The organism is Paenibacillus sp. sgz302115, from assembly GCF_056120445.1.
Window position 1 is genome coordinate 230,687 of sequence record NZ_JBVYOK010000004.1, and the last position, 115,343, is coordinate 346,029.

At 49.5% G+C, this 115,343-nt stretch carries 97 protein-coding genes (2 of these 97 running past the window's edge); 69 read left to right on the forward strand and 28 right to left on the reverse strand.

Annotated elements, in window-relative coordinates:
• Positions 1-42, forward strand: partial view of a hypothetical protein gene (locus tag AC0LWN_RS11470; RefSeq protein ID WP_474665298.1) — the 3' portion only. Its footprint begins 288 nt before the window's first position; only the last 42 of its 330 coding nucleotides appear in the window; its start codon lies beyond the left edge, outside the window; it ends in the stop codon at positions 40-42.
• Positions 43-768: 726 nt separating this feature from the next.
• Here AC0LWN_RS11470 and AC0LWN_RS11475 read toward each other — a convergent pair.
• Positions 769-4,869, reverse strand: a complete 4,101-nt coding sequence (locus AC0LWN_RS11475; RefSeq protein ID WP_474665300.1) for a S8 family serine peptidase — start codon at positions 4,867-4,869, stop codon at positions 769-771.
• 601 nt (positions 4,870-5,470) lie between these two features.
• Positions 5,471-9,976 carry a S8 family serine peptidase gene (locus AC0LWN_RS11480; protein ID WP_474665302.1) on the reverse strand — a complete coding sequence of 1,502 codons (4,506 nt, stop codon included), beginning with the start codon at positions 9,974-9,976 and terminating at the stop codon, positions 5,471-5,473.
• A gap of 270 nt (positions 9,977-10,246) precedes the next feature.
• On the opposite strand from AC0LWN_RS11480, the gene AC0LWN_RS11485 reads away from it, so the two are divergent.
• From AC0LWN_RS11485 to AC0LWN_RS11520, 8 genes are all read left to right on the forward strand, one after another.
• On the forward strand, positions 10,247-10,618 hold the full coding sequence (locus AC0LWN_RS11485) for a hypothetical protein (RefSeq protein ID WP_474665304.1): 372 nt from the start codon (positions 10,247-10,249) through the stop codon (positions 10,616-10,618).
• 30 nt (positions 10,619-10,648) lie between these two features.
• Positions 10,649-10,828, forward strand: a complete 180-nt coding sequence (locus AC0LWN_RS11490; RefSeq protein ID WP_019909200.1) for a YfhD family protein — start codon at positions 10,649-10,651, stop codon at positions 10,826-10,828.
• Positions 10,829-10,957: 129 nt separating this feature from the next.
• On the forward strand, positions 10,958-11,332 hold the full coding sequence (locus tag AC0LWN_RS11495; RefSeq protein WP_474665306.1) for a hypothetical protein: 375 nt from the start codon (positions 10,958-10,960) through the stop codon (positions 11,330-11,332).
• A gap of 129 nt (positions 11,333-11,461) precedes the next feature.
• Positions 11,462-12,277, forward strand: coding sequence for a DUF2935 domain-containing protein (locus AC0LWN_RS11500; RefSeq protein ID WP_474665308.1), 816 nt, complete (start codon positions 11,462-11,464; stop codon positions 12,275-12,277).
• 190 nt (positions 12,278-12,467) lie between these two features.
• Positions 12,468-13,379 (forward strand): methyl-accepting chemotaxis protein, encoded by a 912-nt coding sequence (locus tag AC0LWN_RS11505; protein WP_474665310.1) that lies wholly within the window; start codon positions 12,468-12,470, stop codon positions 13,377-13,379.
• Between the two features lie 175 nt (positions 13,380-13,554).
• On the forward strand, positions 13,555-14,118 hold the full coding sequence (locus AC0LWN_RS11510; RefSeq protein ID WP_474665312.1) for an RNA polymerase sigma factor: 564 nt from the start codon (positions 13,555-13,557) through the stop codon (positions 14,116-14,118).
• The gene (locus AC0LWN_RS11515; RefSeq protein ID WP_474665314.1) at positions 14,078-15,745 is read left to right on the forward strand and encodes a DUF4179 domain-containing protein; all 1,668 of its coding nucleotides are present in this window, start codon (positions 14,078-14,080) and stop codon (positions 15,743-15,745) included. Before AC0LWN_RS11510 ends, AC0LWN_RS11515 begins: the two co-directional genes overlap by 41 nt.
• Before the next feature lie 213 nt (positions 15,746-15,958).
• A complete protein-coding gene (locus AC0LWN_RS11520; RefSeq protein ID WP_474665316.1) occupies positions 15,959-16,558 on the forward strand; it encodes a DNA-3-methyladenine glycosylase I in 600 nt (199 codons plus the stop codon).
• A gap of 126 nt (positions 16,559-16,684) precedes the next feature.
• Here the strand turns inward: AC0LWN_RS11520 and AC0LWN_RS11525 are convergent, their stop codons facing one another.
• From AC0LWN_RS11525 to AC0LWN_RS11535, 3 genes are read right to left on the reverse strand one after another with little or no spacing between them, the layout of a single operon-like run.
• Positions 16,685-17,776: a hypothetical protein gene (locus tag AC0LWN_RS11525; RefSeq protein ID WP_474665318.1), complete on the reverse strand. Its 1,092-nt coding sequence runs from the start codon at positions 17,774-17,776 to the stop codon at positions 16,685-16,687.
• A gap of 58 nt (positions 17,777-17,834) precedes the next feature.
• Entirely contained in the window at positions 17,835-19,235 is a 1,401-nt protein-coding gene (locus AC0LWN_RS11530) for a sensor histidine kinase (RefSeq protein ID WP_474665320.1), read from the reverse strand.
• Complete coding sequence (locus tag AC0LWN_RS11535) at positions 19,232-19,897, reverse strand: response regulator transcription factor (protein WP_474665322.1); 666 nt, start codon at positions 19,895-19,897, stop codon at positions 19,232-19,234. Before AC0LWN_RS11535 ends, AC0LWN_RS11530 begins: the two co-directional genes overlap by 4 nt.
• 238 nt (positions 19,898-20,135) lie before the next feature.
• On the opposite strand from AC0LWN_RS11535, the gene prmA reads away from it, so the two are divergent.
• The 8 genes from prmA to AC0LWN_RS11575 all read left to right on the forward strand — a co-directional run bounded on the left by prmA (position 20,136) and on the right by AC0LWN_RS11575 (position 30,118).
• The gene (prmA, locus tag AC0LWN_RS11540; RefSeq protein ID WP_474665324.1) at positions 20,136-21,188 is read left to right on the forward strand and encodes a 50S ribosomal protein L11 methyltransferase; all 1,053 of its coding nucleotides are present in this window, start codon (positions 20,136-20,138) and stop codon (positions 21,186-21,188) included.
• 2 nt (positions 21,189-21,190) lie between these two features.
• Positions 21,191-21,874: a site-2 protease family protein gene (locus AC0LWN_RS11545; RefSeq protein ID WP_474665326.1), complete on the forward strand. Its 684-nt coding sequence runs from the start codon at positions 21,191-21,193 to the stop codon at positions 21,872-21,874.
• Between the two features lie 146 nt (positions 21,875-22,020).
• Complete coding sequence (locus tag AC0LWN_RS11550) at positions 22,021-22,785, forward strand: RsmE family RNA methyltransferase (protein ID WP_474665328.1); 765 nt, start codon at positions 22,021-22,023, stop codon at positions 22,783-22,785.
• Between the two features lie 3 nt (positions 22,786-22,788).
• Positions 22,789-24,132: a tRNA (N(6)-L-threonylcarbamoyladenosine(37)-C(2))-methylthiotransferase MtaB gene (gene mtaB, locus AC0LWN_RS11555; RefSeq protein WP_474665330.1), complete on the forward strand. Its 1,344-nt coding sequence runs from the start codon at positions 22,789-22,791 to the stop codon at positions 24,130-24,132.
• A gap of 381 nt (positions 24,133-24,513) precedes the next feature.
• Positions 24,514-26,760 carry an Ig-like domain-containing protein gene (locus tag AC0LWN_RS11560; protein ID WP_474665332.1) on the forward strand — a complete coding sequence of 749 codons (2,247 nt, stop codon included), beginning with the start codon at positions 24,514-24,516 and terminating at the stop codon, positions 26,758-26,760.
• Positions 26,761-26,928: 168 nt separating this feature from the next.
• On the forward strand, positions 26,929-27,498 hold the full coding sequence (locus tag AC0LWN_RS11565) for an ECF-type riboflavin transporter substrate-binding protein (RefSeq protein ID WP_474665334.1): 570 nt from the start codon (positions 26,929-26,931) through the stop codon (positions 27,496-27,498).
• Positions 27,499-27,584: 86 nt separating this feature from the next.
• Positions 27,585-29,291 (forward strand): ABC transporter ATP-binding protein, encoded by a 1,707-nt coding sequence (locus tag AC0LWN_RS11570; RefSeq protein WP_474665336.1) that lies wholly within the window; start codon positions 27,585-27,587, stop codon positions 29,289-29,291.
• Positions 29,288-30,118 (forward strand): energy-coupling factor transporter transmembrane component T family protein, encoded by an 831-nt coding sequence (locus AC0LWN_RS11575; RefSeq protein WP_474665338.1) that lies wholly within the window; start codon positions 29,288-29,290, stop codon positions 30,116-30,118. The genes AC0LWN_RS11570 and AC0LWN_RS11575 overlap by 4 nt, the downstream gene beginning before the upstream one ends.
• A gap of 102 nt (positions 30,119-30,220) precedes the next feature.
• On the opposite strand, the gene AC0LWN_RS11580 is transcribed toward AC0LWN_RS11575, so the two are convergent.
• Positions 30,221-31,210 (reverse strand): Na/Pi cotransporter family protein, encoded by a 990-nt coding sequence (locus AC0LWN_RS11580; protein ID WP_474665504.1) that lies wholly within the window; start codon positions 31,208-31,210, stop codon positions 30,221-30,223.
• Positions 31,211-31,337: 127 nt separating this feature from the next.
• Between AC0LWN_RS11580 and AC0LWN_RS11585 the strand changes: the two genes are divergently transcribed.
• Entirely contained in the window at positions 31,338-32,723 is a 1,386-nt protein-coding gene (locus tag AC0LWN_RS11585) for a class I SAM-dependent rRNA methyltransferase (RefSeq protein ID WP_474665340.1), read from the forward strand.
• A gap of 316 nt (positions 32,724-33,039) precedes the next feature.
• Here AC0LWN_RS11585 and AC0LWN_RS11590 read toward each other — a convergent pair whose 3' ends face one another.
• Together AC0LWN_RS11590 and AC0LWN_RS11595 are read right to left on the reverse strand one after the other, a co-directional pair.
• A complete protein-coding gene (locus AC0LWN_RS11590; RefSeq protein WP_474665342.1) occupies positions 33,040-34,386 on the reverse strand; it encodes a response regulator in 1,347 nt (448 codons plus the stop codon).
• Positions 34,383-36,077: a sensor histidine kinase gene (locus tag AC0LWN_RS11595; protein ID WP_474665344.1), complete on the reverse strand. Its 1,695-nt coding sequence runs from the start codon at positions 36,075-36,077 to the stop codon at positions 34,383-34,385. Before AC0LWN_RS11595 ends, AC0LWN_RS11590 begins: the two co-directional genes overlap by 4 nt.
• A gap of 241 nt (positions 36,078-36,318) precedes the next feature.
• On the opposite strand from AC0LWN_RS11595, the gene AC0LWN_RS11600 reads away from it, so the two are divergent.
• The 4 genes from AC0LWN_RS11600 (at position 36,319) to AC0LWN_RS11615 (ending at position 41,192) form a co-directional block, all read left to right on the forward strand.
• On the forward strand, positions 36,319-37,242 hold the full coding sequence (locus AC0LWN_RS11600) for an ABC transporter permease (protein ID WP_474665506.1): 924 nt from the start codon (positions 36,319-36,321) through the stop codon (positions 37,240-37,242).
• A 15-nt stretch (positions 37,243-37,257) separates the two neighbouring features.
• Entirely contained in the window at positions 37,258-38,127 is an 870-nt protein-coding gene (locus AC0LWN_RS11605) for a carbohydrate ABC transporter permease (RefSeq protein ID WP_474665346.1), read from the forward strand.
• A 32-nt stretch (positions 38,128-38,159) separates the two neighbouring features.
• Entirely contained in the window at positions 38,160-39,836 is a 1,677-nt protein-coding gene (locus AC0LWN_RS11610) for a type 2 periplasmic-binding domain-containing protein (RefSeq protein ID WP_474665348.1), read from the forward strand.
• 621 nt (positions 39,837-40,457) lie between these two features.
• The gene (locus AC0LWN_RS11615; RefSeq protein ID WP_474665350.1) at positions 40,458-41,192 is read left to right on the forward strand and encodes a Fic family protein; all 735 of its coding nucleotides are present in this window, start codon (positions 40,458-40,460) and stop codon (positions 41,190-41,192) included.
• Positions 41,193-41,233: 41 nt separating this feature from the next.
• Here the strand turns inward: AC0LWN_RS11615 and AC0LWN_RS11620 are convergent, their stop codons facing one another.
• Complete coding sequence (locus AC0LWN_RS11620; RefSeq protein WP_474665352.1) at positions 41,234-42,115, reverse strand: AraC family transcriptional regulator; 882 nt, start codon at positions 42,113-42,115, stop codon at positions 41,234-41,236.
• Positions 42,116-42,246: 131 nt separating this feature from the next.
• Between AC0LWN_RS11620 and AC0LWN_RS11625 the strand changes: the two genes are divergently transcribed.
• The 6 genes from AC0LWN_RS11625 (at position 42,247) to AC0LWN_RS11650 (ending at position 52,053) form a co-directional block, all read left to right on the forward strand.
• Positions 42,247-44,316 (forward strand): glycoside hydrolase family 31 protein, encoded by a 2,070-nt coding sequence (locus tag AC0LWN_RS11625; protein ID WP_474665354.1) that lies wholly within the window; start codon positions 42,247-42,249, stop codon positions 44,314-44,316.
• A 29-nt stretch (positions 44,317-44,345) separates the two neighbouring features.
• Positions 44,346-46,754, forward strand: a complete 2,409-nt coding sequence (locus AC0LWN_RS11630; protein ID WP_474665356.1) for a beta propeller repeat protein — start codon at positions 44,346-44,348, stop codon at positions 46,752-46,754.
• Positions 46,755-46,809: 55 nt separating this feature from the next.
• Positions 46,810-47,553, forward strand: a complete 744-nt coding sequence (locus AC0LWN_RS11635; protein ID WP_474665358.1) for a response regulator transcription factor — start codon at positions 46,810-46,812, stop codon at positions 47,551-47,553.
• A 9-nt stretch (positions 47,554-47,562) separates the two neighbouring features.
• Complete coding sequence (locus tag AC0LWN_RS11640) at positions 47,563-48,828, forward strand: HAMP domain-containing sensor histidine kinase (protein ID WP_474665360.1); 1,266 nt, start codon at positions 47,563-47,565, stop codon at positions 48,826-48,828.
• Between the two features lie 106 nt (positions 48,829-48,934).
• Positions 48,935-49,693, forward strand: a complete 759-nt coding sequence (locus AC0LWN_RS11645; RefSeq protein ID WP_474665362.1) for an ABC transporter ATP-binding protein — start codon at positions 48,935-48,937, stop codon at positions 49,691-49,693.
• 2 nt (positions 49,694-49,695) lie between these two features.
• Complete coding sequence (locus AC0LWN_RS11650) at positions 49,696-52,053, forward strand: ABC transporter permease (RefSeq protein ID WP_474665364.1); 2,358 nt, start codon at positions 49,696-49,698, stop codon at positions 52,051-52,053.
• 84 nt (positions 52,054-52,137) lie between these two features.
• Here AC0LWN_RS11650 and AC0LWN_RS11655 read toward each other — a convergent pair whose 3' ends face one another.
• On the reverse strand, positions 52,138-52,560 hold the full coding sequence (locus AC0LWN_RS11655) for a VOC family protein (RefSeq protein WP_474665366.1): 423 nt from the start codon (positions 52,558-52,560) through the stop codon (positions 52,138-52,140).
• Positions 52,557-53,024, reverse strand: coding sequence for an AraC family transcriptional regulator (locus tag AC0LWN_RS11660; protein ID WP_474665368.1), 468 nt, complete (start codon positions 53,022-53,024; stop codon positions 52,557-52,559). Before AC0LWN_RS11660 ends, AC0LWN_RS11655 begins: the two co-directional genes overlap by 4 nt.
• 136 nt (positions 53,025-53,160) lie before the next feature.
• Between AC0LWN_RS11660 and AC0LWN_RS11665 the strand changes: the two genes are divergently transcribed.
• The 4 genes from AC0LWN_RS11665 (at position 53,161) to AC0LWN_RS11680 (ending at position 57,150) form a co-directional block, all read left to right on the forward strand.
• Entirely contained in the window at positions 53,161-54,429 is a 1,269-nt protein-coding gene (locus AC0LWN_RS11665; protein WP_474665370.1) for a helix-turn-helix domain-containing protein, read from the forward strand.
• 51 nt (positions 54,430-54,480) lie between these two features.
• Positions 54,481-55,155, forward strand: a complete 675-nt coding sequence (locus tag AC0LWN_RS11670; RefSeq protein WP_474665372.1) for a GNAT family N-acetyltransferase — start codon at positions 54,481-54,483, stop codon at positions 55,153-55,155.
• The gene (locus AC0LWN_RS11675; protein ID WP_474665374.1) at positions 55,152-56,312 is read left to right on the forward strand and encodes a GyrI-like domain-containing protein; all 1,161 of its coding nucleotides are present in this window, start codon (positions 55,152-55,154) and stop codon (positions 56,310-56,312) included. Before AC0LWN_RS11670 ends, AC0LWN_RS11675 begins: the two co-directional genes overlap by 4 nt.
• Before the next feature lie 130 nt (positions 56,313-56,442).
• A complete protein-coding gene (locus AC0LWN_RS11680; protein WP_474665376.1) occupies positions 56,443-57,150 on the forward strand; it encodes a DNA alkylation repair protein in 708 nt (235 codons plus the stop codon).
• Here AC0LWN_RS11680 and AC0LWN_RS11685 read toward each other — a convergent pair.
• From AC0LWN_RS11685 to AC0LWN_RS11700, 4 genes are all read right to left on the reverse strand, one after another.
• The gene (locus AC0LWN_RS11685; RefSeq protein ID WP_474665378.1) at positions 57,147-57,983 is read right to left on the reverse strand and encodes an aminoglycoside 6-adenylyltransferase; all 837 of its coding nucleotides are present in this window, start codon (positions 57,981-57,983) and stop codon (positions 57,147-57,149) included. The two genes, AC0LWN_RS11680 and AC0LWN_RS11685, sit on opposite strands and share 4 nt — an antisense overlap.
• A gap of 306 nt (positions 57,984-58,289) precedes the next feature.
• Positions 58,290-60,065 (reverse strand): ABC transporter ATP-binding protein, encoded by a 1,776-nt coding sequence (locus AC0LWN_RS11690; protein ID WP_474665380.1) that lies wholly within the window; start codon positions 60,063-60,065, stop codon positions 58,290-58,292.
• The gene (locus AC0LWN_RS11695) at positions 60,052-61,827 is read right to left on the reverse strand and encodes an ABC transporter ATP-binding protein (protein ID WP_474665382.1); all 1,776 of its coding nucleotides are present in this window, start codon (positions 61,825-61,827) and stop codon (positions 60,052-60,054) included. The genes AC0LWN_RS11690 and AC0LWN_RS11695 overlap by 14 nt, the downstream gene beginning before the upstream one ends.
• A 24-nt stretch (positions 61,828-61,851) precedes the next feature.
• Positions 61,852-62,847 (reverse strand): DUF4003 family protein, encoded by a 996-nt coding sequence (locus AC0LWN_RS11700; protein ID WP_474665384.1) that lies wholly within the window; start codon positions 62,845-62,847, stop codon positions 61,852-61,854.
• A 212-nt stretch (positions 62,848-63,059) separates the two neighbouring features.
• Here AC0LWN_RS11700 and AC0LWN_RS11705 point away from each other — a divergent pair, with 212 nt between their 5' ends.
• Positions 63,060-64,613: a glycosyltransferase family 39 protein gene (locus AC0LWN_RS11705; RefSeq protein ID WP_474665386.1), complete on the forward strand. Its 1,554-nt coding sequence runs from the start codon at positions 63,060-63,062 to the stop codon at positions 64,611-64,613.
• A 1-nt stretch (position 64,614) separates the two neighbouring features.
• Positions 64,615-64,884 carry a hypothetical protein gene (locus AC0LWN_RS11710; protein ID WP_474665388.1) on the forward strand — a complete coding sequence of 90 codons (270 nt, stop codon included), beginning with the start codon at positions 64,615-64,617 and terminating at the stop codon, positions 64,882-64,884.
• Between the two features lie 64 nt (positions 64,885-64,948).
• Here AC0LWN_RS11710 and AC0LWN_RS11715 read toward each other — a convergent pair whose 3' ends face one another.
• Positions 64,949-65,470 (reverse strand): ClbS/DfsB family four-helix bundle protein, encoded by a 522-nt coding sequence (locus AC0LWN_RS11715; protein ID WP_474665390.1) that lies wholly within the window; start codon positions 65,468-65,470, stop codon positions 64,949-64,951.
• Between the two features lie 199 nt (positions 65,471-65,669).
• On the opposite strand from AC0LWN_RS11715, the gene AC0LWN_RS11720 reads away from it, so the two are divergent.
• From AC0LWN_RS11720 to AC0LWN_RS11735, 4 genes are all read left to right on the forward strand, one after another.
• Positions 65,670-66,692: a LacI family DNA-binding transcriptional regulator gene (locus AC0LWN_RS11720; protein ID WP_474665392.1), complete on the forward strand. Its 1,023-nt coding sequence runs from the start codon at positions 65,670-65,672 to the stop codon at positions 66,690-66,692.
• Between the two features lie 106 nt (positions 66,693-66,798).
• Positions 66,799-67,143, forward strand: coding sequence for a cupin domain-containing protein (locus AC0LWN_RS11725; RefSeq protein ID WP_474665394.1), 345 nt, complete (start codon positions 66,799-66,801; stop codon positions 67,141-67,143).
• A gap of 153 nt (positions 67,144-67,296) precedes the next feature.
• Positions 67,297-67,704, forward strand: coding sequence for a hypothetical protein (locus tag AC0LWN_RS11730; protein ID WP_474665396.1), 408 nt, complete (start codon positions 67,297-67,299; stop codon positions 67,702-67,704).
• Between the two features lie 134 nt (positions 67,705-67,838).
• Positions 67,839-68,372 (forward strand): GNAT family N-acetyltransferase, encoded by a 534-nt coding sequence (locus tag AC0LWN_RS11735; protein WP_474665508.1) that lies wholly within the window; start codon positions 67,839-67,841, stop codon positions 68,370-68,372.
• 302 nt (positions 68,373-68,674) lie between these two features.
• Here AC0LWN_RS11735 and AC0LWN_RS11740 read toward each other — a convergent pair whose 3' ends face one another.
• Positions 68,675-69,223, reverse strand: coding sequence for a glutathione peroxidase (locus tag AC0LWN_RS11740; protein WP_474665398.1), 549 nt, complete (start codon positions 69,221-69,223; stop codon positions 68,675-68,677).
• Between the two features lie 99 nt (positions 69,224-69,322).
• On the reverse strand, positions 69,323-70,204 hold the full coding sequence (locus AC0LWN_RS11745) for a LysR family transcriptional regulator (RefSeq protein ID WP_474665400.1): 882 nt from the start codon (positions 70,202-70,204) through the stop codon (positions 69,323-69,325).
• 99 nt (positions 70,205-70,303) lie between these two features.
• Here AC0LWN_RS11745 and zwf point away from each other — a divergent pair, with 99 nt between their 5' ends.
• From zwf to AC0LWN_RS11815, 14 genes are all read left to right on the forward strand, one after another.
• Positions 70,304-71,815, forward strand: coding sequence for a glucose-6-phosphate dehydrogenase (gene zwf / locus AC0LWN_RS11750; protein ID WP_474665402.1), 1,512 nt, complete (start codon positions 70,304-70,306; stop codon positions 71,813-71,815).
• A gap of 39 nt (positions 71,816-71,854) precedes the next feature.
• Positions 71,855-72,523, forward strand: a complete 669-nt coding sequence (gene fsa / locus AC0LWN_RS11755; protein WP_458967203.1) for a fructose-6-phosphate aldolase — start codon at positions 71,855-71,857, stop codon at positions 72,521-72,523.
• Between the two features lie 234 nt (positions 72,524-72,757).
• Complete coding sequence (gene gndA, locus AC0LWN_RS11760) at positions 72,758-74,173, forward strand: NADP-dependent phosphogluconate dehydrogenase (RefSeq protein WP_474665404.1); 1,416 nt, start codon at positions 72,758-72,760, stop codon at positions 74,171-74,173.
• 207 nt (positions 74,174-74,380) lie between these two features.
• Complete coding sequence (locus AC0LWN_RS11765; RefSeq protein WP_474665406.1) at positions 74,381-74,863, forward strand: VOC family protein; 483 nt, start codon at positions 74,381-74,383, stop codon at positions 74,861-74,863.
• Positions 74,864-75,043: 180 nt separating this feature from the next.
• Positions 75,044-76,423, forward strand: coding sequence for an amino acid permease (locus AC0LWN_RS11770; RefSeq protein ID WP_474665408.1), 1,380 nt, complete (start codon positions 75,044-75,046; stop codon positions 76,421-76,423).
• 156 nt (positions 76,424-76,579) lie between these two features.
• On the forward strand, positions 76,580-78,967 hold the full coding sequence (locus AC0LWN_RS11775; RefSeq protein ID WP_474665510.1) for a GH36-type glycosyl hydrolase domain-containing protein: 2,388 nt from the start codon (positions 76,580-76,582) through the stop codon (positions 78,965-78,967).
• Between the two features lie 131 nt (positions 78,968-79,098).
• On the forward strand, positions 79,099-80,325 hold the full coding sequence (locus tag AC0LWN_RS11780) for a GGDEF domain-containing protein (RefSeq protein WP_474665410.1): 1,227 nt from the start codon (positions 79,099-79,101) through the stop codon (positions 80,323-80,325).
• 16 nt (positions 80,326-80,341) lie between these two features.
• Complete coding sequence (locus tag AC0LWN_RS11785) at positions 80,342-81,370, forward strand: phosphotransferase (protein ID WP_474665412.1); 1,029 nt, start codon at positions 80,342-80,344, stop codon at positions 81,368-81,370.
• A gap of 639 nt (positions 81,371-82,009) precedes the next feature.
• A complete protein-coding gene (locus AC0LWN_RS11790; RefSeq protein WP_474665414.1) occupies positions 82,010-83,749 on the forward strand; it encodes a peptide-binding protein in 1,740 nt (579 codons plus the stop codon).
• Between the two features lie 122 nt (positions 83,750-83,871).
• Complete coding sequence (locus tag AC0LWN_RS11795; RefSeq protein WP_474665416.1) at positions 83,872-84,843, forward strand: ABC transporter permease; 972 nt, start codon at positions 83,872-83,874, stop codon at positions 84,841-84,843.
• Positions 84,844-84,845: 2 nt separating this feature from the next.
• Positions 84,846-85,820 (forward strand): ABC transporter permease, encoded by a 975-nt coding sequence (locus tag AC0LWN_RS11800; RefSeq protein WP_474665512.1) that lies wholly within the window; start codon positions 84,846-84,848, stop codon positions 85,818-85,820.
• Positions 85,787-86,803 carry an ABC transporter ATP-binding protein gene (locus AC0LWN_RS11805; protein ID WP_474665418.1) on the forward strand — a complete coding sequence of 339 codons (1,017 nt, stop codon included), beginning with the start codon at positions 85,787-85,789 and terminating at the stop codon, positions 86,801-86,803. The genes AC0LWN_RS11800 and AC0LWN_RS11805 overlap by 34 nt, the downstream gene beginning before the upstream one ends.
• Complete coding sequence (locus AC0LWN_RS11810) at positions 86,800-87,822, forward strand: ABC transporter ATP-binding protein (RefSeq protein WP_474665420.1); 1,023 nt, start codon at positions 86,800-86,802, stop codon at positions 87,820-87,822. Before AC0LWN_RS11805 ends, AC0LWN_RS11810 begins: the two co-directional genes overlap by 4 nt.
• A gap of 120 nt (positions 87,823-87,942) precedes the next feature.
• Positions 87,943-88,596 (forward strand): M48 family metallopeptidase, encoded by a 654-nt coding sequence (locus tag AC0LWN_RS11815; protein ID WP_474665422.1) that lies wholly within the window; start codon positions 87,943-87,945, stop codon positions 88,594-88,596.
• On the opposite strand, the gene AC0LWN_RS11820 is transcribed toward AC0LWN_RS11815, so the two are convergent.
• Positions 88,593-88,736: a hypothetical protein gene (locus AC0LWN_RS11820; protein WP_474665424.1), complete on the reverse strand. Its 144-nt coding sequence runs from the start codon at positions 88,734-88,736 to the stop codon at positions 88,593-88,595. The two genes, AC0LWN_RS11815 and AC0LWN_RS11820, sit on opposite strands and share 4 nt — an antisense overlap.
• Before the next feature lie 286 nt (positions 88,737-89,022).
• On the opposite strand from AC0LWN_RS11820, the gene AC0LWN_RS11825 reads away from it, so the two are divergent.
• The 6 genes from AC0LWN_RS11825 to AC0LWN_RS11850 all read left to right on the forward strand — a co-directional run bounded on the left by AC0LWN_RS11825 (position 89,023) and on the right by AC0LWN_RS11850 (position 94,710).
• The gene (locus AC0LWN_RS11825) at positions 89,023-90,954 is read left to right on the forward strand and encodes an asparagine synthase-related protein (protein WP_474665514.1); all 1,932 of its coding nucleotides are present in this window, start codon (positions 89,023-89,025) and stop codon (positions 90,952-90,954) included.
• 29 nt (positions 90,955-90,983) lie between these two features.
• Positions 90,984-91,109 carry a paeninodin family lasso peptide gene (locus tag AC0LWN_RS11830; protein ID WP_458967190.1) on the forward strand — a complete coding sequence of 42 codons (126 nt, stop codon included), beginning with the start codon at positions 90,984-90,986 and terminating at the stop codon, positions 91,107-91,109.
• Between the two features lie 91 nt (positions 91,110-91,200).
• The gene (locus AC0LWN_RS11835) at positions 91,201-92,121 is read left to right on the forward strand and encodes a phosphoenolpyruvate carboxykinase (ATP) (RefSeq protein ID WP_474665427.1); all 921 of its coding nucleotides are present in this window, start codon (positions 91,201-91,203) and stop codon (positions 92,119-92,121) included.
• Between the two features lie 15 nt (positions 92,122-92,136).
• A complete protein-coding gene (locus AC0LWN_RS11840) occupies positions 92,137-92,442 on the forward strand; it encodes a lasso peptide biosynthesis PqqD family chaperone (RefSeq protein WP_474665429.1) in 306 nt (101 codons plus the stop codon).
• A complete protein-coding gene (locus AC0LWN_RS11845) occupies positions 92,439-92,897 on the forward strand; it encodes a lasso peptide biosynthesis B2 protein (RefSeq protein WP_474665431.1) in 459 nt (152 codons plus the stop codon). Before AC0LWN_RS11840 ends, AC0LWN_RS11845 begins: the two co-directional genes overlap by 4 nt.
• Before the next feature lie 13 nt (positions 92,898-92,910).
• Entirely contained in the window at positions 92,911-94,710 is a 1,800-nt protein-coding gene (locus tag AC0LWN_RS11850) for an ABC transporter ATP-binding protein (RefSeq protein WP_474665433.1), read from the forward strand.
• 94 nt (positions 94,711-94,804) lie between these two features.
• On the opposite strand, the gene AC0LWN_RS11855 is transcribed toward AC0LWN_RS11850, so the two are convergent.
• Positions 94,805-95,146 carry a nitrous oxide-stimulated promoter family protein gene (locus tag AC0LWN_RS11855; RefSeq protein WP_458967185.1) on the reverse strand — a complete coding sequence of 114 codons (342 nt, stop codon included), beginning with the start codon at positions 95,144-95,146 and terminating at the stop codon, positions 94,805-94,807.
• Positions 95,147-95,389: 243 nt separating this feature from the next.
• Between AC0LWN_RS11855 and AC0LWN_RS11860 the strand changes: the two genes are divergently transcribed.
• Complete coding sequence (locus AC0LWN_RS11860; protein WP_474665436.1) at positions 95,390-95,893, forward strand: hypothetical protein; 504 nt, start codon at positions 95,390-95,392, stop codon at positions 95,891-95,893.
• A 356-nt stretch (positions 95,894-96,249) separates the two neighbouring features.
• Here the strand turns inward: AC0LWN_RS11860 and AC0LWN_RS11865 are convergent, their stop codons facing one another.
• Complete coding sequence (locus AC0LWN_RS11865) at positions 96,250-97,434, reverse strand: nucleotidyltransferase domain-containing protein (protein WP_474665438.1); 1,185 nt, start codon at positions 97,432-97,434, stop codon at positions 96,250-96,252.
• Positions 97,435-97,681: 247 nt separating this feature from the next.
• Between AC0LWN_RS11865 and AC0LWN_RS11870 the strand changes: the two genes are divergently transcribed.
• A complete protein-coding gene (locus AC0LWN_RS11870) occupies positions 97,682-98,569 on the forward strand; it encodes a DUF1186 domain-containing protein (RefSeq protein WP_474665440.1) in 888 nt (295 codons plus the stop codon).
• A gap of 23 nt (positions 98,570-98,592) precedes the next feature.
• On the opposite strand, the gene AC0LWN_RS11875 is transcribed toward AC0LWN_RS11870, so the two are convergent.
• The gene (locus AC0LWN_RS11875) at positions 98,593-99,012 is read right to left on the reverse strand and encodes a GNAT family N-acetyltransferase (RefSeq protein WP_474665442.1); all 420 of its coding nucleotides are present in this window, start codon (positions 99,010-99,012) and stop codon (positions 98,593-98,595) included.
• A 174-nt stretch (positions 99,013-99,186) separates the two neighbouring features.
• Here AC0LWN_RS11875 and AC0LWN_RS11880 point away from each other — a divergent pair, with 174 nt between their 5' ends.
• Positions 99,187-99,630: a HEAT repeat domain-containing protein gene (locus tag AC0LWN_RS11880; protein ID WP_474665444.1), complete on the forward strand. Its 444-nt coding sequence runs from the start codon at positions 99,187-99,189 to the stop codon at positions 99,628-99,630.
• 4 nt (positions 99,631-99,634) lie between these two features.
• Positions 99,635-100,231: a hypothetical protein gene (locus AC0LWN_RS11885; RefSeq protein WP_474665446.1), complete on the forward strand. Its 597-nt coding sequence runs from the start codon at positions 99,635-99,637 to the stop codon at positions 100,229-100,231.
• A gap of 63 nt (positions 100,232-100,294) precedes the next feature.
• On the opposite strand, the gene AC0LWN_RS11890 is transcribed toward AC0LWN_RS11885, so the two are convergent.
• Positions 100,295-101,836 (reverse strand): acetate--CoA ligase, encoded by a 1,542-nt coding sequence (locus AC0LWN_RS11890; protein WP_474665516.1) that lies wholly within the window; start codon positions 101,834-101,836, stop codon positions 100,295-100,297.
• Between the two features lie 321 nt (positions 101,837-102,157).
• Here AC0LWN_RS11890 and AC0LWN_RS11895 point away from each other — a divergent pair, with 321 nt between their 5' ends.
• Positions 102,158-102,724: a GNAT family N-acetyltransferase gene (locus AC0LWN_RS11895; protein WP_474665448.1), complete on the forward strand. Its 567-nt coding sequence runs from the start codon at positions 102,158-102,160 to the stop codon at positions 102,722-102,724.
• A gap of 53 nt (positions 102,725-102,777) precedes the next feature.
• Positions 102,778-103,494, forward strand: coding sequence for a stalk domain-containing protein (locus tag AC0LWN_RS11900; protein ID WP_474665450.1), 717 nt, complete (start codon positions 102,778-102,780; stop codon positions 103,492-103,494).
• Positions 103,495-103,615: 121 nt separating this feature from the next.
• Here the strand turns inward: AC0LWN_RS11900 and AC0LWN_RS11905 are convergent, their stop codons facing one another.
• Positions 103,616-103,741 carry a DUF4023 family protein gene (locus AC0LWN_RS11905; RefSeq protein WP_458967178.1) on the reverse strand — a complete coding sequence of 42 codons (126 nt, stop codon included), beginning with the start codon at positions 103,739-103,741 and terminating at the stop codon, positions 103,616-103,618.
• Positions 103,742-103,905: 164 nt separating this feature from the next.
• On the opposite strand from AC0LWN_RS11905, the gene AC0LWN_RS11910 reads away from it, so the two are divergent.
• A complete protein-coding gene (locus tag AC0LWN_RS11910; protein ID WP_474665452.1) occupies positions 103,906-104,553 on the forward strand; it encodes a TetR/AcrR family transcriptional regulator in 648 nt (215 codons plus the stop codon).
• Between the two features lie 15 nt (positions 104,554-104,568).
• Positions 104,569-105,771 carry an Acg family FMN-binding oxidoreductase gene (locus AC0LWN_RS11915; RefSeq protein ID WP_474665454.1) on the forward strand — a complete coding sequence of 401 codons (1,203 nt, stop codon included), beginning with the start codon at positions 104,569-104,571 and terminating at the stop codon, positions 105,769-105,771.
• Here AC0LWN_RS11915 and AC0LWN_RS11920 read toward each other — a convergent pair.
• The 4 genes from AC0LWN_RS11920 to AC0LWN_RS11935 form a co-directional block, all read right to left on the reverse strand.
• On the reverse strand, positions 105,761-106,591 hold the full coding sequence (locus AC0LWN_RS11920) for an ABC transporter ATP-binding protein (protein WP_474665456.1): 831 nt from the start codon (positions 106,589-106,591) through the stop codon (positions 105,761-105,763). The two genes, AC0LWN_RS11915 and AC0LWN_RS11920, sit on opposite strands and share 11 nt — an antisense overlap.
• A gap of 2 nt (positions 106,592-106,593) precedes the next feature.
• Positions 106,594-107,643, reverse strand: a complete 1,050-nt coding sequence (locus AC0LWN_RS11925) for a FecCD family ABC transporter permease (RefSeq protein WP_474665458.1) — start codon at positions 107,641-107,643, stop codon at positions 106,594-106,596.
• A gap of 34 nt (positions 107,644-107,677) precedes the next feature.
• On the reverse strand, positions 107,678-108,643 hold the full coding sequence (locus AC0LWN_RS11930) for a FecCD family ABC transporter permease (protein ID WP_474665460.1): 966 nt from the start codon (positions 108,641-108,643) through the stop codon (positions 107,678-107,680).
• A gap of 108 nt (positions 108,644-108,751) precedes the next feature.
• Positions 108,752-110,776, reverse strand: coding sequence for an AraC family transcriptional regulator (locus tag AC0LWN_RS11935; protein WP_474665462.1), 2,025 nt, complete (start codon positions 110,774-110,776; stop codon positions 108,752-108,754).
• A 274-nt stretch (positions 110,777-111,050) separates the two neighbouring features.
• Here AC0LWN_RS11935 and AC0LWN_RS11940 point away from each other — a divergent pair, with 274 nt between their 5' ends.
• The 3 genes from AC0LWN_RS11940 to AC0LWN_RS11950 all read left to right on the forward strand — a co-directional run.
• The gene (locus AC0LWN_RS11940) at positions 111,051-112,874 is read left to right on the forward strand and encodes a sensor histidine kinase (protein ID WP_474665464.1); all 1,824 of its coding nucleotides are present in this window, start codon (positions 111,051-111,053) and stop codon (positions 112,872-112,874) included.
• Entirely contained in the window at positions 112,867-114,393 is a 1,527-nt protein-coding gene (locus AC0LWN_RS11945; RefSeq protein WP_474665466.1) for a response regulator, read from the forward strand. Before AC0LWN_RS11940 ends, AC0LWN_RS11945 begins: the two co-directional genes overlap by 8 nt.
• A 178-nt stretch (positions 114,394-114,571) precedes the next feature.
• Positions 114,572-115,343: the 5' portion of an ABC transporter substrate-binding protein gene (locus AC0LWN_RS11950; protein WP_474665468.1), read on the forward strand. The gene runs 743 nt beyond the window's last position; only the first 772 of its 1,515 coding nucleotides appear in the window; its start codon is at positions 114,572-114,574; its stop codon lies off the right edge, out of view.

Consider the following 115,343-nt stretch of genomic DNA (forward strand, 5'->3'; position numbering starts at 1 on the left):
CGAAATGCAATGGATAATTCTAATCGGCAACGAAGATTTTAATCTCAACTTAATTCGAAATCTACAACATAATGGCGAGAACATTTCTACTAGTCTTAGTGAGAATAGATTTGTCGTAGATTACGGTAACGATCATGTTTTTTATGACAGTGTGGAAGATATAATTAATGATTATGAGGAAGATGATAAAAGACGAATTCCGTTTCCAAATCCCCAATTCATTATGATGACGTATACGAGTGAAAAATTGATGAGACAGATATTGTCTCAGGTAAATTTTCCTCGGGGCATCTATATCGACGATGATAATGGAAATATCTTGCCACTAGATGAATTCATAATATCTTAAGGCATTAAACTCGACTTGACCTTGATTGGCTTCGTGCCTTTCAAGGCTCATATCGCTGTCGCAGAGCTGTTTGAAACAGCCCCAATTTTACCTTCATCAGCCCCGCATGAAATTTTTCTAAATAACCGTACGTACAACCTGCCTCCCGAATGCCCTTCTCACAGGTTATTCAGTTGAAATGTCCCGCTAGGTTCACGCCGAGTTTAGGATTGTGGCTTTAGCACTCAATCTACTGAAGGTGGCGGGTATCCGCCTCGCTACCTTCCAACAAAAGCAAACAAACAAAAAACGTTGGACGAGAAACATTACAGTTTTTCGTCCAACGTTTTTATTTTAGGGACTTTTTGGACAGCCCCTTGTTGCTGTCAACCGCTTAAGGCGGCTCAGGTCAGCACCGGAGTGCCTTAAGGGTAGAGGGACTATTCAATCAAGCCAATCTTGCTCAGCAATTCGTAAAGAGCGGCAGCAGCCGTTTCGCGAGTTGCTGGGGCAGTCGGATTGAAAGCAGTTCCTGCATCACTGCCGATGATGCCAGCTTTAGACAGGGATTGCAGACTGTCCTTTGCATAAGGTGCTACTTTGGCATTGTCGGTGTAAGTAGTGAACGAAGGATTAGCGGCCTTCAATTCTACTCCTGTCAATTTCAGTGCTCTGTCCAGAATAACAGCCAGCTCTTGACGGGTTACTTTCTGGGTTGGAGCAAATTTGCCGTTGCCAATGCCCAGAATCAGGCCGGCTTTAGAAGCAGCTGCAACATCTTTAGCGTACCAGTCTGATGATTTTACATCAGTGAAGGTAACGCTGGCATCAGTACGAAGACCAAGTGCGCGAGTTAAAAGTGCAGTGAACTCAGCGCGTGTCAGGTTGTTAAGTGGTGAGAAAGTCGTTGCCGAAGTGCCTTGGATAATCAGCTTGTCGGCCAGAGTCTTAATGGCAGCGGCCGATTTCGAAGCAGCGATATCTGTGAAGGCAGCCGATGGTTTGCTTACTGCGGCGTATACCGAGAAGCCTGGACGACTTACAGTAACGAGAGTCGTTCCATCCGCCTGAGGCGTGAATACGGAAGCAACTGGTGTTACCAGTCCGTTCTCTTCAAAGAGCACACCTGCGGTTTTCGGTTGGATCGCACCCGGTACCGTGAAGGATCTCTTGATGAAGGTATTGTTTGGAACATTCAAATATGTGCTGCCTGTTGCAGTTGTCCAAGAAGCCTCGAAGGAAACCGGAGTTCCGATTACCGTTGAACCAGCTACGCTTGAAGTTAGCTTGCTGGCGGTATCAGGGGATTGCTTGATATCGAGCTTCAAGCCTTGTCCTGCCGGGGAACCAGAGAACAGAGATACCGGTAAGGATACAGCGGAACCGCTAATGCTTACAATTACAGAGCTACCAGCAGGGAGACCCGTCAGCAGCTTCACTTGATCTGCAGTCAGGCTCAGTTGGGCAGCCTTATCAGTTGTAGAGGCTACAGAGATCACAACAGCAGTCTTGGAGGTCGCGGCATTTGCCAGCGCTGCCTTCAGATCATTGTCGGTTACTGTTACAGTAGTTACACCATCCTTAGATGCAACTGCTGGGGTTACAGTTACTTGCTTGGCACCTTCCTCTACCAGAGCTTTGGCTGTGTTTGGGATAACAGGTGTTGCTGGTGTTGCAACGCCACCGCCGCCGCCTGTTGACGGGCTTGAAGCTGTTACGAAGCGGAAAGAGGTATAGGTGCTGTAGTACTTGTCATTGTTATAATCAATCTTAATCGGTCCTTTGGTGTTGTCTTCTGCAGTGATGGCGAGAATCTCGAGCTTGTAAACGCCATCCGTAATATTTGCTACTGCAGGTTTACCGTTGGCGTCAACGATAGGATCACCGTTGCTGTCATAAGGCTGGTAGGTCGCTCCTATTACCGTGCTATAGTTGCCTGGGGCAAAGAATTTATCCGGTTTACCTGTAGTGGATACCTGGAATGAGCCTTTCTTGGCATCATCCAGACCAATCAGATTCACTTCATAGTAGTTAATATCGTCAGCTTTCAGTTTGTAAGAAAGGGTAGCAGTCGAATTGGAGTATAAGATCGGTGAGCTGATCACTGCTTCCTGTACGCCTGTGCCCCAATCAGGCTGTTCAGCCTTATCATTTACATGGACAGTAAATGGCAGATGCAGCGTCGGTTGTCCTTTGGCTGTCAGAACCACTTTCCCTTGGTAATCCAGTTTCGGATCGGCATCAGCTGAAACAGCAACATTCAACTTAAATCCAGTTGTGCCATATGCGGATGCTGTTACAGTGGTTTTGTCCAATGTAGCAGATACTTTATCCGCTTGACCATAATTCCATTCAACAGAAGCGGTGTACGCAACTTCACTGTTGCTGACGTTCTTCAACTGCAGGGTTTTACTATCCGTGGAGCCTGGCACCATCACTCCAAAACTTGTTGAAGGATTGTAGTTGGTGATACTTTGAGATGCATAGTTCTTGTCCAGAATGGAGATAGGTTCTACAGCTTCGAGCAGTGCCGGAGTCAAGATCGCATTTTCAACATTGGCCCGTCCAGGACCCTGAAGATACAGATCTTCTGGATTTCCTTTGTAGAAGATAGGATCTGCAGTGTTCGCTAGAGCGGCACGAATGTCAATTGGCGTATATTCCGGATGCGCCTGCTTAATCAGCAGCGACAAGCCTGCGACATGCGGAGTAGCCATACTTGTACCGCTGATTCGGTTGTAAGCTTTGGAATAATCTCCGCCATATGCTGGCCATGTGGATAGCACTCCGTCACCAGGAGCTACAATGTCTGGTTTGATGCCCAGCTTGCCATCGACATTTGGCCCCAAGGAGGAGAAGGTGCTCATAGTATCCCCTGTTGTCATTTCATGGTTATATTCTGAACCAAAAGTGAAATAAGTAGGGTTGTCTCCATTGGCAATAATAGCTCTGGCTAACTTACGGCCTTTTGAGCCTTCAATGTCGAACGTAGGAATACTCTCATATCCATTGCCAAGATTCACACCGATAAAGCCGGAACGATCTGTGTAGCTCTCGTCAAGAATAGCTTCACTCTTACCATCCACCTTCTTAGCATTGCCGTTGAAAATTACGATTGCTTTGGCATGATGCGCCTTTGCATTCGCAATTTTGTCTGTAAAGGCCAAATCGCCGCGGGATACCAGAACGATGGAACCGCTGATGTCCCCTTTCGGGTAATCTTCGTTAGCTCCAAGGTTTGCATAAACGACTCGAGTAGGTTCTGTGCCGATAATGGTGGCGAAATCCGTTTTTGCCAACTCGTATGCCATCATGTGGAATGGATAATAGGCATCATAAGTAACCGAAGTTACAGAGTTTGCTATTTCTGCCTTGAAACTTCCAGAGTAAGCGTCAATAGGGCTGGTTACGGAACCTACAGAGATCGCCAGCTGAGATGTAGCCGGGGAACCGAGTGAAAAATATCCAGCCTCTCCATTATTGCCGTTGGCGATAACTGCTACTACGCCAGACAAGACGGCATTATTGATAGCAATCGAATCCGGGGAGTTCACATCTTTTTCGGAATCTGAACCCAGGGAGAGGTTGATAACATCCATGCCATCTTTTACTGCACGTTCAATACCGTCAATAACTTGAGCGGATGAACCGGAGGATGTGCTTGGTTTCTCGAGATTGCGTCCCAGTACCTTGTACACATACAGGTCTGCGCCTGGGGCCACACCTTTTTGTGCAACTTCACCTTTAGCGGCATATTGTCCAATGATGGTGCCGGCTACATGAGTGCCGTGATAAGTTCCGCCATAGCCTACGCCATACGGATCTTCTGCAGGGGTCAGCGGAACTTCTTCATAAGGATCTTTATCATTATAAAATGAGTCATAGCCGCCTTTGTAAGCCGCAGCGATATCCGGGTGCTTATAGTCTACACCGGTATCAATTACGCCGACCTTCAGACCAGCCCCGGTAATTCCGTGATCCGCAGCCCAATTGGCGTGAATCTGTTCAAGTGGAGCATTGTCGTTTCTGTAAGTGGCTTCAGTTACTGTCTGATCAGGAAGAGCGTACCAGGTGCTGTTCGGATAAATGGAAGTAACGCCGGAAATCTTGGCCAGCTCCGGAATCTTATTCGCCGGAATAGTGACTTCAAAGCCATTCAAAATGGTGTCATACTTGTAGTTGACGGTCAGATCGATACCTTTGGCTTCAGCCTGGTCCAGCACATCGGCCTGCTGGCTCTTAACCGCAGCTTCAGTAGCTGTTTTGGCTAGAGCTGAGATCCCCTGCTTAGCGGCGTATTTGCCGATAGCTGCAGGCTGGCCGCTTAATTGAACAATGACCCGGACTTTACTTGAGGATTTGGTGTTGAGCTGTGGAGAAATAATGGTTTGATTTGATTGAATCAAAGATGCTAGATGATTGCTTGATGATGACGTCTGCAAGCTGCCGGCGGCGAATGCCGCACCCGGAATCATACCGGCTGTCACACCTAGTGACAAGGCGAGTACGGACAGCTTACGAGGTAGTTTTGTCCACTCCAAATGTAATCCCCTCCAAGTTATGTTGTTAGTTCTGGCTCACATCTCTCCTGCTGCAGACAGTAGCGCGGATTCTCCTTTTCAATTCATCCAGTTTATTTCCGTCTGAAATAGTAGGAAAAATATTAAGAAGATTTTACCACCGGTAAAATGTAAAATCTACATTAAATTTCTGAAGCTTCAAGATTAATTTTCTGTTTGATGATGCAAAATATGACATGATCACTCTCCTTCTAAGGTCTGATCTATCAGAAATCCTCGGAAAAACACATTTTCAAGTGAAAAAATGCGCTTAAAGGAAGATTTCCTCACATATATTCATGCACTGAATAAATTTTTGTTTTTATTCAGGCAGCTGCTCTAATGTGCTCTTCTCTGAGTAGAAATTACATTTATTTTACAATCTAGTGGAGAAACGTTATATACTACTTTTGTACCAAATTAAGGTAATATAACAGCTGTTTGAAATGCTGTAAAAACAATGGAAAACGATGGTATTCAGTTATGATGATAAGAGTCATTCGACACTAATTTGCAAAAACGGCTGCGTATCCTAGACAGGACACGCAGCCGTTTCTTTTAGCATATTAAGCTGAACTTCACATTATTTAGAGCGAAGATCCTCAAGCACCCGGTGCAGGATGGCTGCTGCCTGTGCACGGGTCAGAGTACCTTGTGGATTGAAGGTATTAGCTCCTTCTCCTTTGAGGTAGCCTTTGCTTACAGCAAATGAAATTGCATTTTTTGCATTTGCAGAGATTTTTCCGGCATCCTTGAATGTCAGTGCTGCGGAAGAAGAGCTATCCGCACCCAAAGCATTAGCGAGAATGACAGCGGCCTCTTCACGTGTCAAGACATCGCGGGAGCCTGCTTCTTTAATGCGGGTTGACCAGGTGTCGCCTTTGCCGAGCAAACGGTCGAACAGGGTCAGCAGTTCAGCCTGGTTCAAGCTGTCGGAAGGCTTGAAGCTGCCGTCTGTTCCTTTTCCGGCTACAATACCATGAGCTGCAAGGATCTCGATATCTTCCTTGGCCCAATGCACGCTGAGATCAATAAAGGTAACGTTGCGTACAGCTGCGCCATAAGTGCCGTCGCCGGTAATTGTAAACTGCAGGAGGCCTTCTTTAGGAAGTGTACCTGCCTGGACATAAGTCCATTTGCTATCCGTGGTTTGTTTATATACCCCTGCCTTACGAACGTCCTTCTTACCGGCATCATTCAGATGAATTTGCACGGTAACAGGTTTGCCTGTGGACCAGCCGTTCTTAACAGTTAGCAGGGAAGACCCGGGATCAACCGTTGCTGTGCTTCCCGATAGGGTAGCTTTATCTTTACTGTCTACAAGGCTGACAGTCACTGCCAATCCGCTGCTGGTGATGAAGTCAGGAAGCGTACCTGCTGGAATAAGCAGTGTAAAGCCTGCCCCATTGATACTAAGTGCATTGGCAGCGGTCTTCAGTTTCTCTGCTTGGGCAGAGGTAAGCGAAATTTTCACTTCTCCATACTTAGTGAAATCCAAGTCGCTGACATTAATGACGGCAGTGTTATTCTCTACTTTTTGTAACGCAGCGGTCAACGCTGTGTCAGAAACGGTCAATACTGCTGTTGGTTTACCGCCTGCAGGATTTGCAGTCTCAACCAATTGTCCGGCAGTCAAGGTAGTACCCACGGCTGGAGCCGATCCTCCTGTGGAAATCGCAGGCCCAGATGGTACAGGGTTTGTGACGACTACATTTACGGTCGACAGCCCTGCCGGAACTGTAGCTGAGTAGCTGTCGCTCCAGAGCAGAACATCCGATAGTTTGAAGGTATACGTTCCGGCGGAGGTTGGTGTAAAGGTAAACTTGCCAAGTGAGCCATTACCCGTGCCGGTATAAGCCCCATCCGTTACATGCACGCCGTATTGCAGTACACTCTGTCCATCTTTCAGAGGAATAAGGTTGGTGAATTGCGGCAGCGGCTTACCAGGGAAATTGGTTTCCTGATAGGTAGCCAGTTGTACGCTTGGCACAACGGTTGGTTCATTAAGATTCTTGCTGTAATACAGGTTGAATGTGGCGCCATAAATGCCGTAGACATTGTCAGTAACAGAGAAGCCTACATCAATTGTAACTGGCTGTCCAACTACAGCTTGAATTGGAGATGCCGCAGGAGCTACCTTGGCGCTGTTCGCATCTGTGCTGTAGCGAAGCAGTTGTGCATAATCTCCGTCTGCCGCACCGTTGCCTGCTGTATCATACACGTAGATATAGAACTGGTTCAGCCTTTCAGCGAGAGGGACTTCGATTTCAAAATATCCGGATGGATCAATAACTCCATCTGCCTGCAGCAGTTTACCATTAGCTCCTGTAAAGACTGCGGCAGCTCCGAATAATTTGTTAGGATCTTGGCCTGCGGCTACGAGTTCCAAAAGAAGGTCATCAGCAATAAAACCGCTAATTGTTGCACTTCTTGGCTCTTCTGCAGTTGTCCGGTCATGTTCTGTGATTGTCAAACCGGTAACTACCGGAGCTTTCCGGTCAACAACAATGGAGATCGCTTGATCATCAGGTACAGCAGTACCATTCAGAACAGGTGTAATGGAATAAATTCCATCCGGCAGCTGTACCGGTTTTTTAGTTTTTTGGTCAACGACCGTACCATCCCAATCGGTCGTTTCATAGAAACCACGGTAATATTTCTCACCAGTCGCGTATACATCACCAACAACTGTTCCAGTGAACACATCAGCTACTTCAATATGCAGACTGTTGATTGGCTCATTTACAGAGAAGGAGAAGTCGGTGTTGTCCAGATAACCATCATTATTTGGGGAGATGATCTTTTGTCCCGCATAAAGATTCGTAAGCGCATCCGGCTTGTACTTGTCACCTACTACTACACCTATAGGCAGTGTTAAGGTTTCTTGGCCTTCAACTTCCGTAAGTGTCAGTGTAGCTTCATAGAACCCTGGAGCGGCTGTAGCATCAATGGTTAGAGGAACATTGAAGTATCCTCCGGCAGTGATATCACTAAAGGCTGGGAGAGAAATTCCTTTGTGTTCCGCTGTGCGCCAGTCAACACTGACACTGTAGGTCTTAGGTGCTTTTGAAATGGGATCTACATAGACGGTCTTCGTTACGGTTCCAACAGACTGGAGACCATAGGACAGTGAACCCGTATCATAATCTACTGTTGGTACTGTTGGATTCCCCGTATCGAGAACCTCGGCAACTCTGGCGAAGGAGCTTGCCGTTACTACCTTGGAAAGATCAATGAGTCCTGCACCTTGCTCATAGACACTATAATATTTGCCTGTACGGTCCTTGATTGGAGTTGCACTGTTGGATAACAGAACTTTGACCTGATCCGGTGTCAAGTTCCTATCCCAATCCAGCAGCAGGGCTGCTGCTCCGGCTACATGCGGGCTGGCCATACTGGTGCCGTTGAGCTTGGTGTATCCATTGGAGCTTTCCCACACAGGCACTGAGGAGTTTATCCCTACGCCAGGAGCCAGGACATCCGGCTTGATATTCAGTTCCGGAAGTGCCGGTCCGCGTGAACTGAAACCGGCAAGCAAATTGCTGGTATCCCATTTAACCTCGAAATTTACTGTATTACGCCCTGCATTAATCTCTTGCTTAATCAAGGCGCCTTCAGCTTTGGTAATGCCGTAGGTAGGAACGCCGGTGGAGTCAATGGCCATGCTTAGCTCCCCATCAGCGTTATTGGCGATCAGCAGCCCGATTGCACCGGCTTTCTTGGCGTTAGCGGATTTGGATACAAAAGTATAAGTTCCGCGGTCAACGAGCGCTATCTTTCCTGCTACACCAGCCTTGGTATAATCCTCTACCGAGCCTCCCAGTCCGGCATAGACGATTTCTTTTCCACTTGCTGTTACAGGAAGTGCGGCGGATTCAGCAGCCTGAATGCCATAGACATTATTAACTACACCAACTTTAAATACATTAACCCAAGTTGGTGTAGTGCTGGCGCCGACGGAGATGGTACGATGCGCACCACCCGGAGTGCCTACAGTTTCTGTGCCGGGACCTGCATTGCCCGCTGCTAGTACAACAGTAACACCCGCTTTGGCGGCATTGTCCACGGCAATGGCATCGGGTGAATACTGCTGGTTCACATCGGAGCCAAGCGAGAGGTTGATGACATCAACGCCCTTAGCTACCGCCAGCTCGATGCCTTCGATTACATCGGCAGTAGATCCCGAGCCGTAAGGTCCAAGTACACGGTATACATAAATATCCGCTTTTGGAGCTACACTGTGGACGATACCGGAGACATGGGAACCGTGAGCAGTCTCATATGGCTTGCCGTCTCTTGGCAAGTAACGTGGGTCTGGCTTCGTTTCAAATGGATATTCGTCGTTATCAACGACGTCATATCCACCTTTGTAGACACCTTTGAGGTAAGGATGATCATAGTCGATACCGGTATCAATAACAGCTACTTCAATACCTTCTCCAGTAGCACCCTTGTCATACAGGGCTTTTGTATGAAAGATATCGCCGTTACCTACAGGCACTTGAGCTGATCCACCTGAAGAAGGTGGCGCTTCAAAATCTGTGGCTGTTTCCAGCGCATGAACAGTCGTGTTGGGGAATACGGCCTTTACGCCTGGCAGTGCAAGCAGCTTGTCCACCTGATTGCCTGGAAGTGTGACTTCATAGCCGTTAAAAACCTCGGTATATTCATGACCCATTACAGCGCCGATTAGATCGGCAGCCGCTTTAAAAGCGCTGTGCTCCGTACGGAGAACGTTGTGCTGCAGTGATGGTGCAGAGCCTTTGAGGGATGGGCTTTGGCTTTCTGCAACTTTGATCGGGTCTTTCTGTAATTGGACAATGAAGGTAACAGGTGCTGAAGAAGTGCTTGTTCCGACATAGTTTTGCGGCTTAATGGCTGAAGCTTTGTAGCTCTGGATGAATTGACTCAAGGAGTCCGAGGAGAAATCCAGCTTCGGATTCAGTTGTGGAGCCTGGTCTTGAAGATTTGGAGGCGCGGGCAGAAAGCTGCCTGCACTGGCATAAGAGGCGGAAGGAAAGAGAACTGAAACTGCTAAGCTTACACTTGCTGCGCCAATGCCAAATTTACGGATGGAGCGTTTGAACATTTACATATCCTCCCCAGTATCAATTAGTTCATATAGTAGGAACTCACTTAAACCTAACGTATCCCTCCTTGTTTCGAGTATTGTAGAACTGAACGAATTATTAGTGAAAATTAGATATATTTTACAGGCTAATTACCAAATGTTATATCCTACTTTTGTACTATATTCAGGGGAATAGGCGTAGAAAAACGAATAAATTCTGCACCCGGAATACAGAATATGAAGGTACACAATTGCGTATGGAAATTCAGGCAGAGAGCAGGGATACACATGTCCGAAAAAAACATACTTGCATATTTCAAAAGTCCAGAAGAGGCAGAAGGGGCTTCCCGCAAACTGCAGGCACTTAGAGTGATCGATATGTCGATTGACCGTTTCAGCAAATACCCGGGGGGAGCCCGATACACAGGGAATAATCCGGTAACAGGGGATATTCCCAGTCTGGCTACCATGACGCTCAATTCAACGCTCGGCAGCCATTCAGCCGGTATACTGGCTGCTGCAGACTCCAGTGCCAGTGGGATGAGCCATGGTGGAGACGGCGGGCCAACCGGCAGGGATGTTTTGCTGACGGTTGTTCTGAATTCGGAGTATTTTGATCAGGCCATGTCGATTATCGAAGAGGCGGGCGGAGTGATTTAAAGGCTATAACGACAGGAGGCCGGATAACAGATGGATAGAGAGAACTCGAAAATTTTTTCGAAGACCGACAAGATGAAAATGCTGTATGAAGCCAAAGCAGAGGACGTAGAATTTTCTGCGGCGGAAGCAGACCAGGATGATCTGGAGGCGCAGGAGCGTTCACTGGAGGCGGACAAGCGGCAGCTTCACGAAATTTTGAAGAAGGAATAGCAAAAAAATTGCAGAAAATGCCCCACTGCTGTGGGGTGTTTTTGTGTATATATATAATATAGCCGGCGTAGCCGTTCTGCTTGCGAGGTGTGTATAATTATGAAGATATGCCAAGCCGGAGGGATGAACATGAACAACTATATTTTATGGGGCGGGCTGGCGCTGCTGGTTGCGCTGCTTACTTTTTTGAATCAGAAGCAGGTCTACTCTTCCAGAGTAAAACGGGCTTACCGCGAACTGCGTGAGCTTGCCGGGAAAGTCCGCAGCGGGCAGTCGGAGGCTGCTGATCTGAATATCTGGGAAGCTGCGATGGCGGAGATGGACAAGCATCCCAATGAATTCAATAAGCTGGAGGCTGAAATCGGATTACGCCGGGCATTCGTTATGTATTTGGAGCGCCATTATCCGCAGGACACGCGTCTCCCGGATCTGCAGGAAGCTGCAGCATATCAGAAGGATTCGGTCTGGGGCATTAAAATAAGGGGCTACGGTTCAAAAAAGTAATATTTACTGGCCAGATCCGAATAGAGACAGGAATTGTCAGGCCCGTATAAGAGTAACGAACATAGTGGACAAAAAACCTCCATATGCTTAGAAGTAGTTGGATTTTATCTCTGCAAAGGAGGGGTAGGGTTGGATATGTTCGTTACCCGGTCATTAGATGAAATACGCTTTTGGTCGAGGATCATGAAGGAGCATTCCTTTTTTTTGTGTTTGGGATTCAGAGTGGAGGACACTCAGCTTAGGCAAGAGGCGAACCATTTTTACGCTATTTTTGAGGATATTGAGAGAAGGTCCCACGAATTTCAGAGCGACGCTGACCCTCACACGATCCGGGAGTTTAATACAGAGGTTGGTGTGGCGGCGACGCATATTTATGCCTTTAAACGAAAGGTGCTAGGGCTTATATTGCAATGCAAGCTTCCGGGACAAACCAACTTTCCTTTGCTGGTGGATCATGTAAGCCGGGAGGCCAATTATTTCAGGAACCGACTGGAGGAGCTTAATTCGGGGACACTCGAACCGCTGCCCGATGCCATTATTGATGAGAATGTCTTTTTCCTAAAGATCATGGCCGATCATGCCAAATTTATAGGTCATCTGCTTGACCCGTCTGAACGGAAGCTGGTTGATCAAGCGCGGGAATTCAGCAATGATTTTGATAAGCTTGTGTTCCAGGCGGCTGATTTAAGTCATATGCGTCCCCAGTCTCAGACCGTTCCGCTGCTCAGTCAATTCGTTGACGAAAACCGGGTTTCTGTAAAATCATTGCGTGATTTCAAGAAAACAGCACGTGATTTAATTTATGAGTGCCGGATCAAAAGCATCATTCATCCTTTGCTGGCGGATCATGTATTCCGCGAGGCCGAGCGTTTCCTCATTATTCTGGATATGTTCGATCAATCTTTATCTGGCGCTAAAGTGAATAAGCGGGAAATTGTATACTAAAGTTTATTTAAAAGTGATGAGACCGCAAGGCTATATGCCTGCGGTTTTTAGTTTTTTTAGAGATTTCTATAAATTGTCCTTTTCTGTAATCTAAAACCGAAATTTTACCGTTATTATAGAGTAAAGTCAAACAATGAAATTAGGACAACCTCAGATATTCTAAAATTGATTCATACGGGGAGAAATTGCTATGAAGAACCTGCCAACACAAGAAGTCACCGATGCACTGGTTGTCAAAGCTTTGGAAAAGAATCTTGCCCTCATCCGGTTTACTCTTGACCGCCGGGTGGCTTATGTCAATGAAGTATTTGCCAGTTCCATGAAATACAGCGCTGGGGAAATGTACGGAATGTACCATAAGGAGTTTTGTTTCCCTGAGTTCGCGAATAGTCCTGATTACGAAATATTCTGGGAGGATTTGCTGTCCGGCAAGAGTTTTCAGGATAAAATCGTCCGGATGGACTCCGAAAGGAATCCGGTGTGGCTGGAAGCTACATATATGCCTATTTATGATGAATTGGGCGAGCAGGTTATCGGTGTGACGAAGGTCGCAACGAATATTACCGTCAGACAGACGAATATGAGCAATGTTGTGGAGCACATGCAGGGAATGGCCGGAAGTCTGAACCAGCGTGCGGAAAAAGGCATCGAGCGGAGCCGGGAGCTGCTAATGAGCATCGACAGCATCGCCGAGGTGTCGAATGAAAATAATATGACACTTACCAATCTGCAGCAGAAGGCCGGAGATATTCAAGGCGTGGTGCAGACGATCCGTGATATTGCTTCGCAGACCCATCTGCTGGCGCTTAATGCGGCGATTGAAGCGGCACATGCCGGAGAGTTCGGCCGGGGTTTTGATGTCGTAGCCAAGGAAGTCCGAAAGCTGTCCGCTATGGTACAGCATTCCATTGGCGAAGTGCGGGAGAGCGTCAAGGCGATTACAGAGGAAATTGCCAGAATGTCCGAGGGAATCTCCCAGGTTCAGGGCAGTGTGGAAGAAAGCCAGCGGCAGATTGAGGTCGCCCTGCAGGATTTTACAGGGGTTGCCACGTCCGCCCAGGAGTTGGACAATCAGGCCCGCGAGGTGCTGAATATCATCTGATTTGTGCCGCAGCGTATGTATGTTGATATGAGCTAGGAATATTAGATAAGCAGTGTGGACCTCGCAATTGGAAGGAGGGCATGCTGCTTTTTTCTTGAGCGGGACTTTTGAAGTGAACCTTTTTCGAGGTTTGTTTGTTGAATACATACGTAGACAAGAAAGGAGGGCACACGGATTGGAAAGCAACCGGGAATTGTTCGAAACCTACAACAGGGATGTGTACCGAACCTGCTATTACATGGTGCATAATCCGGCGGATGCCGAGGATCTGTGCCAGGAGATCTTTATTACGGTTTTCCGCAGCAATTGGCAGGACATTGAATATCTCAAGCCCTGGATAATGAAAATCGCTGTAAATGCCTGCCTGAATCACTTGAAGCGGCGGCAGAGCCTGCAGCAGAAGCTGGCGGCGAATCTGCATCTTTTTCAGGGCAGAGGTACGGAACACACGGTGGAGCGGCTGGTCGAGCAGAAGGAAACCTCACAGGAGTGGATGATCCATCTGTCACGCCTCCCCGTGAAAATCCGGGTGGTGCTGACCCTGAGATACATGCATGATCTCAGTCTGGCCGAAGTGTCGGACGCACTGTCCATTCCGCTCGGAACGACCAAATCAAGATTGCACAAAGGACTAAAGCTGATGAAGAATGTGCTGCTGGAGACAGGAATGCCGGAAGCCGCATGGAAGGGAGAAAGCTATGAACAAGCTGGAGCGTGCACTCAAGTATCAATTAAATAATGATGAGAACGTGCCTTATCCGGATTTCGAAGGGATGTGGAAACGGATGGAGGATTCTGGCCACACCGCGACGGCTGAGAGTGATACAGTGAAGCCGGTCATCCTCCGGCGGTCCAAAAATTGGAGCAGAATTGCCGGAATTGCTGCGCTCAGCGCCCTGCTGGCTGCGGCTCCTGTATATGCGGCGATTCATTATAACTGGGACATTCTTCTGCGCGGCAGGGAGGGAATTCAGTCTGCCCTGGACCAGAACCTTGGGCAGCAGCTCGGGCAATCCATTACCAAGGATGGGGTGACGCTTACGCTTCATACGGCGATTGTGGATGAGAACCGCACGGTCATTCTCTATAATCTGGATGTTGACAAGCGTGCGGACAATGAATATTGGACTGTCAAGGGAATGTCGCTGAAGGGCGAGGCGGACAACAGCGATACGGAAGACAACAGCAATACCTTTGTACGGTGGGATGAGAAGGACAAACGGTACAATGGGTACTTTGAAAGCGACTGGGCACCGCAGCAGGAGAACTCCAAAGCTAAACTTTTGATAGACGGCCTCTACAGTTACCAGGCGAAGCAGTTGGAATTTCCGAAGATCAATCTGAATACGGCTGCCCCGCAGATCATTTCTCTCGGACAGGATGGCTTGCGTGATGTTAAGGTGCAGGTATTTGAACAGGGAGAGAAGCTGATGTTGACCTCCGCCATCTCATATGATTCACCGGAGGCAAAGCAATGGGACAATCCGCAAATCGTGCCTTACAAGGACGGAAAGCCTGTGCGGATCCTCCCCGGCAGTACTTACGGTAAGCCTGGAGAAGAAGGTGAATATACAGCGATCCAGTTTTTTAACCGGGCAGATCTGGTGGAAGGGCAGGTTGTCTTCAAGCTGGATTATGCCAAACGTGAGAAAAACATAACGGAACCTATCCACTTTGATCTGGAATTAAGCAAAAAGCAGATGGAAAGCGGAACAATAAAGAAGAAGCTGAATGTACCGCTGGAGCCGGGCGACAATACCAATACTGTTGAGAGTCTTGTAGTGACGCCTACTCAGATCCGTGTCTCGATTCGAACAAAGGATAGGGTTTTCCCGCGGATTCCTTATTTTAAATATGAGCTTGAGGCAGGCGGCAAGACGCTTGAGGGGATGCTGTACAGATCTCCAAAGGATGATCCTTTATTGATTACACTACGTTTTGAGCGTCCGGCGGATTTAGTAGTCGGTAAAGACACGCCAATTACCTTTGTGGGGAAATATAAGGTTACGATTCACGAGGAGGACAAGACGCCGCTTCAACTTACGAATATTTCTGCCGGCAAACAGACGCTGATCCGCAATACCGGCGGGTTCCCGGTCAAATGGACCTACTATATGCAGGGAAGCGACTTGATTGTAGAGACTGAAAGCGAAGACGCCCGTTTTGGCGGAGTCAACCAGACTCACATCGGTATAGGCAAGGAACGCATTCTGGGCAAGCCGGTAACGACCAATTTTGACGGGGACGGGAACAGCAAAGCGATTGATGTCTATAAGGATTTCAAAGGGACGAAAGCTTCAATATACATGTTCTATTACACCACTGACGAGCCGGATAAAGAGACACGGGTGAAGCTGCAGCCTTAATGCCAAAGTTATTATTTTAAAAATAAGAGAATAGTGTACAAGTAATAGAGGTGTCCAAAATCCCGGGAGGGTACGGGCGCCTCTATATTTTGCTGCGAATCCCCGCTGCCTCAAGTACTTAAGCAAATGCCTCCAGCCGGATTGCCGCCACCGCAACAAATTTGGTACGATTACCAAAGCGTATATCCGAATGATGAAAGTAACTGCCTACACATGGAAAAAGGAGAGAGCCACTTGACGATTACACGCTGTGCCTGGGTCAACCAAGACCCGCTGTATATAGCTTATCACGATGAAGAATGGGGTAAACCGCTGTACGACGATGGGAAGCTGTTCGAGCTTCTGATGCTGGAGGGCATGCAGGCGGGACTAAGCTGGTACACAATTTTGAAGAAACGGGAGCATTACCGGCAAGTGTTCGACGGATTCGATCCGCAGAAAATTGTCCATTATGATGAAGCGAAGATTGAAGCGCTGATGCAGGACACGGGGATTATCCGCAACCGCTTGAAGGTCAATGCCATCATTAATAATGCGGCTGTGTTCCTGAAGATTTGCGAGGAGGAGGGGAGCTTTGCGGATTATTTGTGGAGCTTCGCCGGAGGTACCCCGGTTATTAATGAGTGGAAAAGCATCTCCGAGGTTCCGGCTGTCACCCCTCAGTCCGACCAGATGAGCAAGGCGCTGAAGAAAAAGGGCATGAAGTTTGTCGGCTCTACAATTTGTTATGCTTTTATGCAGGCTTCCGGCATGGTGAACGACCATACCACGGACTGCTTTTGCCATAATAAAGTTCCCGGTTCCGGGAGATGAGCTGCAGTTTGGCGCTGCCCATAGAAATAGTGGTGTAAAAGGGCTGTCCAAGCGGCGATTTACCGCTTATAAGACAGCCCCTTAATAGAGCAGTCACAGCAGTGTAACAGCAGTCTACCCAGCGTGTTATTTTGCCGTCCCGGCGGCCTCATACATCAGGCAGCGCAGCGTTTTCTCGGGATAACGCAGCTCGGCGTTGTAGGTGCTCCCGTCTTCCAGCTTGATCAGAATGCTGACAAGCCCGCGTTTCAGATATGAAGAATCGTCGTTGATTTTTGTGCTGACGATTTTGCGCGTTTCGCCCTGCTTTTGTGTAACAATCTGTTTAGCTGCTGCAATCCAGCTTGCATCCTTTTTAACCTTCTCCATTGCTGCTGCACTGATCGCCGTCCGTTTGTAAGACAGGTCTACGACTGTTGTGTCCAGCACCACCCCGGTCTTGGCATCCAGGAGTACATTATAAGACAGGAATTTCTCCCCTTTGGACCGCAGGGTGTCCGATTTATACGGCCGGAAATCAACAAACCATTGGTCCTGTTTGGCTGGGCCTTGCAGCGAATAGTTGGCATGGGTGTCCAGCTTGGAGATATCAATGTTGAACAATTTCTTGATGCTTGCGCTGGCCAGCTTGACGGCTTCGGCCTTCTGGATGTCTTTAGCGCCCGGAACGGGAAGCTGTTCGTTGTTGCGCTGATTCAGCGCATACATCTCACGGTAAGACCAATCAACGAGCTGCAGCAGCTCTTCATCCGTCAATTCCCGGCTAGGCAAGGTGAAAGACCCCTTTTCAAGATCCAGATAGAAATCAGCAACGCCCGCCTTCAGGGGCAGGAGGGCTTTGGGGCGGACGCCTTCATATACATATTGATCGTTCAATGCCAGCCGCCGGTTGACCTCCGTTTCGCTCATCTCCCGGTTGAACTTGATGCCTTCCTCATTGTGGTTGTCGATGTACGTATAAATTTGCTGCATTTCCTGTTTCGTCATCTTTTGCTTCAAGTATTCTTCAACCGTCGAGACCGGGGCGGCGGCCTCCACCTTCAGTACAGGCACCTTGCCGTTCGTCAAAGACACAGTTCCCTGCAATTTCTCCATCTGAACATGCTCCGCAAGGGCTGTTGAATTCACCATTCCGGGCACAATCACTGCACTGAGCGCCAGCAAACCGCCGGATACGGCAACAACCGCTGTCGTTAAGAGGCTTTGCTTGAGTTTCATCCGTAATTACCTCCATATTGTATTAGGCTTGGCCTATGCCTACTTTATTAAAAAGTTGTTATGAACCAGCGACGCAGTTGTTATGAAGTTGTAAAAAGATGCGGAAGCGCGTACCCTCATGTTTTGCCGATTCCAGAGTCAGCCTTGCTCCGTGCGCCTCGGCGATCTGCTGGCACAGGGACAAGCCAAGACCGGCTCCGCCGTGGGCTCTGGATCGTGCGTTGTCAGCCCGGTAAAACGGTTCAAATGCCCGTTTGGCCTGCTGTTCCGTCATCCCGGAGCCGAAATCGCGTACCTCCAGCACCGCTTCCGCATTTTCTTTGTAGGCCAGCAACCGGATTTCGCCGCCTGCGGCAGAGGCGTGAATCGAATTGTCAATGCAGTTGACCAGGAAAGCCGCAAGCAGATCGGCATCCCCCCACACGCTGTCGATAGCCGGATCAAGCACCAGCCGCAGCCCGGCATCCTGCAGATGTTTCATCTCCGTCTGCTGGACGGATCGGAACAATTCCCTGATGTTCACCCGTTCCAGTTCCAGGCGTTTATGACGCATGGCTGAGAGGTCCAGCAGCTTGAACGCCAGCTTTTTCAGCCGCAACGTCTCGCTCCAGATATATCGGCTGGCCGTCATCCGTTCCTCTTCGCCGATATTGGCGGTATTCAAATATTCGGCAAAACCCTGCATACTGGTCAGCGGTGTCCGCAATTCATGGGCCAGATTGTCAACCAGCCGCTGTTTTTCTTCGGCCATTTCAGACAGTTCCGTCACATGCCGCTCCACGGCTTCGGCCATCCGGTTGAAATTCTGCGCCAATTCGCCAAATTCGTCCCTGTTGCTAAGCTGAATGCGTTCCGTATAATTGCCTTCAGCAATCCGTTTGGTAGTTTCCGACAACAGTCTGAGCGGACTTGTCAGCTTGCGGATCAGGATATAGAGCAGGATGGCCAGTATGGGACCGACGGTGAAGTTGATGATGACAAAAAAATGATTCAGCTCATTTTGCCTGGCATACAATTCCCCGATCTCGCGTTCATATACAAAAAGCAGGTGCTCGTAAGGCGCCGATAGTCCGCCAGCGATGCGGATTATATGTACGCCCTGTTCCTCCACCTGACCGGCCTGCACTGCCGGCTTTTGCCGCTGACCTTCACCGGCGGGATAGACCAGCTCGTCCTGGTCCCATAGCTGGAGCGTAATTCCCTGCTGGCGGTAATTCTGGGCATAGGAGCGCATAACCTCGTACAATACCGGGCGATCCACACGGGAGCCGCGGGCCAGGAGCGAATTCAGATTTTCATACACATTGTTGGCGATTAAAGCCTGTTCGCTGGATGCTCTTTGCGTTTCACGTTCCATATTGAGCCGCCAGCTTTTGTTCATCACCATAATAACACTGACATCCAGTGCTGCAATAAAAAGGGCCAGAACCATCAGCAATGTTTTATGCCAAAATTTCATGCCTGACCCTCCGTGTCCAGACGGTAGCCCAGTTTGAAAATGGTTTTGATGCGTTCTTCCCAGCCCAGTTTTTTGCGGAGCTGCCTGATATGGACATCTACGGTACGGGTTTCACCCTCGTAGTCGTATCCCCAGGCCAATTCCAGCAGCTTTTCCCTGGACAAGGCGATATTCCGGTTCTGGATCAGCACCTCCAGAAGTTCAAATTCCCTGGCAGTTATCTCGACCGGCCGGCCGTCTTTATAAACCGTCCGCTCCTGCAGCCGCACCTCCACCTCATTGAGCACAAAGCCGGCATGACCCTTGTCGTTGCGGCGGAGCGCCACATTGACACGGGCAAGCAGCTCCAGAATCTCGAACGGCTTGATGATGTAATCGTCGGCACCGAGCTCGAAGCCGGCAATGCGGTCGGCCAGTGAGTCCTTGGCGGTAATGACAATGACCGGAATATGCAGATTGCGGATGCGCCGCATCACTTCAAACCCGTCCATTTCGGGCAGCATGATGTCCAGCAGCAGCAGATCGACTTTTTCATTTTCCAATATCCGCAGCGCATCAGGGCCGTTAAAAGCTTTGAAAAAATGATGCCCGACCAGCTTCAAATTCATCGTGATCAGATCGCTGATTGATTGTTCGTCTTCAACTACCAATATATTTGCCATTAGTCTCTCCCTGTTTTACCTTTGTTTTGCTGCTTATCGCAGATAAAGCCCAACTTCCATATTATAGTACTCTATCTTTGCCTAACAATCATATAGGGAGCTGGGAAGGCTCTGAAAGCACCGGAATAACGGTCTGCTATCCGCAGTTTGGCGCTGTACAGGGAAGAAATGTTATACTATACAAAGTCACATTTTTGTGAGCTATTAATCGCACTTGAAACGGGAGGATTTATAAACAATGTTATGGCATGAAGTGACTGTACATACAACGGAAGAGGCCCAGGAGATGATCTCCAACTTTTTATATGAAGCGGGCGCCGGCGGGGTCTCGATTGAGGAATCGGGCACGCTGGCCAAACAGCGGGAGACGCGTTACGGCGAATTGTATGATGAGCCGTTGAACGACATTCCCGAAGGCGAGGCGGTGATCAAAGGCTACTATGCCGAAGCTGTGCGGATGGAGGACGTGATGAAGGAACTGGCCCCCCGCATAGAGGAACTGCGCCAATACGGCATTGATCCGGGCAAAGGGCAGCTTTCCTGGAAAACGGTGGACGAGAACGATTGGGCGCATGCGTGGAAGCAATACTTCAAGCCGCTGCGTGTATCGGAACGTCTGACCATTAGACCGACATGGGAGGAGTATACGCCCGCCAGCCCGGATGAAAAGATTATTGAACTCGATCCCGGCATGGCCTTCGGAACAGGTACTCATCCCACTACTGCGCTGTGTCTGCGGGCTCTGGAAAAGCATATCAGCGGCGGGGAAGAGGTTATCGACGTTGGAACAGGCTCCGGCATTCTCGCTGTAGGTGCGGTCCTGCTCGGAGCAAAGTCTGTGCTGGCGCTCGACCTGGACCCGGTGGCGGTGGACAGTGCCCGTGAGAATGTAGCGCTGAACCGGCTGCAGGAAGCCATTACAGTCAAAGAGAGCGATCTGCTGTCGCTGCTCGGCGGTGAAGGCGCCGCAGATACGGCTGCGGGAGAGATGTGGCCTTCGGCCAGACCGAGCCATACCGGGGCTGATGAAGCTGCTGAGCCGGGAAGCGAAGCGGGGCTGGGAGTAACGCTTCCAGTAAAAATTGTGGTAGCGAATATTTTGGCGGAGATTATTGTGCTGTTCACGGATGATGTTTACCGTGCGCTGCAGCCGGGCGGGATCTATATCACCTCCGGCATTTATAAGGATAAGGAAGAGCTGGTGTCGAAGGCGCTGGCGGCTTCCGGTTTTGAAATTATGGAAGTATCCCGCGAAGAAGATTGGGTGGCGTTTACAGCCGGAAAGAGGTAAAGATGGATATCTTGCAAAGTTTTATACGTGTGCCGCTGGAGCAGTTGCCGTTCTTCCTGATCACACTGGTCATCGCTTTTACGGTGCATGAATTCAGCCATGCTTATTTTGCCAACAAGTTCGGTGATCCGACAGCACGGCTGCTCGGCCGCATGACGCTGAATCCGGCGGTTCATTTCGATTTCTTCGGGATTATTCTGCTGCTGATCGCCGGCTTCGGCTGGGCGCGTCCGGTTCCCGTCAACCGTGACAACTTCAGCCGTCCCCGTCTGATGGGCGTGATTGTGTCCGCCGCCGGCCCGATCAGTAATTTGCTGCTGGGTATCCTGGGGGCGTTCATCTATGCCGTGCTGCTAGGAACGGGAACAATTGATATGATTAAGAACGAGCAGCTGCTGCGGGCGATTGTCTGGTTTTTTGGGATTTTTATTCAATTTAATTTCTTTCTCTTTCTGTTCAATCTGATTCCGCTGCCGCCGCTGGATGGTTATCGTATTTTGGAGGATGTCGCACCGCATCCGGTTCGCGGAAGACTGCAGCAGTATGAGCAGTGGCTGTCTTTTCTCTTTCTGCTGATTATCTTTATCCCCGGCCTGCGTACCTATACGATTAGCCCGATTGATCATTGGGCCACCCAGACCGGAAATGATTTCCTTCAATTATTCCTGAAGCTGTTCGGATACTGAGGCTGGGACTGTTCACAACCAGGCAAACGTTGTATGATGTAATGTGGTATTTTTAGAAGGATAGATGCAAGTAGAGCAGCGGCAGGGAACCTGGAGAGCAGGAACGCTGCCGCTTTCATGCTGAATAAGAACAGGATGATGAGAATATGCAGCGTTATTTCGTAACACCGGAGCAGTTCGGGCCGGATACAGTAAGGATTGACGGCGAGGACGCCCGCCATATTGCCAAGGTCATGCGCGGCAAGGCCGGGGACAAGCTGATTGTCAGCGATGGTGTATCCCGTGAGGCGCTGGTGGAGATCGCTTCAATTGAAATTGGAGAAGTAACAGTTAGCATACTGGAAATGCTGGAAATGACCCATGAGCCGCGGATCAAGATCACGGTGGCCCAGAGTCTGCCTAAGGGAGATAAGCTGGAGACGGTGATTCAAAAATGCACCGAAATCGGCGCGGTGGCCTTTGCCCCTTTCCTCTCGGAGCGCACGATTGTGCAGTACGACGAGCGGAAGGAGAGCAAGCGGGTAGAGCGCTGGCGCAAAATCTGCAAAGAGGCCGCTGAGCAGGCACACCGGAACATCGTTCCCGCTGTACATTCGCCGCTTAGCTGGAAGCTGCTGCTGCAGAGCTTCAGCGAATATGACGCTGTATATTTCTGTTATGAAAAGGAAGAAGGACTGCAGCTCCGCAGCGCAGCCGCGCCGTGGCTGTCTGCATTGCCGCCGCAGGCATCCGGCAAGGTAATGATTGTGGTCGGTCCTGAAGGCGGCTTCAGCCCTGAGGAATGCCGCGCAGCCGAAGAGGCCGGGGCGGTCTCCGTCGGGCTTGGACGGCGCATCCTGCGCTGCGAGACGGCAGGCATGGTAGCCGCAGCCTGTATTTTGTACGAATCTGGAGAAATGGGGGGAGCTTGAAGAATGCCATCCGTAGCATTTTATACTTTAGGTTGTAAAGTTAATTTCTATGACACTGAAGCCATCTGGCAGCTTTTCAAAAATGAAGGTTACGAGCAAGTGGATTTCGAGGGACCCGCTGATATCTATTTGATCAACACTTGTACTGTAACGAATACCGGCGACAAAAAAAGCCGCCAAATGATCCGCCGCGCCGTGCGCCGCAATCCCGAGGCTATTGTTGCCGTAACCGGCTGTTATGCGCAGACCTCGCCCGGCGAGATTCTCGATATTCCCGGTGTCGATCTTGTTATCGGCAACCAGGACCGTGAGCACATCATGACCCATGTGAAAAATATTCAGGAATCACGCCAGCCGGTGAATGCCGTGCGCAATATTATGAAGACACGCGAATTCGAGGAGCTGGATGTCCCGGGCTTTGCCGACCGGACGCGGGCTTTTATGAAAATCCAGGATGGCTGCAACAACTTCTGCACCTTCTGCATTATTCCGTGGTCGCGCGGTCTGTCGCGCAGCCGTGATCCGAAGTCGATTGTAGCCCAGGCGCATCAGCTGGTGGAAGCCGGATATAAGGAATTTGTTCTGACTGGCATTCATACCGGAGGCTACGGGGATGATCTGGAGAATTACCGGCTTGCTGATCTGCTGTGGGAGCTGGACAAGGTGGATGGACTGGAGCGGGTCCGCATCAGCTCGATTGAAGCCAGCCAGATTGACGAGAAGCTGCTTGAGGTGCTGAACCGCAGCTCCAAAATGTGCCGTCATCTGCACATTCCGCTGCAGGCCGGACACAACGAAGTTCTTAAGGCGATGCGCCGTAAGTATACGACAGAAGAGTATTACGCAAAAATGCAGCTCATCCGCCAGGCGATGCCGGATGTGGGCATTACCACCGACGTTATTGTCGGCTTCCCGGGTGAAACCGAGGAAATGTTCCGTGCCGGTTATGATTTCATGAAGGCCGTCAACTACTCCGAAATGCATGTGTTCCCGTATTCCAAACGGACAGGCACTCCGGCGGCGCGGATGCTGAATCAGGTTGATGAAGAGATCAAGAACGTCCGTGTTCAGGAGCTGATTGACCTCTCCGAGGACATGCAGCTTGCCTATGCGCGTAAGTTCGTCGGCAAGACGCTGCCCGTCATTGCCGAGCGTTCGGCCAAGGATGCGCCGCAGCGCAGCACACAGCACGGCTTCAGCGACAACTATCTGCAGGTGTTCTTTGACGGCGATGATTCGCTGCAGGGAGAGCTCTGCCAGGTGAAAATCACAGAAGCGGGCGTGAATGAATGCCGGGGCGAGCTGGTCAGTGTGAGCCGGAGCGGGCTTCGGGAAAGTGTCCTATAGCGTATAACATAGCCTTCATTGGCCTAATGAATTTGCAGATTTATATCTACGATAGGTGGAATTAGTACAACTAATCTGCTGAAATCCTTGCCGCAGCGGGGTTTAGTGGGAATTTGTCCACTTATTTCGGAGAAAATTGCGTGTTTATGGCCCGTTTGCTCCGATTAGGTTTACTTTTTCCACTCCGGTATATAGTTTGATCTACGGCCCCACTTTGATGGGGCTGTTTTGGTTGTGGGAGAATATAGTTACAAAGTCCTGAATTGAGCTGGAGCTGAAATTAAACTGAAAATAGGGTAAAGACTCAGGCCGAAATAACCGATATAGTGGAAGAGTGTGGAAAAACAGTATCCATAATTTTACTGCCTAAGGAGAGAAACGATGACCGTGTACAGGAAAATGACGAAAATGCTCCTCATAATGATGTTGCTGACTGTTGTAGCTTTTCCGGTAAACGTCTTTGCAGCTACTGGCGACACTATTTCTATTGAATTCGACAGTTCGGCAAAAGTAGACCTTACCGTTGGGCAGACACCCAAGCAGCTTAAGGTGTATGCCAACCTGGAAGGCACTTCTTCCAAAAGAGATGTAACGGCTGCAGCCTTGTGGATTTCATCCAAAACCGATGTGGTTAAGGTTGTTAACGGGTTGCTGACACCGGTTAACACCGGTACGTCAATGATTACAGCAACTTATAATAATGCAGTTGCATCTATTGAAGTGTCTGTTACATATCCATATAAGGATTTAACTCTGGAGAAAAGCTCCGAGGGCGATTATAAATTAGGTGACAGCGAAGCGTCGCTGCTTGTGAAAGCGAAGGTTACCGGCGGCGAGACGGCTACTTCCGTGAAGGAAGTTACTGCTGATGCTGAATGGAGCAGCTCTAATGCTAACGTGCTCACCATTGCCAGCGGCAAAATTACCCTTGTGGGTGAAGGTACGGCGACGGTTACAGCCAAATATAAAGGCTTGACAGCGACCTTCAAAGCTGTGGTGAAACTGCCTTATTCAGCTATTGTGCTGAAAGATAAGAAGACTAATACGGCTGTTAAGGAGCTTGAAATGCTGGTCGGAGACAGTCCGTTACAATTAACTGCGATGACCAAAGCATCTGAGGACAGTGCCGAGAATGATATTGCCGGCAAGGCAACCTGGACAAGCTCAAATGAGAGTATTGCCAAGGTAAAAGCCGGAGAGATTACGGTGCTGGGCACCGGCAAGGTGACCATTACAGCGAGCTATCTGGGTGTTTCCAAATCAATTGATGTCTACGTGCGTGCGCCTTATGAGGCGCTGCTGCTGAATCCAAGCGGCGATCAATCTCTTTTCCTCGGGGAAAGCCTGAAGGTTAAATCGTCTGTGCGGGATGCTGTGAACTCAACCAAAAATCAATCTGCGGGTACGGTATGGAGCTCCGACAACCAGCTTACAGCAACGGTTACGGCTGACACGGTAGCTTCAGAAGATGCCGCGGCTACTGTAACTGCCAAAGCGGTAGGTACTGCGGTGATCAAAGGAGATTACCTGGGAGTCAATAAGACGTTTAAGCTGACAGTGTATCCTAACCTTACAGACCTGACTATTGAAAAGAAAGAACAGGAGCTGTACACAGCGGACACTGCAAGCCTGCCGAAGGTAAGCGGAACAAAATATGACGGAACCAAGCTGGACATCAGCGATGAAATCGCCTGGACATCCGCAAACGAAGAAATTGCTTCGATTAAGGATGGCAAGCTTGTCGGCGGCAAAGCAGGCACAGTAACCCTTACCGGCAAAATAAAAGAAAGCCCTGTTGCATCACCTGCCTCAGCCATCCGCAGCAAAACTGTTGAGCTGAAAGTAACGGTTCTGAATAAAGTGCTTGTTCTGATCGGGCCGGAAAATCCATTTGGTCTCGTTATTGGTGAAGATAAGGCATTGCCTGCTGTGCAGGCGGTGCTGGAGAACGGCGATGAGCTGGATGTTTCTTCGTTGATTAAATGGGAGGTTACCGGCAGCAACGCGGTGATCAAGCAAACGGCGAGCGGCAAGACAATCAAAGGCTTGGTGAAGGGCTCCGCTACACTGAAGGGAACCTACTCCAACAAAACGATCAGTATTCCGGTTACTATTGAGCAGAAGATTACGAAGCTGCTGGTGGAACCAAGTACACTTGAGATGAATCTTAGAGGCTCCAAGACCATTAAGGTTACCGGAGTTTTCACTAATGGCAAAACGGCGGTGTTTTCCGGGGCAATGAACTGGGAATCATCCAATCCGGCTGTTGCTACTGTTACTGGCGCTACTGTAAGAGCTGTTGCCGAAGGCACAACAACGCTGACCGGATCCTATCAAGGAATCTCCGCAACCGTCAAAATTACTGTAGTTCCCAAGCTGACCAAGCTGACCGTCAGTGAAAACAGGCTGCAACTGGCACCGGGAGCCTCCCAGGGCATAGTGGTAACGGCGCAGTATGATACCGGTAAAACGGAGATTGTAACAGGAGCCGTAGCATGGACAAGCACTAAGCCTTCCGTGGCCAGAATCAATACCTCCGGGACGATTACGGCAGTCAGCAAAGGCACTACCTCATTCAAAGGCAAGTTCAACAACAAAACAGTGTCGGTTTCAGTTACGGTTAAATAACCTAAGTTACAGCGTGAATCCGCAATAAAACATCAGGACCTGCAAAGCCTCTTCACGGCGGTTTGCAGGTCTTTTTGTGCTCAGAAAAAATTCTCCTCCCCTATAGTAATCCCTACTAAACCAATGTATAATATCTGAAAAAGTACATAACAAATCTAATTAGGGGAGATGAAGCAGGTGGCCAAGCAAAAGGTATTATCCATCAAAACGATTGTAGCAATTGGCATCGGTTCGGCGTTATTTGTAATCTTAGGGCGGTTCGGCTCCATTCCTTCCGGCATTCCCAATACCAGCATTGAGACTACATATGCATTGCTTGCGCTGTTCGCTCTTTTGTACGGACCGGTTGCAGGACTGCTGATCGGCCTGATCGGGCATACGCTGAAGGATGCGATTTTCTACGGATCACCTTGGTTTAGCTGGGTTATTTCCTCCGGGCTGGTCGGGTTGGTCATCGGGCTGCTTGTGACGAGAATAGCAGTTCATGACGGGGAATTCGGCAGAAAAGAAATCATTAACTTCAATCTGGCCCAGATTGCGGCCAACGCCATCGCCTGGTTCGTAGCAGCCCCGCTGCTCGACATTCTCATTTATGCAGAGCCGGCTAATAAAGTATTTACGCAGGGACTGATCGCCGGAGCGTCCAACATCGTCACGGTGGCAGTCATCGGTACGCTGCTTGCGGCGGCATACGCCAAGACGCGGACAAAGCAGGGTAGCCTCAGAAAGCTTGGATGAATTATAATAATTATCGAAGGCCGGTGCCCGTCACCGGCTTTTCTGTTTTTTACAATACTGCACGCAGGCAAAGAGGAAGGTCATTCATGAGTAAAACGGTACTCGAATTCAAGGATTTCACGTTTAAATATCGTGCCCAGCAGGAGCCGACCTTGCGCGGAATTAACCTTCGGATTCACGAAGGGGAGAAGGTGCTGATTGTCGGACCTTCCGGCTCAGGCAAAAGCACGCTGGCTCACTGCATTAATGGCCTGATCCCTTTTGCTTATGCAGGGGAAATGAGCGGAGCCTTGAAGCTCATGGGGCAGGACACCAAGGAACTGGGGATCACCCAGCTTTCGAAAGCCGTTGGAACGGTGCTGCAGGACCCGGATGGGCAGTTTGTCGGTCTCACGGTTGGAGAAGATATTGCCTTCAGTCTGGAGAATGCGGCAACTCCGCAAGCTGAGATGAAGGATAAGGTGGCGGCTGCAGCCAGAGCTGCCGATATCCAGGAGCTGTTGTCAGCATCCCCGCAGGAGTTATCCGGCGGACAAAAGCAGAAAACGATGCTGGCCGGAGTGCTTGTCGGCAATGTGGATATTCTGCTGTTCGATGAGCCACTCGCCAGCCTTGACCCGTTCACCGGCACCAAAGCCATTGAACTGATTGACCGGGTTCAGCGGGAGACCGGCAAGACGGTCATTATCATCGAGCATCGCCTCGAAGAAGTGCTGCACCGTACGGTTGACCGGATCATCGTCATGAACGACGGAGCGATAGCTGCGGATATGCCGGCTGCTGAGCTGCTCTGCTCCGGCCTGCTCCCGGAAACGGGCATTCGCGAGCCTCTCTACATAACTGCCATGAAATATGCCGGCTGCAGGATTACGCCGCAAATACAACCGCAGCATTTGCACGGGCTTGACCTGGAAGAAAGTGTGGACAAGCTCAGACAGTGGTATGACAGCAGCAATAGTACACTGGAAGTCCGGGAGAATCCCCCGCTGCTTGAACTGAAGGACGTTTCCTTCGGCTATGACAAAAACACTCCGGTTCTGCAGCAGCTTTCATTCAGCGCCCGCCGTGGCGAGATGCTCTGCATCGCCGGAAGGAACGGCGCAGGCAAGTCCACTGTATCGAAGCTGATTTGCGGCTTTTACCGGCCTTCTTCCGGGTCGATCCTGCTGAACGGACGTGAGATTGGCCGGGATACGATTAAAGAGCGGGCTGAGCATATTGGCTTTGTGATGCAGAATCCGAATCATATGATCTCCAGAACGCTGATCTATGACGAGGTGGCCCTGGGGCTTCAACTGCGGGGCGTGGATGAAGAATTGATCAGGGAGCGGGTTCATGAAACTCTGAGAATATGCGGCCTGCATGCCTTCCGGGAATGGCCGGTTTCGGCGCTCAGCTATGGGCAGAAGAAACGTGTTACGATTGCTTCGATTCTTGTGCTGGAGCCGGAGGTGATCATCCTGGATGAGCCGACGGCTGGACAGGACTTCAGGCATTACAACGAAATGATGGAGTTTCTGCTTGCGCTTAGCGGCCGGGGGATTACGGTAATTATGATTACGCACGATATGCACCTGATGCTGGAGTACGCCCAGCGGACGATTGTGCTGGCGGAGGGCGTGAAGCTGGCGGACGACCGCCCGGAACGGATTTTATCGGACAAGAGTATTGTAAGCAGCGCCCACCTGAAGATGACCTCGCTGTTTGCTCTGGCAGAGAAGGCCGGAATGGAGCAGCCTGAGGAATTCGTCCGCCGTTATATCGCTCATGACAGGAAGGTGCGGCGCGGATGAAAGCCAAGATGCTGACGTTTACCAAACAGGATTCACCTGTTCACCAGCTTACTGGGGCGACCAAGCTGATTGTGTTTACGGTCTGGTCGGTATCAGCGATGGTCACCTATGATACCAGATGTCTGCTTGTAATGCTGCTGATCAGTCTGGCAATCTTTAGAATCTCCCGGGTCCGGTTCCAGGATTATGCTTTTGTGCTCTATTTTATATTGTTCTTTTTTCTGCTGAATCATCTTGCGATCTTTATGTTTTCTCCTTTGGAGGGTACACGGATCTACGGCACCAGGCATGATCTCCTTCATTTAGGCGGACGATATACCTTGACGGCGGAGCAGCTCTTCTATCAGTTCAATATCGCTCTGAAGTATGCTGTAGTAATTCCAATGGCGCTTCTGTTCCTGCTGACGACAGATCCCAGTGAATTTGCGGCATCGCTGAACCGGGTCGGGGTGAATTATAAAATTGCTTATTCCGTCTCGCTGGCGCTGCGGTATATCCCGGATATTCAGCGTGACTATGAGAATATCTCATTCTCGGCCCAGGCACGGGGAATCGACATCTCCCGCAAGGAAAAATTGCCGAGGCGGCTGAAAAACATCGTTTCGATTCTGATGCCCCTGATCCTGAGCAGCATTGAGCGGATTGAGAAGATCAGCACCGCGATGGAGCTGCGCGGCTTTGGGAGCAACCGCAAGCGTACCTGGTACAGTGCCCGTCCGTTCACCAGAAATGATTATGTGGTGGTTGTGCTGATTCTGGGAATGGCGGTGGCGGTCGCGGTGATCACCTTTTATGATGGCTCGCGGTTTTATAATATTTTTAAGTAGCCGGGTACTTGAAGTATAATGGTACAGCGATAATGTGGCCCGGGGAACAGAGTGCTATTGAAGCTCCGGGTCTTCCCTGAAGGCACGGCAGGATTTGCATGTCTATGTTTGGAGCCGTTTTTCCAGCCGGGTCCATACGGGCAGATAACACAGCGGCAGAACGCCAAGGGAGCAGACGACATTGAAGATCGTCTGGGCATGGGCGAGCTGTGCGGCGGGGCCGCCGCCGATCCAGGCCGCGACGGATTGCAGCGGCTGGATCAAGGGCAGGAACAGCAGTGCGCCGCCTACATTAAGCGCCACATGCGACCAGGCGACGAACACGCCGGAAGGCGAGCCGCCGATGGAGGCAATGACGGCGGTGACGCATGTGCCGACGTTCGCGCCAAGCACGATGGCGATGCCAAGCTCCGGCGGCATCACCCCGGAGGCGGTCAGACCCATCGCTATGGCGATGACCGCCGCGCTGCTGTGCAGCATTGCGGTCAGGCAGGCTCCTGCCGCCAGGCCCCACAGCGCACTGGTTGCGGCATGGTCCAGGAACCAGCGGAACAGCCCGCTCGCCTGCAGAGCAGGGCCAATCGACTGCATGACCGCGATGCCCCAGAGGACCATCGCGAAGCCGGCCACCGCCAGGCTGATGAACTGCAGCGGTGTGGAGATTCTGCGGCAGGCCTCCGCCGCACGCCGGGCACTGGCTGGCAGCTCGCCGAGCATGACGGCAGCAGCCCAAAGGCATAGCGAGCCCGCCAGCAGCGGTGTGGCCATAGAGCTGATCCGCAGTCCGATCAGTTCCGTGGTGAGGCATGTGCCGATGTTGCTGCCGAGAATAATGCCCAGCGTGCGGGCATAGGAGAGCAGCCCGGCATTGACCATGCCAATGGTCAGCACGGTTACGGCCGTGCTGCTCTGCAGCAGCGCGGACAGCAGGCTGCTGGCGATCAGCCCCTTCAGCGGGGTGGCTGTTGCCGAATGCAGCCCCTTGGCCAGCAGCGGACCGGCCAGCCGCGCGAGCGCGGCTTCCATGAGCTTCATACCGGCAAGGAAGATTACAAGACCATATATGACAGGGAACAGCACATCACGGATCATAGGGGGCAGGCTCCTTTGGCGCGGGGTTGTACACCAATATATGAATGGAATCATTGGGACATGTATGTAATCGCAGCATTTCACAGCAAATTAGAGAAATTCACAGATCATAAGGGAGTTGAAGTCATTGGCATCGGTTACTTTGGAGAAGAACCGCAAAAAAAGACTGGAGCAGGGCCATCCCTGGGTATATGCAGGGGAGGTAGCTTCGGTAGAGGGGGAGCCGCAGGCCGGAGGGCTTGTGGATGTCTTGAATCATCAGGGGCGTTTCCTGGCGGTAGGCTATTACAATCCGGCATCGCAAATCCGGGTCCGCATTGTGTCGCAGGGACCGCTTGCGGCTATGGATACGGCATTTTTTGTGGAGCGTTTCACACAGTGCCTGCGGCATAGAGAACGCTTCCTGCCGGGGGCAGATGCGTACCGGCTCGTTTACGGGGAAGCGGATTTCCTGCCTGGGCTGATTGTGGACCGCTTCGGCGAGGTGCTGGTTGTTCAGTTGCTTACGCTTGGCATGGACAAGCGCCGTGCTGAGATTGTAGAGGCTCTGGTTCAGGTGATGGCGCCACGCGGCATTTATGAGCGCAGCGATGTCAGTGTCCGCGAGCTGGAAGGCCTGGAGCAGACAACAGGCGTATTGTATGGAGAATGCCCGCGCCATGTGACGGTAAGCGAGAACGGACTGAAGCTGACCGTCGATATTGAAGAGGGCCAGAAGACGGGCTACTTCTTCGACCAGCGCGAGAATAGAGCCTCCATCGCTCCGCTGATGCTGGGCTGGGGCGGACGCAGCGGCATTGTGCTGCAGGAGATGGAGGGCGAAGACGGCCAGAAGATGGCCTTGCCGGTGAACAAAAGCGGCAAGGTGGTTACATTCCCGTATTGGGATGGGGCGACGGTGCTGGAATGTTTTGCCCATACGGGGAGCTTCACGCTGCATGCCTGCAAATATGGCGCCAAGAAGGTGACTTGTCTTGACGTCTCCGCTCATGCTATTGAGAGCGCCAAGACCAACGTGGAGCTGAACGGCTTCAGCGACCGGGTCGAATTTGTGGTGGACGATGCGTTTCAATATTTGCGCAATCAGGTGAAGGGCTTGGAGGAGCGGGCCGAGCGGGCAGCCGCCGGCAGTTCTGAGGGAGCCAAGAAGACTGATACGGCGAAGCCGATGACCGCAGGGGGAGGACGGACCTGGGATGTCGTTATCCTGGACCCGCCTGCTTTTGCCAAGACGAAGGGTGCGGTGGCCGGAGCCGTTCGCGGGTACAAGGACATCAATCTGCACGGGATGAAGCTGGTGAACGAAGGCGGTTATCTGGTTACTGCAAGCTGTTCTTACCATATGCAGCCGGACTTGTTCCTGGAGACGATTGCCGATGCGGCCAAAGACGCCGGCAAGGTGCTGCGCCTCATCGAATGGCGGGCCGCCGGCAAGGACCACCCGCAGATTCTCGGCGTGAACGAAGGACACTACTTGAAATTTGCTATTTTTGAAGTGCGCAGTAAGAAATAGCCCGCAGCTTAGCTGCTGAACAAAAAAGAGTCTCTATAACAGAGGCTCTTTTCTATATGAACTAAAGAAAACATAAAAAGGGCAGAAGTGACGGAGGGGAAGTTTGGAACTGGAGGAGCGGTAGCGACCGCCTGAGAGCTTTCCGTAGGAAAGCTGGCATCGTAAGCATAGGCTGTCTGCGGATTTCCACCGCGAACAGCGGTACAAATTGAAGAAATCTGCAGACAACAGCGGCCGGAAGTCCAAACATTCCCCGCAGTTACGACCAGACCCCATATGAAAATCTATAGTTCAACTAATGTAGTTGCCCAAAGCCTTACTTAATATACTGCCTGCGGTACTGATAAGGAGTCACGCCATATTGATCCTTGAACAGCTTGATGAAATACTGGTTTTTCTTGTAGCCGACCATATGGGAAATATCGACTACGTGCAGGCTGGAATCTATTAATAGCTGCGAGGCCTTCTCCAGTCTTTTCATGGAAATGTAGGCGGACAGGTTTTCACCGGTTTCCTGTTTGTACAATTTGGACAGATATACAGGATGGAGGTGTACGATTTTGCCCAAATCCTCCAGGCTCAGGCATTCGCTGATGTGATCGGTAATATAGGTCTGAATCGTATGTACAATCTGATTATTAGCGCAATCGGTGCTTTTGTTCCATTCACTGATGCTCTGCATTATGGACTTAAGAGCCGTATCCGGCTCCGACAGTTGATGGAATAGTAAGGCCGCAACCTGGGCAGGCTGCAAGGAGTCGGATGCATAATATACAGAATGAACGAATTCCAGAAGATAGAGCAGCTTTTGTTTTCTGGTGGTCAATTGGGCGAATTTCTTCAGCATATTTTTCCGCACAAGCTCCCACTGCGCAGCATCAAATTTGACGGGTAAATTCCAATCCTTCAATCGGGCAAAGTCACTGGCAGCCATATCCTCATGATGGAAAAAGCTATAAAAATGATGGCGTACCGTATTTCTTTTGGACAGCTCAAAGCTTTGGGAAAATTGAATATGCTCCACCTTGTCTTGCAGACTGTTCATTCTGCTGGTTAAGACAAGCCCTGCCAATCCAGACGGCGTCCGCCAAATAAAAGCCTCCAGACCATCAGAGTTGTCTCTAAGCGTGATTTCAGCCTGCCCCCCGGCACCTGGAACTTGAAAAAAACAGAAGGCTCGATTGTTCAAGGAATAATTATCGCTGCTGTAAGGATTGGCCGGCTGCTGCTGCTCGCTGATGGCGGACAGCAAATAACCCATTCCATCAAGCTCCTCCTTGTCCGGGGGAGTCTCACCGATGTGCTTAACAACACTCTGCATGGCCTTCTCCATATCCTCTTTATCCACCGGCTTCAGCAAATAATCGAGCGCCCCCAGACGGATGGCGCTTTGGGCATAATCAAACTGGGAATAACCGGACAGGATGATCACCTTTGTTCTGAGCATATGCTTATTCACATGTTCCAGAAGATCAAGGCCGGAGACCTCGGGCATACGAATATCCGTAATCAGAATATCTGTCTGGCCCTGATCCAGAATCTCCTTAGCTTCAATGGAGTTGGTGGTGGTCTCGATGTGGTCAACCCCGTATTTGGTCCAATCCAGCAGATGCTTTAAATATTCCACGATATAAAATCCGTCATCAACGATTAACAGTCTCATGCTGCCCCGCCCCCATCAAGTGAAAAGTCAATGTAAATCAGTACCGACAAGCCTCCCCAGTCATTATTGAAAAATCTTAGCCCGCTTAGCGGACCATACGCATTGATTAACCGCTGATTGATATTCCAGAGGCCAATTCCCCGGGTTCCTTCAGGCGGCGTTTCCTGCTTGACTGCGTCATCAAGCTGCTGCATGCCTTCAGGCGTCAGCCCTTTGCCGTCATCGGCAATAATAATGAGCGCCCCGTCATCGAGAGCTTTGATATCTATGGAAATGCGGCAGGCGCCCTGGCGCTCTTCAATCCCATGCTGAATCGCATTTTCAACAATAGGCTGAATAATAAGCGGCATAATGCGGTGCTCCCCCAGCTCGGGCGGCAAATTAATTTCATATTGGATTTTTTTGCTAAGCGACATGATGGACAGATAATGCCCGGCAAGCTGCAATTCAGACCTGAGTGTGGCATCATGCGCATCCAGTTTGGTCAAATAGCGGTAGTACTCGGCGAGATGCTTGCTCATTTGCATGACAGCTTCCGGTGAGGACTTAGCCATCGACATAATAAAGAACAGACTGTTATACAGAAAATGCGGATTGATTTGCGCCTGAAGCTGCTTGATTTCCGCGTTCTTTCTTAGCTCTGTTTCAATTTTCAGGGATGCGAACAGGGTCTGGATTTTGCTGACCATGTGGTTGAAGCTTTTAAAGAGATTATGGAACTCATTGACCGGGTTAGCGCTGATTCGGGTGCTGTAGTTCCCAGCCTCCACTTGATTGAACTTCTTATCCAGCAAATACACATTCCTGAAAAAATTCCGGTAGAACATGAGAATGACGATAAGGCCGATGATCAGAATGACCAGAATGCTCACGAAGAAAACCTGCTGCTGCAGGTAGAGCGGATTCATTAATTCACTCACCCGTGTGTAGGTAACGAGATAGGTGTCGATAGGCTCGATGTACTTGGACAAGACATAATAATCTTCATGGTTGATATGATAATCAAATTTTAAAATATTCTGCGGATCAGGTGTTATCGTTCCCTTAGCCTTCTGTTCGATTGTGCGGTCCACCGCTTTGTCGCTGAGCAGGATGCTTTTGTTTACGAGAAAAAAGGCATTGGAGCTTTCGCCGTTCACCGCCTTGTTCAGCAGACTGGTGAGATAATCCGTATTCAGCTTAACGCCTACAACATATTGAATATTGGCCGGATTCTTGGGCTGATGGATATACGGATAGACAGAGAAATAATACAGGCTGTTATTGACTGTTTGCCACCCCCGGCGCTTTACCTTCTCAAAAGGCAGCTTATCCAGCGGATTATGTCCAGTGGAGATAAAAGTACCCTCGGCCCGCCAATAGATCCCGATGGATTCAATGGCTTGACTGGAGAGAAGGGGCTCAGAGATCCGGTCAAAAATATCATTTTTTTTCATCTGGGCATCATAGTTGCTTAAATCCTGTATCCGGCTCTGATAGAAACGCACGGAGTTGTCAGCTGTGAACTGAATGCCGTACAGACTGGCTTCCGATACTACACCATCAACAATGCTCTCTGTATAAGCAAGCTGGTTTTTGGAGGCATTGATCAAGCTCTCTTGAATGGTTTTTGTGCCCAAGGAGTTCAGAATAAAGAACAAGCCCAAGGTAAGCAGAAGGAAAAAAACGAAGAAGTATATAAAGCGCTTCATATTTACTTTTCTGATGATGAACACTTCCCCAGTAAGGTATATGAATATAATAAACCCTAAATTCCAAAAGAAAAGCCTAATGCGTCCGATAAAATGAAAGCGCTTATAAAGTGATTAAATCATTGGCTATGATGTTTAGATTGAGACATTTTAGAATGAAAGCGCCTTTGCTATCATGAACCTTGAAAAGAAACAGACTACAGGGAATGGTAAAAAGGGGGTAAGGGAAATTACTCAGGTGATGAATGCCCAAGCTAAAAAAAATCCGTGGAGAAAGGAAGTCAAGAAGCATTGGCCTTTATATGTGTTATGTCTCCCGGCCTTGATTTTTGTGCTGATCTTTGCCTACGGTCCGATGGTTGGTCTCGTCATAGCATTCCAGGACTACAAGCCCTGGCTTGGCATCACCCGCTCAGCCTGGATCGGGATGGATAACTTCGCGAGAATATTCCAGTACGAGGAATCGACGCAGGCCATCATCAACACTCTTATTATTGCAGTCATCAAGATCATCGTGGGGATTATCGTTCCAATTATCATGGCAATCCTGCTTAATGAAATCCGCCATGTCGGAACCAAGAAAAGCATTCAGACCTTGGTGTATCTGCCACACTTTCTGTCCTGGGTAACGATAGCAGGGATCATGATTGATATTCTGGGGCTTGACGGCGGGATTAATCATTTGCTGACCAGCATCTTTGGAACGAAGCCGATCTTCTTTCTTGGAGACCCGGCGTTATTCAGACCTACCATTATTATCAGCGACTTATGGAAAAACTTTGGATTTGGCATGATTGTCTATTTAGCCACCATTACAGGGATTGATCCTTCCTACTATGAAGCGGCTGAAATAGATGGTGCTTCGCGGAGACAACAGATCCGGCATGTTACGCTGCCCGGCATGATGCCGATGATCATTGTAATTGCCACGTTAAGTCTTGGCAGCGTTCTCGATGCGGGCTTTGACCAGATTTTCAACCTGTACAATCCGCTTGTATACAGCACGGGGGACATTATTGATACCTATGTGTACCGCTCATCCCTGCTGAACGGACAATATGGCTTCGGTACCGCCGTCGGCTTGTTCAAGTCAGGCATCAGCTTTATCTTGATCGTCATTTCCTACCGGATAGCCTATAAGGCCGCCAACTACAAAATTTTTTAGAAAGGAGGAAGGAGTGTGTATCATAAGTCCAAGGGGTATAAGGTATTCTCGGTATTTAATTATTTCTTTCTGATTCTCATCGCATTATCGTGTTTTCTGCCGCTGCTCCATTTGCTGGCGCAATCCTTCAGCAGCAAGGCGGCGGTCAACGGCAGCCTGGTATCCTTCTGGCCGGTTGATTTTAATACGGATGCTTATGCCAAAACATTTAGAAACTCGAATTTCACGGGCTCCATGCAAATTTCAGTGGTTAGAACGGTTCTGGGCACCTCAATCGGGATGCTGATCATTACGATGGCAGGTTATGCTTTATCCAAGGATTTTCGCGGGCGCAATGCGCTGATGTGGATTTTCGTATTCACGATGCTGTTCTCCGGCGGCTTGATTCCTTCTTATATCCTGGTCACTAAGCTTGGACTCAAGGACACGATTTGGTCGCTGGTGCTTCCGGGTGCTTTTGGAGCGTATAACCTGATCCTGATTATGAATTTTTTCAAAACGATTCCCAAAGCGCTCGAAGAGGCGGCATTCATTGATGGAGCTTCCTTCTTCGGTATTTTCCGCAAAATCTATCTTCCGCTGTCCCTCCCCGGCCTGGCTACCGTTGGCTTGTTTATCATGGTGGGGCACTGGAATTCATGGTTTGACGGGATCTTATATATGTCCAATACGACCAAGTATCCACTCGCCTCCTTTTTGCAGACGGTAGTTGTCCAGAGCAATGCCCAGAGCATGGCCATGAGCCAGTCAGAGGCGGCAGCGATGTCGGAGCAAAGCATAAAGGCCGCACAAATCTTCATCAGCACATTGCCGATTATTCTGGTGTACCCCTTCTTGCAGAGATATTTTGTCAAAGGGATTGTGCTGGGAGCCGTGAAGGAATAACCAAATTACTTAATAGAATAGGGGCCTAATTTATGAAAAAGACAGGAATAACGCTCTCCGCTTTACTGCTGATGACAGGACTGCTTGCAGGCTGTTCTTCGGACAATAAAGGGTCGAATTCGGCAGCCGAGGCAACGCTTAAAGACGGCAAATATGATCCGCCGATCAAGATCACCATCGCGAAGCAACTGGACGAAAATGCCGGCAAATATATCAATGGCGAAAGCCTGAACGATAATGTGCTGACCCGCTGGGGGACCAAGAATCTCGGGATCACTGTTGAAACGACGCTGCTGGGCGGTGATGCGGCTCAGTATAACACCAAGCTGCGGCTCGCGCTCACCGGCTCCGAGAAGCTCCCGGATGTTCTGCCTGTGTATGATACTTCGCTGGAGAATGATTTGATTCAATCAGGACTGGTCAAGGACATCACTGAAGACATCAAGAAATATATGCCGGACCGGTTAAAAGAAATCTATAAGCAGTATCCAACCACGTTCAATCCGGTGATCCAGGACGGCAAGGTGTACGGCATGGCGATTTCCCCCAACCTGACCGAAGGTGAAGTGATGCTGATCCGCCAGGATTGGCTGGATAAATTGAAGCTGAAAGCTCCAACGACGATTGATGAATTTGAAAAGGTAATTGCCGCCTTCACGAATGATGATCCGGACGGAAACGGCAAACAGGATACCTACGGGTTTGATTTCTCCGGTAAAGATTCATACAACACTGGTTGGGTCAGCGACCCGGTTATGATCTTCAGCGCATTTACCGGCAAGAATCTTCCGGGCTCATGGCATGAAGAGAACGGCAAACTTACCTACGGGTCGGTGGCGGAAGGCAATAAGGAAGCGCTGGCCAAACTCCGCGACTGGTATTCGAAGGGTTATTTGAATAAAGAATTGGCGACTCAGGGCGCTTGGGATGCTCTCGCTGACTTTACCGAAGGCAAAGCTGGGATTATTATTGGCCGTCCTTGGCTGTATGGCAGCGTGAAAGACGTTGAAGCCAATGTTAAGGGTGCGAAAATCAGCGCTTATCCAACGATCAATGGGGTTAGCGGAGACAAGACTTATCAATCGGGTCAATTGAATGACGGTGTGTTCATGTTCAATAAAGACTTCAATAATATGGAAGCGTTCTTCCTCTATTATGACAAGCTGTACGATGCCGCCTTTGGTACCGGGGACTTCAAATACGGTTATGCTCAAGGCTATGACTATGACATTGTGGACGGCAAGGTTACCTTTGACTCCAAGAAATTTAACACGCCTCTGGATGCTGTCCAAGGGGTAGGGAAGATGGCATTCACCAAAAATACGCCTAGTGTCGATGGTCCGGGGAAATCCTTCGATGAGCTTGCGAATGGCGCCAAGGCGGATACCGGAGTGCTGATGAGATCGGATGCACTGGATCAGACGATGAAGGACGGTTATGTGATTTCTTATAAGAACAGTGAGTCCTTGCTGCCAAGCGCGTTCAACGGTCCGCCAACCAAGACGATGCAAAGCTCATGGGAGCAGCTTACGACGATGGAAAAGGAAACCTTCACCAAGATTATCTACAGCAAGGAGCCGCTCAGCGCTTATGATGATTTTGTAAAACAATGGAACGAAAAAGGCGGTACCCAAATTACGGAAGAGGTCAACGCATGGTATGAAAACGCCAGCAAGGTGGATGTTATGTCCAATATGGGCTTGAATTGAGCCTCCAACACGGCTAAAGCCGTGGGATTCCTAGCTAGTTAACGCACGCAAGCCATTTCTGTTTTGTGCAGACTGCTAAGTCAAGAGCTAGCTCATTAGCTCGTCCTGGATCAGAGCCTATAGCTATCCAGGCTGATTGACTGTTACCATCAATCACAGGTGGGTGGTCAGATGTTTTAACGTCTTTGGCGTGACGGACTTCATAGATTTTACGCTCGGAAAGTCTTCTTTATGTCCGAGCAACCGCATATCTATGCTGTTTTCAAAAGAGCGAACACCTGTTTTGATTATATCAGATCAAACCATGTAGGACAATTAAGCTGTCCAAAGACAGTCCTTGTCCTAAGCCGATTCATCCCATGCCTGAAGACGTTGGGCTTTCTCGGCTATATACTGTAAGAGCTATCGGATTTGGGCGTTCCAGAGAACGGGTTGTAAATCTCCTATTCGTTTTATTTACGGCGCCGTTATATTCAGTTTAGCGATGTGTTCCTACACTACAAGCCCATGATTTCAGGAAGGCTAGTGCCGCCTCCAGGTTTGAATTGACTTCCGATACATAAAATGTGGTAATAATAATTAACAAGGTTTTATCAGATTATAGGGAGAGGAGTGGGCAGAGTGAAGTATCCAGAATTGCTGCGCAAAAAAGCCCTGTATGAACAGGCTAAAGACACACTCCCGGAAGTTACAGTCCAAAGCTATGTGCGGGCATTCGAACTGGAGTATACGCATAACTCCACAGCGATTGAAGGCAACACCTTGACGCTTCTGGAAACCAAGGTAATCCTGGAAGATGCCCTGTCTGTGGGCGGAAAAAGACTGCGGGAGATCTATGAGGTCATTAATCATAACAAGGCTTATCAGTATGTAAAGGCAAGCATTACACAGGGATTGCCCCTGGATGAAAACATCATTAAAGACATTCATGCCATTCTGATGGAAAATATTATGGTGGGCGGCATCTACCGGAATGTAGAAGTATATATTTCTGGAGCGGCCCACACGCCGCCTGTACCTAGTGAAATGTACCGCCAAGTGAAGAATTTTTATGCTGATTTGTCGGAAAGAGATGCCACCGACGTAATTGAGCTCGCGGCCTGGACGCATGCGGAGTTTGTCCGAATTCATCCGTTTGCGGATGGGAACGGGAGAACCTCACGGCTGATTATGAACTACCAACTGATGGTGAACGGCTTTTTACCTGTTTCCATTGCCAAAGAAAGCCGACTGGATTATTTTATTGCTCTGGAAGCCTATGCCGTGGATCGGAATTTGAAGCCCTTTGCTGATATGATCGCTTCGCTGGAGGAGGAGCAGCTTGACCGCTACCTGGGGATGATCGAAAAACGTTAAACGGAAGCAATCACATGACCAACATGTGGTTGCTTTTTCTATTAAACGCCTTCCCTCCGGTATTTACTCGGGGAGCATCCGATGGCTTTGAAGAATTCCCTGTTAAAATAGCTGATATTGTTAAAACCTACACTTTTCGCAATATCGGCAATTTTCCAATCCGTCTCCATTAGCAGCGAACAGCTTTGCAAAAGCCTGTAGCGTATGACGTAGGCAATGGGCGGCATGTTCATCACCTCCTTAAACGCATGGCAGAATTGCCCCTCGCTCATCGGAAGGATGTCGGCCAAATCTTTTAACGAAATCTCCTCTTTATAATTTGCCTGAATATAAGCCAGGACTGGCTGCATTCGCTCTATTTTATAGTTTTTGCTGTCTCTGGAGTGGGAGGCGGCAGGTGCTGCATTCTGGTAGCAGTAATGCCAGATTTCAAACAGCTTGCTTTTGAGCAGCAATTCGATGTCATGCAGGCCATAATCCTGCAGGGAGTCGATTTCCTTCATGCGTTCAATCACCGTTTGCTGCCATACCTCACCGCTTTTTAGAACCTTTTTAAATTCGATATCGCCCTTCAGGAGCGGATATACAAATTTGGAGTAGGCAGATCCCTGCTTGTTATCGCTGAACAGGTTCGGATGAAACACCACAACGCAGGCTTCGCAAGGCATCCCATCATATGATCTGGCAGCGTGAAGCTGATTTGATGGAACAAACAATCCTTCTCCCGCCATAACACAATATTCTTCATCCTCAATGGTATATACGATTGCGCCCTGGAGAACCACAAGAAACTCAAATTCATAATGCCAGTGAAGGAAAAAAAAGTTGCCTGCATTCGGAGGATAGCTTAAATGATGAATTGCAACCGGAAGAAGGGCTGTCCCGTGAACTGCTTTTTCTTTCAAGAACATTTTGGGCTTCATACTATCTCCTCTTTGTTTCGATAATCGGAATATTGTGTTAATCATTAGCAATTTACTTAAAGAATTGAGTGAAAACAATGAATATAATACAACTATAGCACCAAATTTTGTATGTTAGAAGGAGGGGCATAATGAAATTCAGCAGAATCGGAAATCGCTTGATCGGAAAATCGGGTGCAGAGACAATATGGATCGAACCTTGGGGCGAGAATTCCCTGCGCGTCCGAATGTCAAAAGAAGCCACGATGGACCCGAATGACTGGGCATTGCTGGACACGCCCGCCGCAACTTCGCTTGTTATCACCATTGATGAGATCGAACTGATTGAACCGTGGATACCAGAGTCAGAAAAGGCCAAGCGTACAGTCAAAAGTGAAATCGCTTCCATTCAAAATGGTGAAATCATTGCTTCCTTTAATGCGGAAGGCTGGCTCTCTTTTAGGAACAGTGACGGACAACTGCTTACGGAAGAATATTGGCGTGACAGAAACCGGATTGACCGGTACTGTGCTCCGCTGCGAATTGAAGGAAGAGAGCTGAAGCCTCTTACCGGCACAAGCGATTACAGGCTGACCTTACGTTTTGAAGCGTTTGAGGACGAGCAGATTTTCGGGCTTGGCCAATACCAGGAGAAGGTGCTGAACAAAAAAGGCGCAACGCTGGAGCTGGCCCACCGCAATTCCCAAGCCAGCGTTCCGTTTATGCTGTCCAGCCGCGGGTATGGGCTCTTGTGGAATAATCCGGCGATTGGAACGGTCACTTTTGGTACAAACCGTACGGAGTGGGTGGCAGAGAGTACGAAGAAGCTGGATTATTTCATTACCGCCGGGGCAACACCTGCACAAATCGAGGAGCAATATGCAAATGCTGTAGGGAAAGCGCCGATGATGCCTGAATACGGCTTGGGATTTTGGCAGTGCAAGCTTCGCTACCGCTCTCAAGAAGAACTGCTTAACGTAGCCAGAGAATATAAACGGCGCGGTCTTCCCCTTGACGTCATTGTGGTGGATTTCTTTCACTGGACGAAGCAAGGTGATTTCAAGTTCGAACCGAGAGACTGGCCTGATCCTGAAGCTATGATTGCAGAATTGAAGGAAATGGACATCGAGCTGATGGTATCGGTATGGCCGACCATAGATAGCCGCTCAGAGAACTATGGCCCTATGTCCAGCGAGGGATATTTAATCTCAGCCGATAGAGGTATGAACATTAATATGAACTGGATGGGGGAGACGGTCTTTTTTGACGCTACACATCCTGGGGCAAGAGATTATGTCTGGCAGGTGTGCAAAAAGAATTACTATGACAAGGGAGTCCGCTTATTCTGGCTCGACGAAGCTGAACCTGAGTACGGCCCTTACGATTTTGACCTCTACCGGTATTACCAGGGACCGGCGCTGCAGTGTACGAACATCTATCCTCTGATGTATGCCAAAGGTTATTATGATGGAATGACGGCGGAAGGCCAGGAGGGAGTCTGCAATCTGGTGCGCTCCGCTTGGGCAGGGGCTCAGCGGTATGGCGCGCTGATCTGGTCGGGGGACATTTCCTCTACCTTCAGAGCTATGAGGGAGCAATTGCAGATCGGCCTCAATATGGGGATCGCGGGGATTCCTTGGTGGACAACGGATATTGGGGGATTTTTGGGCGGACATGTTGAAGATCCCGGCTTTCAGGAGCTGCTGGTGCGCTGGTTTGCCTTTGGCGTGTTTACTCCTGTATTCCGTCTGCATGGGGAACGCGTTCCGCACATTGAACCCGAGCAGGCCGTTATTGACGGGGTAAGCCAGATGATGACCGGCAGCGATAATGAGATCTGGAGCTATGGTGAAGAGAATTATGAAATCATGAAAGCATATATTCTAATGCGCGAGAGACTGCGTCCTTATATTAGAGAGTGCATGGCAGTGGCCCATGAAAAAGGATCGCCAGTTATGCGCACGATGTTCTACGAATTCCCTGAAGATGCGGCGTGCTGGACTGCGGATTCGCAGTATATGTTTGGCCCGGATATTCTGGTAGCTCCTATATTCGAACTGGGACAGCGGAGCCGGGAAGTATACCTTCCCAAGCACCAAAGCTGGAAAAACGCCAAAACGAATGAGGTCCTGCAAGGCGGCCAAACCGTTACCGTCGATGCGCCGGTCAATGAAATTCCGTTGTTCGTAAGAGCGGATAAGAGCCTTCCTATTTATGAATAGCGCCGTTAGCCCTGAAAGGAGATATAGGAATGCTAAAGGAAAGTGGAAAATACAGCTATAAGTCGATATCCGTGCCGGGAGGCGGATTTGTTACCGGATTTGTTTTTCATCCTACGGTCCCGGATATTTTGTATTGCCGAACGGATATCGGCGGTACTTATCGGTTCGATTTCCAGAATAAATCCTGGGTATCGCTGATCGATCATGCAACCGATCCGAATATGTGGGAAACCTACCCCCTTGCCATTGCGCTTGACCGGCAAAACCCAAGCTACATTTATGTCATGGTAGGGCTGTATCCTACGCATAAAATTGCTTTTTCCGATGACTACGGTGCACATTGGGTGTACTTCGACCCCCCTGTTATTGACGAACAAGGGAATACGGCGACGATTCATGGAAATGCCCCAGGCCGTTCCACGGGGGAGCGGTTGGTTGTAGATCCAAATGACTCGAATATTCTGTATATGGGTACGATGGAAGATGGCTTATGGAAAACTGTGGACCGCTGCAAAACCTGGACCAGGCTTGCGGTAGCTTCTCCGGGTAAAGTCCCGGAAACGAATATCGCTTTTGTAGAAATTGATTCTACCAGCGGTGTTAGGGGCAGTGCCTCCAAGCGGATTGTCGTGGCTACGAGCGGCCAGCAAGGCTCCCCCGGTAACAACGTTCGCGGGCAGAGCGTGTATATCAGCCATGATTCGGGAGTCACCTTTCAGCCTTTAGCAGGAGAACCGTCACCGGTTATTGGCGGCTCTACGGATTATCCCGGGTATGTGGGACAACGGGCTGCTTTTAGCGGAAAATACTTATATATTTCTTATGCCGCGTATAACATTGGATGGTCGAATTGGAACAGCTATGGCTGCGATACGGGAAAATGTTATGATGGAGCTCTTGTCCGCTATGAGCTGGATAGCAATGGAGATGTCGTAGAAGCGCTGGATGTTACACCTCTGAGCATCGTGGAACCTCATTTCCATGACCCGGAGGCGCCGGAGCGCAGGCGGGGTTACGGGATTAGCGGAATCTGTGTAGATTCACAAATTCCAGGAACCTTGATCTGCTCGACGATCACGGCCTCACCGGACACGATTTATCGTTCTACCGATTATGGACTGACGTGGAAGCCGATCATGTCGGGGCTGAATATCGGGAAGATTGATTTTAATGTGTCTTATCAGAAGCCCGAATATAACGGCAATGATTCCCTGATCCACTGGATGGCAGATGTGAAAATCAATCCGTTCAACAGCGATATGGCGCTGTTTAATACCGGTGCCGGCATATTTATGACGATGGACTTGACTGGGGCGGATCAGGATGAGACAGTGACCTGGGCTTGCTGCGATACAGGCGTCGAAGAAACCGTTCACTTGAACATTTACTCTCCACCGGCTGGTGATGTTCAATTGATTGATATCATTGGCGATTATGGCGGCTTTGTATTTACCGATCTGGATCAGCCGGCGGAGAATACTTTTGCCAACCATAATCAAGACAGATGGATTACGGCCATGAACGCGGATTATCCCGACAGCAATCCTAATCTGTTAGTGACAACACCCCGAGGGAACTGGAAAGGGAAGACCAAAGGGGGGCTGATCCTGTCGAGGGATCAAGGCCGCACATGGGAGCAATTAAGCAATCCTGTTGGCCTTGGTGAAGCTGTGGATTACTGGGTCCGTTACTTGCAGACACCTAACGTGACCTCGGGCTGGACTGCCATATCTGCCGACGGAAGGGCGATTCTCTGGGTGCTGGGACTTCCGGTGTATGCATCCAGATTGGTCTATACGCATAACTTCGGAGAGACCTGGAATAAGTCTCAAGTATATGATCGGGAAGGGAACATTCTTGATCGGGATTCGTTGCCCTTTAAGGTTATGTCTGATCGTGTTAATCCTGAACTTTTCTACGGTTTTAGTGACAACACCAATGGTAAGGGATTCTATGTCAGTCTGGACAAGGGCAAAAGCTTTCATCAACTGAAAGCGCCGGATGGATTTCCTGAAGTTGATCTTGCCGGGATCGACAGTGAGCAGCATTACGAGATTAGGCTCGAGTCCGGCAAAGAAGGGGTAATCTGGATGGCTATGCAGCAGTATGGGCTTTGGCGGGTGGCCTATGATCGTGCGCAGCATGTCTTTTCTGGGCATAGAGTTTCGAGGGCTGGCGACGTGATCAAAAGAATCGGGCTTGGCAAGCCAAGCGAAGGAAGCGATATCCAAACGCTGTTCACCAGCGGAACGATCCAAGGAGAGTATGGCTTCTATCGTTCCCATGATGGGGGCGCAAGCTGGAAGCGGATTAATGACGACAACCATCAATACGGTGATATCCGCTCCATAACAGGCGACCCGAGAGTGTTCGGACGGATTTACGTTGCAACCGGTACAAGAGGGTTAGTGTATGGTGATATTATTTGGGAAGAGTAAATAGGATTTAATCCAGAAGACGCTTTGGGACCTCTTCCCCAAGGTGTCTTTAATTTTGGCGCTCTATTCTACATGGTATAATAGCTTTTGTTATTCAAGTTATATTTGTGGAGGAAAATGGATGATTAAATACGACTGTCTAATCGTTGATGATGAAGAAGCGCTGTCGAAAAGCACCTGCGAATACTTGAATATGTGCGGAGTGAAAACCTTTTGGGCAGCAGATGAACAGGCGTGCTTTGATTTTTTTGCAGAGCATGAAGCCGACTTAGTCCTGCTGGATATTAATATTGGGGAGCAATCCTCCGGATTTGAAATATGCAAAAAACTGCGGAATTCGACGAATATACCTATTTTGTTCATAAGTGCACGAACAAGTGACGATGATGTGCTGCTTGCCCTAAATATCGGTGGAGACGACTATATCCAGAAGCCGTATGCACTCAGCATTATTTTGGCTAAAGTAAAAGCGGTATTGAAAAGGTATAGGGGCGATGTTGAGGTTTTAAGCTTTGGGAGCTTTAAAATGGATCTTGTTACGGAAAAGCTCTGGAACGATGGCAGCGAAATTAAATTAAAGGCTATGGAATACAAGCTGCTTGCCTATTTAATCCAGAACAAAAACCGCCCTCTTGCCAAAGAGGAATTGTTCTCTAACGTTTGGAACGACGCTATCACCAGTGATGGAACCCTAAATGTCCACATCCGTAAGCTGCGGGAGAAAATTGAGGTAAACCCAAATGAGCCGCGCTATATTAAGACGATATGGGGAACCGGTTATGTATTTGAGGCCAACTAGGGGTGGAAGATGAACATCAAAAAGATAACGGGCTTGGCGGTAGCCATTCTATTCATTGGCATCAGTGTAATTCTTTTTGTTTTTCGCAGCTTAAATGAAGCAGGAATTGATGTTGTTGCTGTGAATGATATTACACAATCGCTTGTTGAGCATTGGGACAGTCTGGACCAGTCAGACTTGCCAGGACGTCAATACAGCCTGGAATATACTGTACTGGATAGCCGTGGGGAGCTGATCGGGGCCACAAGGCGCGGATTAAGTGAGGATGTTAACTCTGCCATCAATAATCGGGATACGATTGTGGATATTACGCGGGATGGCACGGTTTTGGGAAAAATAATTATTTTTAATAATACAAGTGAGCTGTGGATGCAATACAGGGATAACCTGCTTATTCTTTTTGGAGTAATCATGTTTTTTATCATTTTGTTTTGTCTTATCTATGCGGAATACATCGACAGATCAATTTTTCGTCCGTTTCGTAAGCTGCAGGCCTTTGCACGTCATGTGGCAGAGGGCAAGCTGGACATGCCGCTCGAAATGGAAAAAGGCAATGGGTTCGGTGCATTCGCAGAAAGCTTCGACTTAATGAGAGAGGAGCTTGCGAAAGCGCGCGAGAACGAAAGAATAGCCAATCAGAGCAAAAAGGAGCTGGTAGCCTCACTCAGCCATGATATAAAAACACCAGTCGCCTCCATCAAGGCTGTCTCCGAGGTAATGATTATGAAATCTGCTAATGAAGATGACATCAGCCAGCTTGAAGTAATTAATTCAAAAGCTGACCAGATCAATACACTGATCACAAATATGTTCACTGCCACATTAGAAGAGTTACAGGAGCTGAACGTTACAGTAACGGAGGAGTCAAGTGCTGTGCTGGGGGATGTAATCAAAAATGTTGACTATAATAACAGGGCTACTATATCGTCTATCCCTGAATGTATTGTGCTCGTAGATATGCTGCGGCTGTTGCAGGTCATTGACAATGTAATAAGCAACTCCTACAAATACGCAGGTACATCCATTGGTGTAATGGCAAGCATCAAAGGGAAATATCTGGAGATCGAGTTCAAGGACTACGGACATGGGGTCTCCCGGGAGGAAATCCCGCTGTTATTCAATAAGTTCTATCGTGCCAAAAATTCGGTGGGCAAAAGCGGAACAGGGCTTGGCTTGTACATATCCAAATATCTGATGAACAAAATGTCCGGAGATATCAATTGCAGGAATATGGATGGCGGCTTTGCGGTGATCTTAAGATTACATATCGCGTAAAAAGATTTTAGAATTGGTTAAGAACTGATTAAAGACCCGTTAAGAATATATAAGCTAAGATAAGACTGTAAATAGAACAGTCTTATTTTTATTAGGGGGGCAAATTATGAGTCAAGTAATTATCACAACCGATAAGCTTAGCAAATCGTTTTCAAGCGGAGGCATGCAGCAGCATGTTCTTAAAAATCTTGATTTGGAGATATTGTCCGGGGACTTCACTGTCATCATGGGTTCATCCGGCGCGGGGAAATCCACGCTCATGTATGCCTTATCGGGTATGGATAAGCCGACGCTCGGCTCCATTACATACTTGGACCAGGAAATCGCCAAGCTGTCCAATGATAAGCTGGCGGTTTTTCGCAGATTAAATTGCGGATTTGTATTTCAGCAAATGTTCCTGCTCGATAATATGAGTATCTTGGATAATGTTATTGCCGCAGGACTGCTTGTTAGTAAAGACAGAAAATCTATCACTGCAAGAGCAAAAGAGCTGCTTACGCAGGTTGGATTAACCGAAACGATTTGGCGGAAATTTCCTACCCAATTATCTGGCGGAGAAGCGCAGCGTGCTGCGATTGTGCGTGCATTAATCAACCAGCCAAAGGTTGTTTTTGCCGATGAACCTACAGGTGCCCTTAACTCCGCGTCCGGTAAAGCGGTGCTTGATGTGCTGACCGACCTGAACAGCAAAGGGCAAAGCATCATTATGGTTACCCATGATTTGAAATCTGCAAGAAGAGGAAACCGGATTTTATATATGCGTGACGGTGTTATTCATGGCATTTGCAACTTGGGCAAATACGTAAGCGGCGACAGGGAGCGGCACGACAAGCTTCAGGCCTTCCTCTCTGAAATGGGGTGGTGAATTTGCGGAAATTAGTTATGCTCAGCTTTGCAAATATACGAAAAACCAAAGGACACACGGTTTCACTGTTGCTAATGTTCCTCATTGCCGGATTGCTGTTAAATGCGGGCTCGCTCGTGTTTGTGAATTTTGGCAGTTTTTTTGAAAAAGTCACCAAAGAGCTTAAGACAACTGATGTGTACTATATCATGCCAAGTCATTTATATAACGGAGAGGTAGATAAGTACATCAGAAATAATAAAAATGTATCAAACATGCAAAAAGAGGAAGCAATATGGGCTCAGGCATCCATCCCTTATAATGATGATACACGCGAGATGAGTTTTATTCTAAATGATGCAGATAAAGAACGTGATTTCTCCAAATGGAAATTTGTTGGCGAGCATTTACCGCCTGATTCAATGTCGATTTATGTGCCGTATGTATTGAATATTGACGGTGGCTACAAGCTGAATGACAAAGTTGAAATGAAATTTGATGATGCAGCCCTTACATTTACAATAAAAGGATTTACAGAAGATGCCTTCTTCAGTTCTCTTGATACTATAAATTTAGGAACTTATTTGCCCCATGAAACCTATGAAAAAGTTGTACAAAAGCTGGGTGACAAATATAGTGCAACACTTATTTTTGCTGATCTTAATAAAGTAAATAATGAAGTTGAAACAGGGATAAGAGAATTAGTACAAACAGATCAAAAGGCTACTCTTTCTATGGTAGAAGATACCAGCACATTGTCCAGCTTGGATATAGAACGGTTGAGAACGTCCCGTACTTTTATGTCAAGTATGGTGTCGGTAATGGCGATGGCTTTCGCTTTTATTATCGCAATCGTATGCCTTATTGTGGTCCGGTTCAGAATTGGGAACAGCATAGAGGAAGATATGAGCAAAATCGGGTCTTTAAGGGCGATCGGGTACACCAGCAGACAAATTATATTGTCAATTGTAATGCAGTACATGCTTATTGCCTTGGTTGGCAGTATAGCAGGCATATCGTTATCCTATTTAACAACGCCAGTACTTTCTGATATTTTTGCACATCAATCCGGGCTCATGTGGGTGCAAGGCTTCGATGGAGCAATCAGCAGTATTATTCTATGTACAATTTTATTCGTTGTTATCATTGTTTCTTTCATTTCTTCGGGACGAATTCGTAAGCTTAATCCGATTGTAGCCTTAAGGGGAGGAATCACAACCCATAACTTCAGAAAAAATTATTTGCCGCTTCATAAGTCAATAGGCAGCCTGCCGGTCGTTCTCGGGTTTAAATCCATGCTGCAAAGCAGGAAGCACAGCTTCATGATTGGAGTTATCCTTGCTGCTGTATCTTTTGCCAGTACATTTGGTGCTGTGATGTTTTATAACACCGTCATTGATACAAAGGCATTTGCAAAGACTCCCGGAGTCGAACTTTCAAATGCGGTGGCTGTTTTGAATTCGGATAAGGATCAACCAAAGCTTGTTGATAACATTAAAAACATGAAGAATGTAAGAAAAGTCCAGTATATTGATGAGTCCAAAGTTAAAATAGAGAACTATGATGTAACTGCTTATGTGATGGAGGATTTTTCTACAAAAGAAACGAATACCGTCTATAAGGGCAGATATCCGCTCCACAGCAATGAAGTTGTACTTGCTGGTATCTTAGCGGATAAGATGGACAAAAAGATCGGTGACCGTGTAATGATAAAAGTCGGCGCTAAGCAGGCCGAATATATGATCACAGGCTTATCTCAAGGTGCGAGTATGGGCGGAATGAATGTGTCTATAAGATGGGACGGCATCCTTAAGGTTAACCCGGACTTTAAACAGATGAGCCTGCAAATCTATTTGAACAAAAATAGTAAAGCTGATGAATTTGTAAACAAGCTTGAAAGCGACTATGGAGATTCAATCGTAACATCAGTAGATATGGATAAAATTATGGACGATGGCATGGGCATGTACATATCGATTGTCTCGAAGCTTGGTATTGGTATGATGGTTATAACCATAGTTGTCGTGATTCTGGTTCTGTATTTTGTTATTAATTCATCGGTTATTCGTAAGAAACGTGAACTGGGTATACAAAAAGCAATTGGTTTTACAACCTTCCAGCTAATGAATCAGCTCTCGCTTGGTTTTTTGCCGCCTATCATTATAGGCGTATTGCTCGGAAGCGCAACTGGAGTTACCCTAACCAACCCACTCATGTCAGTGGCGATGCGTACTATGGGGATTATGAAGGCGAATTTTACTATCACGACGTCGTGGATTAGTTTGTTTGGAGTGGCAATTGTCATTATTGCCTACTTGACCTCGATGCTGATTACGTATCGCATTCGTAAAATATCCGCGTATGCTTTAGTAAGCGAGTAAGTTCAGGATAATGGTAACAGCTAGGTCATTCATTAAAGACGCTCTGGGCAGCTTCCCCAAAGCGTCTTTATTTTTAGACTGTGTTCACTTCTCCGTCTGTTCAGTCATGAGTCCCCAGCGAAAGCCAAACTTATCAATAAGGGAGACCATACAGGAGCTATATGTCGTACTGCGCATGGGATGAATGATCGTACCTCCGGTCTTCAGAACTTCGTAGGCCTTTTTTACATGGTCTGCGGTTTCAAAAGTGACCGTAAGGAATAAGGACGTGCTTGCAGCGGGATCAAGTTCTAATTCATCGGAGAGCATCATGCGCTGTTCCCCAATATAGGCCTCAGCATGATACACATAACCTTGTTGTTCATCAGTTAATTCGATATTCCAGTCGCGGCTATCGGCGTCTGAGTAATGCAGGATGAAATCAATTCTTAAGTCAAAAGCTTGTTGATACAAACCGAGTGCCTCTTCGCATTGTCCATGAAAGTGTAATGTAGGGGTTACAATCATCTCTTCATCTCCACTCCAGTTGACTCAGTGATTCTTATGGGCACGAAATAATCCATCTGGCCATATCCGATTGCTTGAATTGCGGATTGGGGAGTAGGGATATTGCCCAGGTATTCTCTGGTGGGATCTTCTTCGAAACAAGCTCGGCTGGAAATGAACGCTTTTATTGAATTAATGACTTCGGTACTGTCCTTGCCATCCACTTCAGTTGCCACTGCATATAAGCCGCCGGGGAAATCCACGATTTCAAAATCAGCAGGAACATCCATCCCCTCGTGATATATGTAGTACCATACAAAGCCGCCCCTTTGCTTATCCATCCACAGAAAATCTTCGGGAAACATGGTTTTAGGCTGCTTGCTGAACCATTCGTCGAATTTCTCAAGCTTGCCGTCGCCGAACATGCCGCACTCAGAGGATACCATTTTGCATGCCGGAATTTCATAAACACGTACATTTTCCATACCGTTGACCTCCCCTTCAGAACCTTGTGATAACCTCATTTTACCAATCTCCCCTATGTCAAAGTCAAATCTTAAAAATTGTGGTAATGCAGAGTGCAAAAGGATTTGATATTGTAAAAAGGTGGGGGGAGCATTGATGGACAAATCTATCCGTTTCAGAAGGTCTATACAGTATATCGAGGAGCATTTGCATGACAGCATTCATCTTGAGCAAGCCGCACAAGCCGGGTTCACCTCGCTGATGCAGCTTTATCGGGATTTCTATACCTACACGGGCCACTCGGTTAAGGAATACATTCGCAAACGCCGGCTGTCCAGTGCGCTCAGTCTGATCAAATGCTCGAATCTGCCGCTTGCCGAGATCGCATATTCTTGCGGCTACAGCTCGCAGCAGGCCTTATGCAAAGGCGTGAAATCCGCTACCGCCATGACACCGCTGGAATACCGGAAGAGTGAAGCCTACTATTATTTCCCCAGATTCGACACCGATGCGGTGCGGCAGGTCACCGTTATGCAAGAAACCATTCCCAAGGCCATATGGGCCAAATTCTATCATCCCAAGCTGCAAGGTATTGAGCATCAGGCACTTTGTGCGCTCAGGTCGCTGCTTCCTGAATACCGGGGCAGAATCTTCGGTAAAAACGGACAGCAGGTAGGCAGCCGGTTCTGCTATGAAATCTCTGTAGAATATGATCCTGCCGTGCTGAACAAGCTGAGAAGCAGTGTCTTTGTGGAAGCAAGCGTGCTTCCCGAGACCAGTCTGACCTTCGCAAAAGCCACAGTCAAGGATGATGAGCAGGAGATCGGACTGGCGTGGAACTACCTGTACCATAGCTGGCTGAAGACCAGCATGTTCACACAGAATAACGAGAGCTACTTTGAAGAATACATACATAAGAATGGGGTCGTGAAGAAGCTTGTGTTATATATGCCTGTGACGAGGCGGAAGGATTACAACAAAATCAGTCTGAGGAACTGTAAAAGCATGCTGTTTCTGGTGTCGTCCAGCAAGGGGCTTCATGCAGAGGAAGAGGCTTCGCAAGCGGTGATGAACTATCTTTCGCGGCATAATCCCGGTGCGATAAGAAGGGCTAGACAATTCTATGTCGCCAGAACGGGGATGAGCTGCACCTGCGGCATCAGGATCGAACAGGAGCTGGAGCTTCCCTTAGATAGCGGGCTTGAGAATCTGCGGCATGAAGAGGGCAGCTACGCTGTTATCGAGAGCGATTGCTGCAGTGACAGCCGGGTATTTGAAGCGCTTTTAGATACATGGATCAATGAAAGCGGGTTCAAGAAGGGCTCGCAGCCTGCCTTTACTATCTATGAGACAGACGGCACATTTGAGCCTGAAGCGATTAAGACGAGGGTTTGGATCAAGCTGGAAAATGTTAAAAACGGATAATACAGAATGTCCGATTTCCGGTACATTGGGGGTAAGAGAGGAGTGCTAGATATGGAGGCTGTCAAAAAACTTTCATTTCAGGAAATGCCTCAAGATTATTCCCCAAACAAGCTGCCTGAAATCATCAAGCTTGCCAGAGCACTTGGCGGGCAGGAAGCGGTTATTTATCAGACTGCGGCGGCAAAGCCTTTTCTGTTTGAAACCAGCCGGCTGATGATCCGCCGTTTTTACCCTGAGGATGCGGCAGGTGTGCATGAGCTGGCGAACAATCGGCAAAATTCAGAGATGAAGAACTTCGATCATCAGTGGCCAACAGATTACAAGGGCAGCAAGGAGGCGACAGACTGGTTCTGTACCCAGGAGAATATGTGGGCGGTATGCCTTAAGCCGGAATATACCTTGATAGGCATGATTGTGTTCAACTCGGTGGACGCGAATAACAGGGTGGATTTGGGCCATGTATGGCATACGGAGTACTGGAACAGCAGGCTGGATACGGAGGCGATCTCGCTGATGGTTCAATACGCTTTTGAAGAGCTGGGTGTTGATGGCGTTTACGCCGGAAATCCTCTGGAGTGCGCTCCGCAGATCGCCCCTTTGCAGGAGATTGGCATGGAAATTACGGAGACCCGGCAGGCTTCATTTGTAAATGATGAGCAAGGCCAACCGATTTATTTTACAGGATGTACGATGGAGATTACCCGGGAAAGGTGGAATGCACGATGAACAAGCAAAGAAAGGCGATGTCGGAGCAAGCAGCCGAAGGTTATAGTCCCCTTGTAAAGCCGGCAATCCTGCGAATAGCGGAGGAGAGAAACATGGAAATCCAGGATGAAATTTTTGTTCAGCAAGTCAGTGAGTTCTGCAGCATTGTGGACAGGCCGGAAATGAAGCTTGTGGGCATTGCGCTGCCCATTACCTATGAAAGCCGGGGCTACGGCGGTTTCTATGGCTTTGAGCATGCGAACTGTATTATGAACGATTATTTTTTCACCAAAAAATTGATCGCAGAAGGTGATATGGCCCTGCTCTCCGGCACCATCGGCGGACAAATCCGCAGCAAGGACATTGTCACGGCAAGAACGGAGGTTGGCGGAGACGGCAATTACAAGGTCATTGTGGGTTATGAAATAGGCAGCTTTGAAGCTTTGCCTGATGCTTTGCCGGAATATACGGAGACGGTTACTATACCTGCCTGCCGTTACGCTAAAGTTCTCATTAACGAGACCAAGCAAGCGGACCGGATCGGTTATGGGGAGCGGATGCACGCGGATGAATATTTCATCGGCTCCTTCCGCGAGGATACGGGTTATGTCTACAACCCGGCCGGGTACGGATTTAATACTTATGACACTTCGGGAGATATCCTCACCAAATATGAGCCGGTGAAGATCCCGTCAACCGATTCGGAGCGCTACGACTCTTTGCGCTTCAAGCCGGTTGTTTTGCCGGAAATGAAGCTTGCCTGCAGCGTAACTCCGCCGGATTCCGAGGAGTTTGTGATTTCCAAGTATTTCGGCGTCCAGGATCAGGTATTTGCCACCGAGGCAGCCAAATACTATTTGCATGATTATTACGGGTTCCCTACGAACAGTGATCAGGAAGGGAAGATCAATTCCTGCTTCGGCACAAGGGTCAGCAGCTTTGAAGGGATTCCCGATTGCGTCGAAAAGCTTACGCTGCCAGGCGGGATCTATCTGCACATTTCCCAGCTTGAGGTGAATGGAGATAATCCATCCCTTCCGTATGATGCGGCCTTTAACCATATCGAGGAGCTGTTCCTGTCCTCCCATCCTGAGTACCAGCGCGACTGGAGCAGACATGTCATCGCCCGGTTCCGTCAGGCCAATTGCGCTTCTGTGTTTGTGCCGCTTACGAAGTGAATAGAGCGCAATAAGCGGGATACGCTGCACGTTGAGTGCTGTGTGTGTTTGTGAGAGAATAGTCACAGAGGAATGAAGGATTATTCTCTCTAAACCGCATGGACCTCACAGAGAAGGAAGTGGACAAGCTATGGATTTAGAAATGGTTATGCAGGAGCTTGAAGCCCGCGGTAAGGAACGAACCAAGAAAATTTATATGTCGAATGGCGCGCATGAACCGCTTTTTGGCGTGGCTACAGGAGAGATGAAGCCCATCGCCAAGAAGATCAAGCAAAACCAGCAATTGGCCGAGCAGCTTTACAACACCGGGAACTATGATGCCATGTATTTTGCCGGCGTAATTGCAGATCCGAAGGCAATGACCGCAGCGGATTTTGAGCGATGGATAAATGCCGCATATTTTTACATGCTGTCCGATTTTGTGGTTGCAGTAACCTTGGCAGAGACAGATATAGCGCAGGATGTTGCCGATAAATGGATCGCAATTGGCGAAGAGCTGAGAATGTCAGCGGGCTGGAGCTGCTATTGCTGGCTGCTCGGGAATCGCCCGGACAGTGAATTTTCCGAACCCAAACTCTCCGATATGCTTGAACGGGTACAAAAGACGATTCATGATTCACCCGAACGGACCAAATACGCCATGAATAATTTTATATACACAGTGGCGGTATCCTATTTGCCCCTCCATGATAAAGCAGTCGAGATTGCAGAGACAGTAGGCCCGGTAGAAGTCAAACGGGATAAGAAAAAAAGCAGCTTCCTGAACGCTTCCGAAAATATTCAAAAGGCAGTAACAAGAGGGCAGCTTGGGTTCAAGCGCAAATATGTAAGGTGCTAAGAGTTCTCCATTCGGCTGTGGAAAAATGAAATCACCTGCTCAGCGATTCGGTCAGGATAATCAATCCCTTTGGCCTGGCAAATTTCCGCTGCGTCCTGTTTGAACAAAGTCATGCACCGCTCTACCGCTGCCTGTAAATCGTGAAAGTCTGCATTGGCAAAATAGCCTTTCAGATGCTGTTGCTTCTCTTCCGGCACACAGAGCTTTACTTTGCTCTCCCATGCACCCCAGTCCAGCGTGTCATACCGGCTTAACAGCAGGTCAACATGCGAATGGAACAAGATATCCATGTTTTTGATGATTTTGAAGAGATCCTGCCGCTTAAAATATTTAATGACCATCTCTATATGTAACCAGTAAGTATCCATAGCCCTGACAGGATCGGGGATATCATTATCTGTACGATACCCTTTATCGAGGAACGCCGCGGCTTCTCCGGTTCTGTCAAAAATAAGCTGATCCCTTGTACAACCCTTACAGTGCTGTCTGCACATCCAATCTTCAGGATAACCCGAGTTAATGATGAAGAAATCAAACTGGTGCAGTTGATCGCCCAGACGAATCACACTGCAATAGTTTTTGAAATGCGCATCATTAAAGCTCTCCCCCCAGAAAACTATAAGCTCATCCGAAGCTGCTGCAAGCATTTGGGGAACATCTGCGGCAAAGGCTTCAAAGTCCTGATCTGCTACGAGAAAAACAGGATCATAATCCGAATACATATCCTCCGTTCCTCTGCTGATCGACCCGTAGTGCCATCCGCCTTTGCAGCGCTGGTCTTTTTTCAATATCTCTACCACTCTGTTAAAGGCTGCTTCTAAATCCTTGTGCATGATATCGCTTCCAATCGTTGTTTGATGCTGTCATATTATCACAAACGCTCCTGGAAAAATTGCTCGTTTTTAACCAGTTGTAATACAATTTCATGCACAGCCCGCAGATTGCTGCTATAGATGCTTATATTCAAACTCTGCCTTATCTAACTTGGTATGTACGCCCATTAGCTGTACGGGTTCAGATTGACGGTTGGTTATGAATTTCATTAGAAAAAGAAAACAGGCTCTTGCTTATCCAAGCGAGAGCCTGTTTCTTGGAGAACCGGTAGGCAATAAGCCTGCGATTCCATGCTTTCCGGTATCTCAAGCCTCCATCTTCTGCGCCGTGTAGAGCCTGTGATACAGCCCTTGGCGAGCCATCAGCTCATCATGGGAGCCGCTCTCGGCGATGCCTTTGTTCGAGACATACATGATGCGGTCACAGTTTTTGACGGTGGATAGACGGTGCGCGATAATGAACGAGGTTCTTCCCTTGAGCAGCTCATTCAGGCCTCTCTGGAGCAAGCGCTCGGTCTTCGCGTCGATGGAAGAGGTCGCTTCGTCCAGGATCAGAATGCGCGGATCGGCCAGAAGCGTTCTTGCGAATGAGATAAGCTGCCGCTGTCCCTGGGACAGCTTGGAGCCGCGCTCGTTGACCTCCGTCAGGTAGCCCTGCTCAAATTCACGGATGAAATCGTCGGCACATACCGCCTTCGCCGCAGCGATGACTTCATCCTCCGTAGCATCCAGTCTGCCGTAACGGATGTTGTCCAGGATCGTGCCGGAGAAAATGAAGCTGTCCTGCAGCATAATTCCCATCTGGCTCCGCAGGGACTTCAGCGTAATCTGCGAGATGTCCTGGCCGTCAATCAGAATTTTGCCGCCAGTAAGGTTATAGAAGCGGGAGATCAGATTGACGACGGTTGTTTTGCCTGCGCCTGTTGGTCCTACCAAGGCAACGCTCTCTCCCGCCCTGACATCGAAGGAGATATTCTCCAGGATGTTCAGACCCGGGTCATAGGCGAAGGTTACGTTGTCGAAGGTGACCTTACCCTGAACGGACGGAAGCTCCTGTGCATTCGGAATATCGCTGACGGTAACCGGCTCATCCAGCGTTTCGAAGATACGCTCAAGGTAGGCGACGGCATTGATAAAGTTGTTGTACAGGTTCGAGAGGTTCAGGATCGGCTGCCAGAAGCGGGCGGCGTAAGTGCTCATAGCCAAAATGACACCAAACGTTACGTCCTTGGGGTCCAGAGTCAAGAGGCCCACAAGAAAAATCAACGCAGAAACGATGGTAGACAGGTTATCGACCGAAAACGGGATCAGCAGGTTGAAATTCATTGCCCGCATCCATTCCTTGCGGAAATTGCCGGCCAGCCGTGTGAAGATGCCCTCATTGTGCTGTTCACGGGAGAAGATCTGCGTTACGCCAATACCGCTGATGCTCTCCTGTAAGTAGGCGTTCAGGTTGGAGCTCTTGTTGGATACAGCCTGCCATGCCCGCCGCTGCCGGGTTTTGATAAGCAGCATGATGCCCATGAAGACAGGCAATCCGGCAAGAATGACGAACGAGAGCCGTACATCCACGGCGAACATGAATGCGGCGATAAAGATCAAGTTAACGATTTCGAGAATAAAGTTAATAATACCGTTGGATAACACATCCGACACCGAGTTGACGTAGTTCACGACCCGGATCAGGATTTTGCCCTGCGGGCGGTCGTCGTAATATTTGAACGGCAGCTCCTGCAAATGCTTGAACAGATCCGTACGGATATCAAAAATAATGTCCTGCCCGACGCTGGTCATGATGCGCGAGCGGATGGTTGCCAGAATGACGCTGACCACGATGGTCAAAAGCATCAGCGCTGACCAGCCCAGCAGTGCAAGCTTATCTCTCGCGGGAATGGTGACGTCGACCACATGCTGCATAATAAGCGGTGCCGACAATCCAACCGCCGCCGAGATCGCACTGAGCACAAATGCAACAATCATCGGCGTTTTCTTCCGTTTAATATAGACCATTGCCCGCCGGAAGTGCTTGATGTCAAAAGGGGATTCCAGGTTCTCGTCGACGTCGAATTTATTTCTGGCCATGAGCGGTCACCTGCCTTCCAATACCCTCGTTCTGCAGCATAAACACATCGTAGTAATACCCCCGCTGCGCCAGCAGCTCGGCGTGGGTGCCTTCCTCAATCAACCGTCCGCCGTCAAGGATGAGAATGCGGTCAGCCTCTGCTGTAGTGGATACCCGCTGCGCAATGATAAGCTTCGTGCAGGGATAATCCAGCTCACGCAGGCTTTTCTGAATATGCTCCTCGGTCTCCAGATCCACGGCGGAGGTCGTGTCATCCAGAATCAGGATGGGACGGTGGACCGCCAGGGCGCGAGCGAGCGCAATACGCTGCTTCTGCCCCCCTGACAGGCCGACCCCGCGTTCACCGACAACGGTATCATACCCTTCAGGCATGCGGGAGATGAAATCATGTGCGGCTGCCAGTCCGGCATATTCCACCACATTTTCCTCCGGTAATTCTGGGTCGCCATAGGCGATGTTTCCGTCGATGGTATCGGAGAACAGGAGTACGTCCTGGGTCGCCATGCCGATGTTGCCGCGCAGCTCATCCAGCTCCAGCTCACGGACGTCAACGCCGTCCACCAGCACACGTCCGCCGGACACGTCATAGAAGCGCGGGATTAGATTGATGAGCGATGTTTTGCCCGAGCCCGTTGAGCCCATAATGGCAATGGTTTCCCCCGGCTCCACCGTAAAGCTGACATCATTCAGCACTGTAGCGCTGTCATATTTGAAGCTGACGTGCTCAAAGGCAAGGCGGCCTTCATAACGGTGTTTGGTTACAGGTCTATGCTCGTTGACAATCGAAGGATGGGCGTAATAAATCTCGACGATCTTGCTCAAGCTGGCAAAAAATCGCTGAATGTCATTGATAATAATGCCGATGTTCCGCATAGGGTTGGCTATAGCCCATACCAGTGAAGAGAACGCCGCGAATTCGCCAAAGGTGATCCGGCCGTTCATCAGGAACAGCCCGCCGGCCAGCATCAGGATGACGTTGAAGGCCTGGGCGAAGGTTTCCAGATACGGAAAGTAATCGAGCCAGACGAGTGCGGCTTTTTTGTTCGCTGTGGAATAGTTGACGTTCTTCTCCGTAAATTTCTCAATCTCGTACTCCTCACGTGCAAAAGCCTTGACTACCCGGTTGCCTGAAATATTCTCCTGAGTAGTTGTGTTAAGCTGAGACAGCCGTTCACGCAGGTCCACATACATGGGGCGCACGTGTTTGGCAAATATGTAGGCCACGATAAAAATTAGCGGCGACAGGGTCAACATCCACAACGTCAGCCCGGTATCAATGGTGAAAAAATAGATAACAGCGGCAACGAAGATGGTAAAGGATTCGATGATCGTTTTGAAAATCCACGCCATCGAGTGCCGGACCATGTCGAGGTCCCCTGTCATTTTGGTCATCAAATCGCCTGTTCGGTTATGGTCGTAATACTCTCTGTCTTGTCCCTGAATCTTGTTGTACAGATAAATGCGGATACGGTAGAGCATGTTCTGCGAGGACCACTCATACTGCATAGTTGTGAGATAAGCAAGGCCCGTGCGCAGCAGGGAAAATCCGATCATCCCAAGGCAGAGCATGATGAGCAGCCCCCGCTTATCCGTCAGATTCTGCATGGCATTGTCGCCCGCAATAAACGTATCAACAATGCGCTGGCTGAGGTACGGATTCACTATGGTCAGACTTGAGCCAATTACCGATAGACACAGCGCCAAAATATACCGTGCCCGGTTGCCCTCCAGATTCTGCCACAGCCATTTTAATTCAAACATCTGATCACCTGTTTCTGTGTGTTCTTAATTCCCTGAGGTTGCTGCCGCAGCAGCCGTTGCTGCAGCCGCCGCACTTGCAGCCTGCTGCGCAATTACAATATTGGTAATGCTGGTGGAGAGCATCGTGCTCACAACGCCGCTTTTTACCTCATCTACATACTTAAACGCCACTAGCCCGGCCGACAGCAGCAGCAATTCCTGCTTCGTAATGGACCAATTGCCAAAGCCTTTTTTGGTGCGCAAAAATTCGTACGACTCCGAGACATCATTCACGATGTTCTCCTTGCTGCCGGGAAGCAGCGACAACACGCCAAGCGAGGAAAGGGTGTATTCTTTGTCCATTCGCAGGCCCCGTTCACGGAAGGCATCGCGTAATGCAAGTACTCGGCCGGCTGCTTCTGTGGCTTCTCCTCCAAGAACCAGCACCTGGGTCAGAGCCTGCACGCTGTTCCCTGACAGGAACTCGGGCTTCAGCGTTGCATAAAGCTGCTCCATGCGTTCAACACCGCTGTGGACATCAATATCGGAGAGTCCGAGCATGGCGGAAAAGATATAGTCGTCCTGCCCTGTAAGGAAGCGGTGCTTCGACTTCATGCTGTCGTAAAATGCTTTTGCCCGTTCCACAGTCCGCAGATATTGCTCCGGTGCAGTATTAGCAGCAATCTGATAGGCGGCAATGACGAGATAATCCGAGGCTCTGAATTTGGCGTCCTTCAACAGATCATACACGGCCATAGTGTTTGTAAGCTGTGTCGACCTGTCGGCTGAAAGAGAGAGCATTGCGGCAATGCTGATTACAGAATTCCCTCTAAACGCAGAGAAGCTTCCGGTATTCTCCTTGATTAGCTCATAGCTCGCCCGAATCGCTTCATCATCGGCAATTTTGTTCTCCGCGGTGTAGAGCAGCGCCGCCAGCCGGTTAACCATTGCATTTTTCCAGACGAAGACCTTTTTAACCCGCTGCGAGTTGTCAGCGAACAATTCAAGCCTGGCTGTATAAGGCTCCTTCAATATAAACACTCCTTAACAAAAATAGAAATTATTTAACATATTAATTATGGATACATTTTCATACTACTACAAAATGCAAAAGTTGCGGACATTCATCTGATTTTCAGAATAGGTCCTTATAATACTTCTATTATATTGCCGAAGCATATGCTTCCGAAGCTAGTTTTGTTTGAAGCAATATCGACGAAGCATCGCTCACAAAACTTTTAGGAGGTTATCCATTGATAAGGGGAACTCAGCGAATATTGTATTTCATGTTTGCTTTTTTTACAGCGCTTTTTATCGCTTCCTCTTTTTTTCTCAGGGCGGAGTATAACTATTTCGCATTCGGCGATAAGCCGGTGCTGGAGAAGCAGCAGCCGGTTCTTTTTATAGCGCTAATTGCAATCGTTCTTGCTCTAAGCTTCGTCCTGTACAGAATGTGCTTGAGGCTTAACAGGTACAGCGCCAAAATCGTGATTCCGGCTACGCTCCTGTTTTCTTTTGCCATTCAAATTGTGATCATCTTCCTGTTCACCAGACTGCCTACAGATGATTCGCAAACGGTGCTGTCACTGGCAATGGATATGCTGTATCGGCAGGATTATTCCTCCTTTCAAACGGGGGGATATCTGCACATGTTCCCTTTCCAATTCTCCATCGTCCTGTACCTAAAAACGCTGCTGCAGTTATTTCCCGATAACTATCTGGTGATCAAGATATTCAACATCCTGTTCACACTCATTACGGCGTTAATGATCTACTTGCTGTATAAGGAGCTCAATTCTAAGTCCAAGAGCCGTGACTATGGTGTTCTGGTATTTGCCGCAACCTATATTCCGTCCCTGTTCATGAGCAATCTTATATATAACGATGTGATCGCGACGGCTTTTCTGACCAGCGCTTTATATTTCGCCATCCGGTTCATTCGAACTAAGTCTATGAAGGATATTCTGTTTGCTGCAATTTTACTGGCTATCGGCAATTATTTCAGAAGCATCGGGATGATCTTTCTAATCGCCATTATTCTTAGTCTTATATTTAGCATGCGGACCCTGGGGATCAAAAAGGCTATCGCTGCTTTGTGCTTAACGCTTCTATTATTCAATGTTCCGGGCTGGACTCAGAACGCTGTGCTGCAGGGAACGGGCATCGTAGATGAGCCGGTTAACCGTAATTCCGCACCTGTCTATATGTGGCTGAATATGGGGATCAATCTGGAGACGCTTGGATTCTGGGATAACCAGGAGAGCTATAACATCTACCAAAGGGAAGCGAACTATAACAAGGCGGAAAGTGTAGAGCTGTACAAGGAATCTATTCGCAATAAAATCTCAGGTGCCACGGTGGGCGAATTAGTGGAAATGTACTATAAAAAGCTGGTATGGACCTGGACGGAAGGAACCTACCAGATGGAAAGATACGGCCTTGGCAATGATAGCTCGTCCAGCACCAGGGGAAGAATGGGGTTTGTAATGGACCGCTATATCTATAGCACCTTTGCTTCGGATTTGTTCAAGGGAGATTCGAATTACAGAAGCGGGCTGCTCTGGGTGCTGTATGTGATGAATTTTCTGATGTATTGTTTCATTCTCGTCCGGTTGATTGGCGGCATCAAAGCCAAAAGGTTCGAAGAAACCTCCTTGATACTAGTGGTACTCGGGTTCATCGGGTTCTATCTGTTATGGGAGATCAAATCCCGGTATATTTATCCGGTGTATCCGCTGTTGATCGTGTTGTCCTACATGGGCTTTAAGGATGTCTATGATTATATGTTTAGAAAAAGGGGGGCATAAGATGCGGACTAAGAGGGGTTATATCTCTTTGCTGATCGTAGTGCTTGCCTGCTCTTTGGTGCTTGTCTCCTGTGATGCCATAACCGCCCAAAAGATCACAGATTCGGACTCCGGCTCCAGGATGAACGGGTTCCCGGGAATGAACGGCGGCATGAATTTTAACGGGGGAGGCCGTGGCATGGATGGTGGCGGACCTGGTATGAATGGGAGGACACAAAGAAATGGCGGTCAAGGGCAAGGAACGGACGGGGGAACAAGCGGCAGAAGGTGAGGGCGGTAGCGGAAGAGAGACCCGGGGCCGGAGTGCGGTGGATGCTCTTTCCCGCTAGACAGCATTACACCTGAACGCTGTATTTCTTCCATTTTCTGATCTTTGCCCGGAAGGTTGTAAAAGGTGCAGCCGAATTGATGTGAATCCATCTGGCCATCGGCCAATTCTCCTTGCTGCCTGTCCATTTGCGGATGCCTTGTGTGAAAAGCTCTTCCTCTGTCAATGTGCCGACCCAGATTAGCCACTGCCGTTCCGCCTGCCGGAATAAGTCCCGCAGCTCAGAAATGGAATACTCGGCGTATTTCTCATAAAAAGACTGGTATAGTCCGCCAAGCTGGTTCCATTTATAGCCCGGGGCGGGCATGATCACTTCACGGCCTTCCCGTTCAGCTTCATCCCAGCCCATCACAAGCTGAAGCCAGCCTAGCTGGTAGGCGATAATCTCGGCCGGAGTTTTATCCACCTCGGGTATTCTGGCATCCCGATGGCTGTTATCTATGTCCTCAAATTCTGCGTCCAGAAGCACATATTTGGCGTGGATACTTTCTAATAAATCTGCTTTGGACGAATACTCATAGCTTGCCATGCGCGCACCTCGTTTTTAATTTAGTTATAGCATGGGGGAGTGACAGCAGTATGTCATGTTTATTGAATATATAATCAGTATATAATTACTTTTACTTTATAAAATGAATTGTGGTATAGTGTGCCGAACATGAACATCAGTGACAACGCTTGATAGCAAGTTTTTTTAGATAACGGATGGTGTTCCGGGAGGATGAACAATGGTAGTTACGATGAAGGAAGTGGCGGAGCGTGCAGGGGTATCCAAGAGTACGGTTTCCCAGTTTCTGAGCAAAAGATACAACTATATGAGTCTGGATACCAAGCGGAGGATCGAGCAGGCGATTGAGGAACTGAACTATATTCCCAATGAGGTTGCCCGCAGCCTCAAGCATAAGAAGACGTACATTGTGGGCGTGATTTCTTCCACCATTCTATCGAAATTCACTACAGAGATTGTACGGGCGATAGAGGATGAGTGCCAGCTCAAGGGAATCCAGGTTATCATCTGCAACACTGACGACGATTCGATCAAGGAAAAAAATTACGTCCAGTCAATGATCGCGCGGCAGGTGGATGGTCTGATCATTTTTCCGACGGAAGAGAATAAGAAGCTGTATGCTTCCCTTGTGAAGAACGGGTATCCCTTTGTATTTGTTGACCGGAAAATCGACGAGATTAGCGTAGACACGGTGCTGCTGAGTAATGAGAAAGCCAGCGAGCTGGCCGTGGAAACCTTCGTTCAGCATGGTCATACGAATATTGGAATGATTACATTCCCTTTGGGCAAAAAAACAATCACCACCCGTATTGAGCGGCTGTCCGGCTACCGGAAGACGATGGAGCATTATGGGCTGCCAGTTAATGAAGACTATATCAAAAGCGGCAGGCTGGAGGAGATGCCGGCGCTCCTTGCGGAGCTGTTCCACATGGACAATCCCCCCACTGCGCTCATCGCCACCAATGATATGATTCTGGAGCAGGTATTGATCTATGCCAAAAACAACCGCCTGACCATCCCGGAGGATTTCTCCCTGATCGGTATTGATGATGTATCCTTTGCAGCTTTGTATAGCCCGCCGATTACTACGATCTCCCAGCCCACCTTCGAGATGGGGAAGAGAAGCGCCCGGCTGCTGCTGGACAAAATCGACCGGAAAGAACAGGAGCAGGAGGAGACGTCCGAAATTATCCGTTTAAATCCGGCCATTAACCATAGAGAATCAGTGCGACGATTGAATTAAAAAATGAAAGTCATCAGTGACTTCTGCATCCGGGTTGTATATCGCTGGTGCAGGTGTTAAGCTGTTTATAGTTCATTACTAAATCGATTTAGTGGAGGAGTTATTCATGTTTTTTAAAGACCAGGAGATTCAAACCGATACTGTTGACAGCAACACCACACGCAAGGTTCTGGCACACAGCGAACAGCTCATGTATACCAAAGTGATGTTTGCCAAAGCCCAGCAGGGCGAGATTCCGCTCCATAAGCATGTTCATGAACAGGTCACCTACGTGCTCAAGGGCAGCTTCCAGTTCATGATTGACAACGGTGAAACCAAGGATGTGCAGATCGTCAAGGAAGGCGACAGCATCCACTTCCCGTCCGATGTGCTGCATGGCTGCATTCCGCTGGAGGACGACGGCATCCTGCTGGATGCTTTTACCCCGGCGCGTGCGGATTTTCTGAAGTAATAAGAAAAGTGGGAGAAAGGCAAGTGTGAGAAAAGAAAACATGCCGAACCGTTTGGTCAGGGGTCAGAAGCTGATGGGATGGGGCGGCGTGTTTTTTTATTTTCCATCAGGGTAGATCATATGATAGATTAGGTGACAGAAGGAGGGATATGTATGTTTGTAATTGAAGCGAGAGAGGAAAGGCGGAGTTGGATCTCGGGTATTTTTGAAAATGAAGAGAAAGCCGATGCCTATATGTGGGTGATCCCTTCCGAGATAAGTTCAATCCAACGCAAGATTCCTCTACATGAAATCCAATATCCTTTTTATATGATTGAGGAGGGTATGGAGTTCAGATACATAAATCAACGTCATATTAAAGAATTTTTAGATGGCCTGAGACTGGTTGAGGATGAGGACTGGGTCTATTTTAATTTGTACTACATCACTGGAGACTTCAAACCTAGCATTCCAGGAACCGATTACATGGGGATTATTAAGCATCTTCATATTGATAACCGTATTATGCAACACTACAAAACCTTTGGAAAAGACATATTAATAAGAAACAATATGGCTTAGGGCGTAATGCAGCGGCCAAAGCACACGCTTAGGCAAAACTTCCAGCCTAAGGAGACATCTATATGGACCAACAAGAAACATGGAAACAACCTGCTGACGACCCTTCCGCACCCCGCGAAATTTCAATCAGAGCAATGACGGCAGAGGATCAATTCCGCAGCATGGACCTAGGGGATTCTTTTACCGTAGATTCGGTGCTCGTCCTGTCATTCGCGGAGAATCAGTTCAGCTATACGGTGAAAGACATTCTAAGCTACGAGAAGCGATACACGGAGGAACGCAGTGAACATGAAGACACAACTGACTATTCCGAATATATCAACAGTCCGGATCAAGCGGTTTACGTGGCATTTGCGAAGCAGCAGGCGGTAGGTTATATCATGTTAAAGAAAAATTGGAACAATTATGCGCTTATCGAAATGATTCAGGTGGATAAAAGGTTCAGAAGGCACAGGGTTGGCAGTCAATTGATGGAGCAGGCCAAGCGCTGGGCTCAGGAGCGGGGATTGCCCGGAATGATGCTGGAAACGCAGAGCAACAACGTTAGGGCGTGCAGGTTCTATGAGAAATACGGGTTTGTGATCGGCGGTTTTGATCTCTGTGTGTATAGAGGGGTTCCCGCAGTAAGCGATGAGGTGGCGGTGTACTGGTACTTGCTTTTTGAATAACGAAACCCATGGACTGAGGTGGAATTTCTCCACTTCCTTCTGCTGAATGACCTCTACCAGGGTGGTTAGTGGGAAAAAGTCCACTTAATTTCGTATAAAATCACCGGATGGACAGAAACGGAGAGGATTAAGTCTACTTTTTCCAGCTAATCATCAAAAAATCGGTAAAATTCATAAATTAGTTTGCCTTTTTCCACTTCATATCGCAATCGGCTGCCCTCGACGTTCCTTTAATTGCCTTGACGGTCTGAGCGATGTTCCGCCGGGCTTGTTTATCAATCAAGCTCCGGCGGAGTGCCTAGCTACAGAAGCTGCTCAATACTTTCCTGGATCTGTTCTATCGAATCAATCGGTTCAAAACGTCTGACAACCTGCCCTTCGGCATCAATCAGAAATTTGGTGAAGTTCCACTTGATGGCATCGCCGTGCAACCATTCCGGGGCCTTATCGGACACCATCAATTTGAGCAGCTTGGCCTGTACGTCCGTTTCGTCAAAGCCTGCAAACGGCCCCGACTTCTTCAGAAAGCCATACAGCGGATGTGCTGTTTCTCCATTGACATTAATTTTGGAAAACATAGGGAATTTCACTCCGTAGTTGATCTGGCAGAAGGACTCGGCTTCCTGACTGCTCCCCGGCTCCTGCTCCGCAAACTGATTGCAAGGAAACCCGATAATTTGAAGCCCCTGCTCCTTATACTTGTCGTACAGCTTTTGCAGGTCATCGAACTGATGCGTGTATTTGCATTTGCTTGCCGTGTTCACGATCAGGACAGGCTGTCCTTCATATTGATAGAGCGGAAATCGTTCTCCGCTGGTTTTCATAACGGTAAAGTCGTAAATAGTTGGCATACTGGCGCACCCCGCATTTTTGTGTGTTTTACAGCTTCATATATTTTCTACAGTAACTATACCAAAAAAATAAAGAAAATGGCCTATTTCTTTGGCGGCCTACCTGGTAAGCTCAATAAACTTGCTGGCCGCACTCGTCAGCGGCATATTGCGCATGGTCATCATGCCGACCTGGGCCGGGGGAAGCTGTACGTCCAGCTTAATTTCGAAGAGGGAGCCTTCTTCCAGCTCCTTGGATACAAATTCCCGGGTGACGAAGGAGATGCCGAGTCCTTTGCGGGCAAATTCGATTAGCAGGCCCACGCTGCCGACCTCGAATGCGGGCTTCAGCTCATAGCCATAGTCACGGAATAAGTCCGTGATCGCCATCCGGGCGCGGCTGCTGCGGGAGAAAAGGGTGATAGGATACTGGAGCAGCTCCTTGATGGACAGCACCTTTTGGCTAAGCTCGGCATAGTGGCTGCCTGCGATGAAGCAATCCTGAAGCTGCAGCCCCTGCCGCACTTCAAGCTGGGGATCGGCGATAGGTATGCGCACCACACCCAGGTCGACTTGCCCTTCTTTTAAATAGGAAATGACTTCCGGGGTGGTTCCGTGGATCAGATGCAGCCGGATACCGGGGTATTTCTGATGAAAGATTTCAATAAAGGGCAGCAGGTAATGCTTGAACAAGGAGTCACTGCCGCCAATCCGCAGCTCGCCGTTGTCGAGATTTTTCAGCTCGGCCATTTTTTTCTCCGCTTGGGTAATCAGGATATGGGACTGCTCGATATAGGAGTACAGTGTAGCGCCTTCCGGCGTCAGATCGACGCCTTTGGAATTCCGGGTAAACAGAGTGAGGCCAAAGCTGTCCTCAAGCTGCTTGATGGCATGGCTGACGCTCGGCTGGGTGATATACAGGGATTTGGCGGCTTGGGTCAGGCTACCGGTCTTAGCAGCCCAATAAAAAACCTTATACAGCTCAAAGTTGTTCATAGACATGGTCTATAGCTCCTGTAAAATATATTAATTACATGTATGGGTCGTATTTGTATTATAGTGTAACCAGGAAAGATAAACCAGAGTAAAAGGAGAATGGAGATGGAGGCAACTACGTTTGTTTTGTTTGGGGCGACAGGAGATCTGGCCCGAAGAAAAATCTATCCTGCGCTGTATAATCTGTATCTCGACCACAAGCTGCACCATTCATTCTCTGTGGTAGGTCTTGGCCGAAGAGAGCTGGCTGATGAAGTTTTTCAGGCAATGGTTGAGCAGTCGCTCCGGGACTTTTCCCGGCGTGAAGTGAATGACCCTGAGTCTGTAAGCAGCTTCCTGAAGGCCTTTAGATATCATGTGCTGGATGTAGGGCACAAAGAGGACTATCTCAAGCTTTTGCAGGGAATTGAACAGCAGGAGAAGGGTATGGGCAGTTCGCCTAACCGGATGTTTTATTTGTCCGTCGGCCCTGAGTTTTTTGAGACGATTGCCTTGAACATTAAGGAGAGCGGGCTGGGTGCGGCCAAAGGCTGGAAGCGTCTGGTGATAGAGAAGCCCTTCGGGCATGATCTGCAGTCTGCGCAGGAGCTGAATCTCAAGCTGAGCGAAGCTTTTACAGAGGATGAAATTTTCCGCATCGACCATTACCTCGGCAAACCGATGGTGCAGGAGCTGGATGTGTTCCAGCAGACGAATCCGGTGCTTCATGCGCTGTGGAACAACCGCTACATCGCCAATGTGCAGATTACCGCAGGTGAAACGGTGGGCGTGGAAGAAAGAGCGGGCTATTACGATCATGTGGGTGCGCTCCGGGACATGTTCCAGAACCATATGCTGCAGCTCCTGATGATGCTGGCGATCCGGCTGCCGAAAGACAGTACTGCAGATGAGGTGCGCTTCAAAAAGAAAGAGGTTATGGAAGCCCTTGTGCCGCTGAAGGAAGCAGATGTCCAGTTTAATGTGATCCGGGGGCAGTACACCGCAGGCGCCATTCAAGGCAAGCCGGTCATCGGGTATACCTCTGAGCCAGGCATTGCCGAAGGATCACTTAATGATACATTTATTGCAGTCAGATTGCAGATTGATGATCCTTTTTGGAAGGACGTTCCTTTCTATATCCGAACCGGAAAAAGAATGAAGGAGAAATCGACGCGGATTGTCATCGAGTTCAAGGAGCCGATGAAGATGAACTCTTCAGCCGCCGAGGACGATATCCCTAATCTGCTGGTGTTCGAGATCAGCCCGAACGAAGGCATCACCCTGCAGCTCAAGGCGAGAGATCCTAAGCACAAAGGAAAATTCAAAGCGATGCACATTGATTTTCATACCAGCCACATTGATGTGCCGGAAGCCTATGAGAATCTGATCTATGACGCGCTGAATGGAGACCCGTCGTTCTTCGCGCACTGGAATGAAGTGGAGCTGTCCTGGAAATGGGTGCAGCCGATCTTGGATGCTTTTGCGAAGAATTCGGTTCCTCTGTATCATTATGCTGCGGGCACGTTCGGTCCTGCCGAATCGGATCAACTGCTTGCGAGAGAAGGGAATCACTGGTGGTTTGACTCGGCAATTGATGAAGAAAGCGAACTGCCGCTGCCTGATGCTTCAAATTTTTAATATAGCAATTAATTCAACTAAAAATGGAGGATTACGATTATGAAATTTTTTATCGACACCGCAAATGTAGAGGATATTAAAAAAGCATACCAGATTGGCGTATTGTCCGGGGTTACAACCAACCCTTCCCTGGTAGCCAAAGAAGGCGTGAAATTCGAGGACCGTATTGCGGAAATTCTGCGTACCGTGCCTGAAGTGGAATCCGTATCCGCCGAGGTTACACCGGATGCCGTTACCGCCGAAGAGATGATTGCACAGGCGAACGAGCTGATCAAGATCAACAACAATGATAAGAACATTACCATTAAGCTCCCGATGACGCTTGCGGGTCTGGAAGCCTGCCGTTACCTCTCTAAAAAAGGTGTAAAAACCAACGTGACGCTGATCTTCACCGTGAACCAAGCGCTGCTCGCTGCCCGTGCAGGAGCTACCTATGTATCGCCATTCCTGGGCCGTCTCGATGATATTTCGGAGGATGGTGTGCAGCTGATCGTGAAGGTTGCCGAGCTGTTCCGTATCCATAACCTGGACGCGCAGATTATTGCCGCTTCGGTCCGCCATCCAGACCACGTAACCCGCGTAGCTATGGCCGGCGCGCATATCGCCACCATTCCGTTCAGCGTGATCGAGCAAATCTCCAAGCACCCATTGACCGAACAAGGGCTGGAGAAATTCGCTGCCGACTGGAAGAAGGCACCGCAGGTTTAATACGGTTAATAAAAAATCAAAGCTTGATCAGGGGGCCGAAGTAACGGAGGGGAAGTTTGGAACTGGAGGAACGTCAGTGACCGCCTTTGTCTGCGGATTTCCACCGCGAAGAGCGGTACAAATCAAGAAATCTGCAGACAACAGCGGCCGGAAGTCCAAACATTCCCCGCAGTTACGGTTTAAGCCCCCTATCACAGACTTGATTCACCACATATCATTAGGAGGTCATTAACGATGGGTAAACAGCAGATTGGCGTGGTCGGCTTAGCCGTCATGGGTAAGAATCTGGCCTTGAATATGGAGAGCAAAGGGTTCTCGGTAGCCCTGTACAACCGTTCTTCGGAGAAGACGGATGAGCTGCTCGCAGAGGCGGCAGGCAAAAATTTCAAGGGTGCTTACAGTATCGAAGAGTTCGTGCAGTCCCTGGAAACGCCGCGTAAAATTATGATTATGGTCAAAGCCGGCAAGCCGACAGACGATACAATTCAGCAGCTCGTGCCTTACCTGTCGCCAGGGGATATCCTGATTGACGGCGGGAACGCCTTTTTCCCGGATACGCAAAGACGGAACAAGGAACTGCAGGCTCAAGGCTTCCGCTTTATCGGCGCAGGGGTATCGGGCGGTGAAGAAGGCGCGCTGAAGGGTCCGGCCATTATGCCGGGCGGGCAGAAGGATGCCTATGAGCTGGTGGAGCCGATCCTGACAGCCATTTCGGCCAAAGTGAACGGCGATCCTTGCTCGACTTACATCGGCGAAGACGGTGCAGGACACTACGTCAAAATGGTTCATAACGGCATCGAATACGGCGATATGCAGCTCATTGGCGAAGCGTATCAACTGCTGAAGGATGTGCTGGGACTTACCACCGAAGAGTTGCATGAGATTTTCTCCGAATGGAACCGCGGCGAGCTGAACAGCTATTTAATCGAGATTACGGCGGATATCTTCGCCAAGACAGACCCGGATACAGGCAAGCCGATGGTTGATGTGATTCTGGATTCTGCCGGACAAAAGGGAACAGGCAAATGGACGAGCCAAAATGCCCTTGATCTGGGCGTTCCACTCTCGATCATTACCGAATCCGTATTTGCGCGCTTCATCTCCGCGATGAAGGAAGAACGCGTAGCTGCAAGCAAGCGCCTGCAGGGTCCTGCGGCAAAGAGCTTTGACGGAGATGCCAAGGAATTCATCGAAGCGGTCCGCAAAGCGCTGTATGCCAGCAAAATCGCTTCCTACGCCCAGGGCTTTGCCCAGATGCGGGTAGCTTCGGATGAATATAATTGGAACCTGAACTATGGCAGCATTGCGATGATCTTCCGCGGGGGCTGCATTATCCGCGCAGGCTTCCTGCAGAATATCAAGGATGCCTATGACCGCGATCCAGAGCTCAAGAACCTGTTCCTGGACGAGTATTTCAGCGGCGTAGTTCACAACTACCAGGAAGCCTGGAGAGAGGTTGTTGCGGTTGCGGTGAAAAGAGGCATTCCGGTTCCGGCTTTTGCCTCCGCACTGGCTTATTATGACAGCTACCGTTCCGAACGGCTTCCGGCCAACCTGCTGCAAGCGCAAAGAGACTACTTTGGAGCACATACCTTCGAGCGTGTAGATCAGCAAGGCAGCTTCCATTTTCAATGGATGGACAATAAGTAATAACGGAACCAGCGTTTTCTATAGATCACAATGAAGAATGAAGTCCGGGTGTAAAGCTCCGGGCTTTTTTCTTTTTCAGAACAATCCATTAACAAATCATCCGGTTCCATGCTTTATAATGAAGGAGAACGTTTGAGGATTTCAGCCGGAGGGAACGATAGGAGCAGAGCTTGAATCTACCAAAGAATATTCAGGAGGAGTCTTGTCATGCCAAAGATTGTTACGAATTTATGGTTTGATACCGAGGCGGAAGAAGCGGCGAAATTTTACACCTCCATATTCAAAAATTCAAAAATCATCAATACGTCGTATTACGGCGAAGGCGGCCGGCGGCCAGCGGGAATGGTGCTGACAGTAACGTTTGAGCTGGACGGACAAGTGTTCACTGCGCTGAACGGCGGCCCGGAGTTTACCTTCTCAGAGGCGATTTCTCTGCTCGTCAACTGTGAGGGACAGGAGGAAGTGGACGAGCTGTGGGAGAAGCTGTCCGCAGGCGGTTCGGAAGGGCCGTGCGGGTGGCTGAAGGATAAATACGGCCTATCGTGGCAGATTTTTCCGACGATTCTGGGGAAGCTGCTGAATGATCCCGATCCTGTAAAAGCGCAGAGAGTCACGCAGGCTATGCTGCAAATGGGCAAGCTGGATATTGCCGCTCTGAAGCGGGCGCATACGGGCAGCGAGAACAACTGATACTCAAAGGGTTAAGGCAAAGGATGCGGGCGATACGCATTCTTTTTTTTGTATTTATTTGGATGAAAACGATTTCTCCCGCTCTATTGTGTTTCCATGTGAATTATCTTACAATTTTGTAGGGTAACTCTGCGTCGCGTTAAAGACATAATAAGGCACACATCGAAGGGGAGCGTTCTTTTGGAGGCAAAACAACTAACTAGAGGTCTTAAGACACGGCATATTGAACTGATTGCGCTTGGCGGTACGATTGGGGTAGGGTTATTTATGGGCTCGGCAAGCACGATCAAATGGGCGGGGCCTTCGGTGCTGCTGGCCTACTTGCTGGCAGGAATTATTATGTTTTTTGTCATGCGGATGATGGGTGAAATGCTGATTGTGGAACCAGTTACCGGCTCCTTCGCCACGTTCGCCCACAAGTATATTCATCCTCTGGCTGGTTTCCTGACGGCTTGGAGCTATTGGTTCCTGTGGGTTACGGTGGGAATGGCAGAGGTCACCGCGATTGGAATTTATGTAGGCTACTGGTTCCCGGATATTCCGCAATGGCTGCCGGCATTGGCGGGCGTAGGGATTATAGCGGCAGCCAACCTGGCAGCAGTGAAGTTTTATGGAGAGTTTGAATTCTGGTTTGCCATAATCAAGGTCGTTGCGATTTCTGTGCTGCTCGTTGTGGGAACAGGGATGATCTTCTTCGGTCTGGGGAATGGCGGACACCCGATTGGACTTTCGAACCTTTACATTCATGGCGGATTTTTTGCGGGTGGTCTCAAGGGTTTTCTGTTTGCGCTTTGTATCGTAACTGCGGCCTATCAAGGAGTAGAACTCATAGGTATTACTGCCGGAGAAGCAGAGAATCCGAAGCAAACGCTGAAAAAAGCGATCAAAAATATCATCTGGCGTATTCTGATTTTTTATGCGGGCGCGATCTTTGTGATAGTCACCATCTATCCCTGGAATCAGGTGGGCGAAATCGGCAGTCCCTTCGTGATGACCTTTGCCAAGGTAGGCATTGTGGCCGCTGCCGGGATCATTAATTTCGTGGTTCTGACCGCAGCCATGTCAGGCTGCAACAGCGGGATCTATAGCGCAGGGCGGATGCTGTATACGCTGGCGAAGAATGGACAGGCCCCGAAAATTTTCGGCAAAGTCTCGAAGAGCGGTGTTCCCCGGAACAGCATTATTACGACAATAGCCCTGCTGCTCGTGGGCGTGCTTTTCAACTACCTGATGCCGGACTCCAAGCTGTTCCTGTACATTTATAGTGCCAGCATTCTTCCGGGAATGGTGCCGTGGTTTGCCTTGGCTATCAGCCAATTCAAGTTTCGGGCTAAATGGAAGGAGGAACTGGGGGATCATCCGTTCAAATCATTGTTCTTCCCGGCCAGCAACTATATCACGGTTGTTTTCCTCCTGCTGGTGCTGATTGGCATGTGGTTCAACCCGGATACCCGTACCTCCTTAATTGTCGGAGTGGTCTTCATTCTGATCGTCATTGCCGGGTTTTATGTCTTTGGGATGGGGAAACGCCAGGGCTTGGAAGAGATAGAGAGGGATTAGTCAAAGGATGAGCAGCCAGGCTGAGTAAAATATACCGGTTAAGGGGGCACGAGTGATTCGTGCCCCTTATTTTATGCGCTATAGTTCTATGCCAGCTACACGAAGGTACTGTATAATTTAGGAATCATGATTAGTAAAACCAAGGGAGGCACGATGATGATCAGAGCAACAGAAGACAATGAATATGTTGAATTAACAAGCCCGACCCTGCTGCCCAAGGCTTCGGGGTTTCTGTGGAATGAGAAGATGATGATTCACGTGAACTGCCGGGGGTATGCGGTAGCCCAGTTTATGCAGCCTGAGCCTTCGAAATACTCTTATGCGCCTAACCTGGAAGCGAAGACATTTATGCAGCCGGAGCAGCCTTATTATGCGCATCATCCCGGCCGTTTTGTGTATGTGAAGGATGAGGAGAGCGGTGAGATTTTCTCTGCGCCTTATGAGCCGGTACGCGTGCATCCTGATAAATATACATTTGCCGTAGGGAAGCATAATATTGTCTGGAAGCTTGAACATCACGATATCGCCATCGAAATGATCTTAAGTCTGCCCAAAGACGATGCCCTGGAGCTATGGCGGGTGAAGGTGAAGAATCTCGCGGACCGGAAGCGGAAGCTCAGCATTTATCCTTATTTTACCGTAGGCTATATGTCGTGGATGAATCAGTCCGCAGAGTACAATGAAGATTTACAGGCGATGGTTTGCTCCGCAATTACGCCTTACCAGAAATATCAGGACTATGCGAAGATCAAACTGCTGAAGGATAAGACCTTCCTGCTTGCAGATCAGAAGCCGCGAAGTTGGGAGGCTAGCCAGGAAGCCTTTGAAGGAGAAGGCGGGCTTGCCAAGCCATCGGCGGTTCAGCAGGAAGTACTCTCCAAAGGGGATGCCCGGTATGAGATGCCACTGTGTGTTCTGCAATACAGCCCTGAACTGGAGCCTGGGGAAGAGAAGGAGTACCGCTTTATCTTCGGACCGGCCAAAAATGAAGAAGAGATCACGCATATCCGCCAGCATTATTTCCTGAATAGAGCTTCCGACGGGGAAGATGGCTTTGCTGTAGCTGAGAAGGAATATGGAGAGTACATACGGGAGGGCCGGGGCTGTATCGAGATCAAAACCCCTGACGCGGAGCTGGACAACTTCGTGAATCACTGGCTGCCGCGGCAAATGTACTATCATGGGCAGACCAACCGCCTGACAACAGATCCCCAGACCCGCAACTACCTGCAGGACAATATGGGCATGAGCTATATCAAGCCGCAGATGGCGAGAAATGCTTTTCTCACGGCGTTAAGCCAGCAAAATGCAAGCGGTGCCATGCCGGATGGCATTATTCTGCATGAAGCAGCCGAGCTGAAATATATCAATCAGGTTCCGCATATGGACCACTGTGTCTGGCTGCCGATTTGCCTGAGCACTTATTTGGACGAAACGAATGATTATACAGTTCTGGACGAGGTGGTTCCTTTTGCCGGAGGAGAGGAAACGGGAACGGTCTTTGAGCATATCAACCGGGCCATGCACTGGCTGATGAATGCAACAGATGAGCGGGGCTTGAATTATATTGATCAGGGCGACTGGTGCGATCCGATGAATATGGTAGGCTACAAAGGAAAAGGCGTTTCCGGCTGGCTGACGATGGCTTCGGCGTATGCTTTTCTGATCTGGGCGGACATCTGCGGCACAAGCGGACGGCAGGACATGCGCGAGGAATTTGCCATAGCGGCGGACAAGACGAACGCAGTCATTAATCAGTACTTATGGGATGGCAACTGGTACGCCCGGGGGATTACGGATGATAATGTGGTGTTTGGCATCAGCAAGGATACGGAGGGGCGGATCTTTATTAACCCTCAGGGCTGGGCTTTGCTGTGCGGGGCCGCGGATGCATCTCAGCAGCAGAAGCTGATGCAGGCGGTTAAGGAGCAGCTCGAAACCCCTTACGGTCTGGAAAAGCTGGCACCATCCTACACTGCGATGCGCGAGGATGTGGGACGCGTGACGCAGAAGCATCCGGGAACCGCCGAGAACGGTGCGGTATATAATCATGCGGCGGCCTTTTATATCTACGCGCTTTACGCTGTGGGTGAGCCGGATGATGCCTACCGCCTGCTGCGGAAAATGCTCCCCGGACCAGGGTCTGAAGACCTGGTCAGACGTGGCCAATTGCCTGTGTTCATCCCCAACTATTATCGCGGGGCCTACAGACAATTTCCCCGTACCGCCGGGCGCTCCAGCCATTTGTTCAATACAGGGACGGTTCCGTGGGTATACCGCTGCCTGATTGACGGCCTGTTCGGCGTGCAGGGGAATGAGGCGGGAATCCGCATTCAGCCGCAGCTTCCCGCGCACTGGCAAGAGGCTGCGGTCAGACGTACCTTTAGAGGTGCGGAGCTGCATATTGAAATGAAGCGCGAACCTGGCGTCACCGCCGCAGAAGTATATGTGGACGGCAATCATGTCGTAGATGGAAGAGTCACAGACTTGGAAGCGGGCAGGAGTTATAACGTGCAGGTCAAGTTGCCGCTAGTGAATAGATAAATAGTACATCCCTGCTTGTTCTCTGCCGGAGATAAGCGGGGATTTTTTCTCTGAAGAATAAGCTGGAGACTCCGAAAAGCCGATAATAATATGGAGCCAAAGAAAAACTCCATGAAGGGAATTACCTGAGCTTGAAGACTACGATCAGAGCAGCCTTTTCCAAAGCACTACCGTTTATCCTGATTGCCGCAGCCTACTTTTTTTATACAAAAACGAAATCAATGACAAGCCAGCAATTAGAGGTTATCCAAATTTCTCCGTATGTTATCGCTTTTGTGGGAGCTGTGCTGTCCTGGAAGTTTAACCGGAGCCGGGAATTTTATATCCTGATTATCCTTACAGTGAGTCTAGCGTTAATTAATGATCTGCCCGAATTCTACGGTACAGCATTGCGGACTGAGGATATTTATACCGTCGTTTGTCTGGTAATTCCTCTGAACATCGCGCTGTTTTCCTTTTTCAAGGAAAGGGGCATTCTGAGTTTATGGGGGATGCTTCGATTAGGTGTGATACTCGCGCAATTCTTGCTTTTCGCTTGGCAGATGAAGTCAGGAGCAAGAGAACTCTTCAATCTATTGAATAAAGACCTGGTGCCTGTAAATCTTCACTCTATGACTCCGGTGTCCCAATTGCCGATCATCGTCTTTTTGGTTGCCTTTATTATCCTTATCGCCAGGGCGATCATATACAGATCCTCTTCACAGGACATTTCCTTTACCGGTGTTCTGCTTGCATTGTTTTTTGTACTGCATAATAATAACAGCCCCGTGATGTATACCATCTTCTTCGGGGCTTCGGTAATTATTCTGATCACTTCAATTATTCAGGATTCATATTCGATGGCTTTTTCGGATGAGCTCACCGGTCTCCCGTCACGGCGGGCGCTCAAGCAGGATATGATGAAGCTGGGTTTTAACTACGTGATCGCAATGCTGGACATTGATTTTTTCAAAAAATTCAACGATACCTATGGACATGATACGGGTGATGAAGTGCTCAAGCTGGTTGCTTCCACCATCAAGGACGTTACGGGCGGGGGAAGAGCTTTCCGCTATGGCGGAGAGGAATTCACGATTCTTTTTCCGGGAAAAAGCATTAATGACGCGCTTCCTCATCTCGAGGAGCTGCGGGAAAAGATATCCAAACGCCCCTTTACCATACGCGGGAAAAGCAGATCCAAAGGCAAATCCCGAAAAGGCTCCCAAGGCTCAAGGTCCACAAAACAAATATACATAACTGTAAGCATCGGCGTCTCGCAAAAAAATGAAAAGAACAAAACGACGGATAGTGTGATGAAATCCGCGGACAAGGCTTTATACCGTGCAAAGAAAAAGGGCAGGAACTGTGTTAGTAAATAGGGGGCATGAAGAAATAATGGAGGCTGATCACTATAAACTAGACTTTGCGAAGCTGTGCCTGAACTACAAACTGGGTCAGCCTGTAAGTGAGCCTGAGCAGATTTTTGGCGGTTTCCTGCATCGAATGTACCGGCTGAAGACAGACCAGGCAGAGTACGCCGTAAAGGCTTTGAATCCGCAAATTATGCAGCGCAGCTCAGCCATGAGCAATTATATTCTCGCGGAGCAGGCTGCGAATCTGGCGTACCAGAGTGGAATAAACGCTCTGCCGGCTATCGTGTCAGATGGAAGTTTCATGCATAAGGTTGACGGTCAATATTATCTGCTGTTTCCTTGGGTACAAGGGAAGTCGCTGGCCGCAGGGGTCATTGATATGGAATGCTGTAGAGTGATCGGCGAGAATCTTGCGAAAATCCATCGAACAGATTTCTCTGAGCTGCTTGCTGATGATGCACGAAGTGAGGAGTGGCACGCTTTGGCAGCAGATTGGAAGGGATATGCCGGGCAGGCGGCACAGCAGGACTTGGAGTGGGCTTCCCTGCTGTCTGAGAACCTGGACAATCTGCAACTTTGGGGGAATCTCGCGAATACCTCGGGGGAGTTGTTGATGAATAACAGAGTGATCAGCCATAGGGATCTGGACCCTAAAAATGTACTATGGGACGACAAGCATCATCCGATTCTTATTGACTGGGAAGCTGCTGGCATGATCAATCCTGTGCAGGAGCTTCTTGAGGTAGCCCTGTATTGGTCGGTTGCGGATACGGGGCATCCAAGCAAAGAAGCATTCTTAGCGGTAATTGCAGCTTATCTTGATAATGGTGGAACGGTTTGTACCCGCTGGCAGGATGCATTGAATGCCGGTTTCTACGGTAAGCTGGATTGGCTGGCATATAATATTAGACGTTCTCTAGGACTGGAATATACGGATGCCGCGGATCAGGAACAGGGAACCCTTGAAGTCCCCCGAACACTGCATGCGCTCCATTCTTACGCTGAAGTCGTTCCGGTTTGTCTGGAATGGTTAATAGAGGTTGACCGATAGTTTGGTATGAATATACGGTATACTGAATAAGAGTAAATGGAGAGTAACAAAAGAAAAGCGGGCAGTTCAAAGAGGAAATCTTTGTGACTGTTCGTTTTTTTATGTTGTATTAAAATCCAATATATAGGATAATAACCCGAAGGAAATAAAATCCATGGTGATATTTTCTATCTAGCATCCATATGATAAATATGACTCGCATAGTTAACTGTTAGTTATATTAATTAACGTATTTTTAACTATTAATAGGTTGAAAGAAAATAGTCTGTGAGCATTATTGGGTGGTCAGGAATTATACACCATTAATTAGGACGAACACTAGGTAAAAAACTAATAAAAAAGTTATTGACGTGAGAATTATTAACATGTAATATAAACCATAATTTATAAGGGAAGGCTAAGCCTCCCAAGCAGGTTTTATGTTTGGCGCTAATTGACCGACGGTCTATTTATAGGTTGAATGGTCAAGAAAGCGAGAGAGTTTGCTGTGAGGTATTGTTACATACTTTGGGAGTCGATTGTGAGAAGGTCTTGACTTGCGCAAGGGAGGTTGAACTAAGCTTCAACAGAGAGAGCATGAATGCAGTGCGGCTACACTGGCAGCAACATTACACGAACCCACTAAGGAGGAGTAATTGGATGGCGAAAAAGAAAAAATGGTGGTCTGGTCTGCTTGTTCTATCACTTGTAGGGGCTCTATTCACAGGTTGCAGTACGAATGACAGCTCAAGCAATTCACCGAGTGCAACAGCAAGTACTGCCCCGGCTGCGAGCGATGCTGCCGCTTCTTCTGAACCGGCTAAAGATGGACCGGTTGATGGCGGAACCCTCGTAATGAGCACATTCTCCGATATTGTTAATATTAATCCTCTCATGATCAATGATACTTCTTCCGGTGATTTGGCTGAATTCGTATTTGCTAAACTTTACAATCTGGACCGCGAAGGAAACGTAAAGGCAGAGCCTTGGTCTCTGGCAGCGGATGTGCCGGAAATCTCTGCGGATGGATTGACTTATACAGTGAAGCTGAAGGACGGCATCAAATGGAGCGATGGCCAGCCGGTCACTGCAGACGATGTGGTGTTTACAGTTGATATGGCGAAGAATCCGGAAACCGGATCACCGCTTACCAGTCAATTCGACAAAGTGAAGACTGTTGAGAAAGTCGATGACAAGACAGTGAAGTTCACAATGAAGCAAGTTTACGCGCCATTCTTATACGCCTTGGTTCAGGCTGTTGTACCGTCCCATGTTCTTAAGGATGTCAAGCCGAAAGAAATGCAAACTAATCCATATGGTACCGATCCGGCTAAAACTGTTACAAACGGACCATGGAAATGGACTTCCTGGAAACAGGGCGACAGCCACACTATGGATGCTGATCCAAACTACTGGGGCGAGGTTAAACCTCATATTGCCCAGCTGGTATACAAAATTTATGCAGACCAAAACACCGAGGTTCAAGCTCTCCTGAAGGGCGACACGGACCATATCAGTGCCATTCCGGTTACTCAGGTTGAAGCGGTCAAAGCTAACGACACGATCGACATCATCCAAAAACCAGGTGCTCAGTATGAATATGTAATGTTCAACTTTGACTCCAAGAACTTTAAAGATAATTATGGACTATTCGGTGGACAGAAGACCAGACAGGCGATTGCGCATGCACTGAACCGTCAGGGTATGGTCGACAACATTCTGAAGGGTGTCGGCGCGCTGATGAACGCACCGTTCCTGCCAGGAACGTGGGCTGATCCAGGTGATGCAGCAGTCAATTATGATTACAATGCGGAAACTGCGAAGAAGCTCCTGGCTGAAGACGGCTGGGTTGCCGACAAGAAGGACGGCATTCTCACTAAAGATGGACACCGGTTCTCATTCGAACTGCAGTACAATGCCGGTAACAGCAGACGTGAGCAAGTAGCGTCAGTTATTCAACAGAACCTGAAAGAAGTAGGCATTGAAGTTAAACCGAAGGCTATCGACTTTGCGGCATGGATCGACCAGAACGTTACACCAGGTAAATTCCAAGCTCTGCTGTTGGCGTGGTCCCTGAACACTCCTGACCCGGATTCAGAGAGCGTCTTCTCCTCCAAGTACTTCCCGCCTGCTGGCCAGAACAGCGGCTGGTATAAGAATGAGAAGCTGGATAAGCTGTGGGTAGATGGATATTCTACCGTTGACCAAGCCAAACGTAAAGAGATCTACAAAGAAGTAGGTAAAGAAATCTCTACAGATCTGCCTTACGTGTTCCTGTATCAATATGGTCAAGCCATTGGTACAGGGCCTAGAGTTCATTGGGCAGACGAAGATGCTCCAGAGCCGTCACTGGGCTATGGACAGTTCTTCCATGCTATCAAATGGTGGGTAACTGACTAAACAAACAGACAGACACAGGAAATAGAATTACGGGAGGGGAAAGAGAATTCTCTTTCCTCTTCTCCTTTTGTCAAAAAGGAGTTTCGGGTTCTATTGCCTTACCATCTCTAGGAGGACATTTGATGACAGAATATTTGATCCGCCGCGTATTGCAATCGGTGCTGGTAATCTTTTTGATTACCATTGTTACCTTTCTTCTTATTCATGCGGCCCCGGGAGGGCCGACCCAAATGATGCTGTCCCCTGGCCTTTCGCCGGAAGTCTTCAAGCAGCAAGCACATAATTTGGGCCTGGATAAACCTATCTATATTCAATATTTTCGCTGGGTCGGCGATCTGCTGCAGGGCGATCTGGGATATACTTTTAAAAATCATCTGGCGGTCTCCGATTTGCTGTGGCCGCGCATCGGCAACACCTTTATCTTGATGGGGGCAGCTTGGCTGGTATCCCTGGTCATTGCGATTCCGTGGGGTATCTATAACAGTACCAAGGTGTACGGGTTATCCGACCAGTCCGCATCCTTCATCTCCTATATCGGTTTTGCAATGCCGACTTTCTGGTTCGGGATTCTGCTGCAGCAGTGGTTCTCTCTGAAGCTGAAATGGTTCCCCTTATCAGATATGCACACACGGGGCAAAGAAGGAGACATCGGGGATCTATTCATGCACCTTGTGCTGCCGATAACCGTTCTGGCCCTTGGTTTTCTGGCGTCTTATATGAAATATTCGAGAGCAAGCATGCTTGAAGTGCTGGATCAGGATTATATCAGAACAGCACGTGCAAAGGGTGTCAAAGAACGCAAGGTCGTTTTCCACCATGCGCTGCGCAATGCACTTATTCCGATCATTACCGTTCTGGGTATGGATCTTCCTATATTGGTGGGAGGGGCCGCATTGACCGAGAGCGTATTCAACTGGCCGGGCATGGGCCGCTGGTTCGTGCAAATGGCGACCCAGCGCGAATATTCAGTCCTCATGGCTATAACTATCGTAACGGCGGTTATGGTAGTACTAGGCAATCTGCTGGCGGACATTCTGTATGCGATAGTAGATCCTCGTGTCAAGCTTGGCAAGCAAGGAGGCAAGGCGGCATGAGTATAGAGCAAGCACAACTTCCAACTGATCCATTGAAAGCAGAATCTGGGCTGCCGGCGGCAGAGCTTAAGCGACCTCCCGGTCCTTGGGTCATGCTGTGGAAAAAGTTCTCGCGCAATCCATATGCTATGAGCGGGCTTTTCGTTCTGCTCTTTTTCATCATTCTGGCCATACTCGCTCCGTTTTTAACCAAATATAAGCCAGACGCTATTGACATGATGTTCCCCAACCTGAAGCCCGGCGCTGAAGGGCATCTATTGGGGACGGACGAACTGGGCCGCGATATTCTCACCCGGCTATTGTACAGTGCGAGAATCTCCCTGATTATCGGGTTTTCAGTAGCCTTTGCTTCAGTAGCCATCGGTTCGATTGTCGGCGCAATTTCGGGTTACTTTGGCGGTTGGGTAGATACGGTATTCATGCGTATTGTTGACGTGATGAACTCCGTGCCTACGCTCTTCCTTAACATTCTGGTGCTGGCTATCTTCGGTTCAGAGATTAAGTATATGATTCTGATCCTGGCCTTAACCAGTTGGATGAGCATTGCCCGTCTGGTACGGGGAAACTTCTTGCAGCTTAGGGAGATGCAGTATGTTGAGGCTGCCAGAGCGATTGGGGTATCGAACTGGGGTATTATTTTCCGGCATCTGCTCCGCAATGCGAGCTTTCCGATTATCGTCAATGCCACTCTGATGGTCGGCGGTGCGATTCTCAGTGAATCGGCATTGTCCTATCTCGGTCTTGGCATTCAGGCTCCGGCCACAAGCTGGGGACTTATGCTCAGCAACGCACAGGAATTCATGCTGATAGATCCGATGCAGGCCGTTTATCCTGGTCTCTGCATCCTGCTGGTGGTGCTGGCGGTTAACTTTATCGGCGATGGCATTCGGGACGCTCTTGATCCCAGACAGCAAGTAACGAAATCCCGGAGGAGGCTGGACAAATGGCGGAAAAATTACTCGAAATCCGGAAACTGACCACCGGCTTTGTAACAGAGAAGGGGCTGGTTAAGGCAACGGACCAAATCTCCCTCGCTGTGGATAAGGGCCAGACGCTGTGTCTTGTCGGTGAATCCGGCAGCGGTAAAAGTGTGACCTCACTCGCAATTATGCGGCTTATTGATTACGCCGGCGGAATGATTCTCGAAGGAAATATTGATTTTCACGGACAGGATCTTGCCGCCAAGAATCAGGAGGAGATGCGTGATATCCGCGGCAACCGGATCGCGATGATCTTTCAGGACCCGATGTCCTCATTGAATCCGGTGTTTACGGTAGGTGATCAAATTGCCGAGAGTCTGCAGCTGCACCAGAACAAACCTGCCAAAGAAGCTGCACAAATGGCGATTGACCTGCTGAGGCTGGTAGGGATCCCGGCACCGGAGATTCGGGCGAAGCAATATCCTCATGAGCTGTCCGGCGGGATGTGCCAACGTATTGTTATCGCAATTGCCCTTGCCTGCAATCCCGAGCTGCTGATTGCCGATGAACCTACGACGGCTCTTGATGTTACGGTACAGGCGCAAATCCTGGATCTGTTGCGCAAGCTTCAGGCAGAGCTTGGCATGTCCATTCTGCTGATTACACATGACATGGGCGTGGCTGCGGAGATTGCCGACCGCATCGCTGTAATGTATGCCGGAGCCATCGTGGAAGAAGGCACGGTTGAAGAAATATTCGACCACCCGAGTCATCCTTATACGATTGGGCTGCTGCAGTCCATTCCCGGGTTTGAAGGCGGGCGTGGCGGTGAGCTGTATACGATTAAAGGGACGATTCCGCCCATTGGTCAGCTTCCGACAGGCTGCCGCTTTCATCCGCGCTGTCCGCATGCCATGCAGATTTGCCGGGAGCGGGAGCCGCAGGATTTCATGCTCTCGGAGGATCACCGTGCTGCCTGCTGGCTGTTCGGGGATAAACCGGCTCAGGCTGACGATAGAGAAGAGGTGAACCATGCATGAGCACTGAATCAGCAGTCAAACCTGTAATTAAAGATGCGCCTCCCGCCGAGGTGCTGGTAGAGGTAAAGGATGTCAAGAAGTATTTCCCTATCACCAAGGGCTTGCTTAACCGGACCGTTGGTCAGGTGAAAGCTGTGGATGGCGTCTCATTGTCTATCCGCAAAGGAGAGACGTTTGGCCTGGTTGGCGAGTCTGGCTGCGGCAAATCCACCTTCGGGCGAGTATTGCTCCGGCTGCAGAGCGCAACCGGGGGAGAGGTGCTCTTCAAGGGCCAGGATATTCACTCGCTGGGTCATCAGGACATGCGCAAGCTGCGCGAGGATTTACAGATTATATTTCAGGACCCGTTCGGTTCACTGAACCCGCGTTTTCTGGTCAAGGATATTATCGGAGAACCGCTGCGGATTCACCGGAACCTCTCGGCCAAGGAGATTGATGCCAAGGTCGTAGAACTGATGGAACTGGTGGGACTTGACGCTTCACGCCGAAATCGTTATCCGCATGAATTCTCGGGTGGTCAGCGTCAACGGATCGGGATCGCACGTGCGATTGCGCTGAACCCGCAGTTCATTGTAGCCGATGAAGCGGTATCTGCGCTCGACGTATCTGTGCAGTCGCAGGTCATTAACCTGCTGATGAAGCTGCAGAAGGAGCTTGGACTGACATTTCTGTTCATTGCGCATGGCCTCAATATCGTCCGCCATATTTCGGATCGTGTAGGGGTTATGTATTTGGGCAAGCTGGTTGAGGTGGCAGAGACTGAGGCGCTATTCGCGGCTCCGCTGCATCCTTATACAGCGGCCCTGCTCTCGGCGATTCCGAAGCCGACGCCAAGACGTAAGCAGGAGCGGATTGTCCTGCAGGGAGATGTTCCTTCGCCGGCGAATCCGCCTTCCGGTTGCCGGTTTCATACCCGCTGCCCGATGGCCCAGGATAAATGCCGCCAGCAGGAGCCGGTGCTTACGGAAGTGCTTCCTGAGCGTATGGTGGCCTGTCATTTTCCACTGACAACTTCGTAATATTGCATGAATTACAGCCTTTCCCTTCTCGGGAGAGGCTTTTTTCTGCCCGGAATGACCAGGACGTGTTCGTCGTGCTAAGCTTAAGGCAAACTCAAATCTACAGAAATGATGGTGGCTATGCAGATTCAGCTTCAAGATCAAATCATACAACTTCACGTTCAATATGCAAAACGGAAGAAAATTTCCCTTCATATAGATATGCTGGGACTGATTACAGTTAAAGCTCCTACGGGCACAAGTGAAGAGATGATTCTGGGCGCGGTGCAGCGCCATGAGGAGTGGATTCTGGAGAGTCTGCACAAGATCGCAGCGGCCCGGCAGGTTCCGGTGCCCAAGGAGTATCAGGAGGAAGGCAGATTCTTGTACCTTGGACAGGAGTATCCGCTGCATGAATTGATTGAGACCGGAGAGCAGGATGCAGAGAAGCTGAAGCTTGCGCTGAAGAAATTTTATTTTGCCAGCCTGAAAAGGATTGTTGCCCAGCGGATTACCGGGTACCAGACGATGCTGAAGGTAAAACCCAAGTCCATTGAGATTGTAGAGTCCCATACCAAATGGGGGAGCTGCAGTGCGGATAAAAAGCTGACCTTCAACTACCGGCTCGCGATGGCACCGCCCGAGGTGATCGACTATGTAATCATTCATGAGCTGTGCCACCTGCTGCATATGAATCATGACCGCTCTTTTTGGCGGCGCCTCGGAAGTATTATGCCGGATTACAAGGAGAAGGAGGCTTATCTGGCCCGGCACGGGCAGTTTATGACACTCTAGGCGAAACCTTCCTGATACCAGCGCTCAAAGCTTATGCCAAAAGTACTGCCGGCAAGCTCGGACAAGCTTCTTCGCAGTGCCCCGTTGTTTTTGTAATCCTTCACAAATATAAGTTCTTGTGTCATGTCAGCAGGTCCCATAGTCTCAACTCCCAGAAAATGTTTCCAATTAACCATAACATAACCTTTATTTCCTGTTCAAATGGGTATGTTATACCCTTTTTTTCTAGCTTAATACCACAGAAATCCAGCTACGTCAATACGCTAAAGGATACCTAATTGTACCCGCAGGTGTTATTCACATTTAATAGGAAGAACGGTATCTTATATAGTAAGAAATGTTCTTTATTAAGAACTATGAGAAAGCTTAGCTTGGGTGCTTTAGACAAGCACGGGGGAGGCTTTTGAACCAGGTGGGGGTCTTATGATGAGTGCGATTGCCGGAATCTATCATTTGCAGCATCAAACATTGGACCCGCAGCTGGGACTTGACCTTATAGAGCAGCTTAAGCGTTACCCGGCTGATGATATCAGTGCGTGGCAGAGCAAGGATATTTACCTTGGCTGCTTGTCGCAGTGGATTACTCCTCAGTCCGTGGGGGAGACGCTTCCTTATTATGATTCTATGCGCAGGCTGGCTATTACGGCTGATGCGATTATTGACAACCGGGAGGAGCTGTGCGAGCAGCTTCACGTGCCGCATGGGGACAGAGAGACCATACCGGACAGTCTGCTAATTCTGCTGGCTTATGAGAAATGGGGCGATCAGGCTCCGGTCCATCTTGTCGGGGACTTTGCCTTTATGATCTGGGATGAAGAGAAGCGGTCGCTGTTCGGGGCCAGGGATTTCTCCGGGAACCGGTCGCTGTACTTCCACCGCTCCGGCGGGCTGTTCTCCTTCTGCACCGTCATCCACCCGCTGTTGTCTATGCCTGGGGCGAGCCGGTTGCTGAATGAGAGCTGGGCATCCGAGTTCCTGGCGATCCAGACGCGGACCGATGTTATGGACCTGTTCTCTACTGTCTATCAATCGGTCGAACAGCTGCCGCCGTCCCATTCTATTTCCGTAAGCGGAGGGAACATCGTGTTCTCCCGCTACTATACACTCAAGGCTCCGCCGGAGCTGCGTTTACGTTCAAGCGGGGAGTATGAGGAAGCCTTCCGTGAAGTCTTTGGGCGTGCGGTGCGGGACCGGCTTCGGACTCATTTGGCGGTTGGCGCCAACCTTAGCGGGGGGCTCGATTCAGGATCGGTGGTCAGCTTTGCCTCTGCCGAGCTTCGCCGCCGGGGCAAGCCTCTTCACACCTTCAGCTCTTATCCGGTGGACAGCTTTGTCGATTTCAATCTTGGCAAACGTGTGGCCGATGAGCGTCCCTATATCCAGGAGACCATCAATTATGTAGGCAATATTCAGCCGAGCTTTCTGAACTTTCCCGAGCTGAGCCCCTACAGTGAAATTGACGAGTGGCTGGATATCATGGAGATGCCCTATAAATTTATTGAAAATTCCTATTGGCTAAAAGGAATCTTTGAGCAGGCGCAAATGAAGGACATCGGCGTACTGCTCAGCGGACAACGCGGCAACTGGAGCATTTCCTGGGGGCCGGCCCTGGATTACCAGGCGAAGCTGCTTCGGGAGTTCCGGTGGCTGACTTTTTACCGGGAGAACAAGCAATATAACCAGTCGATGGGTGCGAACCGCAGGAAGGTGCTGCAGATTGTCGGCAAAAAAGCGTTCCCGTCCCTGACGCGGCTGCTGCGGGCCGGGCAGGAAGCACCGCTGGAGCTGATTCATCCTGATTTTGCGAAGCGTACGGAAGTGCAAGAACGGATAAACAGGGCAGGGGTGAACACCGGTTCAGCTTCCCAGACGATCTATGATATCCGCCGCAAGCATTTTGAACAGCCGCATGTCTGGAATGTCAACGGAACGGTGGCCACTAAGCTGTCGCTGAAATATCGGGTGTGGGACCGTGATCCCACAAATGATCTGCGTGTTATCCGCTTCTGCCTATCTGTGCCGGAAGGCCAGTATGTGCAGGATGGGGTGGACCGCTCGCTGATCCGCAGGTCGATGAAGGGGTTGCTGCCGGACGAGGTGCGCCTGAACCGGAAGCGGCGCGGCGTTCAGGGGGCGGATGGGATTTACCGTATGCTTCCGCAGTGGAATGCTTTTCTTCAGGAGCTCAGGGAGATGATCAAGGACCCGCGTACCTCCTCTTACCTCAATAGTACCGGGCTCGCCGGATGTTTGAACCGGCTGGGTAGTGAGCCCGCACCAAGCATGATTTTCAACTCGGATTTTCGCCTTCTGACACGGGGACTTGTATTCTACCGTTTCTTGAAGCGTCTGTCCTGATGAAGCAATGCCTGAAAGGGGGTGAGAATATGAAGAAGGAATACAGCAAGCCTGAATTGGAAGTGCTCGACGTCAAAATGACAATGGCTGGACCTGGTGTCGCTATCGTTGACTCATTCCAGGATGATCCAGATGAAATTCAACACTACTCCTAAAATTTCTGGTTCTTGCAGCCCTCATCCCCCTGTGCTTGCTGAGGGGGATAAGGGCTATCTTTTAATAATACGGTGAGATGGAGTGAACCGCATGGAGAGTACCGTTCAAGGTCTGGCCTACCAGGCATTTGGCCTGCAGATTCACAGTGAATTTCCTTTGCCGGAGCTTCCCCTCACGGATAAGCAGGGGTTGGCAGGCAGCGTATCGGTGGTTCAGGCAGATCTGGCGGAACGCTGGCAAGCGATACCGAAGGTTACGCCCAGCCTGGGAGTATCCGGGAATGAGGTCATGTTCGAGGCCAAGGGTACGGCTATTTTTTCAATTCAAGGCGGCAATACCATCACAGTATCTCCTGCACCGGAAGCAGACCCGGACTGTGTCCGTCTGTTCATTCTGGGAAGCTGCATGGGTGTGCTGCTGATGCAAAAACAGCTTCTCCCGCTCCACGGCAGCGCGCTTGTAATTGGCGGCCAGGCTTATGCGCTGGTTGGGCGTTCAGGAGCAGGCAAATCGACGCTCGCTTCCTATTTGATGGATCAGGGCAGCCCGCTGATCAGTGACGACGTTATTCCCGTTATGGTGCAAAATGGACATCCATTAGCTGTTCCAGGTTATCCGCAGCAGAAGCTGTGGCAGCAAAGCTTGGACTATTTGGGAATGAATTCGTCCCTCTACCGTCCGCTTTTTGAGCGGGAGACCAAATTTGCTGTGCCGGTGCATGACCGTTTCCATAGTGAACCTCTGCCGCTGGCCGGAGTGTTTGAGCTGTCGGTTACCCAGGAGGGGCCAGTCGCTCTCCAGCCGATTGAGGGCATGCAGCGGTTTCACACGTTATACAATCATACCTATCAAAGAGCAATTGTGGACCGGATCGGCATCCGTGAGTGGCATTTCGGTATGCTCGCTTCGTTCATTAACCGGCTGCCGATGTACCGGCTGACCCGGCCTGAGCAAGGCTTCAACGCTCCGGCGCAAGCAGCGCTTATCCTTGAAACGATTGGCAACAAGTGAAGGAGAGATAAACCAATGAATATGAAGCCAGCAGATGTATTGTCCCTTGAATCGGTGCTCGTGCAGCGCGAAGGCAATATTGCCAGCGACATGGATGGCGAGAAGGTCATGCTGAATGTGAAGAACGGAAAATACTACAACCTTGGAGAGGTTGGCGGAGAAATCTGGACGGCGCTATCGTCGCCGGTTACTGCGGGCCGGGTGGTGGAGATTATTCAGATGAGCTTCGAGGTTTCGGAAGAGCTTGCCCGCCAGGATGTGTTTGCCTTTTTGCAAAGTCTGCTGGATGAGGATCTTGCCGAAGTAGTAAGCCAGCCATGATCGCTCTCCGGCGCATGCGTAAGCTGCTGACCCATGACAAAGCCGCCCTGGCGCTCATTCCTGAGGCGCTTTGGAGGCTTTTTCTCGTAAGAATCCAGCTGTTGTTTCCTTTCGCCAGGACCGCACCACAGCTTGGGATACAGTCCCGGGAGACCCCGGCAGTATCCAAAGACGTTGATATTCCCCGCATCCAGCATATAACCAAAGCCATCCGGGTCATGAGCCGTTATACCCCCTGGAAAAGCACCTGCATGGTCAGAGCGGTAGCGGGACTCAAAATGCTCGAAAAACGCGGGATCGAGAGCACTCTGTACATGGGGGTCGCCAAGGATAAGCAGGGCCGGATGATTGCCCATGCCTGGCTGCGCAGCGGGGCTTATTATGTCTCCGGCGATGATGCCATGAAGGGATTTGTCGTGGTGGAGAAATTCGCCAAAGTGTTACATGCCGAGTAATCGAGGTGGTTCCATGCAAGTCATAATCCATTATATCCGGCAGCTTCAGCGCTTGTCCGGGGTCAAACTTTATCTGAATCTATTGGGGATGGTGATCAGCGGCTTACTGGAGAGCTCTGCCATGCTGCTGCTGGTGCCGATGCTGGGTATGGCGGGTATTCAGCTTGGCGGAGCTTCGGTGGGTTACAATCTTCCAATGCTCGGCTTCATATCGGAGCTGCCGCAGACGGAAGCACTAATGCTGGTGCTCGGTGCTTATGTACTCATCGTTCTGTGTCAGAATCTGATCTCACGATTTGTTGCTGTGCGCAACGTGGATATTCAACAGACCTACAGCCGGCAGTTGCGATATGAGGTGTACAGCGCGTTGCTGCGGGCCGAGTGGTCTTTTTTTCTGAAGAAACGCACCTCCGATCTGATTAATGTAATGACCACCGAGATAGCGAGAGTGCTGGCGGGAATCAGCGCTTTTCTGCAATTCCTGACTTCACTGCTGTTCACGCTGGTGCAGATCGGCTTCGCCTTCTGGCTGTCTCCTACGATGACGCTTTCTGTACTCGTATGTGCCGTCCTGTTATCCTTATTCTCACGCCGGTTTATCCGCAAGGCCAAGAAGCTGGGCAGCCGCAGTTCTGTGCTGGGCCGGCAATATCTGGCCGGGATTACGGATCAATTGAATGGCATCAAGGATATCAAAAGCAACAATCTGGAGCACTCGCGGCTGAGCTGGATGCATGAGTTCACCGGCGAGGTCAAGGACGAGCAGCTGGATTATACGCGGCTGCGCTCGAACTCCCAGATGCTCTATAAAATGTCCTCCACGCTGCTGATCGCAGTGTTCATTTTCGTGTCTTTCCGCTTCCTGCACGTGGAGGGGCCGAATCTGCTGCTGGTGATCCTGGTCTTTGCCCGGCTGTGGCCGACCTTCTCCACGCTGCAGTCCCTGATGGAGCAGCTCGCTTCCGTGCTGCCTTCCTTCAAGCAATTGCAGCTGCTTCAGGAGGAATGTCTGCAGGCTGCGGAGCATGGTGCGCAGGAGGGAGGGGAGGGCGCGGTGACTCCGCTGAGCCTGAAGACGGGGCTGGAAGCGCGTGGTGTTGACTTCCGCTACCAGCCGCAGGAGCCGAAGTATTCACTGCAGGGTGTGAACGTGGTGATTCCGGCCAACCGGATGACGGCGATTGTCGGACGGTCAGGCGCGGGCAAAAGCACGCTGGTCGACCTGCTCATGGGCCTCATGCAGCCGGAATCGGGCGAGATTCTGGCGGACGGGCTGCCGATTACGGGGGAGAGGCTACTTCCTTACCGGCGCTCGATTGGATATGTGGCGCAGGACCCTTTTCTGTATAATGCAACGATTCGCGACAATCTGACAATGATCAAGCCGGATGCAAGCGAGGAGGAGCTGTGGGAGGCGCTGGAGTTCGCTTCATCGGCAGACTTCGTCCGCAAGCTGCCTGAGGGGCTGGATACGCTGCTCGGCGACCGTGGCGTCCGCCTCTCCGGCGGAGAGCGGCAGCGGCTCGTGCTGGCCCGGGCGATAATCCGCAAGCCGTCCATTCTCGTACTGGATGAGGCGACAAGTGCGCTGGATACAGAGAACGAGAAGCGGATTCAGGAGGCACTGGAGCGCTTGAAAGCTTCAGTGACGGTAATTGTCATAGCCCACCGCCTGTCCACCATCCGGGGAGCGGATCAGATTCTGGTCATCGACCAGGGCCGGGTCATTCAGCAGGGCGTGTATAACGGCCTGGCCTCCGAGACAGGCGGCATGTTCAGCCGTCTGCTCAGCAGCCAGGAAGAAGCAATGTAGGAGGGAATGGGGAGCGGCTACAGCTCTGGAATTTCAACGAAAAAAAGGATTCTAATGCACACTGTGCAGTAGAATCCTTTTTTTGTACAGTGGGTTATTTTCTTAGCTTGCCTGGTATTGGGATGTGCCTGATAGACTCAATTGGATGATAGAGCAGCATCCACGGACCTGAGTAACGCATAATATCCTTAATTCTTTGACGGTAATCCTGTTTGTAACAATGGATAGGGCACTTTGCGCAAGCCGTTTTCTCTTCACCGAACGGGCAGAGGGATAGTCTATGTATAGCATAATCATTCAAGTCCTGACATTCCGCACATAGCACTTTTTGATGATGCTTTTTCTTGCAATATATTCGAATCATTTTTGATACTATTTCTTTTTCTTTTCGGATTTTCAGACCATCGTTCAACTGCCGTTTTACTTCTATTGTCATGTTGGAAAGATCCCTTTCAGGTGGTATAAACAATGCATTATGTATTAACTATATCATCTAATTATTCAAGAAAACGGGTATGTTATTTTACATTTCTAAGGCAATTTCATATTGTATTGTGTTTACTATGTAGACGAGTTAAAATAAATATAGAACGTATGTTCGTGTTATTTTCGTGAGACGGGTCAATCAAAGTATGAAGGTGTGTACATAAGAAAATTAATATACTGAGGTGATAAAACGATGTCAGAGGTTATAGATTTACTTGGCCAAAAACTTAAATCAAATGATTTGGACTTTATGAAAAAGCCTATTCTAATAGGCGGAATGGCTATGGAATATTACGGGATGCGAAAGTCCGGTGCAGATATTGATCTGCTGATTTGCGACGAGGACTATCAGTCACTCGCTATGAAAAATCCCGATAAAAGGAAGGATTTATACGGCGATTTAGGCGTTGTTACTGATTCATTTGAAATATGGAGAAGTATAGCACTTTTAGATTATGATTTTTATCTTAAGGATGCCATTGATGAAGGAATTGCATTTGTTGTTTCGCTAGACAGATTGCTGTTCATGAGGGTTATTGCTATGGATGTTGAAAAATATATGAATGATTTGAAGAGGATGAGAGAGTATTATTACGAAAATTTTCGTAATCAAGCTTTTTTGCAAGAGGCGGAGAAACATCTATCATCCTATGAAAAAAATAATGGCGTAGTATTTGAAGGCAACTATATTGATTGATGTGAAAAATAAAATGCTTTGCACTTGATTCTTAGTCTATTTGATAGAAATCTATACTGTTTCTGGAAAACTGGTTAATCTGAGCTTACACCCGGCCGGGAAAAATGTGAGATAGCTGCACTTTATGCAGCTATTATTAGCCGAAATAGCTATTTTTGAGATATAAATGTAGTTTGTGCAATTAAAAATGAGGAAGATGAGCCATTCTGCTGATTTCAGCCTATATACCTGTATGAAGTACAGTTATCCCCCGGATGTCCCTCGATAGCGAGACTTTAGCTGTACGAAGTACAGTTAATCCGCCCCAATGGAGAGACTCGGGTGGGATGACTGGTGGGGCAGAAATATAGTCTTTTTTACTTTTCCCCGCCGCTCACTTTGCGCCAGGTCCACAGAAAGGGACGCAGCGGGAAATACAGCACATGCAGCGGCTTGGGCAGCGGGAGTGTCTTCGCATCCACCGCATAAGGATACAGAAAACCGGCCATATACAAGAACTGATGCCAGCGCGTCAGAATTGCCGGCTGATAATATTTGTAATGCCGCTCGACCTCCGGCTCCAGGGGTGGATTATGCAGGTTGACCATTCGTGTCACATAGAAAAGGGCAAGCTGAGCGATACGGCGGGACTTGGGTCTGTCCGCGAGGCTGGACAGAGCGGGCTCGACAGGTGCCGCCAGTAAATCGGCGGCAAGCAGCAGCGCCTGCCCGCCAGCATCGGTGTAATTATACCGCCGCAGCAGCACGGTTAACCTGGCGGGGTCCGGTTTTTGCAGCAGCAGCTGCTTGATATCCAGCAGCCATCTCAGCCTGGACCAGCCATGTCTGGCTCCGTGGGCGGCGAGGAAGAGGAACAAATCCTCCTGGCCTAAATAATGGACATGCTGCCCGAAGTGGCTGCTGATCCGCGAGCGTTCCCACAGCTCGTCAAACCCCGGCTCCTTGGACGGCCCCGGGCTTAATCTCCAGTGGACCTCCACCTTGATGCTTTTGTCGGGATGATTGAATGTGGTATGATGCTCCCTCCATTTCCAATCCCCCAGAATACTCTCGAAATCCTCTTCCTTCACATACCCAAGACGGACCAGCAGCGCTTCCGTTTCAGCGAGCTGTGCCATAGGCACCAGAAAATCGAGATCACGCGAGGTCCGCTGCGAAATTTCGCCGTAAAGCTCCTGGGCGAGCACCGGTCCCTTCAGGAACAGAGAACGTATATGCAGCTTGGCAAGCTCCTCGCCGATAAATCCCATTTCCCCGCTAAGCTGGAGCATTTGGACAGTATTTCTGCGATATTCCCATTTTATACGCTGGGTGACCGTGCCAGGCACATACTCTTCACGCATCCGGCTAAGCTTGGGATAGATGTACGGAAACACACGATGATGCAAGGACAGCCGTACCCATAGCTCCCAGTCGATATCCTTGAATAATTGCGGATTCTGTTCCGCCGTTTCATTGATGTCGTCACTATTCAGAACTGCAAGCAGAAGCCGCAGCTCCTTGGACAAGCTTTCCTTATCCAGGCTATACCCGTCAGTCATAGGAAATCTCCTTAATTGGATTTGTAACGTTTTGACGGTGAATTTTTGTGAAAATCAGTTCGGTGTAGAGAACGCACTGTGAGCGTACCATCGTTTACAGAAATCTGTCAATTTATTGGGCTGTGCTGAATTCTACAGTATATATACCATTGAAAATAGGTTGTTGACGCAGTTCGAGTGGCTGGTAGACTAGGAAGTATGCAGATTCTGGAATGCGCAGGCAATCTTTTTTCCTGGAGGGGTCATTATGCAACATTTAATAGAAGCCATAAAGTATAACAAGGACCGTCGGTTTCCCCGCGAAGAGGTGGAAGAGATCATAAGCAGAAAGGATGAAGCTATTCCATACCTGCTGGAGATCATGAGTGAATTGCAAAAGCATCCTGAGATCGCTGAGGAAGCGTCACGCATTGATTTTTTGTACGCCAGTTATCTGCTCTCGCAGTTCCGTGTCAAGGAATTATTCCCCGTTCTGATTGAGCTGTTCTCACTCCCGGAGGACTTATGTGACCTCATCTTTAGCGACACTCTGACGGACGCCGGAGGAAGAATGCTCGCCTCGGTCTATAATGGTGATTTCGCTCTGCTGCAGCAGTTGATCGAGAACAGGAAAGCGTCCCAACATGCAAGAGGTCAGGCGCTTAGAGCACTTGTCATACTTGTGTATAGCGGTGAAATTCCAAGAGAAACGGCCGTAAGTTATTTGGGAGAGCTGTTAACAAGTAAACGCTCGGACAGTGATCGTTACTTCAATGCGGAGATCGTATGCTGTGCGGAAGATTTATACCCGGAAGAAGTATACGCTGATATTAAAAAACTGTATGAAGACAGGGCTATTGACCCTTATGTCATTCAGTTGGAAGAAATTCAGTCAACGCTTCTTATGGATAAAGCCTACCTGCTGGATAGAAAAGGTAAAGACATGGAATCTGAGTTTATAGATGATACCATTAAGGAGATGGAGAACTGGGCTTGCTTTGGTCCAGAGAGGTATTCTTCTTCAGAAACACTTAAGTATGAGGCGCCTAAGAGTCTGCGTGACCTAAAAACAATCACTGTGGCTGCCAAGCCGGGCCGTAACGACCCATGCTCCTGCGGAAGCGGACTTAAATACAAGAAGTGCTGCGGGAAATAGGATAGTAAGATACAGGGAGCGGCCTACAGATTCTTTTTCAAATAGTAGTGGTTGAAGCCTCCGGCATTTGGAATGGTGCCATACACCTCGAAGCCCTGTTTCAGATAAAAATCCAAGGCTTGAAAGCTTAAGGTGTCGAGTTTGATGAAATCGCAGCCTTTGGACCGGGCAAGCTGTTCCGCTTCGGATAAGAGCATGCTGCCATAACGGGATTTGCGGCAGGCCTCCTCCACGTACAGGTATTGCACCTCCAGCCAGTTCCAGCAGATTTCACCGATCAGGCCGCCAAACGTCTCGCCTTCGGCGTTTTTTAGCAGCAACTGAACCTCCTGGTATCTGCCCTTTAATGCGTCGGGGAAATGCTGCCGGTTGAACTCGATCATTTTATTCGTTACATAGGTTTTGCCGGCAGGGGTTGATTCGTGGGAGATGAACAGCTCCATTATGTAATTCTTCCCTTCACTTTGAGTGGGTTCACGTAGTTTAAGCTTATCATATGCTGCGGGGGCTTGGGGATAAATCCGGTTCATTTCGCGAATTTGTCCAAAAGATTGAAATCAAGGAGTACAGTACGGTAGAATTGGGACTATATTTAACCAAGAAGGGGATTGTATCGTTTGAATAATGAAGAAGTGAACAACGGGCTGCCGGAGAATTACGCGGAACTGAAGAAGGCTGCCGGACGCTCCGCCGATTGGAGAGCGCGTCTTGAGGCCGTGGAGGAGCTTGGCCGCCACAACCACAAACAGATTATCGACATCCTGAACCGTCTGATGGTCAGCGATCCTGTATATACCGTTCAAGAAGCTGCATACGAGAAGCTGAAGGCCTTCGGCGAAGATGTAAAGGTACCGTCGAAGAACAGAGCTGAGCTGTTCAAAGGCATATCCAAGATTGTGCTGCGGATCAAGAAAAGTCTCCCAAGAGACCATTCGTATGAGGAGTTCAAGGAGAAGCTGAAGAAGATGCGGATTGACGTCTACGATGCTTATGAAGGTGAGAAGGGCGAGAATTTTGATGCCTGGCTTCAGAAAATGTGGGCTTCTGCCACTAAAGGATGATGATATGCTAAACCATCCATCAATCGAACGATTAACCGTCAAATTTCAGGAATACCTTAAGCTATCAAGCGGGCTGCGCCCCGGCTATACTGCCAGTCTGGGAACCGGCGGGGAGAGCGTGACGGCCAAGCTGGGCAGTCTGATGCCGAGTGTGCCGGATGTATTGCAAGCGATTTATAGCCAGGTTTCCGGTACAAGCAGCGAAGAAGAGGAGCCGAACCTGATCGAGTTCATTCCGGGCTACAGACTGATCCATATTGATGAATACGAGCAGGAAATCAAGGTACTGGAAAGTATTCTGGTGGAAAAAGGCTACAGCGGCGGAGGCACAGTGCTGCCGCTCCTGACCAACTACGGGAGTGATTTCATCTGCTATTTCCAATCGGAGGATGGCGTGGAACGGGTATGCGATCTGCTGCATGACTACGGTGATCTTGTAGTGATGTACGACTCCCCGGAGAACTTCCTGGAGACACTCTACGAGTTCTATAAGCAGGAGGTTTATTTTGTGGATGAAGAGGGTTATCTGGACTGCGACCTGATCAAAGAGGGCGAAGTAGGCGCGGCTCTGAATCCTGAGGCAAACTATTGGTCGGAATAACAATAAAACGGGTACCCTTCACATGCGGGGTACCCGTTTTTGTATCAGCAGGCAGGCCTGGTGTTACTTCTGAGCGGTCTTCTTTTCCTGTTCACGCAGTGCGACTCTGCGGATCTTGCCGGAGGCGGTTTTCGGAAGATCGGCGATGAATTCGATTTTGCGCGGGTACTTGTAGGGAGCGGTCCACTCTTTGACGGAGGATTGCAGCTCCCGCACCAGTTCAGGTGTACCGGTGTGGCCGTCTTTCAGTACAACGAAGGCCTTTACAATTGAGCCGCGAATTTCGTCCGGACTGGCCACAACGGCACATTCCTTGACCAAGGCGTGCTTCATCAGAGCTTCTTCTACTTCAAACGGTCCGATGGTATAACCCGAGCTGATGATAATATCGTCGCCCCGGCCCTCGAACCAGAAATAGCCTTCCTCATCCTTCCGCGCCCGGTCCCCAGTGATAAAATACTCCCCATGCGAGCTGTTAGCCTTCCGTTCAGGGTCCTTGTAATAGCTCTTGAACAAGGCTGGCATGCTAAGATGCACGGCAATATCTCCAACCTCTCCCGCAGGCAGCGGGTGGCCGTCTTCGTCAACAACCTCTACAATGCCCGGCGCAATCGACTTGCCCATTGAACCGATTCGCAGCGGTTCATCCTTCAGCGCCGCGATGATCAGCGTGCTCTCCGTCTGCCCGTAGCCATCGCGGATCGTAATACCAAAATGCTGCTGGAAGGCGTTGATTACCTCCTGGTTGAGCGGCTCGCCGGCGGACACTGCGCAGCGCAGCTTCGACAGGTCAAACCTCGACAGCCCTTCCGTCTTGGCCATCAGGCGGTATTCAGTCGGTGTGCAGCATAACACCTGGATGCCCTGATCCTGAAGCAGCTGCAAATAACGGTGCGGGTGGAAAGAGCCATTGTAGACGAAGCCTGTTGCACCATTGCCGAGAACGGTCAGGAACGGGCTCCAGATCCATTTTTGCCAGCCTGGTGCGGCGGTTGCCCACACGATATCCGACTCCTGAATATCCAGCCACAGTGAGGAAACGATCCGCAGATGGGCGTATCCCCAGCCGTGGGTATGAACGACAGCCTTAGGGTTGCCGGTCGTTCCGGAGGTATAAGCCAGGATGGCGATATCGTCACGGCGGCTGGCAACGGTAGGGAAGTTGTCCGGCTGGCCGTCCATCAGGCTCTCCAGACCCGTCCATCCGCCCTGCAGCTCATCTTCAGCGCCGCCAACGGAGAGCCGGTAATCCAGTGCAGGCAGATCCTCGGTGATTTTATTGACTTCAACGGTTACCTCTGACCAGACAATAACGGCTCTGGCCTCGGAGTGCCGCAGGCGGTAGGCGAGGTCCTTGGCCCGCAGCATTTCGGAAGAAGGGATGACTGCAAGCCCCAGCTTCAGACATGCCAGATAAATAACGTAAGCGATAATGCGGCGCGGTACCATTACGAGCACCCGGTCGCCCTTCTCAAGCCCGAGACCAGACAGCCCTCCGGCAAGCCGGCTGGCCTGCTTCATCAGCTCACCGTAAGTGATTTCTTCATAATCCCCATTCTCATGCAACCATTTAAGCGCAATCTTATCGGCAGGATGCTGCTCCATTTCCGAAGTGATATTGTAGAATTCAGGTGCAACCCAGCGCGCATTCTCCACAACGAACCTCTCCTATCTCCTATATAAACATAATGGTTTCTAATATCTACAGTATAGCACGTTCTCCTAGTACCAGGTTCTAAATGGAAGGGGTGGCATTAGCGAATGTTCTGTGACTATTTTCAAAAATATAAGAAAGTATAAGTTTCATGCTATACTTTATCCTTATATTTCTTGCTGAAACGGATCCCGTCCTTTTTAAGGACGGCGTAGCCGTTTCTACTTGTTTGCTATAATACAGAAACTAACCAGAAAGCAGGTAGAAAATTAATGAACCCTACAGCGTTTGATGAAATATTCGCCATAATGGAAGCTTCTTTTCCAGTCAGTGAGATCAGAACCTACAGCGGACAAAAGTCGTTGCTGGACAATCCGAATTACCGTGTATACACCGAGCGTGATGCTGAAGGCAGGACAGTGGCTTTTTTAGCGGCATGGGAGTTTCCGGAGCTGCGGTTTGTTGAGCACATCGCGGTGAACCCGGAAATTAGAGGCGGCGGAATCGGCAAAATACTGATGAATTCGTATATTAGCCGCTCGGACAAGCCCGTTCTGCTGGAGGTGGAGCCGCCGGAAGGTTCGCTTGAGCAGCGCAGAGTCGGCTTTTACGAGCGTCTGGGCTTCCATCTGAATCCTTATCCTTATGTGCAGCCTCCGCTGCGTGAGGGCCAGGCCGATCTGCCGCTGATGATCATGACCTATCCCCGGGCTGTAAGCCAGCAGGAATTCGAGCGGTTCAGAGAAATTTTGTACACTGAGGTATATCAAATACCGGCAACCGGTTTGGAATCACTTCTTTACAATCACGATACAAGTTCGAAACAAGTTCATGATTAAATTGAATCATAGCAAGGCACACAATACATGAACTCACAAGGAGACGATATTCAATGAAAAGCAAAAAAATGATCATAGCAACAATGGTATTCGGAATGGCAGTGACAGGCTCGGCGGGGGTATATGCGGGAACGAACATGCAGAAGATCAGTGCATACCTGAATCACAGCATTGGCTTTACAGTAAACGGAGCAGAATATACACCAGTGGATAACAATGGAAAAACGCTGGCCCCAATTACTTACAAAGATACGACTTACCTGCCTGTCCGTGCGATGGCGGATGCGCTGCAGGTGCCGGTAACCTTCGATCCTTCAACCAATCAGGTGGTTTTGGGTTCAGCAGCAGGGACAACAACACCGGGTAACGGTTCAGCGATCACTTTGGACGCAGTACAGTACAATGCCGCACAAAAAGAAGCAATCACCAAGGCCTTCGCAGCCTTCCAGGGCTTTGAAACTGCTTATGCACCGACGCAAATGACCAGCGGAGATGTTTTCCAGAAAGCAGCCCAAGGCTCCGATGGCGTAAGATTCCTCTTCAAACATATGAACGTGGAGATTTCACCACGGGACTACTCCTATGATTACAAAGGCACTACAGTGAAGCTTTCGACCGGAGCTGAAGGCAAATGGTATACCCCTTCGGATATCCCGATGCTGACCTTCAAGCTGGATGACCGTTACGTGACGCTTAGCTCGCCGGACAAAACACTGAGTAAGGCGAAGCTGGAGAAAGTGGCTGCAAGTGTTGCTAAACTGAGCAAATAAGATTATTTAATCCGAGGGTACAAAAAGGGATGTCCGTCGAAGCCAATCAATCGGCTTTGCGGGCATCCCTTTTGTGCAAATATAGATATATCCGGCTGAATCAGGCGCGGCCGTTCGGTACTTATTTATTCGTGCTGTGCTGTTTGTTCGACAGTCTCGCTTCCGGCGAGCCTTTGCCGCGGCGTTTGTTTTTCTCGGCCTTCTTCATATTCTCCCGAAACTTCTCCACGAACTCATGTGTGTCCATCGTTGCCCTCCTATTAGTTTTCCCAGACCTGCTGTTACTGTGTCCACTTCTGGTAAAGTTCATTCACTGTAAGGAATCTCACAGACAGGAGAGTTGACTTGAGGGCAAAGTAAACTTATAGTTTACTTAATAACACTATAGTGCAATTTTAAGGAGGGGACAGGGTGGGAAGCGGAGAGCGCAGAGAGAAGGAGAAGGAAATCCGCAGGAACGATATTATCGAAGCGGCTGAGGCAGTCTTTTTTGCCAAGGGATATAATCAGGCGACTATGGATGATGTAGCCAAGGCGGCAGAGTTCAGCAAAAGAACCTTATACGTCTATTTCAGCAGCAAGGAACAAATCTATTTTGAGATTATGACCCGGGGCTACAGGCTAATGCTGGAGATGCTGCGGCAGGACATCCGTGAGAATCCGGCTGCCAACGCTTTGGGGGGGATTAGGCAGATGGGTGATGTATTTTACCGGTTCAGCAAAGAGCACCCTGAATATTTCGAAGCAATGATTCAATATGAGACTGCGGAAATTGACTTCATTGCCGAAGCTGCTGACAAGACGAGAGAAGAATGTTATGCCTTGGGGGAAGAGATCACAGAGCATTTAATCGGGATGCTGCGGCGGGGAATGGACGAGGGGGTTATCCGTAAGGAGCTTAACGTTGTACATACCGCACTTATGCTGTGGTCGAGCGTCATGGGGGTGCTGAACACAGCGCTGAAGAAGGAGAATTATCTCCGCCACATGCATGCGACAACGCCGGATGAGCTGGTTGCGGCAGCTTTTAGCCTAATGGTTGAATCTATAAGCGTATAGAAGGGGTGTTCTCAAGTGAAAGGGAAGAAACGGGGGAAAAAGATTATGTTGGTCGTTGTTTCGGGCATTGTCGGTCTGGTTGCTATTGTATTTGCTTCCTTGCTCCTTATCAGTGGAGTATTCACCCAGCAGCGTTATTTGCAGCCCTGGAAACCCGGCTATTCCGCAAAAATGACTGATCCGAGACTGCAGCTAACCGCTCATGGTCTGCTTGCTGCCAGCGGGCATAATATGCAGCCTTGGCGGATCAAGCTCGATCCCAATAATGATATGGTTTTTTCGCTGTATGCGGACAGCTCCCGGGTATCTCCGGCAGTTGATCCCGACGCACGGCAGTTTATGGTTTCACAGGGAACCTTTCTGGAGTATATTCGGGTTGCCGGAGCGGAGCTTGGTTATGACGCTGCCATTAAGCTATTTCCTGAAGGGGAGTATGAGGAGAGCAGGCTTGCCGAGAGCATGGACAGCAAACCCGTTGCGCAGATCACCCTTACGAAGATCAATGCCGCTGCCGGGCCGCTCTATTCATATTTGTTCCAGCCGGATACGAACAGGGGAGGCTATAAATCTGATCCGCTTACTGATTCGCAGGTACAGGAGTTAATGAGCGTTAATAAAGACAGTGATATGACTATTGAGATTTTCCAAGATGCCGCTAACATGAAGAAGCTTGCAGACTATGCCAATCAAGCGGCTAAGGTAGAGGCGGGGGTTAGCCGTGTAATGGAGGAGTCGGCCCAAATCTTCCGTGCCAATGAGCGGGAGAAAAATAAATACCGCTACGGCTTCTCCGTGGAAGGCCAAGGAACCAGCGGGCTCATGCGCCATATTCTGCAGGGCGCTGTAACCTTGTTTCCGTCTCTGAACAAGGGGCAGGCTGCTTCCGACCAGCTTATCCAGTCCACGGAGGCCTCTGTGAACAAAACGCCTGCTTACGCACTGATTATCAGCAGTGATAACAGCCGCACAAGCCAGGTCAGAAGCGGGATGCTGTACAGCAGGCTAATCCTGACCGCCCACAGCTTGGGGCTGGCCATGCAGCCGTTAAGCCAGGCGATCGAGGAATATCCCGAGATGAACGGAATCTACAGCGATATTCACCGAAGCTATGCCCCCGGCGGCGGAACCATTCAAATGCTCGTGCGTTTGGGAACCCCGCTTACCGAGGTGCCGTTAAGCATGCGGCGGGATGTGCAGGAGCTAATCATCAGGAACTAGATTTGCCAACGGGAACGACCAGCGGAGTGCCTGTAACCGGGTCTTCAATGATTTTGCTGGACAAATTAAATACTTCTTCGACCAGTTCCTCCGTAACAATGTCCTTGGGATGGCCCTGTGCGACAATTGCACCGTCCTTCATCGCAATGAGATGTGTGGCGTATCTGGCTGCATGATTCAAATCATGCAGCACAGCCACCAGCGTATGCCCTTTCCTGTTCAGCTCCGTAAAAAGCTCCATCAGCTCAATCTGGTGAGCAATGTCAAGAAACGTCGTAGGCTCGTCCAGGAGCAGCAGAGGAGTCTGCTGCGCCAGCGCCATTGCGACCCACACCCGCTGGCGTTGCCCGCCGGACAGCTCATCCACGAGACGATGCGCCAGGCTGGTTGTGCCTGTAGCCTCCATGGCTGCGGCAACAATATGCTCGTCCTCTTCCGTCCACTGTCTGAAAATGCTTTGGTGAGGATAACGGCCGCGTGCCACCAGATCGGCTGCCGTAATGCCTTCGGGAGCGATGGCCGTCTGCGGCAGCAGCCCCAGCTTGCGGGCAATCTCTTTTCCCTTGCAGGCTGCAAGCTCCTTCCCGTCCAGCATAACAAGCCCGTGCTCCGGCTTCAGCAGCCCGGACAATGCACGCAGAAGTGTAGACTTCCCGCAGGCATTCGGACCGATAATAACTGTAAAAGAATTCGGCGGTATTGCCACCGACAAGTTTTCTATAATGGCACGCTTGTCATAATTAACGGTCAGATCCTTGGTCCACAGCGGCGAGGCTCCAGGCATGCTGTCTTGAGCGTATTTTTTTTCAGATGTTGTCATGTTCATTCCTTTCTTTTCCTGGCCTGCACGAACAGCAGCCACACCAGATAAACTCCGCCAAGCGACAAAGTTACGACGCCAACCGGAAACACGGTTCCACGGACAAGCCGTTGCGCCAGAAAATCTGATCCCAGCAGCAGCAATGAACCCATTGCAGCTGCCGGGATCAGACTATGCGATGCTCCCGCAAGCCGTTTTGCCATCTGGGGCGCTGCCAGAGCAACAAAAGAAACCGGACCCATAACGGCCGTAGGCACAGCGGTTAACGCTACGCCCGTTGCAATAAGCAGAAAACGGGACTTTTCAACCGCGACGCCATGTGCCTTGGCTGTATCATCTCCGAGCTCCATTTCCCGCAGCGGTCTCGTCTGGAGGATGGTCCCCATAAGAAGCTCGATTACCATAATCGAAGCTGGCGTTACCTGTGACCAGTTCACTCCGTTTAAGGAGCCGACGCCCCACGCCGCGGCTGTAAATGCCGCATCCGGCTCGCTGCGCAGAAGCAGCATGGAATTAAGGCTACCTAACATTGCGGATATCCCGATCCCGACGATAATCAGGCGGAAGCCTTTAGACCCGCCGCGAAACGCCAGCACATACACGATAACAGCCGTTCCGATACCGCCGATTATCGCACCTGAAGCCACCGCTGCAAAGGAAACCGCTCCTGTACCAAGCAGCACCAAAAGTGCCCCCGTATAGGAACCGGAAGTAAACCCGATAATGTCGGGCGAACCGAGCGGGTTTTTGGTCAGCGACTGAAAAATCGCCCCGCTGGCTCCAAGTCCCGCCCCGAACACAATAGCGGCAACGGCCCTTGGGAGCCTCCATTCCACCACAACGGTCCGGGCTATGCCTTCGGCATTCCCCGTTATTGCCTTGAACACATCAACCACGCTTACCGGCATCGTACCAAGAGTCAGCGATAATACTCCAATCGCGATAACTACGCCAAGCATCGCCAGCGTGGCCAGTATCGCCTTGACCCTCAGCCTGATCTTCCACGGCCAGGCTAATACCAGCTCGCGGCGGCCATATTGAACGGGTCGCAATCGTCTCATCTCCTTTATGTCGATATCAACCCGTTTAGAGGTCGCTTGCTCTTTTTCTTCGTATCAGCAGAATCAGTATGGGAGCGCCGAGGAAAGCCGTTATGATGCCCACTGGAATTTCGGCGGGCGGCATCAGCACTCTGCCAATGACATCTGATACGAGTAATAGCAGCGGCGCTGCCACCAATGAATATAGAAAAATCCAGCGTTGATCCGGACCAATGAGCCAGCGGATGCTATGCGGCACCATCAGGCCGATAAACCCGATGGGGCCGGCTACAGCAGTCGCTCCGCCAGCCAGAAGGGTAACGGCGATCAGGCAGATCAGGCGGGTACGATGAATATGTACACCCATGGAAGCGGCCCGCTCATCTCCAAGTGCAACTGCATTAAGCGCCGGCGATACAGCCAGGGCCAGCAGCACTCCAACCAGCATAAACGGCAACACCGGCCATAAATCGCTCAAGCTTCTTCTGGATAATGAACCCATGCTCCATTGCAGCATTTGGGAAAAAGCTTCGCTGTTCATCATCCGAAATACGGTTGTAATCCCGCTCAAGGCCGCTCCAAGAGCCACTCCCGCAAGCGTAATCTGCACCGGTGTCGGCGAAATCCGCCCTGCACCGCCGCTGATGATGTAAACGGCAATTGTAGTAAGAAGGGCTCCCGCAAAGGCAAACCACATATAACCGGATAGGCTCGATACAGAAAATAAGCCTATCCCTGCCGCTACTGCGAACGCAGCGCCTGCATTCACACCCAGAATTCCGGGATCGGCCAGCGGGTTTCGCGTAAAAGCTTGAATAAGCGCACCGGACAAGCCCAAAGCGCTGCCAACCGCCAAAGCGAGCATTGTACGCGGTACCCGCGACTCCAGTACCGCTGTATGGTCATAACTTCCGTTGGAGGATGTCAGTGCGGCCCATACGGTAGCAGCAGAAAGCGGCTTGGTGCCAACCATCAGGCTGATCACCATGCCGCCCGCCAACAAGACCAGCAATATCAGCAAGCCTGCTGATCTTGTTATTGTCACTCTTGGGTTGTGCGCATTTCTGGCTTCCTCCGGCCTATCCTTTTTCATTGATCGACTGGCTGATGCCACAACAGCTTACTCCTTTCCTTTCAGCGCATCTGCGAATTGAGGAACGAGATTCTCCACTGTCCACAGCAGGGCAGGGATGCTTCCCGTCGAAAACGCACGTGAGGATTGCCGGTCCAGCACCAATCCTCTTCCAGCAGCTACTGAAGGGATTTTTTGAAACAATGCCTGTTCAGTCACAGCGCTTGGTTCCACGCCAATCGGCACAATAACGGTCAGATCCGCATCCAGAAGCTCCAGACGCTCATCAGCTACCTTGATGGCGAAGTTGGAGTTCTCTATTGCTTCGATTTCCGGCTTCGTAACAAATCCGAGACGCTTAACGAAATCAATGCGCGTGCTTCCTGTTACATAGGCGCCAAACCCGCTGGCCTGGTAGGAACCAACAACCGCTGTTTTGCCGGCAAATTCCGGATGCTCGCTTGCAGCCTTGGCGAACGCTTCATTCACCTTAGCCAGCAGCTCCTCGCCTTCTTTCTCCTTGTTCAATGCTTTAGCAATAATGCGAAGCTGGTCTTCGGAGGAAGTTTTGTAACGGTCCGCTCCTTTCGGAATGCCGATGGTAGGGGCAATTTCGGTTAGGCGCTTGTAACGCTCCTCATCACCGGAAGATTTAACATCAAGAATCAGGTCCGGCTTCAGGCTTGCAATAAGCTCGTAGTCTGGCTCAAGCGTTCCAATAATTGTTGGTGAAGTATGATAGCTGCCTTCCAGCCAAGGCCCCACACCGTCGCCGCCGAATGCTACCCAATCGCTGGCCCCGATCGGTTCCACGCCAAGACTGAGTACCGTTTCGGCATCTCCCCATCCAAGCGCCACGATTCGTTTCGGCTCAGCCGTTATTTCTACCGTCCCGAACTTGGAATCAATAGAGGCATGATAAGGCTGTGATGCCGCTGTCTCCTCCGTAGCAGACTGAACGGCGGCGTTTTGCTGAGTAACAGCAGAGTTCTGATTCTCCGGCGTATTTTTTGCCGCTCCATTAGTACCGCCGTTCCCTGCCGAACAGGCGCTAAGCGCCATAGTAAAACATAGCAGCATGGTTACTGCCCACTTTTTGCTGCGAAACATTGGTGAATCCCCCTCTTTGGTGTACAAATAAGAATGATAATCCTTATCAATACTATACTGTGCCCAAAAAGGCTCTCCAATGTCATATCGTGCCAACCCTGATGTTATATATGGACACTCTGAGGCATAGCGGTTTTCATTTCGATAGCGAAGAGGGGATGTGCCGACATGCTTTTTGAACATTTTGCTGAAATAATAACTGTCGGGCTGCCCGATGCTTTCAGCTATTTCCTGAAGAGTGGCATCCGTTGTGACGAGAAGCTCCTTGGATTTCGTAATCCGCAAATGAATAATGTAATCAATAGGACTTTTCCCGGTCTCGTTCTTGAATATTCTTGAAAAGTGGCGTGAGCTGCAGCCGAGCCTTGCCGCGAGTTCCTCAAGCGTGATGGACCGGGCATAATTAGCTTGTATGTATTGAATTGCCCGGGAGACCAAATCATTGCGGACAAGCAGTGCTCCACCGGCGTTGGCCTGATGAAGAACCTCGTATACAAACTGGTACATCAGCGATTTTACGCGAATCTTCTGAAGCTTGTCCCGGGCCTGGCTTTCCCAGGCCGCAAGCATCTCCTGAACCTGATGCAGCAAAAAGGCCGAAGATATCGGGGCTACGCTGTAGCTTTGATGATATGCGCCGTTTCGCTCGTTTCCAGATAATAATCTATGCTTAATCAGTTCGGGCAGAGCAGCGCCATAATAAATCAGATAGTACTCAAAGAGGGTTTCAATTTTGTCTATCGCAAGTACACTGCCCTTAATACCATGCAGGACAAGAAAACGCTTGACGGGCTGATCGGCATCCTCCAGACGGATTGTCGCTGCTCCTTTTACTGCGTATAAAAAACAGTTTGCAGGCAAGCGATACGAGCTTGCTTCCCCCTCATATTGCACAATGCGGCGGATATCCAATACGTTAATGTGCGAATAGCTCCAAACGAGCAACTGCTGGCCCGCTTGCATGATATGTCCACCTCCTCGATCTGCCTTAAAACTAAAACTATTATAATATAATTGAGAACAATTCTCATTACAAAATAACGAAATTTTATGAAACAGGCGGATAGAGGAGGCTCCCTGTCTTTATTTTTTACAGTAAACCTTTATTTTTTACCCTATGTGCGATACTGGCCATAGCTTATTGTTGAAGTATATAAGTTGAACTTGAAAGCCGACAAAACATATATAATGAGGTGTAGTTCATTAGGCAACAAGAGCAGGAGGGACATCTGAGATTATGCTGCTTCCGAAATGGTATAAGAAGCATTTTAAGAACAATCTGTTTATGAAGATCATCCTGATTTTCTCCATTATAGCCGTGGTCACCACGATTACGTTCTCCTACCTGATGTTCCTCTTAATGTCGCAGCCTGTGGTGCAGAGGCAATTGGATATCCAGAAGCGGACCGTAGAAAGCGTGAACAATTATATTCAGAATAAATACGACGCTGTGCAAACGATGATGCGCGATGTCTACAGGGACAGTGAGCTTGCATCCAATACGTCCTATCTGCTGGAGCATCCTTATCAGGACTATGTAACCTACAGGCTGGACCGGTATCTGAATGAGAGCAGCATCACTACAGACAGCGTGCAGTTTTTCCGCAACAAGCTGGAGGATGATCCGGATATACGCAGGCTGCTGCTCTACAGCTCTGCCAAGCAGCAGTTGTATGTGTTCAATGAACGGAAAAATTTCAATATTATCTCCACCAACGCGGCGCGTTCGCTTGTACCGGATGCCTTGTATCTGGAAGAAGCCAGCAGCGTGACAGCTCCGAACATCTGGGTCCGCAAAACCATATCCCTCGCGGATTCCCCCATGTTCTCGATCCGGGTGCCTATCAATGACAAGCAGTCGCTGCGCAATATCGGGCAATTGCTGGTGTTCTATGATGCGGAGCATATCTGGGATAGCATGGGCGACTATAAGGATGATTTCAAAGGCAACATTGTTGTGCTCTCGGCGGACAACGATGTGTTGTTCGACAGCTCCGGGAAGCTCTACGGCAAGAAATACCCCTACCCTGAACAGGTTGAAGCGATCTTCTCAGACGGTGAAGAAGTAAACGGGATGATGATTACGAAGCTGACGCATAGCCAGGGCGGCTTCACGGTGCTTAGCGCAGTCCCGGAACAGGAGCTTGCAGCGACTTATAGAGGTCTGCGCAACATGATTATTATCATCTGCCTGATCTGTATTCTGTTTGCGGTGATTACGCCATCCCTGTTCATCAGCAATTTCGCCTACCGGGCGCATAACATTATCCGCTTTACCCGCAAGGTGAAGAATGGCGACCTTGCCGCCCGGATCACTGATGTGAAGGAAGACGAGCTGGGTCAAATCTCCAAAAGCTTCAATGATATGCTGGATGAGCTTAATCTCTATATCGACCGTGTTTTTAAGGCGGAGATCAAGCAGAAGCACAGCGAAATCTCGGCGCTTGAGGCTAGAGTCAACCCGCATTTCCTATACAATACACTGGAGGTAATCCGCATGCGCGCCATCTCCCAAGGGGCGCCCGATGTAGGAGAGATGATCTACAGCCTGTCTGTTTTGTTCAAAAGCTATGTTCATCCCAAGAGCAAGCACACTATGAAGGATGAGCTTGAAGCCTGCCGGCTGTATCTGGAGCTGTTCCGCATCCGGTACAAGGACAAATTCTCCTATGAGCTGCATTGTCCGAAGGAGCTGGAGGGGCGGGTAGTCCTGAAGATGTCACTGCAGCCCATCGTCGAGAACTATATTCTTCACGGGATGAGAACAGACCGGAGCGATAATCACATCTCTATTCAACTGGTCAAGGAAGGCGAGATTCTCCGCGCCGTGGTAGCGGATAACGGCCGGGGCATTCAGCCCGAGCGGCTGCAGCAGATCCAGAGTGGTCTGCTGCATACAGACGGCTCCTCGCAGTCTTTTGGCCTTCGGAGCATTCATGAGAGAATGATGCTGCTGTACGGAGCGCCGCATGGGGTCCAGATAGAAAGTATAGAAGGTCTTGGGACAACTGTGACCGTATGTTTTCCCGATTTGGGAGAGGAGGAGCCAACCTATGTATAAGGTATTTATTGTGGATGACGAGCCGTTTATTATTGAAGGACTCTACGATATCGTCGATTGGGCCGGAATGGGGATGGAGATTGTCGGCCGGGCGGAGAACGGGCAGGACGCGCTGGAAGCGCTGACCTCGCTCCGTGCAGATATTCTGATCACCGATATTTCCATGCCGCTGATGAACGGGCTGGACCTGATTCGTGCCGTCCGCAAGATTCAGCCGGCGCTGAAGGTCATTATTCTCAGCGGGTACGATGAATTCGGTTATCTCAAGGAAGGCATGACGCTGGGCATCGAGAATTACCTGCTCAAGCCGATTAATCTGGAAGAGTTCAAGGCTACACTAAGCAATGCTGTAGAGAAGCTCAACATGAGCAAAGCCGAAGATGAGATGAACGCGCATAGCATTTCCATATTAAGAGACAACGTGATGCACCGCTGGCTCAGAGATCAGATTGCTCCGAAGGAATTCCATGAACGGGCGGAGCTGCTGGGCATACAGATGAACAAGCCTCTGCTGCTGGCCGCATTGCTGCGCCCGGGCACGGGCTTCGGCAGTGCGGAATTCCTCAAGGCGGTAGGGGAAGCGCTTGCCGGCAGCAGCTCTATCATTCTGTTTCAGGATATCGAAGGAGATGCTGTGCTGCTGCATGGTCTAAGTGAATACCAGCGCGGGAAAGAAGAGGTGGAGCGCTGCCATGAGCGGCTGATTGGACAATTGTCCTCCTTCCAGCCGCTCCGCCTCTCGCTTGGCTCCGTTGTGGAGACCGAAGGGGGCGCGGCCCAGAGCTATGCGCAGGCGAAGAAAGCTCAAGAATATTTCATGCTGTTCCCGGAGCGGAGCTTGATCCGGTATGAAGAGATAAGAAGCCGCACTGAAGCGGACGGGCGGGAAGTCACCCAGAATTGGGAGCAGGTGCAGCGGCTGATTCTGGCCAAAGACAAGGAGGCGCTGCTGCGGCGCATTGACGAGCGCTTTGAGCAACTGCGGCATATGGAGGGTGTGACACCGGAAATCCTGCAGGATTTTTCCATGGAATGGCTGATCCGTTTCAAGATGCAGCTCAAGGAAATCAGACACTCAGAAGAGCCGGAGCTGTACCAGGAGGGCTTCCGCAGAATCCGTGAGACGGCGTCGATCCATGAGTGGATTTATATTTTGAAGGAAGCGGCAGCGTTTACAATAGACCTGCTGATCCGAGATGTGAAAAGTCCGGTCGTACAGCAGGTGCTTAATTTTATCCATGAGTCCTACTCGGAGGATATTTCGCTTAAGACACTCGGTGCGCAGTTCCATATCCATCCGGTATATTTGGGGCAGCTATTCAGCAAAGAGGTGGGGGATACCTTCACGGAATATATCAACCGCTACCGGATTGAGAAGGCGAAGGAAGAGCTGCGTTATACCTCCTGCAAGGTCCAGGAAATCGCCAGGAATGTAGGCTACTGGGAGACAGGATACTTTTATAAGCAATTCAAAAAATATGTGGGCATTTCACCTACCGAATACAAGGGGCTTGTCTAGCGGACGTTCGCCGGGCAAGTTCTTTTCTTTATTTTCTACAGGATTTATTTAGTTTAGCTTCTGTTTGAGAATGCTTACATCAACTACAGTTAAGGTAATCCTTGAAGAGGGCGGCGGCGGTCAGGCTTCCGGATGTTCCTGCAAAATTCGAGGTGAATAAAGGGGAGGTTATCAAAGAATGAGCAAGAAAAGAAAACGGTTTTCCCTGTTACTGACATCGCTGATGGCATTCACGGTGCTGCTTAGTGCCTGCGGCGGCGGTTCTAACAATGCTGCTACGAACAATGCCGGGACAAAGGACACTGCTTCCGAAACGAAAGACACTTCTTCGGAGAAGCCGGTTGAGCTGATCTGGTATACCATCGGCGCGCCGCAGAAGGACCTGGACATGGTCGTAGCTGAAGTCAACAAATATACCAAAGAAAAAATCAATGTTACCCTCAAGGTCAACATGATCGACTATGGGGACTACTCGCAGAAAATGCAGGTCAAGGTTGCCTCCGGTGAGCCTATGGACATCATGTTTACCAGCTCGTGGGCTTTGGATTATGTGCAAAATGCCCGTAAAGGCGCATTCCTGGAACTCGACAGCCTGATTGACAAGTACGGCAAAGGCATCAAGGATACCATCGACCCTGCCTTCCTGGAAGGCTCCAAGGTAGACGGCCATAACTACGCTATTCCTGCCAACAAAGAGCTCCCGGCTCAGGAAGTATGGCGCTTCAATAAGGAACTGGTGGACAAGTACAAGCTGGACATCAGCAAAGTGAAATCACTGGAGAGCATTGAACCTTTGCTCAAGACGATCAAGGAAAACGAGCCGGGCATCACGCCTTACGCGATGGTGAAGGATTTTATGCCGGTGCTGCCTTTTGACTATATCATCGAAAAAATGCCAATGGCGGTATATCTGGACACTAAAGACTATAAAATCGTCAACATTCTCGAAA

Coding starts and splice junctions, on each gene's coding strand:
- AC0LWN_RS11530 (WP_474665320.1), bottom strand. CDS start 19,235: ATGAAATTTTGGCATAAAACATTGCTGATGGTTCTGGCCCTTTTTATT.
- AC0LWN_RS11695 (WP_474665382.1), bottom strand. CDS start 61,827: ATGTTTGAATTAAAATGGCTGTGGCAGAATCTGGAGGGCAACCGGGCA.
- AC0LWN_RS11835 (WP_474665427.1), top strand. CDS start 91,201: ATGGAGAGTACCGTTCAAGGTCTGGCCTACCAGGCATTTGGCCTGCAG.
- AC0LWN_RS11660 (WP_474665368.1), bottom strand. CDS start 53,024: ATGGAAAATGTACGTGTTTATGAAATTCCGGCATGCAAAATGGTATCC.
- AC0LWN_RS11655 (WP_474665366.1), bottom strand. CDS start 52,560: ATGATTGTAACCCCTACATTACACTTTCATGGACAATGCGAAGAGGCA.
- AC0LWN_RS11940 (WP_474665464.1), top strand. CDS start 111,051: ATGCTGCTTCCGAAATGGTATAAGAAGCATTTTAAGAACAATCTGTTT.
- AC0LWN_RS11745 (WP_474665400.1), bottom strand. CDS start 70,204: ATGTCTATGAACAACTTTGAGCTGTATAAGGTTTTTTATTGGGCTGCT.
- AC0LWN_RS11600 (WP_474665506.1), top strand. CDS start 36,319: ATGAATGCCCAAGCTAAAAAAAATCCGTGGAGAAAGGAAGTCAAGAAG.
- AC0LWN_RS11725 (WP_474665394.1), top strand. CDS start 66,799: ATGTTTTTTAAAGACCAGGAGATTCAAACCGATACTGTTGACAGCAAC.
- AC0LWN_RS11490 (WP_019909200.1), top strand. CDS start 10,649: ATGGATAGAGAGAACTCGAAAATTTTTTCGAAGACCGACAAGATGAAA.
- zwf (WP_474665402.1), top strand. CDS start 70,304: ATGGAGGCAACTACGTTTGTTTTGTTTGGGGCGACAGGAGATCTGGCC.
- AC0LWN_RS11740 (WP_474665398.1), bottom strand. CDS start 69,223: ATGCCAACTATTTACGACTTTACCGTTATGAAAACCAGCGGAGAACGA.
- AC0LWN_RS11625 (WP_474665354.1), top strand. CDS start 42,247: ATGAAATTCAGCAGAATCGGAAATCGCTTGATCGGAAAATCGGGTGCA.
- AC0LWN_RS11620 (WP_474665352.1), bottom strand. CDS start 42,115: ATGAAGCCCAAAATGTTCTTGAAAGAAAAAGCAGTTCACGGGACAGCC.
- AC0LWN_RS11515 (WP_474665314.1), top strand. CDS start 14,078: ATGAACAAGCTGGAGCGTGCACTCAAGTATCAATTAAATAATGATGAG.
- AC0LWN_RS11935 (WP_474665462.1), bottom strand. CDS start 110,776: ATGCAAGCGGGCCAGCAGTTGCTCGTTTGGAGCTATTCGCACATTAAC.
- AC0LWN_RS11560 (WP_474665332.1), top strand. CDS start 24,514: ATGACCGTGTACAGGAAAATGACGAAAATGCTCCTCATAATGATGTTG.
- AC0LWN_RS11520 (WP_474665316.1), top strand. CDS start 15,959: ATGGAAAAAGGAGAGAGCCACTTGACGATTACACGCTGTGCCTGGGTC.
- AC0LWN_RS11575 (WP_474665338.1), top strand. CDS start 29,288: ATGAAAGCCAAGATGCTGACGTTTACCAAACAGGATTCACCTGTTCAC.
- AC0LWN_RS11590 (WP_474665342.1), bottom strand. CDS start 34,386: ATGAGACTGTTAATCGTTGATGACGGATTTTATATCGTGGAATATTTA.
- AC0LWN_RS11665 (WP_474665370.1), top strand. CDS start 53,161: ATGGACAAATCTATCCGTTTCAGAAGGTCTATACAGTATATCGAGGAG.
- AC0LWN_RS11535 (WP_474665322.1), bottom strand. CDS start 19,897: ATGGCAAATATATTGGTAGTTGAAGACGAACAATCAATCAGCGATCTG.
- AC0LWN_RS11580 (WP_474665504.1), bottom strand. CDS start 31,210: ATGATCCGTGATGTGCTGTTCCCTGTCATATATGGTCTTGTAATCTTC.
- AC0LWN_RS11485 (WP_474665304.1), top strand. CDS start 10,247: ATGTCCGAAAAAAACATACTTGCATATTTCAAAAGTCCAGAAGAGGCA.
- AC0LWN_RS11805 (WP_474665418.1), top strand. CDS start 85,787: ATGGCGGAAAAATTACTCGAAATCCGGAAACTGACCACCGGCTTTGTA.
- AC0LWN_RS11680 (WP_474665376.1), top strand. CDS start 56,443: ATGGATTTAGAAATGGTTATGCAGGAGCTTGAAGCCCGCGGTAAGGAA.
- AC0LWN_RS11595 (WP_474665344.1), bottom strand. CDS start 36,077: ATGAAGCGCTTTATATACTTCTTCGTTTTTTTCCTTCTGCTTACCTTG.
- AC0LWN_RS11885 (WP_474665446.1), top strand. CDS start 99,635: ATGCTAAACCATCCATCAATCGAACGATTAACCGTCAAATTTCAGGAA.
- gndA (WP_474665404.1), top strand. CDS start 72,758: ATGGGTAAACAGCAGATTGGCGTGGTCGGCTTAGCCGTCATGGGTAAG.
- AC0LWN_RS11730 (WP_474665396.1), top strand. CDS start 67,297: ATGTTTGTAATTGAAGCGAGAGAGGAAAGGCGGAGTTGGATCTCGGGT.
- AC0LWN_RS11890 (WP_474665516.1), bottom strand. CDS start 101,836: ATGGAGCAGCATCCTGCCGATAAGATTGCGCTTAAATGGTTGCATGAG.
- AC0LWN_RS11765 (WP_474665406.1), top strand. CDS start 74,381: ATGCCAAAGATTGTTACGAATTTATGGTTTGATACCGAGGCGGAAGAA.
- AC0LWN_RS11645 (WP_474665362.1), top strand. CDS start 48,935: ATGAGTCAAGTAATTATCACAACCGATAAGCTTAGCAAATCGTTTTCA.
- AC0LWN_RS11670 (WP_474665372.1), top strand. CDS start 54,481: ATGGAGGCTGTCAAAAAACTTTCATTTCAGGAAATGCCTCAAGATTAT.
- AC0LWN_RS11630 (WP_474665356.1), top strand. CDS start 44,346: ATGCTAAAGGAAAGTGGAAAATACAGCTATAAGTCGATATCCGTGCCG.
- AC0LWN_RS11775 (WP_474665510.1), top strand. CDS start 76,580: ATGATCAGAGCAACAGAAGACAATGAATATGTTGAATTAACAAGCCCG.
- AC0LWN_RS11820 (WP_474665424.1), bottom strand. CDS start 88,736: ATGGGACCTGCTGACATGACACAAGAACTTATATTTGTGAAGGATTAC.
- AC0LWN_RS11640 (WP_474665360.1), top strand. CDS start 47,563: ATGAACATCAAAAAGATAACGGGCTTGGCGGTAGCCATTCTATTCATT.
- AC0LWN_RS11570 (WP_474665336.1), top strand. CDS start 27,585: ATGAGTAAAACGGTACTCGAATTCAAGGATTTCACGTTTAAATATCGT.
- AC0LWN_RS11945 (WP_474665466.1), top strand. CDS start 112,867: ATGTATAAGGTATTTATTGTGGATGACGAGCCGTTTATTATTGAAGGA.
- AC0LWN_RS11495 (WP_474665306.1), top strand. CDS start 10,958: ATGAACAACTATATTTTATGGGGCGGGCTGGCGCTGCTGGTTGCGCTG.
- AC0LWN_RS11810 (WP_474665420.1), top strand. CDS start 86,800: ATGAGCACTGAATCAGCAGTCAAACCTGTAATTAAAGATGCGCCTCCC.
- AC0LWN_RS11865 (WP_474665438.1), bottom strand. CDS start 97,434: ATGACTGACGGGTATAGCCTGGATAAGGAAAGCTTGTCCAAGGAGCTG.
- AC0LWN_RS11860 (WP_474665436.1), top strand. CDS start 95,390: ATGTCAGAGGTTATAGATTTACTTGGCCAAAAACTTAAATCAAATGAT.
- AC0LWN_RS11720 (WP_474665392.1), top strand. CDS start 65,670: ATGGTAGTTACGATGAAGGAAGTGGCGGAGCGTGCAGGGGTATCCAAG.
- AC0LWN_RS11905 (WP_458967178.1), bottom strand. CDS start 103,741: ATGGACACACATGAGTTCGTGGAGAAGTTTCGGGAGAATATGAAGAAG.
- AC0LWN_RS11855 (WP_458967185.1), bottom strand. CDS start 95,146: ATGACAATAGAAGTAAAACGGCAGTTGAACGATGGTCTGAAAATCCGA.
- AC0LWN_RS11735 (WP_474665508.1), top strand. CDS start 67,839: ATGACGGCAGAGGATCAATTCCGCAGCATGGACCTAGGGGATTCTTTT.
- AC0LWN_RS11920 (WP_474665456.1), bottom strand. CDS start 106,591: ATGACAACATCTGAAAAAAAATACGCTCAAGACAGCATGCCTGGAGCC.
- AC0LWN_RS11550 (WP_474665328.1), top strand. CDS start 22,021: ATGCAGCGTTATTTCGTAACACCGGAGCAGTTCGGGCCGGATACAGTA.
- AC0LWN_RS11610 (WP_474665348.1), top strand. CDS start 38,160: ATGAAAAAGACAGGAATAACGCTCTCCGCTTTACTGCTGATGACAGGA.
- AC0LWN_RS11525 (WP_474665318.1), bottom strand. CDS start 17,776: ATGAAACTCAAGCAAAGCCTCTTAACGACAGCGGTTGTTGCCGTATCC.
- AC0LWN_RS11840 (WP_474665429.1), top strand. CDS start 92,137: ATGAATATGAAGCCAGCAGATGTATTGTCCCTTGAATCGGTGCTCGTG.
- AC0LWN_RS11870 (WP_474665440.1), top strand. CDS start 97,682: ATGCAACATTTAATAGAAGCCATAAAGTATAACAAGGACCGTCGGTTT.
- mtaB (WP_474665330.1), top strand. CDS start 22,789: ATGCCATCCGTAGCATTTTATACTTTAGGTTGTAAAGTTAATTTCTAT.
- AC0LWN_RS11545 (WP_474665326.1), top strand. CDS start 21,191: ATGGATATCTTGCAAAGTTTTATACGTGTGCCGCTGGAGCAGTTGCCG.
- AC0LWN_RS11710 (WP_474665388.1), top strand. CDS start 64,615: ATGCGGACTAAGAGGGGTTATATCTCTTTGCTGATCGTAGTGCTTGCC.
- AC0LWN_RS11825 (WP_474665514.1), top strand. CDS start 89,023: ATGAGTGCGATTGCCGGAATCTATCATTTGCAGCATCAAACATTGGAC.
- AC0LWN_RS11685 (WP_474665378.1), bottom strand. CDS start 57,983: ATGCACAAGGATTTAGAAGCAGCCTTTAACAGAGTGGTAGAGATATTG.
- AC0LWN_RS11895 (WP_474665448.1), top strand. CDS start 102,158: ATGAACCCTACAGCGTTTGATGAAATATTCGCCATAATGGAAGCTTCT.
- AC0LWN_RS11830 (WP_458967190.1), top strand. CDS start 90,984: ATGAAGAAGGAATACAGCAAGCCTGAATTGGAAGTGCTCGACGTCAAA.
- AC0LWN_RS11690 (WP_474665380.1), bottom strand. CDS start 60,065: ATGGCCAGAAATAAATTCGACGTCGACGAGAACCTGGAATCCCCTTTT.
- prmA (WP_474665324.1), top strand. CDS start 20,136: ATGTTATGGCATGAAGTGACTGTACATACAACGGAAGAGGCCCAGGAG.
- AC0LWN_RS11900 (WP_474665450.1), top strand. CDS start 102,778: ATGAAAAGCAAAAAAATGATCATAGCAACAATGGTATTCGGAATGGCA.
- AC0LWN_RS11850 (WP_474665433.1), top strand. CDS start 92,911: ATGCAAGTCATAATCCATTATATCCGGCAGCTTCAGCGCTTGTCCGGG.
- AC0LWN_RS11845 (WP_474665431.1), top strand. CDS start 92,439: ATGATCGCTCTCCGGCGCATGCGTAAGCTGCTGACCCATGACAAAGCC.
- AC0LWN_RS11785 (WP_474665412.1), top strand. CDS start 80,342: ATGGAGGCTGATCACTATAAACTAGACTTTGCGAAGCTGTGCCTGAAC.
- fsa (WP_458967203.1), top strand. CDS start 71,855: ATGAAATTTTTTATCGACACCGCAAATGTAGAGGATATTAAAAAAGCA.
- AC0LWN_RS11815 (WP_474665422.1), top strand. CDS start 87,943: ATGCAGATTCAGCTTCAAGATCAAATCATACAACTTCACGTTCAATAT.
- AC0LWN_RS11675 (WP_474665374.1), top strand. CDS start 55,152: ATGAACAAGCAAAGAAAGGCGATGTCGGAGCAAGCAGCCGAAGGTTAT.
- AC0LWN_RS11790 (WP_474665414.1), top strand. CDS start 82,010: ATGGCGAAAAAGAAAAAATGGTGGTCTGGTCTGCTTGTTCTATCACTT.
- AC0LWN_RS11505 (WP_474665310.1), top strand. CDS start 12,468: ATGAAGAACCTGCCAACACAAGAAGTCACCGATGCACTGGTTGTCAAA.
- AC0LWN_RS11795 (WP_474665416.1), top strand. CDS start 83,872: ATGACAGAATATTTGATCCGCCGCGTATTGCAATCGGTGCTGGTAATC.
- AC0LWN_RS11875 (WP_474665442.1), bottom strand. CDS start 99,012: ATGGAGCTGTTCATCTCCCACGAATCAACCCCTGCCGGCAAAACCTAT.
- AC0LWN_RS11480 (WP_474665302.1), bottom strand. CDS start 9,976: ATGTTCAAACGCTCCATCCGTAAATTTGGCATTGGCGCAGCAAGTGTA.
- AC0LWN_RS11715 (WP_474665390.1), bottom strand. CDS start 65,470: ATGGCAAGCTATGAGTATTCGTCCAAAGCAGATTTATTAGAAAGTATC.
- AC0LWN_RS11565 (WP_474665334.1), top strand. CDS start 26,929: ATGAAGCAGGTGGCCAAGCAAAAGGTATTATCCATCAAAACGATTGTA.